Genomic DNA, 115,343 nt, shown 5'->3' with positions numbered 1-115,343 from the left:
GGCTAGCAGCACATCGTTGCGAGCGCCCAGGCTTCCGTCATCGTTGACCAGGAACTTAGGCACGATAAACAGCGAAATACCTTTCACGCCGGCAGGGGCATCGGGCAGCTTGGCCAGCACCATATGCACGATGTTTTCGGACAGCGAGTGGTCGCCGCCGGAGATGAAGATCTTGTTGCCCTTGAGTCGATAACTGCCGTCAGCCGCAGGTTCCGCGCGGGTACGAATATCCGACAGGGATGAACCGGCATGGGGCTCGGTCAGGGCCATGGTTCCGAAGAAACGTCCTTCGATCATCGGTTGCAGGAAGCGTTGTTTCTGCTCTTCGGTGCCGAAGCTTTCGATCAGGTTGGCGGCGCCCATGGTCAGGAACGGGTAGGAGGTCGATGCGGCGTTGGCCGATTGGAAGTGGGCGAAGCACGCCTGGGACAACAGTGTCGGCAGTTGCATGCCACCGGCTTCGAAACTGCGTGCGGCGTTGAGGAAACCGGCTTCCAGGAAGGCATCTACGGCGGGTTTGACCTCCGGAATCAGGATGGCCTGGCCGTCTTCATAGCGCGGTTCGTTTTCATCGTTCTTGCGGTTGTGGGGGGCGAAGTACTTTTCGGCGATGTTGCGCGCGGTGCTAATGGCTGCATCGAAGGTTTCGCGATTGTGTTCGGCAAACCGCTCGCGCTGTGTCAGGCCCTCGGCATCGAGGACTTCATACAGCTCGAAAGCCAGATTGCGGGAACTGAGCAGCGACTCGGACATGGCGGCTTACCTTTGGAGGACTTGGCCTGAGTCTAAGCGCGTGAATATAGGCTGGATAGCAAGATTGATCTGGGTGATGGAAGGGCAAAACGCAGGCAGGTAATTGAAGTGCAGTCAATGTGGGAGGGGGCTTGCTCCCGATAGCAGTGTGTCAGTGTCCAATGTGCTGACTGACACTCCGCTATCGGGAGCAAGCCCCCTCCCACAGGTTTTAACCGATAGTCATCAGGCTGGCATTACCGCCTGCCGCAGCAGTGTTGACGCTCAATGCCCGCTCGATCACCAAACGCTCCAGGGCAATGGCCGTCTCACCCTGAGACATACCGTGCACCCCAACAATCGCCCCACCACGCTGCGCCACTTGCTGGCACACCGCGCGCAATTGGTCGGAATCACCGTGGTGCAGTACGGCATCGAATACCACGTCGTCCTTGGTCCAGTCGGCCACACGCTTGATCTTCGCCTGAATATCCTTCGGCAGGCGTGGGAACAACGCCTTGGTCAGCTCGGTTTCCGGCCATACCGCCGAACCGCCTACCGCCAGTACCGCCGCCAGTTGGGTCAGCAGATCACCTTCCACCTCAGCCAGGCACAGCACGTGCTCGCGAGGCAGGATGGCATAGCTGTTGCGCTCGCCGGTCGGGCCGGCCAGTTGGCGGGTGATACCGCTCTGGGACTGCGCGGCGAACTGGGTGCACAGCACGCTCAGTTCACTGAACTTGTGGCTGTCGGCCCAGGACTTCAGAGAGCTCAGCGCTTGGCTCATGGCATCACGCAGGCGCACATCGGGTGCAGCCAACTTGTCGCCGCGTACGAAGGACTGCTCGATCGCATCGGTAGGACGAGTCGACAGCAGTCGGTACAGGTACAGCGGGCCACCGGCTTTCGGGCCAGTGCCCGACAGGCCTTCGCCACCGAACGGTTGCACGCCGACCACGGCACCCACAATGTTGCGGTTGACGTAGACGTTGCCGGCATTGACGTTGTCGATCACCTTGGCGATGGTCTCGTCGATGCGGGTATGCACGCCCAGGGTCAGGCCGTAGCCCGACGCGTTGATCTGGCCGATCAGTTGGTCGATCTCTTTGCGCTTGTAGCGCACCACGTGCAGCACCGGGCCGAAGATTTCCCGTTGCAGCTCGTCGAAGCTTTCCAATTCGATCAGGGTCGGCGTCACGAAGGTGCCGCGCTTGATCTCTTCGCCGTCGGCAATCGCCACCTGGTACACGGTGCGGCCTTTGTCGCGCATGGCCTGGATGTGTTTCTCGATGCCAGCCTTGGCTTCGGCGTCGATCACCGGGCCGATATCCACCGACAGACGCTCAGGGTTGCCCAGTCGGCATTCAGCCATGGCGCCCTTGAGCATTTCGATCACGCGGTCTGCCGAATCTTCCTGCAGGCACAGCACGCGCAGGGCCGAGCAGCGTTGGCCGGCGCTGTCGAAGGCCGAGGACACCACGTCGATCACCACCTGTTCAGTGAGTGCCGACGAGTCAACGATCATTGCGTTCTGGCCACCGGTTTCGGCGATCAGTGGGATCGGGCGACCCTGGGCGTCCAGGCGCCCGGCGACATTGCGTTGCAGAAGGCGCGCCACCTCGGTGGAACCGGTGAACATCACGCCTTTGACGCGATCATCACCCACCAGGCGGGCACCGACGCTTTCGCCCTGGCCCGGCAGCAGTTGCAGCACGCCTTCCGGAATACCGGCTTCGAGCAGGATGCGCACGGCTTGGGCGGCGACCAGCGGGGTTTGTTCGGCAGGCTTTGCCAAGACCGGGTTACCGGCAGCCAATGCCGCAGCAACCTGGCCGCTGAAGATCGCGAGCGGGAAGTTCCACGGGCTGATGCATACCACCGGGCCCAGTGGGCGATGGGCATCATTGGTGAAATCGTTGCGGGCCTGCACCGCGTAGTAACGCAGGAAGTCCACAGCTTCACGCACTTCGGCGATGGCGTTGGCGAAGGTCTTGCCGGCTTCGCGGGCCAGCAGGCCCATCAGCGGCTGGATCTCGCCTTCCATCAGGTCGGCGGCACGCTCCAGGATCGCGGCGCGTTCGGTGGGCGGGGTGGCCTGCCAGATCGGCGCGGCGCTGATCGCGCACTGGATCGCGTTGTCGACGTCTTCGACGGTGGCTTCCTGGACGTGGCCGACTACATCACGCAGGTCGGAGGGGTTCAGCACTGGCTGTGCCGCTTCCTGGCTGGAAGCGCAACCGAGCATCGGCGCGGCTTTCCAGCTGTTGTGCGCGGTAGCCAGCAGGGCGCAGGACAGCGACGCCAGGCGGTGTTCGTTGGCCAGGTCGATACCGGCCGAGTTGGCGCGGTCGCTGCCATACAGGTCACGCGGCAGCGGGATACGCGGGTGCGGCAAGCCGAAGCCGCCTTCCAGCGTGGCCATCTGCTCGATGCTGGCCACTGGATCGGCCACCAGCTCCTGAATCGAGATGGATTGGTCGGCGATACGGTTGACGAACGAGGTGTTGGCGCCGTTTTCCAGCAGGCGGCGTACCAGGTAGGCCAGCAGCGTTTCGTGGGTGCCGACTGGCGCGTATACGCGGCACGGACGGTTCAGCTTGCCTTCGGAGACCTTGCCTACCACCTGCTCGTACAACGGTTCACCCATGCCGTGCAGGCATTGGAACTCGTACTGGCCGGGGTAATAGTTCTGGCCGGCGATATGGTAGATAGCCGACAGGGTGTGGGCGTTGTGCGTGGCGAACTGCGGGTAGATGGCTTCCGGCACCGACAGCAGTTTGCGTGCACAGGCAATGTAGGAAACATCGGTGTACACCTTGCGGGTGTACACCGGGTAGCCTTCCAGGCCCTCGACCTGGGCACGCTTGATTTCGCTATCCCAGTACGCGCCTTTTACCAGGCGGATCATCAGGCGGTGGCGGCTGCGGCGGGCCAGGTCGATGACGTAGTCGATCACATACGGGCAACGCTTCTGGTAAGCCTGGATCACAAAGCCGATGCCGTTCCAGCCGGTCAGTTGCGGCTCGAAGCACAGGCGCTCGAGCAGGTCGAGGGACAGCTCCAGGCGGTCGGCTTCTTCGGCGTCGATGTTCAGGCCGATGTCGTATTGCTTGGCCAGCAGGGTCAGCGACAGCAGGCGCGGGTACAGCTCGTCCATCACACGCTCGTACTGTGCGCGGCTGTAGCGCGGGTGCAGGGCGGAAAGCTTGATGGAGATGCCCGGGCCTTCATAGATCCCGCGGCCATGGGAGGCTTTGCCGATGGAGTGAATGGCTTGTTCGTACGAGGCCAGGTACTTCTGGGCATCGTGTTCGGTGAGTGCGGCTTCACCAAGCATGTCGTAGGAATAACGGAAGCCTTTGGCTTCGAACTTGCTCGCATTGGCCAGGGCTTCGGCGATGGTTTCGCCGGTGACGAACTGCTCGCCCATCAGGCGCATGGCCATGTCGACGCCCTTGCGGATCATCGGCTCGCCGCTCTTGCCGATGATGCGGCTCAGGGACGAGGTCAAGCCCGCCTCATTATGGGTAGCGACCAGTTTGCCGGTCAGCAGCAGGCCCCAGGTGGCGGCGTTGACGAACAGCGACGGGCTGTTACCCAGGTGCGGCTGCCAGTTACCGGTGCTGATCTTGTCGCGGATCAGCGCGTCACGGGTGCCTTTGTCCGGGATGCGCAGCAACGCTTCGGCCAGGCACATCAGTGCCACGCCTTCCTGGGACGATAGGGAGAATTCTTGCAGCAGGCCTTGGACGATACCGGCACGGCCACCGGCGCTCTTCTGATTGCGCAGTTTTTCGGCAATCGAGGCGGCCAGTTTGTTGGTGGCTTCGGCCATTTCGACCGGCAGGCGCGCCTGCTCGATCAGCATCGGTACCACTTCCGGCTCTGGGCGGCGGTAAGCGGCGGTGATCGAGGCGCGCAGGACCGATTGCGGCAGGATGCTTTCGGCGAACTCCAGGAAGCATTGATGGGCGTGGTCGGCCTGGATTTCGCCAGCGTCTTCGGCGTCTTTGCTACCCGAGCCATTGAGCTCGGACAGGGTTGCACCACCCTCGAGTTTCTCCAGGTAATTGAAAATCGCCTGCTTGATCAGCCAGTGAGGCGTGCGATCAATGGAGGTCGCGGCCGCCTTGAGGCGTTCGCGGGTCGGGTCGTCGAGTTTGACCCCAAGGGTGGTCGTTGCCATCTTTTTATCCTCATGGGTGCCACTACCGAGTGGCATCTGCTGGCCGCAAGATTAGCTTTGCCCATGCGCAGGTGCAACCGGGTGCAACCTTTTTGTTCAGGAAATTTTCGACGGTTGATCGGAAAAAATATGGCCCACGGCCGAATCCGCTTTGCATTGGTGCATTTGCTTCTGAGATCCGCTGTTTTTGCTCCGAAAAGGAGCAAAAACAAGGCGTTTATCCAGAAACACACTTGGGTGCAACTTATTCGAAAGAAACTGGTTGCACCTTATTTGCTTTGTTGAATAGCATTCGCGCACCAAGGTGCAACCATCTTTAGGGTATGGTTCATCGGCTGGCGGCTTTCCTGGGGAAACGCCAGTCATAAATGCGCGGCACGCAGGCTCGTCTATCCGGTAATCCACGGGTGGTCGTCCGAATGACCGTCGCTACATAAAAACAAAGCCAGGGCGTCACTCCTATGAGCGTTAGTAATCCAACCCTGATCACGTTCGTGATCTACATCGCAGCAATGGTGCTGATCGGCCTGATGGCCTATCGCTCCACCAACAACCTTTCCGATTACATCCTCGGCGGTCGCAGCCTCGGTAGCGTGGTGACAGCCTTGTCAGCCGGTGCTTCCGACATGAGCGGCTGGTTGTTGATGGGGTTGCCGGGCGCGATCTACATGTCTGGCCTGTCGGAAAGCTGGATTGCCATCGGCCTGATCGCCGGTGCCTACCTCAACTGGTTGTTCGTGGCCGGCCGCCTGCGGGTGCAGACCGAACACAACGGCGACGCCCTGACCCTGCCGGATTACTTCTCAAGCCGCTTCGAAGATAAAAGCGGCCTGCTGCGGATCATCTCCGCCGTGGTCATCCTGGTGTTCTTCACCATCTACTGCGCTTCCGGAATCGTCGCCGGTGCCCGCCTATTCGAAAGCACCTTCGGCATGTCCTATGAGACTGCGCTGTGGGCCGGTGCAGCGGCGACCATCGCCTACACCTTTATCGGTGGTTTCCTGGCGGTCAGCTGGACCGACACCGTACAAGCCACGCTGATGATCTTCGCGTTGATCCTGACGCCGATCATCGTGCTGCTGGCGACCGGCGGTGTAGACACTACCTTCCTGGCCATCGAAGCCAAGGACCCGACCAACTTCGACATGCTGAAGAACACCACCTTCATCGGCATCATCTCGCTGATGGGCTGGGGCCTGGGTTACTTCGGGCAGCCGCACATCCTTGCGCGTTTCATGGCGGCGGATTCGGTGAAGTCGATCGCCAAGGCACGTCGCATTTCCATGACCTGGATGATCCTGTGCCTGGGCGGCACCGTGGCAGTGGGTTTCTTCGGTATCGCCTACTTCTCGGCGCATCCGGAAGTGGCAGGCCCGGTGACGGAAAACCCTGAGCGTGTGTTTATCGAACTGGCCAAGATCCTGTTCAACCCATGGGTTGCCGGTGTCCTGCTGTCGGCCATCCTCGCGGCTGTCATGAGTACCCTGAGCTGCCAGTTGCTGGTGTGTTCCAGCGCCCTGACCGAAGACTTCTACAAGGCGTTCCTGCGTAAAGGCGCTTCCCAGCTCGAGCTGGTATGGGTCGGTCGCATCATGGTGCTGGTGGTGGCCTTGATCGCCATCGCCATGGCCGCCAACCCGGAAAACCGCGTACTGGGCCTGGTCAGCTACGCCTGGGCCGGCTTCGGCGCGGCGTTCGGCCCGGTGGTGCTGATCTCGGTGATCTGGAAACACATGACTCGTAACGGCGCATTGGCCGGCATCCTGGTCGGCGCGATTACCGTGATCGTGTGGAAGCATTTCGAGCTGCTGGGCCTGTACGAAATCATCCCTGGCTTCATCTTCGCCAGCCTGGCGATCTACTTCGTGAGCAAGATGGGCGCACCGACTGCGGGTATGGTCGAGCGCTTTGATGCGGCGGAAAAAGACTACAACCTCAACAAGTAAATCCTTGGGCGTTTAACGCCTGTTGAACGAGTGAAAAAGGCCCGCGTCCTGAGGATGCCGGGCCTTTTTTTGTGCGAGCCTTCGGCTGCTGACGAATGAAGCCAAGGGTAGGACCTTACTGATTTGCCTGCGAGGAGTCCTGGCCGGCAACAAGCTGGTGCAGAATCGGCCGCCCACCCTTCGCAGAGAAACACCGGATGTTCGCTCCTGCCAATCAAAGTGCATTTACCCTGGCCCTTGATGGGGTGCCCAGCGACTTAAAGGTGTTCAAGTTCAGCGGCACCGAGGCCATCAGCCAGCCTTACCGTTTTGAACTTGAGCTGGTCAGCGAGCAACCGGATCTTGATTTGGAGGGCTTGCTGCATCGCCAGGCGTACTTGAGTTTCAATGAGCAGGGCCATGGTGTTCACGGCTTGGTTTATCGGGTCGCCCAGGGCGATTCCGGACGACGCCTGACGCGTTACCAGCTCAGCCTGGTGCCCCACTTGGCGTATCTGGTGCACAGCAGTCAGCAACGTATTTTCCAACATAAGACGGTGCCGCAGATTGTTGCCCAGGTGTTGGTGGGGCATGGGATTCAAAGCGATCGCTTCGAGTTCCGGCTCAGCGGCAATTATCCTGAGCGCGAGTACTGCGTGCAGTTCGGTGAGACTGACCTGGCGTTCATCCAGCGCCTGTGTGCCGAACTGGGCATTCACTATCACTTCCAGCATGCTCCCGAAGGACACTTGCTGGTGTTTGGCGATGACCAGACCGTGTTTGCCCAGGCGGATCAGCCCACGCCTTACCGACCCGGTTCGGGAATGGTTGCCGATACCCCCGCGATCAAGCGTTTTACGCTGCAGCTGGCAACCCGTACCACGGCGGTCAATCTGCGCGATTATGATTTTCGCAAACCGCGCTTCGAGCTGGAAAACACGGCCGGCGAAGAACGGCCTCCAGCGCTTGAAATGCAACAATTCCCCGGCCATTTTTCCGATCGGACCCATGGCAAGTATCTCGCCCAGCGTGGCTTGGAGCGGCACCGTAGTGACTATCGGGTTGCCTATGGCCAAGGTGACGAGCCGGCCTTGGCCAGCGGTCGGTTTTTGCAACTGCGGGACCACCCGTGCGAGGGCTGGAACGACTTGTGGCTGGTGACGCAAGTGACCCACGAAGGCAAGCAGCCCCAGGTACTGGAGGAAGTGGTCACCGAGGTGACTGGGGGAGAATTTCGCCAGGGGTATCACAATACATTTACCGCCGCACCCTGGGATGCAGTCTTTCGCCCGCCCTTGCCTGAGCAGCCGCGCCCGAGCGTATCGGGTTATCAAAGCGCCTTGGTCACTGGCCCGGTGGGCAGTGAAATCCATTGCGACGAATACGGTCGGGTCAAGGTGCAACTGGCCTGGGACCGCGTAGGTGAGCACGACGAGCATTCCAGTTGCTGGTTGCGGGTCGCCAGCGGCTGGGCCCATGAACGCTATGGTGCGGTGCTTATCCCCAGGGTCGGCATGGAAGTGCTGGTGGGCTTCGTCAATGGCGACTTGGATATGCCGCTGGTGGTGGGCTGCCTGCCAAATGCCGCCACGCCGATGCCTCTCGATTTGCCGGCGGACAAGACCCGCAGCATCTGGCGTAGCCAGAGCAGTCCGGGGGGTGGAGGCTACAACGAGTTGCGTATCGAAGACCGCAAGGGCGCCGAGGAGATCTACCTGCGCGCCCAGCGCGACTGGACCCAGCATGTGCTGAATGACCAGCAGGTGCGGGTCGGTAACCGGCGTTGTGTGCGGGTGGAGGGTGAGTCTCACCATGAGTTGCAGGGCGAAGAACAGCGCATCACCCATGGCAATCGCCTGACTGAACTCAAGCAGGATGATCATCTGGTGGTCGGCGGTTCGCAGCATATGCGTGCCGGGCAGACCATTCAGGTGGGGGCTGGGCAAAGCATCGTTATTGATGCGGGTGCCAGCGTGACGATTCAGGCGGGCGGACAGTCGATTACGCTGTCGGCGGGCGGGATTTTCAGCAGTGTGCCGATCCAGCTCGGAGGCGGGCCTGTTTCGGCGGCTGCGCCATTGATACCAGGGTTCAATGAGCAATTACTGGCGGTTATTCCGGCTCCGCTGAGCCTCGTACAGGTGGCCAGCCTGAAACGCAGTGCTCCATTCTGCGAGGAGTGCGAGCGCTGCCAAAGCGGGCAGTGCGATCTTGCTCAGCATGACCGTGTTGCAGACCTCTAAAACTAAACAGTGTGTAGGCGTTGGCTGATAGTGGCTTTGCTCCTCGGATCAAGGCGGTAGGCAATGTAGGGTCAAGTGCGTCTTATTTTTTACCAGCCTGAGCCGATGAGCACTTAGGTGAGTTGTTTTATGGCGTTGTTGTCTGTGATGAGTAACTATTTATCGATCAGGTGGGAATTTTTTATAAGATTTTATGTGCTTTCTGAAAAGGTGGCGGAAACATATTTCAACTTTAAGGTTGTGGTCGCGCTTGAGAGCGTGAGGTAAATATATAGCACGCCTGCTGACATGTTCGAGACCTCGAAAGTTGTTGCTATCCGGGTTGGCAGTTGTCTATTTGAACCTTAAAGTTGAGGTGTTATGTATGATGCTGTCTTTTAGTTCCGGTCGTGCAGCACTTGAGGCGGTTAAGCGCCCTTCGGTTGAGGCCGTGCATAGTTTTGAGCCTTCGTCCGAGATAAGCACGTCGGCCGGAGTGTATGATTCTAACGCATCGCTAAAAAAATGGTTACAACAACAGGTGTTGGCGGCCACAGGTAGACTCGTTGATCCTGATAAGGTTTATTTACATCGCTTTTCCAAAAGTCAAGGTGTTCATTCCGCAGATACCAGTACCGGTTGGAAGTATTCAGGTAAACCTGAACAGTCGATGACATTGACCGAAGCTGTGACCAGCAATTTCTTTTCCGCCGAGCGCTACCGTTGGGTTGGAAGAGTTGAGAGTACAGCGCATTTTGCAAGTTCTAATGTTAGTCCGTTTTCGCTGCTGGATAGTAGTAGTGTTTCAGATTTTTTCGGGCGCCTGGGGAAGTTGATTGCTGATAGAACCCTGCCGGGTTATATCTATTCGAAAATAAAAGATGATGTGCCGAGTGCAATAGAGAGTTGGCGTGACTTGGATGCGGTCTACGGTATTTATACGGATGGTCCCGATAAGGATAGTTATGACGCCCGTAATGAACTGCCGCTAAAACCTTCGCAGTTCTTAGATATCGTACGCACAGGGGATGTGCAGAACATGCTGACGGGAAACGTCAAAAAGTTCTGGACTGATCATCGTGCACAATGGCGCTCCGCGGCCAAAGGCCATTTTGTTGATGAAGCGCGCAAGGCGCTGAACGCCAACACGCTAAATCCCGCAGAGTATGCCTTGGTGATGGGGGGCGGGGCACCAGACCTTCCATTGGATGCACCAACGACGCCGGAGCAACTACAAACAACGGCAGCGCCTGGCGCCAGCAGCCAGGTCATGCGTTTTGATATCAACGGCTACTATGCCACCGATATCCTTCGTTTCGTTGGCGAGCGGGGCAAACAAATTCTCTACATCCCCGGTGCGTGCCCGGTCTTTGAGGTATTCCAGAACACGACAGAACTGCAAAGGTGGGTGGTAGAGCAGGGGAAGGACCCTGGCAAATCTGCCGCTCTTGCTCATCACTTCTCCCTGAGCGACCGCCAGCAAGGGATATATGGTTCGCTGAGTGTCAATGGTGTTGACAGCGCATTAAGCAAACTCGGTAGCGGTGAGATGAAGGCTGATAGCAATCATATCAACGTCAACGACTCGCGGGTTGGAGAAGATGTTTTCACCATGATGGCCCGGGAGACGCAGGCGCGCATCGAATCCGATGTGGATACCCAGATCAAGTCAAATTCGGAAGTGTACAGGGACGACGCTTTGGGAGTCGTTCAGTCTGCCAACGCGGTGTTCTCAATTCCCTTGGCGCTCTTGGGACCCATTGGCATGGGCGTCAATGCGTTGGCCTTCACGACACAAGTAGGACTGGAAACGGATCAAGCCATCGAAGGTGATACCTATTCTGAGCGTAAGAACGGTTTCAAGGCAGCCGTGACAGATATGGCGATGATGGCTATGAGCCATGCCGTTGGTAAGTATACGAACTCGCGGTCAGGTGCAAGAACGGTACAAACGCAATCGAGTAGCGGCGGCCTGCCGGTGAGCGTATCCCAAGAGCGGTTTCCGTATGCCTTTGAACGGCCTGCGGCGTTCAATCCATTTAGCCTGAAGCTTTCAGAGGCCAGGGAAATTACGTTCAAGGGGCAACAATATTTTGTTGGCGCTGCTCCGGATGCTATGGATGGTCAGCACTACCTCTTATGGCAGCGGGATCCTGAAAACCCTTCTCTATTGGTCAGCACTGCGAGAGTCGCCAAGCCGGATGCAAGCGGAATTTGGCACTCCATGCGCACTGCGGGGGGAGCATGGCAGCCTCCTACCCAGCCTGAGACTTGGCAAGGCACTATCACGCTTGACCCCTATGAAGTCCGGACGGTTGGCCAAACGCCTATCGATGTGCCTCCTGGCTATGAATTGATATCCATAGGTAAGGAATCAATATTTGCTCCGGAAGGCTATCGAAGGGTTAGAAACTTTAATCAGGAAGGGGAACTGACAAATTATCCTCTTTGGAAGATAAAGGATGGGGTCGCTACAGAGTGCGGGCACTATACGCAGGAAGGCATTATTAGTCTGGTCGGTTCGGATCTTAAAGTCAGCAATTATGTTCAGATTGAGGGGAAAATATTTAAAGTAGACTATGACGCTGATAAAGCCTCCTGGAAGATAATCGGCAACGACGATGTGTCGGCCCCTGATATATTTATACAGCCAGGTCTCGAAATAGGTTCTTGGATACCCGAGCCGGATATGGCGGGGCGGGAAGTCCTGAGCAGTATGGTAAGACGTCTTCTCGGTATTTCGGAGAGCGCCAACAAGGAACCCGGAGTGCGTACTGCAAACGATGTTGCGGTACAAGAATATATAAAACAATACGGTCGACAAATAATTCGCACTACTGAACCTACCATTCTGATGGCCGAGGCTTCTCGGCAAGACGCACTTATCGATCAGTATGTGCTTAAGCATGGACTTCCCTACGCTCAAGTTCAAAGTTTGGTGGAGGTAAGTCTCAAAGGCTTGCCGCTACCGTTGTGGGCTCCGAGGTTCGACGCTTTCGAGGGGCTTGGATCCATCGCTGCTGCGGGGGGGCGCGGAGGCTTGAATGTTAACCAGGCCTCAAGGAATGCGGCAGTTCGTTATCCCGTTCGCTCTTACAGTCAAGAGCAAATTGAAAGTATTCAAGCGCTGAATGCGCTTAACCAAGTGCATGAAAATTCTCCAATAAAGATAGCGGAAAACAATTATAAAAAGGGTGCTCTTAACGAGAAAGTGCTGAAGCTTACTCTTGAGCGTGATGGATACAAGGTGCTCCCAGGAGGGCAGTACAAGAATGGAAAAAGTGGATTTGATCTGGTGTTAGAGGGGCCGAATGGAAATATATACGTACTGGAGGCAAAGCAGATTAAAAGCGTTGGCAATGGCAATACGTTAGGCTCTGTATCGATGTCTGATGCGGGGGCGGGAGGGAATGTGCAGTTGAGCGATGCGTGGGTCAGTTCGGTGTTGGATAACTGTCTTGCTGAGGCGAACTCTTCGGCGGCGCGTGCCGAAGTAGTCAATACGCCGGCCTATCAGGCTGTCTCGCATGCGCTGCAAAATGGCACACTGAGAAAGCTGTTAGGTGGTGTAACGCCTGACGGCTCAGTGCTTATATTCAAGGTTGATTTTTCTGCATACGATTCAGCTCATCCGCGGTAAATGCCAGGGCGGGGAAATCAAGCCTGACACTTTTGTCACGATGTACTTGGTGTAGGGATTATCTGATTTAGTCGCTGCTTGACCAACAGGATAAATGGCCGGTGCAGAATCGGTTGCCCACTCGTTTGCAGATGAAGAGTGTTTCAGTTCAGCTTTAAAAAGGAACATGTCCGAATGCATCCATCTTTGGCTCCCAGTGCCTGGCTTGCGCAAGACGTGCTGCGCCCCAATGAACAGCTCTATGCCGTGCTGAGCAATGCCAGTGATGCCAGACCGTTGGCCGCCTGGCAAGCCACAGCTGCGGGGATGCGCCCTCAATCGCTATGGGCAGGTACGCCATATGCCGAATGGGATGAGGTAATGCCTTACGTGGGTATCGTCGAGCCAGGAAGCGCCTTTCTCGACTGGATCGCCGCCAGCGAGGCCACTGATTGGGGATGGCTGGCGGTATCGTCCAGCCCTTTGGAAGTGGTGGTCGCACATCTGCAAAGTTTGACCAAGGTATACCTGGCCGATGACCACGCAGTATTTTTACGCTTTTGGGATGGCCTGCAGTTTCTGCCGATTATGCAAAAACTGGGAGAGGAAGCGGGCAGGGTATTGCCGGTGTTTCGCTGTTATTGGATCAATGGCGAATCGTTGACGGTGACGACCGGGCCGGTGACCGCAGTCAAGCCGAGCCCATGGTGGCGAGTACCTGCATCATTACTTAAACAGTTGGCCGAGCAATCACCTCAAACGCTGATTGAAAATCTGCTGCAGTGGCTCGAAGAGCAACGTCCCGATTTATACGCGGCCTTCTCGTTGTCGATTTTGAGGCACAAGGTTGCCTACTTCGTGCGCGAACCGTTGGTGGATTACCAGGCGCTGGTTAACCACCTCGAATCGGAGTCGTGCAGCACGCCATGGTTGGTGGCATAAACGCCTCTCGGCGCACGACTCTGCACCTTTGCCCGCACAGAAGGTAAACTTCGCCCCCTGCGCAGGAGCAACCATGAATTATCGTCACGCCTTTCACGCCGGCAACCACGCCGATGTCTTCAAACACCTGACCTTGACCCGCCTCATCGCCCTGATGTCGCGCAAGGAGCAGCCGTTCGCCTACCTCGACACCCACGCAGGTATCGGCCTGTACGACCTGCAGGGCGACCAGGCCAACCGAACAGGTGAATACTTGGAAGGCATCGCCCGCCTGTGGGGAGCAAGCGACCTGCCGCCGCTCACCGCTGACTACATGCGCGTGCTGCACGAGATGAACCCGGATGGCCAGTTGCGCTATTACCCGGGCTCGCCGGAGCTGGCCCGACGCCTCACGCGGCCACAGGACCGCGTGCTGCTCAACGAAAAGCACCCGGAAGACGGCGTGCTGCTCAAGGACAATATGAAGGGTGATCGCCGCGTCAAAGTGCATCTGGGCGAAGGCTGGCACGTGCCACGGGCCTTGCTGCCGGTGCCGGAAAAACGCGCGCTGATGCTGATCGACCCGCCGTTTGAACAGCTCGATGAAATGCAGCGTTGCGCGGCGTCCCTCAAGGAAGCGGTTGGCCGTATGCGCCAGACGGTCGCGGCGATCTGGTACCCGGTGAAGGACCAGCGCATGTTACGCCGCTTCTACCAGGACCTGGCCGGCACCGGTGCGCCGAAGTTGCTGCGTGTGGAGTTGCTGGTGCATCCCCTGGATACCCCCAACACCCTGACCGGCTCGGGCCTGGCGATTGCCAACCCGCCGTGGGGCCTGGAAGAGGAATTGCGCGAGTTGCTGCCGTGGCTGTCCAAGAAGCTTGGCCAGACCCAGGGTGGGTGGCAGATGGATTGGCTCATTGCTGAATAAGCGCCTTTGCAGCCAAACACAAACCAATGTGGGAGGGGGCAAGCCCCCTCCCCACATTTGGTTTTATGTTGACCTTAGATCGGGCAGGTCACGCCAGTGCCACCGATGCCGCAGTAGCCCTGCGGATTCTTCGCCAGGTACTGCTGGTGGTACGCTTCGGCGAAGTACACCGTCGGTGCTTCGTCGATTTCAGTGGTAATAGTACCCACGCCGGCTTTGGTCAATTCAGCTTGATAAGCCTCGGCACTGGCTTTGGCTGCCGCCAGCTGTTCGGGCGTAGTGGCATAAATAACCGAACGGTACTGGCTGCCGATGTCATTGCCCTGGCGCATGCCCTGGGTCGGGTTATGCAGTTCCCAGAACATCTTCAACAGGTCTTCATACTTGACCTTGGCCTGGTCATACACCACCAGCACCACTTCGCTGTGGCCGGTCAGGCCCGAGCAGACTTCTTCGTAGGTCGGGTTCGGCGTGAAACCGCCGGCATAGCCGACCACCGTGCTGACCACGCCGTCGCGTTCCCAGAATTTACGTTCCGCACCCCAGAAACACCCCAGGCCGAAGATCGCAAAGCCAACGTCGTCGATAAAAGGACCCAGCAGCGGGTTGCCGTTGACGTAATGAGTTTCCGGCAAGGCCATCGGGGTTTCACGGCCAGGCAGAGCTTGTTCTTGAGTAGGCAGCACGTTTTTGTTCACCAGAATTTCCGAGCGCAAGACCATGATCAGTCCTCTCGTCAGGTTGAGTAGCAGTAAATTATCAGACAGTCAGTGTGCCCGAGTGTTACAGCGCTGTCAGGCGATTGGCCCACGTGGATAGCGTTTGAGCTTTTCCAGCAGTTCTGCACCGGGGATCGGCCGGTCGAACAGGTAGCCCTGGCCCACATCGCAGCGATGCCGGCGCAGGAACGCCAATTGCTCGGCAGTCTCGATGCCTTCGGCCACCACCTTGAGCTTGAGGTTGTGGGCCATGGCGATCACCGCCGAGGTAATTTCCATGTCGTCCTGGTTATCCGGGATTTCGTGGATAAAGCTGCGATCAATCTTAATGATGTCGATGGGGAATTTTTTCAAGTAGCTCAGCGACGAGTATCCGGTGCCGAAGTCATCCATGGCCAGGGTCAGGCCGAAGCTCTTGAGCTGGTCCAGTTGCAGGCGCGTGTCTTCGGTGGCCTCCAGCAGTAAGCCTTCGGTCAGCTCCAGCTCCAGCAGGTTGGCCGGCAGTTGTTCTTCCTTGAGGATCGTGGCGATCGAGGCCACCAGGTCCGGGTCGGAAAACTGCTTGGGCGACAGATTGATCGCCACCTGCAGATTGCCCATGCCTGCGGCGCTCAACTGTCGGCTCATGCGACAGGCCTGGCGGGCGATCCATTTGCCGATGGGAATGATCAACCCGGTCTCTTCGGCCACGCTGATGAACTGGTCGGGGCGGATCATGCCCTTTTCCGGGTGGTTCCAGCGCAGCAGCGCCTCCATGCCCAGCAGGCGACCGCTGCGCAGGCATAGCTTGGGCTGGTAGAACACGTCCAGCTCGTTCTGGGTCAGGGCGCGGCGCAGGTTGTTTTCTACGAACAGCTTGTAGCTGGCCTCGGCGTTCAAGGCTTCGGTAAATACCTGCACCTGGTGCTTGCCGTTGGCCTTGGCCTTGTGCAGGGCCAGTCCGGCGTTACGCATCAGGGTCTGTGGGTCACGGCCATGCAGAGGCGCGCAGGCCAGTCCTACGGAGCCGGTGACGCTGATGAGCTGGTTGTCGACGAACATCGGCTTGTCGAGGGTGGCCAACAGTTGGCACGCGACCTGCTGGCCAGTCTCCAGGTCGGCATCGTCCAACAGTACCGCAAACTCGTTACTGGCAAAGCGCGCCAGGCTGCCGCCGCTGCTCAAGCTGTTGCGCAGGCGGCGGGCCAGGCTGATCAGCAACTTGTCGCCGGTCTGGTGGCCGAGGCTGTCGTTGATGCGCTTGAAGTTGTCGATGTCCACCAGCAGCAGGCTGATCGGGCTGTCGCTGTCGCGGGCAAAGCGTTCGTCGAGGTTGCGGATAAACGCCGGGCGGTTGCCCAGGTTGGTCAGGTTATCGGTGTAGGCCAGGCGTTCGATGCGCTGTTGCGCCAGCTTGGTCTGGGTGATGTCTTCGTAGATGCCGATGTAGTGGGTCAGCTCGCGGTTGTCGCCGTACACCTTGGAAATCGACAGCTGGCCCCAGTAGGGTTCCAGGTTCTTGCGCCGGCTTTTGAACTCACCCTGCCAGCTGTTGCTTTTGGCCAGGGCCGAGGGTGCGTCGAACAGCAATTCGCTGAGATTTTCCAGGGCCGGCAGTTGGGCCAGGCGATGGCCGTGGACTTCTTCGGCGCTGTACTGGGTGATCGCGGTGAAGCTGGGGTTGACATACTCCACCACGCCGTCGCAGTTAACCAGCAGAAAGGCGTTGGCGCTTTGTTCCACTGCACGCTGGAACAGGTGCAGGGCACTGGTGGCGGTGCGGCGGTTGTGGTTGTTGATGACCTGGGCGAACTGGTCCGCCAACTCGCCGGCAAACGCGATCTCATCGGACTGCCACGCCCGCGAGCTGCCGCTTTGTTCCAGGCACAGCACGCCGACCACCTGGCCGTCGACCCGAATGCTGGCGTCGAGCATCGCGTGAATATCCTTGGCACGCAGGCTTTCGGCCATTTCCCGGGTGCGTGGGTCGCGCAGGGCATGAGTGGCGTCGATGGCGCGGCTGGAGTGCAGGGCTTCCAGGTAATCCGGGAAACCACTGGCATCGATGGCGTCGGGCAGGCGGTGCTGTTGGTCGGCGCGGTGGTACGCCGAGATCGGCACCAGGCGCTGACCCTCCAGGTTCCAGATGCTGGCGCAATCGATCTGGTAGATGTCGCAGGCGCTTCGTGTAATCAGCTCTGCGGCTTCGCGCAGCGAATTGGACGTGGTGTAGCGCTGGCGCGCCAGCAGCAGGATCAATTCCTGCTGGGCGCGCACTCGCTCCAAGTGTTGCAGCTGTTCTTGCTGGGCACGCTGGTTGAGTTCCAGGGCGATCTGCAGGCGGCTGTTCTGGTTTTCCAGGTCAGCGGTCGGGGCGGGCGCGGTCGTATCGCTGAATAGCCCGTCGACCACCATCAGGTAGCCGCGCAGCAGATGGCGGTTGTGTTGTTTGTAGGCCTCGCCCATTTCCAGCAGGCTCATCGGGCCGTCATGGGTGTGCAGGGTATAGCGCACCAGGTAATGGGGGCTGTGGGTCAGTTGCTGCTGGATTGCGTCGTGCAGTTGATAGCGGGCCTGGGGCTCCATCAGGCTGGCGTAGGGCGTGCCGATCAGGGCACAGAGTTCCACCGCTGGCAGGCCGAACTGGCGCTCGCAATTGGGATCGAGGTACAGCAGGGCCCAGCTTGCCTCATTAAGCCGCTCGAAACGCAGCATACCGAGGCGCGAAGGCACCGGTAATTGCGTCACTACCTCGGCCGCCATACGGGCGACATCGGGATGGCTTTTCATGGGGAAACTCGCTTGGGAAAATGCGCGTGGCGCCCGGCTCACGCCCTCTTTACTGTCGCCTGCGGCAAGGTTGCATCATGCGGCACGCACTGACAAGAGAGGATGAAGGCTAAGTGCTATAAGGCAGTTATCGGCCGTGCGGGGGATTTCTGCAATCGAAGTGACAGAAGGTGTACAAACCTGTTCTGTGTGTACACCGAGCGCACAAAAAAGCCCCGCCAAGCGGCGGGGTTGAGGTACGAGCGTGGCGCTCGGAAATCGGTGCGGCAGGGGCCTTCCCGGTGAAAGGAAGGCCCTGCGGCTTACAGCAGGATGGTGCGGATGTCGTTCAGCAACTGGCTCAGGCGCTGGGTGAAGCGTGCCGCCGCGGCGCCGTTGATCACACGGTGATCGTAGGACAGCGACAGTGGCAGCATCAGCTTCGGCTGGAACGCTTTGCCGTCCCACACAGGCTGGATGGTGGCCTTGGAAACGCCCAGGATCGCCACTTCCGGTGCGTTGACGATTGGCGTAAAGCCAGTGCCGCCAATGTGACCGAGGCTGGAGATGGTGAAGCAGGCGCCCTGCATGTCGTCCGGGGTGAGCTTCTTGTCGCGGGCCTTGGCAGCCAGTGCAGCGGCTTCGGCAGCGAGTTGCAGCAGGCTCTTCTGGTCAACGTTCTTGATGACCGGCACCAGCAGGCCATCCGGGGTGTCGACCGCGAAACCGATGTGCACGTACTTCTTGCGGATGATCGCCTTGCCACTTGGCGCCAGCGAGGCGTTGAAGTCCGGCAGTTCCTTGAGCAGGTGCGCGCACGCCTTGAGCAGCAGTGGCAGCACAGTCAGTTTCACGCCGGCCTTTTCGGCCACGGCTTTCTGCGCAACGCGGAAAGCTTCCAGGTCGGTGATGTCGGCCTGGTCGAACTGGGTCACATGCGGGATGTTCAGCCAGCTCGCGTGCAGGCCGGCCGCGCCGATTTGCATCAGGCGGGTCATCGGCACTTCTTCGATTTCGCCGAAGCGGCTGAAGTCTACGGTACGGATCGGCGGAATGCCCGAACCACCGGTAGCGCCACCGGCAGCCGGCGCTTCCTTCGCTTTCTGCATCATGGCCTTGACGTAGACCTGCACGTCTTCCTTCAGCACGCGACCGTGAGGGCCAGTGGCTGACACAGCATTGAGCTCAACGCCGAACTCACGGGCCAGTTGACGCACGGCAGGGCCGGCATGAACCTTGGCACCGCTTGGCGCAGGTGCGGCAGCAGCAGGGGCTGGTGCGGCCTCGGCTTTTGCAGCGGGCGCAGGGGCAGCAGCAGCCGGAGCCGGAGCCGCTTCAGCCTTGGCGGCGGGAGCAGCGGCCGGTGCAGACGCGGCGGCAGGCGCAGCGCCTTGTACTTTCAGCTTGAGAATGAAGTCACCGGTGCCGACTTCGTCTTCCAACTTGACCGCGATGCTTTCCACCACGCCGGCAGCCGGCGAAGGGATCTCCATGGAGGCCTTGTCGGACTCCAGGGTGATCAGCGACTGGTCGGCTTCGACGGTATCGCCGACCTTGACCAGCAACTCGATGATCTTGGCCTTGCCCGACGAACCGATGTCCGGGACGTGGATGTCTTGAACGGTGGCGGCGGCAGGTTCAGCAGCCGCAGCGGCAGGCGCTTCGGCTGGCTTTTCAGCGGGTGCTGGGGCAGCAGCGGCAGCAGGAGCCGCCGCCGCAGGGGCTGCATCAGCAGCGCCTTCGATTTCCAGCTCCAGCAGTTCGTCGCCTTCTTTCAGGCGGTCGCCCAGCTTCACTTTCAGGCTCTTGACCACGCCGGCCTTGGGAGCAGGGATTTCCATGCTCGCCTTGTCCGATTCCAGGGTCAGGATGCTCTGGTCGGCTTCGACGGTGTCGCCGACCTTCACAAACAGCTCGATTACTTCACCTTCACCGCTGCCGATGTCAGGTACGCGAATGAGTTCGCTCACAAAAAATCTCCTCAGCAGTCCAGTGGGTTGCGTTTTTCCGGGTTGATCCCGAACTTGACGATGGCGTCAGCCACCACCTTGGGTTCGATCTCACCACGGTCAGCCAAGGCTTCCAGGGCTGCCAACACCACAAAGTGACGGTCGACTTCGAAGAAGTGACGCAGCTTCTTGCGGCTGTCACTGCGGCCGAAACCATCGGTGCCCAGGACTTTGAATTCCTTGGACGGGACCCACTGGCGAATTTGTTCAGCAAACAGTTTCATGTAGTCGGTGGAGGCGATAACCGGACCCTTACGGCCGGCCAGGCACTCTTCGACGTAGCTCAGCGCAGGCTTCTGGCCAGGGTGCAGGCGGTTGCTGCGCTCTACGGCTAGGCCGTCGCGACGCAGTTCGTTGAAGCTGGTCACGCTCCACACGTCGGCGCCGACGTTGAACTCGTCACGCAGGATCTTGGCCGCTTCACGCACTTCGCGCAGGATGGTGCCGGAGCCCATCAGTTGCACGTGGTGCGCCGCTTCCTTGGTGTCTTCTTCGAGCAGGTACATGCCCTTGATGATGCCTTCTTCCACGCCGGCCGGCATGGCAGGCTGCTGGTAGGACTCGTTCATCACGGTGATGTAGTAGAAAACGTCCTGCTGCTCTTCGGTCATCTTCTTCATGCCGTCCTGGATGATCACCGCCAGCTCGTAGCCGTAGGTTGGATCAAAGGTGCGGCAGTTCGGGATGGTGGCAGCCAGGATGTGGCTGTGACCGTCTTCGTGTTGCAGGCCTTCGCCGTTCAGCGTGGTGCGGCCGGCGGTGCCGCCGATCAGGAAACCACGGGTACGGCTGTCGCCTGCTGCCCAAGCCAGGTCGCCGATACGCTGGAAGCCGAACATCGAGTAGAAGATGTAGAACGGCAGCATCGGCTGGTTGTGGCTGGAGTACGAAGTACCGGCAGCGATGAAGGAGCTCATGGCGCCCGCTTCGTTGATGCCTTCTTCGAGGATCTGGCCCTTCTTGTCTTCCTTGTAGAACATCACCTGGTCTTTATCGACTGGCTCGTAGAGCTGGCCGACGGAAGAGTAGATGCCCAACTGGCGGAACATGCCTTCCATACCGAAGGTACGGGCTTCGTCCGGGATGATCGGCACGATGCGCGGGCCGATTTCCTTGTCCTTGACCAGTTGCGCAAGGATGCGCACGAAGGCCATGGTGGTGGAGATCTCACGATCGCCCGAGCCGTCAAGGATAGCCTTGAGGGTGCTCAGGTCCGGGGTCGGTACGCTGAAGCTGTTGGCGCGGCGCTGTGGCACGAAACCGCCCAGTGCGCTGCGGCGCTCGCTCAGGTAGCGGGCTTCGGCGCTGTTTGGCTCTGGCTTGAAGAACGGCAGGTTCTCCAGCTCTTCGTCCTTGACCGGGATGTCGAAGCGGTCGCGGAACAACTTCAAGCTGTCGACATCGACTTTCTTGGTGTTGTGCGCGGTGTTCTTCGCCTCGCCGGCACCGGTGCCATAACCCTTGATGGTCTTGGCCAGGATGACGGTGGGTTGTTCCTTGTGGTTGACCGCCTGGTGATACGCCGCATAGACCTTGTACGGGTCGTGGCCGCCACGGTTGAGCTTCCAGATCTCGTCGTCGGACAGGTCGGCAACCATCGCCTTGAGTTCAGGCGTGTTGAAGAAGTGCTCGCGAACGAACGCGCCGTCTTTAGCCTTGTAGTTCTGGTACTCGCCGTCGATGACTTCGTCCATGCGACGTTGCAGGATACCGTCGACGTCCTTGGCCAGCAGTGGGTCCCAGAAACGGCCCCAGATGACTTTGGTCACGTTCCAGTGGGCGCCACGGAACACGCCTTCGAGTTCCTGGATGATCTTGCCGTTGCCGCGAACCGGGCCGTCGAGGCGCTGCAGGTTGCAGTTGATGACGAAGATCAGGTTGTCCAGCTTCTCGCGGCCGGCCAGGGAGATGGCCCCCAGGGATTCCGGCTCGTCGCACTCGCCGTCGCCCAGGAAGCACCAGACTTTCTGCTTGCCTTCCGGGATGAACCCACGGGCTTCCAGGTACTTCATGAAGCGTGCCTGGTAGATTGCCTGGATCGGGCCCAGGCCCATGGAAACGGTTGGGAACTGCCAGAAATCAGGCATCAGCCAAGGGTGCGGGTAGGACGACAGGCCCTGACCGTCGACTTCCTGGCGGAAGTTGTTCATTTGTTCTTCGCTGATGCGACCTTCCATGAACGCACGGGCGTAGACGCCTGGCGAGGTGTGGCCCTGGAAGTAGATCAGGTCGCCGCCGTGTTCGTCGGTCGGGGCCTGGAAGAAGTAGTTGAAGCCGATGTCATACAGGGTTGCGCTGGAAGCGAAGCTGGAGATGTGACCGCCCAGGTCAGAATCTTTCAAGTTCGTGCGCATTACCATCGCCATGGCGTTCCAACGTACCAGCGAGCGAATGCGGCGTTCCATGAACAGGTCGCCAGGCATGCGTGCTTCGTGGGTAACGGGGATGGTGTTGCGGTATGGCGTAGTGATGGCGTAAGGCAGTTGCGAGCCGCTGCGGGTCGCGAGTTCGCCCATACGGGTCATCAGGTAGTGAGCACGGTCTTCGCCTTCTTTGTCGAGAACCGATTCCAGGGCGTCCAGCCATTCCTGGGTTTCGACGGGATCGAGGTCTTGCATGGCTTGCTCCAGGGCGGAAAGGCTACCAGAATCGGTTGCCTGAAGTTTGCGACTGGCCTTGTGGGCAGACGACATAAATTCTTGGATGGCCGAAGGTTGCTTCGGCGTCCTGTAGTTTTACTACAAATCGTCGGCCATTTCAGCCTTTCGAATGTATATACGAGTAGTAAAACTACACAAGACTGAGCGTATGGCTCGGTCTGGCTGGTGAGCATAATCGTTATTGTTGATCTTTTGCGAACAAGAAAAGGTGAAAGTTTAATGCTGTCTGCCAAGATTGATTTAATTTCAGCTATTTATAACCTTTGTTCGACAGTCCATCACCGAGGGTGGTTCTTGCGTTCACAGCCACAGGCCATTTACGCGCCGATCAAGGATAGACCATGAGCCTTCCCACGCTGGCCGAACTGCCGGCCATTCTCCTGCCTTACGCCAGCCGGGCCGAGCAGTCATTTCGTGACGCAGTGGCCGCGCTGGATGACGATCATGGCCTTTCTGCGTGGACGCCGCAACGCTGGGCCGACTTCGCCCGCGTGTGCGCAGCCAGTGATTTTGTCATTGAACAAAGTGTTCGTGACCCTTTGATGTTGCTCGAACTGGTGGCCTGGGGCGAGCTGGACCGCGGCTTTGCGCCCGGTGAGCTGTGCAGCCAGATTGCTGGCGCAGTGCAACAAGCCGAAACAGAAGATGAACTGGGCCGTGTGCTGCGCCGCCAGCGCACGCGCCAGCAAGTACGCATCATCTGGCGCGACCTGACTCGCCAGGCTGACCTGGTGCAAACCTGTCGCGATCTCTCTGACATGGCCGATGCCAGCATCGACCAGGCCTACCAATGGTTGTACCAGCGCCACTGTGCCCAGTTCGGCACGCCCACCGGGCGACGCAGCGGTGAAGCCCAGCACATGGTTATCCTCGGCATGGGCAAGCTCGGTGCGGTGGAATTGAACCTGTCGTCGGATATCGACCTGATCTTTGCCTACCCTGAAGGTGGCGAAACGGTGGGTGTGAAACGCTCCTTGGATAATCAGGAGTTTTTCATCCGCCTTGGTCAGAAATTGATCAAGGCCCTCGACCCGATGACCGTCGACGGCTTTGTCTTTCGCGTGGACATGCGCCTGCGTCCCTACGGCTCGTCCGGCGCCTTGGTGCTCAGCTTCAACGCGCTGGAGCAGTATTATCAGGATCAGGGCCGGGACTGGGAACGCTATGCGATGATCAAGGCGCGGGTGGTGGCCGGCGATCAGATGGCGGGCGCGCAGTTGCTGGATATGCTGCGGCCGTTCGTCTACCGCCGCTACCTGGACTTCTCCGCCATCGAAGCGCTGCGCACCATGAAGCAGTTGATTCAGCAGGAAGTGCGGCGCAAGGGCATGGCCGACAATATCAAGCTGGGTGCAGGCGGCATCCGCGAGGTGGAATTTATCGCCCAGGCGTTCCAGTTGATCCACGGTGGTCGCGACCTCAGCCTGCAACAGCGTCCGTTGCTGAACGTGCTGGGCACCCTGGAAGGCCAGGGTTACCTGCCGCCGGCGGTGGTCACCGAGTTGCGCAATGGCTACGAATTCCTGCGCTACACCGAACACGCGATCCAGGCGATCGCCGATCGCCAGACGCAAATGCTCCCCGATAGCCCCGAAGACCAGGCGCGTATCGCCTTTATGCTGGGTTTCAGCGATTGGGCCGCGTTCCACGAGCGCCTGATGTACTGGCGTGGTCGTGTGGACTGGCACTTCCGCCAAGTGATTGCCGACCCGGATGAAGAGGAAGGCGAAGAAAGCGAGCTGGTCGTCGGTGGCGAGTGGTTGCCGCTGTGGGAGGAGTCCCAGGATGAAGACGCCGCGTGTCGCCAACTGGCAGAGGGCGGTTTCACCGACGCCCCTAAGGCACTCAAGGCCTTGGCTGGCCTGCGCGGTAGCCCGCAATTGCGTGCCATGCAGCGCTTGGGGCGTGAACGCTTGGACGCGTTTATCCCGCGCCTGCTGGCCCAGGCCGTCGAGCACGCCAACCCGGACCTGGTGCTTGAGCGTGTATTGCCGCTGGTGGAAGCGGTCGCCCGGCGTTCGGCTTATCTGGTGCTGCTCACGGAAAACCCCGACGCCCTGCGTCGCCTGCTGACCCTGTGCGCCGCCAGCCCGTGGATCGCCGAGCAGATCACCCGTTTCCCGTTGTTGCTGGATGAGTTGCTCAACGAAGGTCGCCTGTTCAAGCCGCCGCTGGCGCCGGAACTGGCCGCCGAGTTGCGCGAACGTCTTACGCGCATTCCCGAAGATGACCTTGAGCAGCAGATGGAAGCCCTGCGGCATTTCAAGTTGGCGCACCGCTTGCGGGTGGCCGCCTCGGAAATCGCCGGCAGCCTGCCGTTGATGAAAGTCAGCGACTACCTTACCTGGCTGGCCGAGGCGATTCTTGAACAAGTGCTGGCCCTGGCCTGGCGCCAGACTGTCGCCCGCCACGGCGCGCCGCAGCGCCTGGACGGTACCCTGTGCGATCCTGGGTTCATCATTGTCGGGTATGGGAAAGTCGGCGGCATCGAACTGGGGCACGGTTCGGACCTGGACCTGGTGTTTATCCACGATGGTGACCCCCAGGCCGAGACCGATGGCGCCAAGCCGATTGACGGCGCGCAGTTCTTTACGCGCCTGGGCCAGCGGATCATTCACCTGCTGACCACCCAGACCAACTCGGGCCAGCTCTATGAAGTCGACATGCGCCTGCGGCCTTCCGGCGCATCCGGCCTGCTGGTGAGTTCCCTGGGCGCATTCGACCGCTATCAGCAAAATGAAGCCTGGACCTGGGAACATCAGGCGCTGATACGCGCGCGGGTGCTGGTCGGCAGCCAGGATGTGGGCCAGGCATTCGAGCAGGTACGCGCTAAAGTGTTGGGACGTGAACGGGACTTGGCCAAGCTGCGCCAGGAGGTCAGTGAGATGCGTGCCAAGATGCGCGATAACCTCGGCACCCGGGCCACGGCGGCCGGCAGGGGCGCCAATGCCTTCGAGGCTACGGCTGTGTTCGATCTCAAGCAGGACGCCGGAGGTATCGTCGATATTGAATTTATGGTGCAATACGCGGCTTTGGCGTGGTCTGCGCACCATCCATCGTTGCTGCGCTACACCGATAATATTCGCATTCTGGAGGGCCTGGAGCAGGTTGGGCTGATGCCCGCCGCCGATGCCCATTTGTTGCGCGAGGTGTATAAGGCCTACCGGTCCGCCGCGCACCGCCAGGCCTTGCAGAATGAGGCCGGCACGGTCGCCGGGGATCAATTTGCAGACGAGCGGCGCCAGGTGATGCGAATCTGGCAGGCGTTGGGCTTGAGCTGAAACACTATTAGGGCGGGGAGGCATAAGCCTCCCCGCATCGTTTGTGGAAACTACATGAATATTTTGATCGTTGGGCCCAGTTGGGTCGGTGACATGGTGATGGCACAGACACTGTTCCAGTGCCTGCGGCAGCGCTATCCAGACTGCCAGATCGACGTGCTCGCCCCTGAGTGGAGCCGGCCGCTCCTGGAGCGCATGCCCGAGGTGCGCAAGGCCTTGAGCTTTCCGCTCGGCCACGGCGCCCTGGAACTGGCGACCCGTCGGCGCATCGGCAAGTCCATGGCCGGCCAGTACGACCAGGCGATCCTGTTGCCCAACTCGCTCAAGTCGGCGCTGGTGCCGTATTTCGCCGGCATCCCCAAGCGCACCGGCTGGCGCGGCGAGTTTCGTTATGTGCTGCTCAATGACGTGCGCACCCTGGATAAAGCCCGCTACCCGCTGATGATTGAGCGTTTCATGGCCCTGGCGTATGAGCCGGGCGCCGAGTTGCCCAAGCCGTATCCGCGCCCCAGCCTGCAGATCGACCCCGTCACCCGCGATGCGGCGCTGGCCAAGTTCGGCCTGGCTCTGGATCGGCCGGTGTTGGCCTTGTGCCCAGGCGCCGAGTTTGGCGAGTCCAAGCGCTGGCCGTCGGAACATTACGCCAAGGTTGCCGAGACCAAGATCCGCGAAGGCTGGCAGGTGTGGCTGTTTGGTTCGAAGAACGATCATTCGGTCGGTGAAGATATTCGCCAGCGCCTGATTCCGGGCCTGCGAGAGGAAGCGACGAATCTCAGTGGCGACACGTCCCTGGCCGAGGCCATCGACCTGCTATCCTGCGCCGACTCGGTGGTGTCCAACGACTCCGGCCTGATGCATGTGGCGGCAGCGCTGAACCGCCCGCTGGTGGCGGTGTACGGCTCCACCTCCCCAGGGTTTACCCCACCCCTGGCCGATAAGGTCGAAGTGGTGCGCCTGGGCCTGGATTGCAGCCCGTGCTTTGACCGTACCTGCCGTTTCGGCCACTACAATTGCCTGCGCCAATTATTGCCGCAGCCGGTAACCGATGCCTTGCAACGGTTGCAGGGCGACGTGGTCGAGGTTCGCTGAGTTGCGGGTACTGGTAGTCAAGACCTCATCCCTGGGCGATGTGATCCACGCCTTGCCAGCATTGACCGATGCAGCGCGGGCGATCCCCGGCATTCGCTTTGATTGGGTGGTGGAAGAAGGCTTTGCCGAAATCCCTGCCTGGCACCCGGCGGTGGACCAGGTGATTCCGGTAGCGATCCGCCGCTGGCGCAAGAATCTCTGGCAAACCTTCAAGAGCGGCGAGTGGCGACGCTTCAAGCAGCGTGTGCAGTCGACCAAATATGACTTGGTGATCGACGCCCAGGGTCTGCTGAAAAGCGCCTGGCTGACCCGTTATGTGCGGGCACCCGTGGCCGGGTTTGACAAGCACTCGGCCCGCGAACCGATCGCGGCACACTTCTACTCGCGGCGCCTGGCCGTGGCCCGTGGGCAACACGCGGTAGAGCGCCTGCGCCAGTTGTTCGCGGTGGCCTTGGGCTACGATCTGCCCAAAGGCCTGGGCGACTATGGCCTGAGCACCGAGAAGCTGCTTGGGCTGCCGCCAAAGAAACCTTTTGTATTGCTGTTGCACGGCACCACCTGGGACACCAAGCACTGGCCCGAAGCCTACTGGCGCGAGCTGGCCGAACGCATGGGCCGCCTGGGCGTGGACGTGAAGCTGCCCTGGGGAAACGCCGCCGAAAAGGCCCGGGCCGAACGCCTGGCCCAGGGCCTGCCCAACGCTGAAGTGTTGCCCAAGCTCAACCTGGCGGGGGTGGCCGGCGTATTGGCCAGCGCCCGGGCCTGTGTGGCCGTGGACACCGGGCTCGGCCACCTGGCCGCTGCATTGGATGTGCCGACCATTTCCCTGTTCGGTCCCACCAACCCCGGCCTGACCGGTGCCTATGGCAAGGGCCAGGTTCATCTGGCCAGCGATTGGCCGTGTGCGCCGTGCCTGCAAAAAAACTGCACCTATCAACCAACGGCCGACGACCTGCGTCGGTTCGACATCCAGCGTGAGTCGCCCCTGTGTTTCACACGCTTGAATCCTGAGCGTGTAGCAAGCCGGCTGAGCACGTTGTTACTGGCTGAGGAGCAGCACTGATGCAACTGGCTTTTGTTTTGTACAAGTACTTCCCCTTCGGTGGCTTGCAGCGCGACTTCATGCGCATCGCCCTGGAGTGCCAGCAGCGCGGCCACCAGATTCGTGTGTACACCTTGATCTGGGAGGGTGATATCCCGCCAGGCTTTGAGGTGCTGGTGGCACCGGTCAAGGCCCTGGTCAATCACCGTCGCAACGAAAAGCTGTATGCCTGGATCCAGGCTGACCTGGCCAAGCGCCCGGTGGACCGCGTGGTGGGATTCAACAAAATGCCCGGGCTGGATGTGTACTTCGCCGCCGACGGGGTGTTCGAGGACAAGGCGCAAAACCTGCGCAACCCCATGTACCGCTGGTTCGGGCGCTACAGGCACTTCGCCGAATACGAGCGTGCGGTATTCGACAAAAACGCCAAGACCCAGATCATGGTGTTGTCCGAGCATCAGCAGCAGCTCTTCACCCAGTATTACGGGACCCAGGCTGAGCGTTTCCACCTGCTGCCGCCCGGTATCGCCCGCGACCGGCGCGCCCCGCCGAACGCCGCCGAAATCCGCGCCGAGTTTCGCGGTGAATTTGGCCTGGCCGAGGATGACCTGTTGCTGGTGCAGATCGGCTCGGGCTTCAAGACCAAGGGCGTCGACCGCAGCCTTAAGGCCTTGGCCGCATTGCCTTCGAAGCTGAAGAAACGCACCCGGCTGTTTGTAATCGGCCAGGACGACCCCAAGGTATTCCAATTGCAGAGTGCTGCATTGGGACTTGGCGAGCAGGTGCAGTTCTTCAAGGGCCGCAGTGATATTCCGCGCTTCCTGCTGGGTGCCGACTTGCTGATCCACCCTGCTTATAACGAGGCGGCCGGCATGGTGCTGGTCGAAGCGGTGGTCGCCGGCCTCCCGGTACTGGTGAGCCGGGTGTGTGGCTACGCGTTCTACATCGACAAGGCCCAGAGCGGTCGGGTGTTGGACGAGCCGTTCGAGCAAGCCCAGCTCAACCAGTACCTGGTGGATATGCTCGACGATCCACACGCACGCGCGACCTGGAGTCGCAATGGTCTGGCCTTCGCCGAGACGGCCGACCTCTATAGCATGCCGCAGTACGCTGCGGACCTGATTCTGGCGGAGCCAAACCGATGAAGTTGATTCTTGCCGAACCCTTCAAGACCCTCTGGGCCGGGCGCGATGCGTTCGCCGAGGTCGAGAAGCTGGACGGCCAGGTGTTCCGCGAGCTGGCCGCTCGCCGTACGTTGCGTACGATGGTCGAAGGCCAGCCTTATTTTGTGAAGATCCACCGTGGCATCGGCTGGGGCGAAATCCTCAAGAACCTGGTTACGGCCAAGTTGCCGGTATTGGGCGCGGGCCAGGAGTGGCTGGCGATCCAGCGCTTGCAGGAACTCGGCGTGCCGACCATGACCGCCGTGGCGTTTGGCGAAAAAGGCAGCAACCCGGCCGACCAGCATTCGTTTATCGTCACCCGGGAACTGACCCCGATTATCAGCCTGGAAGACTTGACCCTCGACTGGGCCAAGCAACCGCCCGTGCCAGCCATCAAGCATGCCTTGACCCTTGAGCTGGCGCGTACCGTCGGCGCGATGCACCGCGGCGGGGTCAATCATCGCGATTGCTACCTCTGCCATTTCCTGTTGCACACCGACCAGCCCATCAGCGTCGACAACCTCAAACTGTCGGTGATCGACCTGCACCGCGCTCAGGTGCGAGCGACGATTCCTACGCGCTGGCGCAACAAAGACCTGGCCGGCCTGTATTATTCCGCCCTGGAAATCGGCTTGACCCAGCGCGATAAACTGCGCTTCCTGAAGGCTTACTTCCAGCAGCCACTGCGCCAGATCCTGGCCGAGCAAACCGCGCTGTTGGCCGAATTGGAGCGCATGGCCGCAAAGCTCTCTGCGCGCAAGCAGCGATACGGGGATGCGCTCTGATGGCGGGTTGGAACCTGGAACCTGCCTACGCCGCCCTGGCGGATGACTTCGGGAGCCTGGAAGCGGTCTTCGCTCTGCAAGGCGAGCGGCTGACCCGCGACCCGCTGTCGGAAGTGATCCGGGTGGAGCGGGGTGGGGTCAATTATTACGTCAAGCGCTATGTGGGCGCCGGCAAAGGCTTACGTCGCTATTTGGGCCGGCCGCGGGTCAAATCCGAATGGCAGAACCTCAAGCGCTTCGCCAAATGGGGCATCCCTACGGCCGACGTAGTTGCCTGGGGCCTGGATCGCAAGGGCCTGGCCTACAACCGCGGCGCCATGATCACCCGTGAATTGCCCAGGACCGAAGACCTGTCGGTGTTGGCCGAGCGTAATGACGAACGCCTGAAGGACCCCCGTTGGGTAGATGGCATCAGCCGTCAGCTCGCCGAATACACGCGGACCATGCACGACCATCGCTTCACCCACAACGACTTGAAGTGGCGCAACCTGTTGGTGGACGACCAGCGCACCCTGTACCTGATCGACTGCCCCAACGGCGATTTCTGGCGCGGTTTCTGGCTCAAGTATCGCATCACCAAGGACCTGGCCTGCCTGGACAAAGTCGCCAAGTATCACTTGTCGGCCACCCAGCGCCTGCGCTTCTACCTGCAATATCGCCAACGTGCGCACCTGACGGCGTCGGACAAACAACGGATTCGCCACGTGGTGAAGTTTTTCGAGGGACGCGAATGAGTGACTTCCTGGCGGCCGAAGACCGCGCTTTGCTTGAGCGCAACGGCCTCGCGACATTCGACGCCCTGTGGGCCAAGCAACTGGACGCGGTGGACGAGCCCAATACCAGCCAAGGCGGCTGGAGCAGCGTGTATCGCCTGGAGCTTGAAGGCGAGGGTTACTACCTCAAGCGCCAGAGCAACTACCTGACCCGCACCTTGCACCGGCCGTTGGGCGAACCCAGTTTTGCCCGCGAGTTTCGTAACATCAGCCTGTATCAAAAGCTGGGAATCCCGGCGTTGCAGGCGGCTTTCTTCGGCGAGCGCAAGGTCGCAGGCGAACGCCGGGCGATGTTGCTTACCCGCGCCCTGGATGGTTGGAACGACCTGGATTCGTTGCTGGAACAATGGCCGCAATTGAGCGATACCCAGCAGCGCGCAATCCTGCTGGCGTGCGGCAAGCTGGCGCGGCACCTGCACGGCGTGGGTCAGGTGCACGGCTGTTTTTACCCCAAGCATATTTTCCTGCAGGCCACCGCGCAGGGTTACGCCGCGCAGTTGATCGACCTGGAGAAAACCCGCCCGCTGTTGTTCGGCTGGCGTGACCGGGTCAAGGACCTGGAACCGCTGCTGCGCCGCGCACCGCAATGGTCCGATGCGCAAGTGCGCCAACTGCTGGCGGCATACCTTGAACAGCCCGAGGACAGTGCCTTGGTATCCACTTGGCTCCAACGCTTGACCGCACGCCGCAGCCACAAGGAGAACCGCTGATGCGTCTATCCGAGCTGAAAAATGTTGGCCGTTCCCCCAGCCTGCCGTTGACTATCGACTTGGCAGATGCCGCAGGCCCGGGGCAGTTGCAGTTGCTGAGCCTATTGCGGGTGTTGCCGGGGCAGCGCTACGTGGGCGCGGCGGTTTGGCGCGGTCGCCCGGTGTTGGCCAAGCTGCTGGTAGGCAGCAAGGCGGCGCGGCATTTTCAGCGCGAGCTCAAGGGCGTGCGTTTGTTGGCCGGGCAGGGCCTGACCACGCCGTTGTTGCTGGCCGATGGCTTGCAGGAAGGCGAGGGCGGCTGGTTGCTGTTTGAGTTTATCGAGGGCGCCCAAAGCCTGGCCGACGCCTGGCTCGCCGTCGAGAGTCTGCCGCCGTTGGCGGACGAACAAACCGCCGTGCTCGCCGAAGCGCTGGACGCGATTGCCCAGATGCACGCCAAAGGCCTGTGGCAGGAAGACCTGCACCTGGACAATCTGCTGCGCCAGGATGGCAAGTTGTATTTGATCGATGGCGCCGGTATTCGTGTCGAGGATCCGGGCAAGCCGCTGTCGCGCAATCGAGTGCTGGAAAACCTCGGCGTGTTTTTTGCCCAATTGCCGAAAAACCTCGAACCCTTTACCGAAGAATTGCTGGTGTATTACCTGCTCGGCAATGGCGAGCATGCCTTGCCCCTGGAAGCCCTGGAAAAGCAGGTGCGCAAAGTCAGTGCCTGGCGCTTGAAAGATTTCCTCGACAAGACCGGTCGCGAGTGCACGCTGTTCAGCGTGGTACGTGGCGCCTTTGCCTTGCGTGCGATCCGACGCGAAGAAGAGGCGGCCATGCTGCCGGTGCTTGAGCAGGCGGATGCGTTGCTCGATCAGGGCCACCTGTACAAGACCGGCGGCGCGGCCAGCGTGGGCAAGGTCGAGGTGGCCGGTCGGCCGCTGGTGATCAAGCGCTACAACATCAAGGGCTTTGCCCATTGGCTCAAGCGCTTCTGGCGCCCGAGCCGCGCCTGGCATTCCTGGCGCGAGGGTAACCGCCTGGCGTTTCTCGGTTTTGCTACGCCCAAGCCGCTGGCGGTATTGGAGAAGCGCTTTTTATGGTTGCGCAGCCGTGCTTACCTGATCACGGAGTTCCTGCCTGGGCCGGACATCATCGAGCGCTTCGCGCCCTATGTCGAACGCGGGGATGCGCCTGAAAACGAGCTGCTGGCGCTGGACCATCTGTTTGCCGAGTTGATTCGCGAGCGCATCAGCCACGGCGACCTCAAGGGGCATAACCTGTTTTGGAGCGACGGCCGCTGGGCGATGATCGACCTGGACGCGATGTGTCAGCACAGCTCCATTGCCAGCTTCGCTGCGGCGTATGCCAAGGATCGTGCGCGCTTTATGCGCAATTGGCCGCAGGGCAGTGCGTTGTATCAAGTGATTGATCAGCGGCTGCCTAAAGATACGGATGTTTTGGCGGGCCTGGTTTAAGAGCACGCTTGAAGTCCAAATGTGGGAGTCCCCACCACATCTTCGATGTGAAGCTGTCGCGCAGCAAACCAGGGAGCTTGCTCCCGGGGCGGCCTGACAGCCGAGCAGGATGTTGGTTTTCGTCCTGGGTACATATCCGTTATTTGGGCAATGGCCACTTATGGTTCCGCTTTTACAGCGGCTCACTTTGGAAAGCGTGTACGGACCGGACAAAAGCGCAAAAGTAAGCAAAACGCTCTCTCCGGCTTGAAACCGTGGGCCGCCGTCATGGGCCATCCCTGGCCCAGGACGGCTAACCCGGCGTCCTGCCGGGTTACCCACGGTTTCAAGCCTGCGTTCGGCCAGCGTGGTTTAACGGGGCGCCTGAGATCAAGATCAAAAGCGACTCGCTGCGCATCGCAGATACGCTGGCGGTGTTTCTGCTTTTTATGTAGGAGCGCTCGCGAAAAACCTGAGAACGCCGCGTTCTTTCTGGTTTCCCGCGTCATCGTTAACGACCTTCGCGGGCAAGCCCGCTCCCACAGGGGCACGCGCACGCTTCAACGATCAGGTCGGCTATAAGGCCGCCTCGCTGTGTTTTTGATCTCAGGCGGCCCCCAAATCAATGTCGGATTACGGGCACACCGAGCCTGGGCGAGGTGCCGAGTGGTGGGGCCCCCGAAGCGGGGGTGTCAGTGATGTTTCTGTAGCTGATCCACCGCTATCGGGAGCAAGCCCCCTCCCACATTAGAATTGATATTCAGCCCCAGCCCCCGCATACCACGACCGCCCCGGCGCCGCTTCGTAGTAGCGACCATTGCCGTCACCGACTATCACTGACCCCACATACTGGCGATCCAACAAGTTATCCAGGCGCAAGGTCTGGTGAAAGGTCCAGTGCTCTACCTTTTGCTCCAACCGTGCGCGCCAGTTGAATACGCTGTAGCCCGGCGCGGCATGTTGGCTGTTGGTGTCTTCGACATAGACTTTGCTGCGGTACAGGCCCTCGATGGCGGTGCTGACCCAGTCTCGTGGTTTCCAGTTGAGTTCGACGAACAGGGTGGTTTGCGGTACGCCGGGAAGGTAGTTGCCTTTATCGATAGTATTGGCTGCGCTGGCGAAGTCACTGTCGTAGGTTGCTTGCAGGCGGGTGTAGGCGAGGCTGGTGCTCCAGTGTTCGCTGAGTTGGCTTTCCATGCCGAGTTCGAAGCCGCGGCGCAGGGTGCGGCCAGCGTTCTGGTAGCTGGTGCGGCCACCGATGGATTGCTGCACGACCAGTTCGTCTTCAGTGGTGATCTGAAACACCGCTGCGTTGAGCCGTGTGTCGTTTAGCTGCGCCTTCAAACCTATTTCATATTGGGTACTTTCAGACGGCTTCAGGCCGAAGTTGAAGCCCTCGACGTTGCCCGGCGCGTAGGCCAGTTCGGCCTGGGTCGGGGTTTCGAAACCTTTACCTGCACTGACGTAGCCGTGCAGCTCGGGAGTGAACGCATACATCACGCTCATTGACGGCGTATTTTTCTGGTAAGTCTTGTTGCCGCTGGCGTCGCCATTGCTCAGGAACTGATCGTCGACGTCCATTTGCATGGTGCTGTGCCGGATACCGGCTTGCAGGGTCCAGCGGTCGAGGGCCCAGTTGGCCTGGATATACGGGTCGAGGCTGCTAGCCGTGTCGATTTCATCACGACGTAGCTGGCCTTTCACGCCCAGGGTGTTACCGCTGTAATTCTGGTAACCGTGGCGGCTGTCTTCGCTTTGGTCGAAGTCCAAGCCGGTGATGATCATCAAATCGCCGGGAGCGCTTTCAACGGGTTGCATCCAGCGCACGCTGCCGCCGTAGAACTTGCGGTCAAATTGCACCACGCCGCCGCCGCGTTCGTTGGCCGGCGTGCCTTTGGGGATCGACAGGTACTGGATCACATTCCTGCGCCCGGTATAAGCATTCACCTGCAACGTTGCATTACCGATGTACCGCTCGTAATTCAATCCCAACTGCTGGTGATCGATACTTTTACGCGTGTTGTAGATCAGCGCATTGGAGCTCACCGAACGCGGATCGGCTTTGTACGCCGCCCAGGTTTGCCCCAGCGGATCTTGCGTACCGTTCTGCTCAAGGCTGCTGTAGATCAACGCCAGCTTGCTGTCGTCATCCGGCGCGAAATTGAGCTTGGCGAAGGTCTGGTCGCGGCGGGCGCTGCTGTGGTCGCGATAGCCATTGGTATCCATGCGCGAGGCATCGAGCACGAAACCGGCGCCATTGGCCGCACCCTCTGCGCTGAGGTGGTTTTTGTTCAGTCCGTCGCTGCCTACCAGGGTTTCGGCGCCGACGCGCGGCGTGCCTTCGCCGTCGCGGGAAAACATCTGGATCACGCCGCCGGCGTTGCTGCCATACAACGTCGCCGCCGGGCCGCGCAGCACTTCGATACGTTCAGCTGTGTCGAGGTTGAAGGTCGCCGCCTGGCCCTGGCCGTCGGGGGTGCTGGCGGGGATGCCATCGGCGATCAGCTTGATGCCGCGCACGCCGAATGCCGAGCGGGCGCCGAAACCACGGGATGAGATCTGCAGGTCCTGGGCATAGTTCTGGCGGTTCTGTACCACGAGGCCAGGCACACGGGACAGGGCTTCGGAGGCGTTGATGCCGAGTTGGCCGCCGCTGATCTGCTCGCGGCTGATGCCGTCCACCGAATACGGCAGGTCGAAGGTCGGGCTGGCGCTGCGTGAACCGGTGATCACGCTGGGGTCGAGGGTCAGCGCTGCATCGTCGGCCAGGGCTGTGGTGCACAAGCCCAGCGCAAGCAGGGCGGCGGGGGCAGGACGGGTCATGGGCAGGCAGTTCCGTAGCGCGACGCATTGGCTGGCGCAGACGCAAAAGAGCGTGAGTTTAACGGCTTCCTGTGTTTTTGCCGACCGTCATGGCCGTTGGGCTGAACCAGAAGGTTCCTACGCTGAGCTGCGTCCAGCAGAGCCTGTGGGTAACGAGTCAAAGTGTTAGGTTTCAGTCCCTCAACAGGAGAAACAAGCATGAAGACTGGAATCACAAGGCGGTTGGCGTTGTTAGGTAGCGTGTTGTTGCTGGCCGGCTGCGGTACCTTGACGACAGTGCTGCGTGACGATAGCGTCGCTCTGCGAGAGCTCAGGACAAAAAAAACCTATTGCCAGTCCGTTCCACGCGTCTACAGCGGCGTGGCTTATGACCTGTGCGTACTGCATGCACCGCCGAGTTCCGCAGCTGGCCTGGCGCTGGACGGTATTCCCTGGGCCTTTATCGATGTGCCGGTCTCCGCCGTGCTGGATACCCTCGCCTTGCCTTACACCCTCTACCGGCAAAACGCCGACGGTAGCCTCGAACTGTAGTAGCCCTCCCAGCCTGGCGCGTGTCGCTAACAGCTTCCCCCTGCTTTTAAGCTATAATCCCGCCCTTTAGCTGTTTCTCGCCAAGGCGAGAGGCACACTTTTTTCAGGCGCGACCCGCCTGCATGCAGACTAAAAGAGGCTAGACCCCTGTGGCATTGACGATTCTTGGCCTGTCCGGCGCCCTTAGCCATGATCCTTCCGCAGCCCTGTATATCGACGGCAAGCTGATTGCGGCCGCCGAAGAAGAGCGCTTCGTACGCGACAAACATGCAAAGAACCGCATGCCCTACGAGTCGGCGAAGTTCTGCCTGGAACAGGCCGGCATCAAGCCTTCCGACGTTGATGTGGTGGCGATCCCGTTCGCCCCGATCAGCCTGTTCGGCGAGGCGCGCTGGCACTACGCCAAGCGCTATTGGTACGCCCCGGACCGTGCCCTCGACGCGATCCTGATGGGCAACCGTCGCTACAAGCGCTATCGCAACAAGATCGTCTGGTGCCTGGAGCAATTGGGTTTTGACCCGAAGAAAATCAAGATCGAACCGGTTGAACACCACCTGGCCCACGCTTCCAGTGCCTACCACTGCTCGGGCTTCCAGGAAAAAACCGCGATCCTCGGCATCGACGGCAAGGGCGAGTACGCCACTACCTTCTTCGGCTACGGCGAAAACGGCAAGATCCACAAGATCAAGGAATTCTACGACCCGGACTCCCTCGGCGGCCTGTATGGCGCAATTACCGAGTTCCTCGGTTTCGAGATGCTCGACGGTGAGTTCAAGGTCATGGGCATGGCGCCCTATGGCGACGCCAGCAAGTACGATTTCTCGCGCCTGGCCTCGTTTGAAAACGGCGAGCTGGTGATCAACACCGACTACGCCAACGTCATCGGCCTGCGTCGTTATAAAGAGAAGGGCAAGGGTTTCTACTTCTCGCCTAAACTGATCGAGTGGCTGGGGCCCAAGCGCGAAGGCGATATCGCCGACGAGCCGTACATCCACTACGCGGCCAGCATGCAGGCGCTGTTCGAGAAGCTGGCCCTGCAGATGATCGATTACTACTTGGGCGACATCCTCAAGGACACCGGCAAGCTGGCATTCGCGGGCGGTTGTGCGCTGAACGTCAAGCTGAACCAAAAGATCATCGCCCGTGACGACGTGAAAGAGCTGTTCGTGCAGCCGGCGTCCGGCGATGCCGGCACCGCTGTGGGTGCCGCCGCGTACGTGTCCCACGCCCGTGGTGTTCCAGTTGAGAAGATGGAGCACGTCTACCTCGGCCCGTCCTATAGCAATGAAGACGTGATCGCCGCCTGTGCCAAGCACGCGAGCAAGCCGAACTGGCGCAAGATCGAAAACATGCCGCAGCGCATCGCCAGGATCATGGTCGACGGCAACCCGGTGGCCTGGTTCCAGGGGCGCATGGAGTTCGGCCCGCGTGCCCTAGGCGGCCGTTCTATCATCGGTTGCCCGAGTGCTACCGGCGTGGCTGACCGCATCAACCACCAGATCAAGTTCCGCGAGCGCTGGAGGCCTTTCTGCCCGTCGATGCTCGACACCGTGGCCCCGCAGATGATCAAGGTCGATCACCCGGCGCCGTTCATGACCTTCACCTTTGAAGTCGCCGAAGAGTGGAAGACCCGCGTGCCGGAAGTGGTGCATGAAGATGGCACGTCCCGCGCCCAGGTACTCAAGCGCGAATACAACCCGCGCTACTACGACATGATGAAAGAGCTGGAAGTGCTGACCGGTAATGGTGTGTCGCTGAACACCTCGCTCAACCGTCGTGGCGAAGCGATGATCTGCTCGCCGACCGACGCGCTGAACATGTTCTTCGGCTCCGACCTGCAGTACCTGATCATGGAAGACATCCTCGTGGTCAAGGACGGCGTGGACCCTTATGACGCCGTGGTTTAAATGCTGAACCGCTTCCAGGGCTGGCGTGAACGTGGCTGGGCGCCTGTCGAGGCCGAGGTTTACGCCCAGGCCTGGCAGCGTTATGGCGGCAGCGTGGCGACTCATCCACAGGTGATCGAACGGATGGCCGGGCTGGCGCAGATCCCGGTGCGCTACCTGGGTTGGCAGCAAGGCGGTGAACTCAAGGGGGCGATAGCCACCTGGGGGCGCGACCTGGCCCTGTCCAAGGAGGTGCTCAAGCGCAGCGGCAAGAAAGGCCTCTTTGACCTTGGCAATGCCGAGATCATCTTGCCGATTGCCGCCGACGCGCAGGTGCCGTTGCGGCATCGTGCGCGCTACCTGTCGGCGCTGAACGAGGGGCGCGTCAGCACCCTCAAGCCCCAGGCCGAGCAATTGGCCATGGCGCGCACTCCAGAAGAACTGTCGAAGAAGTTTCGCTACAACCAGCGCCGCGAATTGCGCCTGCTGGAAGAAGCGGGCGGCGTAGCGCGGGCGGTCAGTGAGTTTTCCAGCGTGGAGCTGGCGGCGATTTATTGCGACCTGTTCCAGCGCCGCTGGGGCTTTCCCGCAGCAGGCGCGGCGCGCCTGGCCGAGGTGCTGGAGCTGCTCAAGGAGTTCCTGTTCGGCTCGGTGCTGTTTCTCAATGACGCCGCGATTGCGGTGCAGTTGGTGTATCAGGTGCAGTCCAATGAGTGGTTCAGCGCCGAGTACGTCAACGGTGGTGTCGACCCGGAAACCCGCGCATTCAGCCCTGGCAGCGTGCTGAGTTTCCTCAATACCCAAAGCGCGTGGGAACAGGCGCGGGCGGCGAACAAGTCGCTGCGTTTCTCCTTCGGGCGTTCCGACCGTGAGTACAAGGAGCGCTGGTGCAACCCGGTGCCGGTGTTCAGCGTATGAGTCGCAAGCAGCAGCTGCTCAAGCGCCATCGGCGCAACAAGCGCATCGCGCTGTTGATCGGCTTGCTGGTGCTGGTGGCAGCCGGCGTCCTGGTGGCTTGGTGGATGCCGCTGCTCCTGGCGGTGCTGCTGTGGGCGGCCCATGAAGCCTGGTTTGCCGATCACCTGTTTTACTCGCCCCAAGACAGCTACGGCTATGCGTTTCCGGCCGGCAGCGAACAGCCCGGTCTGCGCCTGGAGGCGGGGCGGCTGCTGTTAGACACGCCTCTGGCGGCCGATGAAACCCTGATCGTCGGTGTCGAATTGAAAAGCGCCTGGCTTGGGCGGTTCCTCGACCCTGCAGTGGACGTCCTGGGCCTGGAGACGCCGGATAGACAAGTCTTCGAACGCGGCGTCGCCGGGCGGCGTTACCTGAACCTGAGCGGCGCCGCCGAAGCCTTGGCGGCGGGCAATGTCAGGCTGCGCGGGCGTTTCTGCCGGATCAAGGGCCAGCCGACACTCTGGCGCTTTCGCCAACCGGACTATCGCCAGCAACGGGTGATGGTGATCGCGCCCCACGCCGACGATGCCGAGCTGGCGGCGTTCAGCCTTTACAGCCAGGCGCCCGAAAGCTGGATCGTGACCCTGACCGCCGGTGAAATTGAAGCCGAACATTACCAGCACATGGGGCTGCCCAAGGCTGAAGCCGCTCGCCTCAAGGGCCGCCTGCGTGCCTGGGACAGCATCGCCGTGCCACGCTGGGCCGGTGTGCCAGAAGCGCAGTGTGTGCAACTGGGCTACTTCTGCATGCAGTTGCAGGCCATGCAGGCTGCGCCGGATCAACCTATGGCGTCCCGCGAAGCTGACTTAAGCGATACGCGGTTGTTTCGCCAGTTCAACGGCTTTGCACTGCCGGGGGATGTGGACGGCGCACCGACCTGGCATAACCTGATTGCCGACCTGCGGGCGCTTTTGCTCAAGGCGCGGCCACAGGTGATCGTATTGCCCACGCCGTTGCTGGATCCTCACGCGGACCACATCTGTGCCCATACGGCGATCCTTGAGGCCTTGCAGGGCCTGGAGTGGCAGCCCGACACATTGCTCGGCTACGCCAATCACCTGCATGATAACGACCGTTGGCCCATGGGCGACTCGGGGGCTGGCGTAGCGCTGCCGCCGCGTTTTGAGAGTGGGGTCGAGATGGAGCCTTGCAGCTTTGCGCTCAGTTTGAGCCAGCAGCAGGACAAGGCCATGGCCTTGGGCATGATGCATGACCTGCAACCGCCCGCGCCGTTCAAGCGCCGGGTGCGCAGGTGGTTGCAGCAACTGCTGGCGGGCCGCAAGCCGTCGCCCTACGGCGAGAACGAATTCTTCCGCAAGGCCGTGCGCCGTCACGAGCTGTTGTGGGTCCTGAAGAGGGACTGAGAGCCTATTGAAGGCAGGTCGGTATTCGCCTGTCGCCTTTTTTACTGGGCTGCGTGCCCGTAGCCAGATCGCTGCATGGAGAGTTATGAAGCCGCGTTTCAAGGTTTTGCAGTTACAGCCGGACTACAACGTCAAGACCAATGATTTCGCCGACCTGGGTGAGCAAATCGTCAAGTCCTTGCCGGCTGAGCGTTTCGAGGTGACATCCGGCTTTCTCAGCGGCCGCCCGCTGCCCGGCCAGCCCCTGAGCGTGGCTGAACACTCCCATTATTTCGAGCTGCCGGAGAAGTCCCTCAAGGGCATTCGCTTCGGTGCCATGTGGCAGATCTACAAGTATTGCCGCGAGCAGAAATTCGATGTGGTCATCTGTAACCGCTTCAAGTCGGTAAACATGATGCTCTCGCTCAATCGCTGGCTGAAAATCCCGCTGTGCATCGGCATCTCCCACGGTTTTGGCGAATATGCCCGTGGTTATCGTCGTCGCCAGACCCAGCGCTGGGTCAGCCCGGCATGGCGGTTTGTCGGTGTGTCGGAGGCGGTGAAGGATTACCTGGTGAACCTCAACTGCGGCTTTACCCGCGACAACACCACCTATGTCACCAACGCCATCGACATTCCCCAGGCCGAAGCCTTGCAGTTGACCCGCGAGGACGCCCGCAAGGCCCTGGGCCTGCCAATGGATGCGCGGATGATCGGCGCCCTGGGCCGCCTGGTACCGATCAAGGGCCACACCCATCTGCTGCAGGCCTTTGCCACCCTCAAGGATAAGTATCCTGAGGCGCAGGTAGGCATCATCGGCTCCGGTCGCGCCGAAGCCGACTTGCGTGCCGACATCGAGCGCCTGGGCCTGACTGGTCGCGCGCACTTGCTGGGCTTTCGCGAAGACGGCATGAAGTACGTGCGCGGCTTCGATATCTGGACCATGCCGTCGCTGTTCGAGGGCCTGGGCCTGGCCCTGCTGGAAGGCATGAGCGGCCACTTGCCGGTGATCGCTTCCAACGGCCCGGCGATGCTGCCGCTGGTGCAGGGCGCGGGCGGCCTGTCCCACGACCCTGGCAACGTCGAGCAACTGGCCGCGGCCCTGGATACCTACCTGGCGTTGAGCGATGAACAATTGCGCGCCAAGGGTGAAGAAGTGTTCCGCTACCTGCAGGCCAATCACACCCTTGACGAGTTCAAGCACAAGTACCTGACCCTGATTGAAACCGGTTTGCGTGAAGTAGGTAGAGCATGAATCAGCCACAACCCCTGGTCTCGGTAATTATCGCCTCCTATAACCACGGCCAGTACATCGAACAGAGCATCCTCAGCGTACTCGGACAGACTTACCCCAATATCGAATTGCTGGTGGTGGATGACGGTTCCAAGGACGACAGCGTCGAACGTATCCTGCGCTTGCAGGCCGAACACGGCTTTGATTTCCAGGTGCAACAGAACCAAGGCCTCAGCGCCACCCTCAATGGTGCGATCGCGCGCGCCAAGGGCAGCCTGATCGCACCGTTCGGCTCGGATGACATTATGCTGGCGGACCGTATTGCCACCCAGGTCGCGTATATGGACGGTAAGCCTAAGGTGGGCATGTGTGCCGGCAACATCGAGCTGATCGATGCTGACGGAAACCTGCATCCGGAGAAAAAGCAACGTCGCGACCTGCCGTTTCGCAGTCTCGACTTCGACGACATTTTTATGGACCGCAAGCCGTTCCCACCGGCGCCAACCATGCTGATTCGTCGGGAGGTGCTGGAGCAAGTCGGCGGTTTCGACCCGCAGATTCCCCTGGAGGACCTGCTGATCCAGTTGAAGATCACGGCGGCAGGCTACACCATCGACGCCCTTGGCGTGGTGATGGCCAAGTATCGCCAGCACGCGAGCAACACGTACAAGAACCATCGCTATATGATCCAGAACATTCTCAAGACCTATGCCAAGTTCAGCGACCACCCGGCCTATGACGCGGTGCGCTACAACTTCCTGAACTCGATGTTCCTCAAGACCGCCGACCGCGATCGCCCACTGGCGCGGGAGATTCTCAAGCAAATCCCGTTGAAGTTCTGGGGGCGCAAGACATTGCGCGGTTTGGTGCGTTTGTACCTGGCGCCGCTCAAGAGCTGAAACGGCGCCTCACCCTGCAGGAGCGAGCTTGCTCGCGAAAAAACGGAGAACACCGCGGGCAACTTGAATGCCCGCGTCATTGTTCACGATTTTCGCGAGCAAGCTCGCTCCTACAGAAGTTTAAAGGCTCTGGACCTGCTCGCGGATTTTCGCGGTAGCCGCTGGGCTTGCCACCGAGGCGTAGCCTTTGACCAGTTGCTCGAAGTGCGTTTCGAACAGCCAGTTGCGATCCTGTGGATAACGCTGCATATGGCGCAGGTTACGCTGGCGCAGCGCGTAACGCAGTGAAGACGGGTAGATGCGCAGGTCGGCCACATCGATCAGGCCGAACTCACCGTCGTCCATCAACAGCACGTTACCCAGGTGCAGCGAGCGGAAGTAAACGCCACGCTCGTGCAGTTGCGCCATGAACCGGCCAAAACGCTCCACCAGCGATTCGCGCAAGCTGCTGTCCAGGCTTTGCAAGGCCTGGCGCAGGGTCAGGCCGGGCAATGGCGTATAGGTCACGGCGCTGCTGGCATCGCTCAGGCGATAGAGTCCGAGGATTTCCGGCGTGGGGATGCCCAGGGTGCGCAACTGCTCGCTGTTGCTGGCAAAACGCTCCGAATACGGGTTGAAGCTGCCGGAGGTGTACCAGCGGCGTGGGCGGAATATCTTTAGGAAGCTGCCGTCTTCCAGGCGTAGAACTTTAGGTCCCAGGCCATCGGCTTCAATGACATGGGCATTGCTGCACATCTGCTCGAAGGCTGCGGTCTTCAGGTTTTGCACCGGCATACGCAACAGGCTGCGATGGCGCTGGGCGATGCTCAGGCCGGTGATAATCGCCAGGGGAATCCACAGCAGGAACCAGTGTTCCTTGGGGCGCGACAGAATGCCGCCGCCCTCGGTCAGGCCGGCGCCGATGCCGTAGGCCAGCAGCGAGGATGCCAGGATGAACAGCGGCTGTGCGCGTTCCTTGAGGCTCTTGTACAGGGCCCAACCCAGCATGAATATCCAGGGGATAAAACCGATGATGCCGACGTAATAGAGCACCCCGAGGGCGAAACTATGGGGTTCGCGCAGTTGGTAGCCATCTGAGACTGTCAGGTATAGCTCAGAGTCGTAGCTATGCCCGAGCCAGGGATGCTCGGCGATAAGCTGCAAGGTCATGCTCCACAGCTCGAGGCGGAACGAGCTGCCACGCCCAGTGACCAGCTCGGGGAAGAACAGCAGGAGTGCGGCAGCCCCCAGGACCATGCCAGTGATAAGCAGTGCGGCGCGGCGATTGCGGCTGACAAAACTCATCCACAGGATGGCCAGCGTCAGCGCTACCAGGGGCGTGCGTGATCCAGTCGCCAGAACGGCCGCGGTCATGATCGCCAGGGCCGGTACGCTGAACCACAACACTTTGAGGCGCTGGGTCGTCATGCAGACGTACAGCCAATACACGCTGAAAAAGCCGAAAAGATGCGAGCTCAGTAGCGGGTTGTCGAGGGCGCCAAGGCCTCCGATCATGCGCATGCCTGGTTGAAAGCCTTTGGCGAACGCCACCAGGTTGCCCAGGCTTACCACCAGCGCAATGACAGCGGCGCTGAAGAAGATCGGCTTGAACAATTCATTGCGATAATGCAGCAACAGCCCGCACCCACCAAACAGCATGAAGGTGTTCAGCGGTCGCTTGAACAGGTCGGTGTCGGTGCTGTGTTCCGGGCTCCAGAGCAGGCTGGTCAGCGCCCAGGCGGAAAATGCCAGGAAGGCGATCGCCAGCGGCTCGCGCAACAGATCCTTGAATTCCCTGGGGCGCATGCACAACAGAAACAAAGTCGGTACGCTGAACAGGATGTAGAAAATCCGGTGTAGTACATTACGATTGCCGACGAAGAACAGTGCACTCAGGAGCAGCAATAAGCCAACAGGCAAAATCCATAGGACCAGGAAGTCGAAAACGCGATTTGAGCCATAGTTAAGGCGCTTGGAGTGCATACAGTAGAGCCATTCCAGAGAGAGAAAGCCAACCATCTTAAGCTAGTGGCCATGTAATGTCGCCGGTCGGATCCAACCGGGCCGCGGGTTACACCGGGTGCAAGTACAACAGAGAAGCTGTGCTAAAGTCAGCCTCCTTTTTCAAAACGCCGCGTGATATGACCGACTCCAGTCCGAGCGCAAGCCCTTCGAGCTTGAAAATATACTTCCGTCTGCTCAGTTACGTTAAGCCCTATATGGGCTTGTTCGCATTGAGTATCCTCGGATTTCTGATTTTCGCGTCGACCCAGCCGATGCTGGGTTACATCCTCAAGTACTTTGTCGACGGCCTCTCCAACCCGGAAGCCGTGCTGTTCCCGACCGTGCCATTCCTGCGCGACCTGCAACTGCTGCAGGCCGTGCCGCTGCTGATCATCCTGATCGCGGCCTGGCAGGGCCTGGGTTCGTTCCTGGGCAACTATCTGCTGGCCAAGGTTTCCCTTGGCCTGGTCCACGACCTGCGGGTACAGCTGTTCAATAACTTGCTGACGCTGCCCAACCGTTATTTCGATAACCACAACTCCGGGCACCTGATTTCCCGCATCACCTTCAACGTGACCATGGTCACGGGGGCGGCGACCGATGCCATCAAGGTGGTGATCCGCGAAGGCATGACGGTGATCTTCCTGTTCGCCTCCCTGCTGTACATGAACTGGCGACTGACGCTGGTCATGATCGCGATCCTGCCGCTGATTGCCGTGATGGTCAGCACTGCCAGCAAGAAATTCCGCAAGCAGAGCAAAAAGATCCAGGTGGCCATGGGCGACGTCACCCATGTGGCCTCGGAGACCATCCAGGGCTACCGCGTTGTGCGCAGCTTCGGTGGCGAAGTCTATGAAGAGAAGCGCTTCCTCAAGGCCAGCCAAAGCAACACCAACAAGCAACTGCGCATGACCCGCACCGGGGCGATCTACACCCCGGCGCTGCAGTTGGTGATCTACTCCGCCATGGCTGTGCTGATGTTCCTGGTCCTGTATCTGCGGGGCGACGCCTCTGCCGGTGACATGGTGGCCTACATCACCCTGGCCGGTTTGTTGCCCAAGCCGATCCGCCAACTGTCGGAGGTCAGCTCCACCATCCAGAAAGGTGTGGCGGGCGCCGAAAGCATTTTCGAACAACTGGACGAAGACGTTGAGGTCGACCACGGCACCATCGAGCGTGACAAGGTCAGCGGTCGCCTGGAAGTGCGCAATCTGAACTTCACCTACCCTGGCACCGAACGCCATGTACTCAAGGACATCAGCTTCACCGCCGAGCCTGGGCAGATGATCGCCCTGGTGGGACGTTCGGGCAGCGGCAAGTCAACCCTGGCCAGCCTGATCCCGCGTTTCTACCACCATGAAAGCGGCGAAATCCTGCTCGACGGCGTAGAGATCGAAGACTACAAGCTGCTCAACCTGCGCAAGCACATTGCCCAGGTCACCCAGCACGTGACGCTGTTCAGCGACACCGTGACCAACAACATCGCCTACGGCGACCTGGCCGGCGCGCCTCGCGCCGACGTTGAAGCGGCGGCGGCAGATGCCAATGCCAAGGACTTCATCGACCAATTGCCCAAAGGCTTCGATACCCAGGTCGGCGAGAACGGCGTGCTGTTGTCCGGCGGCCAGCGCCAGCGCCTGGCCATTGCCCGGGCACTGCTCAAGAACGCGCCGCTGCTGATTCTCGACGAGGCCACCTCGGCCCTCGACACCGAGTCCGAGCGGCATATCCAGGCGGCACTGGACAAGGTCATGCAAGGTCGCACGACCCTGGTGATCGCACACCGCCTGTCGACCATCGAGAAGGCTGACCTGATCCTGGTGATGGACGACGGGCGGATTGTCGAGCGCGGCACCCACGGCGAGTTGCTGGCGCAGAACGGTTATTACGCTCGCCTGCATGCCATGGGGCTGGATGCACCGGTAACGGCCGACATCACCTGATCCAACAGCTACACACAGAGCTACTGTGGGAGGGGGGCTTGCCCCCGATGGCGGCCTGACAGCCGACCAGAATGTTGGATCGGACCGAGTACATATCCGTTATTTAGATTACGGCCACTATTGGTTCCGCTTTTACAGCGGGTCACTTTTGAAAAGAGCCCAAAAGTAACCAAAAGGCTCTTGCCCCCCCACTCGGCACCTCGCCCAGGCTCGGTGTGCCCGTAATCCGCCAGGGATTTGGGGGGCCGCCGCCACGCGCCATCCATGGCGCGGGGCGGCTAAACCGGCATCCCTGCCGGTTTACCCCCCAAATCCCTGTCGAATTCCGGCCAGCGTGGTTTAACGGGGCGCCTAAAATCAAAAGCAGAGCAAGAGCAAGTCAGCACGGTCAGTTGTGTAGATACCTATGCCCCGATTGCGGTGGATCAGCCGGCAGTGTGCAAGCTGATACACCGCCATCGGGGGCAGGCCCCCTCCCACATTTGGCCAGCAGTGGGCGCAAGCGACCGCAAACCCTGTGCTAATATCGCGCCCCTGTTCATTTTGTATGTGGGTTGCTCCATGAAGTTGTCCATGCCGCGATTCAATCAAGCCGCTGTCTTGGTGGTCGGCGATGTCATGCTCGACCGTTACTGGCATGGCGGTACCTCACGGATTTCCCCTGAGGCGCCGGTGCCGGTCGTCAAGGTCGAGCAAATCGAAGACCGCCCAGGTGGCGCTGCCAACGTCGCCCTCAATATTGCCGCCCTCGGCGCCCCGGCCTCCCTGGTAGGGGTGACTGGCGACGACGAAGCTGCCGACAGCCTGGCCAACAGCTTGCAGGGTGCCGGCGTGCGTGCGCTGTTCCAGCGCATCGCCCATCAGCCGACTATCGTCAAGCTGCGGGTCATGAGCCGTCACCAGCAATTGCTGCGTATCGATTTCGAAGAACCCTTCGCCACCGACGCACTGGCCCTCAGCGACCAGGTCGATGCGTGGCTTGAAGGTGTCAAGGTGCTGGTGTTGTCCGACTACGGCAAAGGCGCCTTGCAGAATCACCAGGTGTTGATCCAGGCCGCCAAGGCCCGCAACATTCCGGTGCTGGCCGACCCCAAGGGCAAGGACTTCTCGATTTATCGAGGCGCGAGCCTGCTGACGCCAAACCTCAGCGAGTTCGAGACCATCGTCGGCGGTTGCGTCGATGAACACGAGCTGGTGAGCAAGGGCGCCGCTCTGATGGCTGAACTCGACCTGGGCGCCTTGCTGGTGACCCGTGGCGAGCACGGCATGACCCTGCTGCGACCTGACCATCCGGCCATGCACCTGCCGGCGCGGGCCCGTGAAGTGTTCGACGTTACCGGTGCCGGTGACACCGTGATTTCCACCCTGGCGGCGTCTATCGCGGCCGGTGAAGAGTTGCCCCACGCCGTGGCCTTGGCCAACCTGGCGGCGGGTATTGTGGTGGGCAAGCTGGGTACCGCCGCCATCAGCGCGCCGGAATTGCGCCGTGCGATCCAACGCTCCGAAGGCTCGGAGCGCGGCGTGCTGGGCCTGGAGCAATTGCTGCTGGCGATTGACGATGCCCGCGCCCACAACGAGAGCATAGTCTTCACCAACGGCTGCTTTGACATCCTGCACGCCGGGCATGTGACTTACCTGGAGCAGGCGAGTGCCCAAGGCGATCGCCTGATCGTCGCGGTCAACGACGATGCGTCGGTCAGCCGCCTGAAAGGCCCGGGCCGTCCGATCAACAGTGTCGACCGACGCATGGCGGTGCTGGCGGGGTTGGGCGCGGTGGACTGGGTGATCAGCTTCTCCGAAGATACCCCGGAGAACCTGCTGGCCCAGGTCAAGCCCGACGTGCTGGTCAAGGGCGGTGACTATACCGTCGATAAGGTGGTCGGTGCGGATATCGTGAGTGCCTATGGCGGCACGGTCAAAGTGCTGGGGCTGGTTGAAAACAGCTCCACCACCGCAATCGTCGAAAAAATCCGCAACAACAACGAGTAACCTCTGTGACGACTGGGGCGAGCCTGCTCGCCTCTAGCTCTTCTTCGGCACGATCTTGCGCAGCATCTGCCGCGCCTTGCCGGTCAGACGCTTGAGTTTCGAGTCCTTTTCCGGTTCTGCCAGGCCCTGCTGTCTTAGCCAATCCTTCCAGCGAATCCGCTCATCGCGCACCAGCCAGCCTTCCTGCCGGGCGAAGCTTTCCGCCAGGTACAAACCGCGTGTGCTGGCCGGGTACAGCTGGTCTTTCTTTACGGTGTACAACTCGGCGAGCGGCTCGCCGTCTTTCAATGGCATCAGGTACAGGTCCGGGCGCTGGCGGTCCAGGCGCGCCACCAGTTGGTCGCCTTCGAGGCGTTCATCCACATGGAACAAGCTGAGGGACTTGGCTTCCTTCGGCACTTCCAGGCGCAGGTCATAAATCAACTGCAGTGACGCCGTCGGCAGGTGCACGTAGGCCCGCGGGCGCTCGATCAATTGAGTGGTGGCGCAGCGTACCGGGCGAGCGGCGCCGGACAAGGGACTCAGGCGAAACGGCAGGGCTTCGCGGTAATGCAGGGCGGCGGAGTAGGGCGCCGGCAGCCAGGTGTCGTTGAAACGTCCGCCGAGCCAGCCTTCCGGAGTTTCGAGCAGGCATTCCTCGGCAATTTCCTGGATGGCGGTGTGCAGCGGCAGGTTCAGTTCATGGGCCGGGACGTAGCCGGAGATCAACTTGAGCACCACATCGCCGCGGTCCTGGCGGCGTTGGCGCACCAGCACCCAGTAATCCTTGTTCTGCCAGTGCAGGGTCAGGCGTACCGAAACGCCGAGGTTCGCCAGTTCGAGGGCGAAACGCTCGGCGTCCGGAACCTCTACCGGCTTGCGCCGTTGCAGGGTCTGGGCAAAATTGAGCGGCATGCCGACGCTCTGGTAGCTCAGGCCCTCGGGGGTGGCTTCGACGTGCAGCGGCAGTGTCTTAAAGTTACTCGGGTTTTTTCGAATCAGCGTTCGCGGCATGTCGGCTCCTTCTTGCGACGGGGTCGGCCGCGTCGGCGGCATCAGAGTTGACGGATGACCCGGGCAGCGGTCGCCGCGTTATGGGCCAGGTGCAGCGGATTAATGGTCCCGACAATAGCACTGGCGACTCCCGTTTGCGCAAACAACAGCTTGAAACTGGCATCAATTGGATCCACTCCTGGCTCCAGGCACACGTGGCCGCTGGCCAGGGCCTTTTTCACCAGGATGCCTTTGCCATGGGCTGCTGCATAATCGATCACGTCTTTTTCGGCCTGCTCGTTGAGGTTGTAGGTGACCATCGCGCAATCACCCTGTTCCAACGCTTTTACGCCGCCTTCGACGGTCTTGCCGGAAAAACCGAAAGCGCGAATCTTGCCGTCTTTTTTCAGTTCTGCCAGGGTCTGGTAAACCTCGCAATCGTTGAGGATATGCAAGTCGTTGCCATCGGAATGCACCAGCACCAGGTCGATAAAATCCGTTTCAAGGCGTTTCAGGCTGCGTTCAATCGACATCCGCGTATGGTCCGCGCTGAAATCGTGCCGGGACACGCCATTGGCAAATTCTTCGCCGACCTTGCTGACGATTACCCAGTCCTTGCGTTGCCCGCGCAATAACGGGCCCAGGCGCTCTTCGCTCATGCCGTAGGCCGGTGCGGTGTCGATCAGGTTGATGCCCAGCGAGCGGGCCAGGAGCAGTAGCCTGCGTGCCGCTTCGTCGCTGGGGATTTGAAAGCCGCTGGGGTATTTCACCCCCTGGTCGCGGCCCAGCTTGACGGTACCCAGGCCCAGTGGCGACACCCGCAGGCCGGTGTTGCCCAAGGGCCGATGAAAGTCGTGCAGGGTTAGCAGGCTCATGGCAACAGTTGCTCCCAGGCAGGTTGGCCGATAGTCGGTTTTGGCAGGTCGGGCAGCGGCGCGCTGGCGCCAGGGCGGATGCCGTCGCGTTCCAGGGCGCGCAGGACCCGGTCGGCGAAGTCCGGCGCCAGGGCCAGCTTGGTCGGCCAACCGACCAACAGGCGGCCTTCTTCGGCGAGGAAGGCGTTATCGGGGCGGGTCAGCCCCGATTGCAGCGGTTCGGCGCGATCCACCCGCAGGGTTGCCCACTGGGTCTGGCTCATGTCGATCCAGGGCAGCAATTGCGCCAGCTCTTTCTGTGCGGTGGCGATCTGTTCCTCTGGTGTGCGTGCCACGCCATCAGCCTCGGCGATATCGCCGCCCATGTACCACACCCAGTTGCCGTCGGCAGCCGGGTGGGTGGTCACGGTGATGCGCGGCTTGGTGCCGCCGCCCAGGCAATGGGCATACAGGGGTTTAAGGCCCGGACCTTTGGCGATGATCATATGCAGCGGGCGTTTTTGCATGGCCGGCTGGCTCAGGCCCAGGGCCGCGAGCACATCGGCGGTTCCACCGCCGGCACTCAATACGATGCGTTGGGCACGGATCTCGCGGCCGTCGACCTTCAAGCCCACCAAGGTGCCGTCCTCGAGCAGGGGCTCGATGTGCTGGCCGGCAAGCAAGCCGTCACCCGCCAGTTGCGCCAGGCGGTCAATCAGACTCGGTACGTCCACCACCAACTCCGCCAGGCGATAGACCTTGCCCTTGAAACGGCGGTCTTGCAGGGCCGCGGGCAACTCGTCGCCCTTGACCTGATCGACGCGCCCGCGCACGGCCTTGCTGGCGAAGAAGCTGGTGAGGTTGCCAGCGAGGGTACCCGGTGACCACAGGTAATGGGCTTGGGACAGTACGCGTACGCCGGACAGGTCCAGCTCACCGTCGCCTGTCAAGGCTTCACGCCAGCGGCGCGGCATGTCGGCAATGGCTTCGGAGGCGCCGGTGAGGGCGCCGTGCAGGGCGTATTTCGCACCGCCGTGGATGATGCCCTGGGACTTCACGCTTTGCCCGCCACCCAGGGTGGCGCTTTCCACTACTACCGTGGAAAACCCCTGGCGGCGCAGGCGTGCGTTAAGCCAGAGGCCGGCAACCCCGGCGCCGACAATCAGAACGTCGGTGGAAATAACGGATGGCATCGGCAACCTCAGTGTTCAAGACAAGAGGCGCAGTATACAGGCTGTTGAGTGGTGGTCAGTGCCCCACGGTTTTCGAGAACAGCTGAATCACCACCACGCCCAGCACAATCAGGCCCATGCCCAGCATCGCCGGGACATCCAGCTTCTGCCCATAGATGAACAACGCTGCGACGCTGACCATCACAATCCCCAGCCCTGCCCAGACCGCATAGGCTATGCCCACCGGCACGGTACGCACCACCAAGGTGAGCATCCAGAACGCGACGCCATAACCCACAATCATCAACAGCAACGGGATCGGTGTGCTCAAGCCCTTGACCGCTTTCATGGAGACGGTCGCGACCACTTCCGAGCAAATGGCAATGGCCAGGTAAATATAGGCGGCATTCATGGGGAAACCCTCGGTGTGTTAGGTACTCGATAAGGTCGGCATTCTAGTCGTTTGCCAGATGCGGTAAAGTCATTACCTATCTGGATTGGAGATGGGTTGAGTCATGAGCGTGCAATGGAACCTGGAACAGATGCGCCTGTTTGTCAGCGTCGCCGAACGGCGTTCGTTTTCGGCCGTCGCCCGCGATCAGCGCAAGGCCCAGTCGGCGATCAGCAATGGTATTGCGCTGCTGGAAGCGGACTTGGGCGTGAGCCTGTTTGAGCGTAGCAGCGGCCGCCAGCCGAGTTTGACCGAGGCCGGCGCCGTATTGCTGGAGGAAGCGCGCGAAGTGCTGCGCCAGTGTGAGCGGCTCAACGGCCGGGCGCTGTCCTTGACCCGCGGCGAGGAAGCCTGCCTGCGCCTGGCCCAGGATGAGGCGATGTTGTTCCAGCCGGTGCTCGATAGCCTCGAGGCACTGGCGGTGCACTACCCGCTGCTGGAAGTGCAGCTCTCCAGCGCCGCCCAGGGCGACGTGGCGCGCAAGCTGGTGGAGCGCAAAGCGGACTTGGGGCTGTTGTTCTACCACGATCAGATCCCCGAGGCCCTGGAGCGACGGGTGGTGGGCAGTGTGGAAATGGTCACGGTATGCGGGGTCAATCATCCGCTGGCCAAGGAAAAGTACGTGACGTGCCAGCACTTGGCTCAGTTTCGGCAGTTGCTGATGTCGACCCAGACCAGCGTCTACCCCGGCAGCGAGGCGGCCAGCCCGTTGGTGTGGCGCGCCGACAGTTTCTACGTACTCGCCGAATGGCTGATGAGTGGCCTGGGCTGGGCCTGGCTGCCTCGGCATATCGTGCAGTACCCAACCTATCAACAACAGATGGTCGAGTTGGCCAGCGAATGGACGCCGCCGGCGTTGGTGGTGGAGTTGGTGTGGCGCCGCGATGAACACCTTGGACCCGCCGCTCGCTTCCTGGCCAAACGTTTTGCCGAGTGCTTGCAGGCGATCGACTGAAAAAGCCGATAAACTCCGCCGCCATGAATAGAACTCTCTACAGCTGTCTGTTTTACCTGGCGCTGCCGTTGGTGGCCTTACGTTTGTGGTTGCGTGCGCGCAAGGCGCCGGCCTATGCCAAGCGTGTGGGCGAACGGTTTTCCTATGGCTTGCCGGCGATGCGTCCCGGCGGGATCTGGGTGCATGCCGTGTCGGTGGGCGAAAGCATTGCCGCCGCGCCGATGGTCCGTGGTTTGTTGGAGCGTTATCCACAGCTGCCGATCACCGTCACCTGCATGACGCCCACCGGTTCCGAGCGGATCCAGGCACTGTTCGCCAACGAGCCGCGCATCCAGCACTGCTACTTGCCTTACGACTTGCCTTGCGCCGCCAAGCGATTTCTTGATCGCGTGCAGCCCAGGCTGGCGGTGATCATGGAAACGGAGCTCTGGCCTAACCATATCCATGCCTGCGCCCAGCGCGGTATCCCGGTGGCACTGGCCAATGCACGGTTGTCGGCGCGTTCGGCCAAGGGGTATGCGCGTTTCGCCAAGCTGACTGCGCCGATGCTCTCGGAAATGAGCTTGTTCGCCGTGCAGACTGAAACCGAGGCCGAGCGATTTCGCAGTCTCGGCGCGCGCCCTGAAACCGTGGAGGTTACCGGTTCGATCAAGTTCGACCTGAGCATCGATCCGCAATTGCCGGAACGCGCCGCCGCGTTGCGTGAACAATGGGGCGCCGGTGAACGGCCAGTGTGGATCGCAGCCAGTACCCACGAAGGCGAAGATGAAGTAGTGCTCGCGGCGCATCGCCAATTGCTTGCCAGCTACCCCAATGCATTGCTGATTCTGGTACCGCGTCATCAGGAACGCTTTGGCCCGGTGTTTGAGCGTTGCGTGCAGCAGGGCTATGCCACGGTACGTCGCTCCAGTGGCGAGCCGGTGACTGCGCAAACCTGCGTGTTGCTCGGTGACACCATGGGCGAGTTGCTGTTTCTCTACGCTCTGGCCGATAGCGCCTTTGTCGGCGGCAGCCTGGTGGCGACCGGTGGGCACAATCCGCTTGAGCCGGCGGCTTTGGGTAAGCCGGTGATCATGGGGCCACATGTATTCAACTTCCTCGACATCACCGCGATGATGCGTGACGCAGGGGCGTTGCGTGAGGTGGATGACGCAGAAGGTTTGGCCGAAGCGGTGAGGCAGCTGTTCGAGCTGCCGCAGGATGCGCGCAGGATGGCGCAGGCGGGGTTGAAAGTGATGCAGGCCAATCAGGGGGCGTTAAAACGCCTTTTGGACGGTTTGGAAAGATTAATCGCTCACTGACCCAACACCCATCAAATGTGGGAGCGAGCCCCCTCCCACATTGGTTTTGCAGTGTGATCAATAGCCCGGGCGGGCCTTGAGCTGCTCTGCGGCGGCCTTGGCCAGGTCCGGCGGCAGGAAGTCTTTGTCCGGGTTGTAGTCGGCCTTGAGGTAGCGCGCCAGGTCTTGCAGGTCCCCTGGATTCAGGGTGCCCGCCGCTTGCTTCAAGCGCAGGTTGTCGAGGATGTAATCGTAGCGGCTGTTGTTGTAGTTGCGCACCGAGGAGTACAGCTGGCGCTGTGCATCCAGCACGTCAACGATATTGCGCGTGCCCACCTGATAGCCGATTTCCGTGGCTTCCACCGCGCTCTGGTTGGAGATGATCGACTGGCGGCGTGCTTGCACCTGTTCCACATCGGTGTTCACAGCACGGTGCAGGTTACGGGTGTTTTCCACCACCTGGCGGCGCAGGCCCTCGCGTTGTTGCTCGGTCTGGTCCAGGCGTGAATAGGATTCGCGCACTTGCGAGCTGGTAAGCCCGCCGCTGTAGATCGGGATGTTCAAACGCAGCCCAATTGTGCGTTGGGAGACATCACCGCCGTACGGGATGGGCAACTGATTCGGGTTGCTGAAACCCAGGGCGTCGTTGTCACCTTTTTCGTATTGCGCGACGGCGTCGAGGGTCGGCAAGTGCCCGGCCTTGCGCTGGCGCAGGGTTTCTTCGGCGGCGGTCACCGCGTAGTTGCTGGCCAGCAGGTTGAGGTTCTGGCGACCGGCCGTTTCGACCCAGGCTTTGGCGTCGTTCGGTGCCGGCGGCAGCACGGGCAGGGTGTGGACGATGCCCTGGATAGAATTGTATTGGCGATTGGTCAGGGTGATCAGCGCTTGGAAGGCGTCATCTACCTGGCGCTGGGCAACGATGCGGTTGGCCCGGGCCGTGTCATAGCTGGCCTGGGATTGCAGTACATCGGTCTTGTCCGACAGGCCCACGTCAAAACGTTCGTTGGACTGGTCGAGCTGGCGCTTGAAGGCATTTTCTTCGGCCTTGGTCGAGGCCAGGTTGTCCTGGGCGCGCAGCACGGCGAAGTAGCTCTCGGCGCTTTGCAGGATCAGGTTCTGCTCGGTGGCCGACAGTTGCAGCGAGGCTTGTTCGTTGACGGCTTCGGCGGCTTGCAGTTGGAACCAGCGATCGGCGCGGAACAGCGGCTGGCTCAGTGTGGCGCGCCAGGAGTGGGCGTCGCGGTTGGCCGTGGCGGCCGGCTGGTCGATCTGGGTGCGCACATTATTGCTGTCGGCACCGGCCGACAGGTTTGGCAGCAAGCCGGCACGAGCCTGGGGCACTACTTCTTTTTGCGCGCCATATTGGGCGCGGGCAGCGGCCAGGTCGGCGTTGTTGTGCGCCGCTTCCTGATAGACGCTGACCAGGTCGGTATTGGTGGACAAGGGCGCTTCAGCTGCCCAGACCATTCCATTGGTCGCACAAGACACGGCAAGAGCCAGTGAGAGTTTGCGCAGCATGAGGCGATCCCTAGTTTAAATATTACGGCGATAATTTAGCGCTCAAGGCTAAGGCTGGCCATTCCTGGCGTCAAGCCTTGAGGCAGTGCCCGAGTGTAGTGGCCGGATCACGGCACAACAATCCCACGATCACGCCATTCATCACGCTGAATGCACCGCTATTGGCAATTTGCCCGCGCCATGGTCTAGACTGGCCGAGTTCTTGTCGGGGTGCCTTGTTGGAAGGCTGAGATCGGTAAATACCGGATCCCGTTGAACCTGATCAGGTTAACGCCTGCGTAGGGAACAAGATTTCTCGTCACCCGGCGAGTCCTCTTGTGCTTCGTCCGGGATGTTGTTCGACCATCGAACGGCCTCGAGTACCGAGCACAGCACTGGTTTCAGTGCGTCCATCCGTCACAGGTTCGCTCCGACAAAAATCCACCGCCTGGATAAGTTGGAGAGCCCGTGATGACGACAAAACTAAAAAATACCGTGCACCTGAGTGAATCGGCCAAGGTCGACTCCGGCTCCGTGCAGCCGTTTACCCGTTCGCAAAAAATCTACGTACAGGGCTCGCGCCCCGATATCCGCGTGCCCATGCGGGAAGTCAGCCTGGATGTGACCCCCACTGAGTTTGGTGGCGAAATCAACGCCCCCGTGGTGGTCTACGACACCTCCGGCCCCTACACAGACCCCAATGTTGTCATCGACGTGCGCAAGGGCCTGGCTGATGTGCGCTCGCCCTGGATCGAGTCCAGAGGCGATACAGAGCGCCTGACGGGCCTGAGCTCGCACTTTGGCCAGCAGCGCCTGAGCGATGCCGAATTGACCGCCCTGCGTTTTGCCCACGTGAAGAACCCGCGCCGCGCCAAGGCCGGCGCCAACGTTACGCAGATGCACTACGCGCGCAAAGGCATCATCACTGCCGAGATGGAATACGTCGCCATCCGCGAAAATATGAAGTTGGAAGAAGCCCGCGCCAGCGGCCTGTTGGACCAGCAGCACGCCGGTCACAGCTTCGGCGCCAGCGTGCCGAAAATCATCACCCCGGAATTTGTGCGCGAGGAGATCGCCCGTGGCCGAGCGATCATTCCGGCCAACATCAACCACACCGAACTGGAACCCATGATCATCGGGCGTAACTTCCTGGTGAAGATCAACGGTAACATCGGCAACAGCGCACTGGGTTCGTCCATTGAAGAAGAAGTGGCGAAACTGACCTGGGGCATTCGCTGGGGGTCGGACACCGTGATGGATTTGTCCACGGGCAAGCACATTCATGAGACCCGCGAGTGGATTATCCGCAACTCGCCGGTGCCGATCGGCACCGTGCCGATCTACCAGGCCCTGGAGAAAGTCGGCGGCGCCGCCGAAGACCTGACCTGGGAGCTGTTCCGCGATACCCTGATCGAGCAGGCGGAGCAAGGCGTCGACTATTTCACCATCCACGCTGGTGTGTTGCTGCGCTACGTACCGCTGACCGCCAAACGCGTCACCGGTATCGTCTCGCGCGGCGGCTCAATCATGGCCAAGTGGTGCCTGGCGCACCACAAAGAGAACTTCACCTACACGCATTTCGACGAGATCTGCGAAATCATGAAGGCCTATGACGTCAGCTTCTCCCTGGGTGACGGCCTGCGCCCGGGCTCGGTCGCCGATGCCAACGACGCCGCACAGTTCGGCGAGCTGGAGACCCTGGGCGAGCTGACCAAGATCGCCTGGAAGCACGACGTACAAACCATGATCGAAGGCCCTGGCCACGTGCCGATGCAACTGATCAAGGAGAACATGGACAAGCAACTGGAGTGCTGCGACGAGGCGCCGTTCTACACCCTCGGCCCGCTGACCACCGACATCGCACCGGGCTATGACCACATCACTTCGGGTATCGGTGCGGCGATGATCGGCTGGTTCGGTTGCGCGATGCTTTGCTACGTCACGCCCAAGGAACACCTGGGTTTGCCGAACAAGGATGACGTGAAAACCGGGATCATCACCTACAAGATCGCCGCGCACGCCGCCGATCTCGCCAAAGGCCATCCGGGTGCGCAGATTCGCGATAACGCCTTGAGCAAGGCGCGCTTCGAGTTCCGCTGGGAAGACCAGTTCAACCTCGGCCTGGACCCGGACACTGCACGTTCCTACCACGATGAAACCCTGCCGAAGGATTCGGCCAAGGTCGCGCACTTTTGCTCCATGTGCGGGCCGAAGTTCTGCTCGATGAAAATTACCCAGGAAGTACGCGAATACGCCGCCAACCAGCGTATTGAGGCGGTGGAAGTGGACGTGGCCAAGGGCTTGGCTGAGCAGGCGGAGCGGTTCAAGCGCGAAGGTAGCCAGCTGTACCAGAAGGTCTGATCCGCAAGCGCAGTTGCTTGTACCGGCTTCATCGGGGGCAAGTCGAATTGTCGCACCGCCCCTCTCACATTTGACTGTGTTCACAATTGAAGTGTGGGAGGGGCTTTGCCCCGATAGCCATCTCCCAAATAACAAACCCCCTCAGAGATAGCCCCCTTGGGCCTTCACCCCCTTCAGTGGCGAGCCGGCACCAGTTCAGGCTTGATCACACCGCTGAGGCGCGCATAGGGGATAGTCATTTCGATCAGCCCCATGGCGTATGGGGCGATGGTGGCGACGTTGTACTTGAGTACCACGCCGCTGCTGGTCAGGGCCACGTTCGGGGTTTTCTGAAACGGCCAGTTCTTTACGAACTCTGGGTCGCGGTCCATCTGCGAGTTGATCAACCAGGTGTTGTGGGCGACCTTCGCGGTGTTCCAGAACGCCTGTTCCTGGCCGGGCAGCAGCATGTCGGCCAGGTTCAGTTCCTTATGCAGCAGGCGTGAATAATTAATGAAGCCGCGCCCCGGCTCGCCGTGGGCGACGCCGGTGTCCAGGTAGCTGGACACTTCAATGATCACCAGTCCGTCATGCTGCTCGCGTACCTTGGCCTGCAAGTACATGCTGTGGCGGTTCGGCGATTCACGCAGGAACTTGTCACGATAGGCATTCAAGGTGGCCGGCACGGCAGCACCCGGGGTGGTGCGGGTCATTTGCAGCAGGCGTTGCTCTACCAGGGTGTCGAGCTGCGGCTCGGCCGGGAAGTGCAGGGTATCGATGTTCACCAGCGGGCAGTCAGGGCTGTCGCAGCCGGGCTTGATCTGCTCCGTTTTATCGGGTGTGGTGTCCAGCGGCTTGAGATGGCCGGGTTGGAACAGGCTTTGGCAGGCACCCAGGGTCAAGGCAATACAGGCCACGGAGGCGATTCTTAAAAGCGACATGTGTGTCCTTCGTAAATCGGTGGAAAGCGAAAAAGAGTAGCGCTTGGACTGCCGACGAGGCCGTCAGTTCGCCACTAGACTGATAAGGGTGAGTTTGACGTCCGCCGCCTGTCCCGGCAACCGGAAAGGGGCTGCATCAACGGGCATTGGCGCGTTAGGATGGCGCGAATTGCACGCAGACATTGAGGAAAAATATGACGGACATTGCCAAGTCCACGCCGAACAGAATCGAGATCGTTCAGCGCGACAATGCCTACCAGGGCTTCTACAAGCTCGATCGCGTGCAATTGCGCCACGAGAAGTTCGATGGCGGCATGAGCCGGGTGATCAACCGCGAAGTCTTCGTGCGTCATGATGCTGTGTGCGTGCTGCCCTACGATCCACAACGTGATGAGGTGGTGTTGATCGAACAGTTCCGCGTCGGCGCCATGGGGCGCGCCGGTAATCCGTGGCTGGTGGAGATGGTCGCCGGCCTGATTGACAAGGACGAACAACCGGAGGAAGTTGCACACCGCGAGGCCGAGGAGGAAGCTGGGTTGACATTCTCCGCGCTGTGGCCGATCACCAAGTATTTTCCTTCGCCCGGCGGCAGTACCGAATTTGTCCACCTGTACCTGGGCCGCTGCGACAGCTCGGGCGCTGGCGGCGTCCATGGATTGGAAGAAGAAGCAGAAGATATCCGCGTTACCGCCTGGGCGTTCGAAGATGCCTTGCAAGCGGTGCGCGACGGCAAGATTTCCAATGCAGCCAGCATCATCGCCCTGCAGTGGCTTGCGCTTAATCGCGCGGAAGTGAGGGGGTTATGGCAGTAAAGGCACGGGAACGTTACCGAGTTGACCTGATCGGGCTGCAAGCCGCCTGCGAGGCCAACTACGCGCGGCTGATGCGCCTGCTCCCCGACATGCGCCACACCCCCGAGGCGCGGCGCATAGCGGTGACCCAGGGTGACCAGATGCTTGGCGTGCTAGCCCTGGAGGTCATCCTCACCTGCCCCTACACCACTACGCTGCGCGTGCGCCAGGAGCACAGTCTGCCTTGGCTGCCGGTGCCGCAATTGGAGGTGCAGGTGTACCACGATGCGCGTATGGCCGAAGTGATCAGCGCCGAGCATGCGCGACGCTTTCGCAGCATCTATCCTTACCCGAATGTGTTCATGCACCAACCCGACGAGAAAGCACAGCTCAATGTGTTCCTCGGGGAATGGCTGAGCCACTGCCTGGCCTTGGGTCATGAGTTTGAAGTCGTGCGGTAGATGTGAACTGCGTCTGCTTGCCCAGCTTTCCTCTTTGTGTCCTGCCCTAGCATAATCGCGCCACCTATCCATTCCAGTGATTGCCTTGGGAGAGCGCCTTGCCGAGCGTATCCAACGTGAACCCCGACGCCAGCGCGTTGTTGGTGCAGCTGTCCGACAGCCATTTGTTCGCCGAGGCGGACACCACCCTATTGGGCATGAATACCCGTGCCAGCTTGCAGCGGGTGATCGAACTGGTGCGCGAGCAACAGCCGCGGATCGATCTGGTGCTGGCCACCGGTGACCTGTCCCAGGACGGCACGCTCAAGTCCTACCAGCAATTTCGTGACATGACCCGGCCGATCGACGCCCCGGCGCGCTGGATCCCGGGCAATCACGACGAGCCGCAGGTCATGGCCCAGGCGGCCGTGCACAGTGATTTGCTCGAGCCGGTGGTGGATATCGGTAACTGGCGCATTACCCTGTTGGACTCGGCCGTACCCGGCTCGGTGCCGGGCTACTTGCAGGACCAGCAACTGCAGCTGCTCGCCCAGGCACTGAGCGAAGCGCCGAACCGTCATCATCTGGTGTGCCTGCACCATCATCCAGTGTCCATCGGTTGTGCGTGGATGGAGCCTATCGGCCTGCGTAATCCCGAGGCGCTGTTTGCCGTGCTTGACCGCTTCCCGCAAGCGCGGGCGCTGCTCTGGGGGCACGTGCACCAGGAGATCGACCGCGAGCGCAACGGGCTGCGGTTACTGGCGTCGCCGTCCACCTGTATCCAGTTCGCGCCGGGCAGCGAGGACTTCCAGGTCAGCGAGCAAGCGCCGGGGTATCGCTGGCTTCGCTTGCATGCCGACGGACGGTTGGAGACTGGGGTGGAACGGCTTCGGGACTTCGCGTTTACCGTCGACTACGGCAGCAACGGCTATTAAGACCTGCAAACACTGATCAAATGTGGGAGGGGGCTTGCTCCCGATGGCGGTGGGTCAGTCACAGCTATTGGGGCTGACACACCGCCATCGGGAGCAAGCCCCCTCCCACATGGGTTCTGCGGTGTCTGGAAGATCGGGTGCTCACACCTCACTCCGATCCCTGTAAACTGCGCCTCTTTGGCCCACGCACGGAGAGCCCGGCATGTCCGCTTCGATCCTGTATATCCACGGTTTCAACAGTGCTCCGGCGTCCAACAAGGCCAGTCAGTTGATCACCGTGATGGGTGCCCTCGGCCTGGCCGACCAACTGCGTGTGCCGGCCCTGCATCACCACCCGCGTCAGGCTATTCCGCAATTGGAGCAGGCCATTGACCAACTGGGGCGGCCGCTGCTGGTCGGCAGCTCACTCGGCGGCTACTATGCAACCCATCTTGCCGAACGCCATGGTCTAAAGGCGCTGCTGGTCAACCCGGCGGTCAGCCCCCATCGGATGTTCGACGGTTACCTGGGCACCCAGAAGAACCTCTACACCGATGAGACCTGGGAATTGACCCACGATCACGTCGCGGCGCTGGCCGAACTTGAAGTACCGGCACCCCAGGATGCCGCGCGTTATCAGGTGTGGTTGCAGACCGGGGATGAAACCCTGGACTATCGCCTCGCCCAGCAGTATTACCGGGCCTGTGCATTGCGCATCCAGGCCGGTGGCGACCATGGTTACCAGGGGTTCGCCGAGCAATTGCCGGCACTGTTGAGCTTTGCCGGCATTGGCGCAGATCAGTATCAATCCTTCGATTTTTCGTCACTGTAGAAAATCGCAGGTCACTTTTTAATCGAACGACTCACGACGAGACCCCATGGCCACTCCCAGCGCTAGCTCTTATAACGCCGACGCCATCGAAGTCCTCTCGGGCCTCGACCCGGTGCGCAAACGTCCCGGTATGTACACCGACACCAGTCGGCCGAACCACCTTGCCCAGGAAGTCATCGACAACAGCGTCGACGAAGCCTTGGCCGGGCACGCGAAGTCGGTGCAAGTCATCCTTCATGCCGACCACTCCCTTGAAGTGTCCGACGATGGTCGCGGCATGCCGGTGGACATTCACCCGGAAGAGGGCGTGTCGGGCGTCGAGCTGATCCTCACCAAGCTGCACGCCGGCGGCAAGTTCTCCAACAAGAACTACCAGTTCTCCGGTGGTTTGCACGGTGTGGGTATTTCCGTGGTCAACGCGCTGTCGACTCAGGTGCGGGTCAAGGTCAAGCGCGACGGCAACGAGTACCAGATGACCTTCGCCGATGGCTATAAAGCCACCGAGCTGGAAGTGGTTGGCACCGTTGGCAAGCGCAACACCGGCACCAGCGTGTACTTCGCCCCGGACCCGAAATACTTCGATTCGCCGAAATTCTCCATCAGCCGCCTCAAGCATGTGCTCAAGGCCAAGGCTGTGTTGTGCCCGGGTCTATTGGTCAGCTTTGAAGACAAGGGCACCGGCGAGAAGGTCGAGTGGCACTACGAAGACGGCCTGCGCTCGTATCTCGAAGACTCTGTCAGCGACTTCGAACGCCTGCCCAACGAGCCGTTCTGCGGCAGCCTGGCGGGTAATAAGGAAGCCGTCGACTGGGCGCTGCTGTGGTTGCCCGAAGGTGGCGACAGCGTACAGGAAAGCTACGTCAACCTGATCCCCACCGCCCAGGGCGGCACCCATGTCAACGGTTTGCGCCAGGGCTTGCTGGACGCCATGCGCGAATTCTGCGAATACCGCAGCCTGTTGCCGCGTGGTGTGAAGCTGGCGCCGGAAGACGTATGGGAGCGCATCGCGTTCGTGCTGTCGATGAAGATGCAAGAGCCGCAATTTTCCGGCCAGACCAAGGAGCGGCTGTCGTCCCGTGAAGCGGCAGCGTTTGTCTCCGGTGTGGTCAAGGACGCTTTCAGCCTGTGGCTCAACGAGCACCCGGAACTGGGCCTGGCCCTGGCCGAATTGGCGATCAACAACGCCGGCCGGCGCTTGAAGGCCAGCAAAAAGGTCGAGCGCAAGCGCATCACCCAGGGCCCGGCATTGCCGGGCAAGCTGGCCGATTGCGCCGGGCAGGACCCGATGCGCTCCGAGCTGTTCCTGGTCGAAGGTGACTCCGCCGGCGGTTCCGCCAAGCAAGCGCGGGACAAGGAGTTCCAGGCGATCCTGCCGCTGCGCGGCAAGATCCTCAACACCTGGGAAGTCGACGGCAGCGAAGTGCTGGCCAGTCAGGAAGTGCATAACATCGCCGTGGCTATCGGGGTCGACCCGGGTGCGGCGGACATGAGCCAACTGCGCTACGGCAAGATCTGTATCCTCGCCGACGCCGACTCCGACGGCCTGCACATCGCCACCTTGCTGTGCGCGTTGTTCGTGCAGCATTTCCGCCCGTTGGTGGATGCCGGTCACGTCTACGTCGCCATGCCGCCGCTGTATCGCATCGACCTAGGCAAGGAGATTTTCTACGCTCTGGACGAAGCCGAGCGCGATGGCATCCTCGATCGCCTGGTGGCCGAGAAGAAACGCGGTAAGCCTCAGGTCACGCGATTCAAGGGCCTAGGTGAGATGAACCCGCCCCAACTGCGCGAAACCACCATGGACCCGAACACCCGGCGCCTGGTGCAGTTGACCCTGGAAGACTTCGCCGGCACGTCGGAAATGATGGACATGCTGCTGGCGAAGAAGCGTGCGCCGGATCGCAAGGCCTGGCTGGAATCCAAAGGCAACCTGGCCGAGGTTCTGGGCTGATGCGCACAGGCTTCGCCCTGGCAATCCTGATGTTGAGCGGGCTGGCGGCCACCCAGGTGGTTGCCGCGCCCGTGGCGGAGCTCAAGTTGGTGTCCGAGCACCCGGTGGACGGCATGCGCGGCGGTAACCTTTCGGGCCTGGCGTTGTGTGGCAAGGAACTGTGGACGGTTTCTGATCGGGATGACGATCAGATCTACCGGCTGGATACCGGCGCGCCGACCTGGAACGCCGAAGCGGTGCAGATCGATGTGCCACCCGTGCCCGAGTCCGGTCTGCCTTGGGGGTTGCGTTCGCGCACCAAGGCCGCTTCGTTCATTCGCGGCGGTGACCTGGATTTTGAAGGCATCAGCTGTGATGCCGTGGGTAATCGCTACATTGTCAGCGAAGCCCATGCGGCGGTGTTGCAGGTCCCGGCGACTGGCGCGCCCGAATGGTTGAAAATTGCCCCTGGCATGGTGCGCGAAGCACGGGCCAGTGGCATGTTGCTGCACTTCAATGCCTTGTTCGAAGGCCTGGCGGTGAACCCCGAAGGCAATCAGATCTGGCTGGCCGCCGAGCGTGAACGCCGCGGCTTGATCTCGATCAAGCGTGGCCAGAGCGTATGGGATTGCGACGGCGCCTGTGTGTTGTTGAGTGAGGCCGGCCAGGAAGTGCAGCCGGCGCAGTTCACCAACGCCAAGGCGGTATCCAAGGACTTTGCCGACCTGGCGCTGTTCAACGGCAAGCTGTTTACCCTGGAGCGCAATGCGTTCCAGATTTGCCGGCGCGATACGCTCACGGCCAAGGTCGAGCTGTGCTGGTCGTTTGCCGACCAGATGCTCACGCCGCCGCGACGTTATGCACAGGCTTATGGACTGGCCGAAGCCCTGGTGGTGGATGCCGACGGCGCGTGGATCGGTATCGACAATAATTTTGGCCCCCGCGCCGATGGTGAAAAACGCCCCATGGTCTATCGTTTCGCCGCCCCCGACGGTGGCTGGAGCGCCCAGCCATGAGCCCGCAGTTTTTTCAAATGACCCGGCGCAGCGGCAGTTCCGCTGCGCGTTACCCAACAATGATGAGGCCCGCATGAGTGACATCCTCGCAGACAGCTTAGATGGCGTAGAACGCCGGTCGCTGGCTGACTTCACCGAAAATGCCTACCTCAACTACTCCATGTACGTGATCATGGACCGTGCCTTGCCGCATATCGGCGACGGCCTGAAACCCGTGCAACGGCGCATCATCTATGCCATGAGTGAGTTGGGCCTGGACGCCGATTCCAAGCACAAGAAGTCGGCGCGTACCGTCGGTGACGTGCTCGGTAAGTTCCACCCCCACGGCGATTCGGCGTGCTATGAGGCCATGGTGCTGATGGCCCAGCCGTTCAGCTACCGCTACACCCTGGTGGACGGCCAGGGCAACTGGGGGGCGCCGGATGATCCCAAGTCCTTCGCTGCCATGCGTTATACCGAGGCGCGGTTGTCGCGTTACTCCGAAGTACTGCTCAGCGAATTGGGCCAGGGCACTGCGAACTGGGGTCCGAACTTTGACGGAACCCTCGACGAACCTTTGGTATTGCCGGCACGTTTGCCGAATATCCTGCTCAATGGCACCACGGGTATCGCGGTCGGCATGGCCACCGACGTACCGCCGCACAACCTGCGCGAAGTCGCCACTGCCTGCGTGCGCTTGCTGGATGAGCCCAAGGCTACGGTCGAGCAGCTTTGCGAGCATATCCAGGGCCCGGATTACCCGACCGAAGCGGAAATCATCACGCCCCGTGCCGACCTGTTGAAGATGTACGAAACCGGCAAGGGCTCGGTGCGCATGCGCGCCGTGTACCACATCGAAGACGGCGACATCATCGTCACCGCGCTGCCGCACCAGGTGTCCGGTGCCAAGGTGCTGGAGCAGATCGCCGCATTGATGCAGGCCAAGCCATCGAAACTGCCCCAAGTGACCGACCTGCGTGACGAGTCCGACCATGAGAACCCGTGCCGCATCGTGATCATCCCGACCAATAGCCGGGTGGATCATGAAGTGTTGATGCAGCATTTGTTTGCCAGCACCGACCTGGAGTCCAGCTATCGGGTCAACGTCAATATCATCGGCCTGGACGGCAAGCCGCAGTTGAAGAACCTGCGCAATCTGCTGGTGGAATGGCTGGAGTTCCGCGTACAAACCGTGCGCCGCCGCCTGCAATTCCGCCTCGACAAGGTTGAGCGCCGCTTGCACCTGTTGGACGGTTTGCTGATTGCCTACCTGAACCTGGATGAAGTGATCCATATCATCCGTACCGCCGAGCACCCGAAGGCCGAGCTGATCGCGCGTTTCGAGCTGAGTGAAATCCAGGCTGACTATATTCTCGACACCCGCTTGCGCCAGTTGGCGCGCCTGGAAGAAATGAAGCTGCGCGACGAGCAAGACGCGCTGCTCAAGGAGCAAGCCAAGCTGCAGGCGCTGTTGGGCAGCGAAGCCAAGCTCAAGAAGCTGGTGCGCAGTGAGTTGATCAAAGACGCCGAAACCTACGGCGATGACCGCCGTTCGCCTATCGTCGAGCGTGCTGAAGCGAAGGCGCTGACAGAAACCGAGCTGTTGCCTAACGAGAAAATTACCGTCGTTCTGTCGGAAAAGGGTTGGGTTCGTTCCGCCAAAGGGCATGATATTGACGCCACCGGCCTTTCGTACAAAGCTGGTGATGGCTTCAAGACCGCTGCGGCCGGGCGTTCCAACCAGTTCGCGGTGTTTATCGACTCGACCGGGCGCAGTTATTCGGTGCCGGCCCACACCCTGCCATCTGCACGAGGGCAGGGCGAGCCGTTGACCGGGCGCCTAACGCCACCACCGGGGGCGAATTTCGAGTGCGTGTTGCTGCCGGACGATGATTCACTGTACGTCATCGCCTCCGACGCCGGTTACGGTTTCGTGGTCAAGGGGGAAGACCTGCAGGCCAAGAACAAGGCGGGCAAGGCTTTGTTGAGCCTGCCGAACAACGCCAAGGTGATTCTGCCGAGGCCGGTGGATGATCGTGAGAGCAACTGGCTGGCTTCGGTGACCACCGAAGGGCGTTTGCTGGTGTTCAAGATCAGCGATTTGCCGCAGCTGGGCAAAGGCAAGGGCAACAAGATTATCGGCATTCCCGGCGACCGGGTGGCCAGTCGCGAAGAGTACGTGACCGACATCGCGGTGGTCCCGGAAGGCTCTACCCTGGTGCTCCAGGCCGGCAAGCGCACGTTGTCATTGCGCCCTGACGACCTGGAACACTACAAGGGCGAACGCGGTCGGCGTGGTAATAAACTGCCTCGCGGCTTCCAGCGAGTGGACGCCTTGCTGGTGGAAACGCCGGTTTAAGCTGTACTAGAGGCCTCGATCTACGATTTAACGCGTAGATCGACGCTTTCGCGCTGGAGTCATGGCGCATATTCACGGATGATATGGCCTTTCCAGCGCCGGCGTGGCCGAGCGTGTCAGGTTATTTTTAGTATTACATTGTGGTTCGCCTTGTGGCAGCCACCTGGATGGGATGATGACTGCTCCACGCCTTCCTCTATTTTTGATGCTCGCTGGCCTTTTGGGGCTGGCGGGTTGCAGCACGCACCAGCCAGTGTCGCTGTACCAGCTGGACAGCGGAAGTCCGGCTCAGCCAGCCCAGACAGCGGGCATGGCGGTATTGCTTGGCCCGGTAGTCGTTGCCGATTACCTGCAACGTGAAACCCTGCTACAACGTCAGAACGACGGCAGCCTGCAAGGTTCCACCGATGGTCGTTGGGCGGGCAGCCTGTCGTCCGATATCAATCAACTGATGTTGCGCCAGGTGGCCGGCCAACTGGACAGCCAGCGCGTAGTGCTGGCACCGGGGCCATCCGGGTTTACTCCGGATGTGCAGGTGCTGTTGACGATCACGCGGCTTGACTCCGGCAAGTCGCAACCCGCGATCCTGGATGCACAGTGGCGCCTGATCGACCGTCGCGGGCAAGTGCGGGATAACCGCATCGTGCACCTGCAGGAAGAGCATGCCGGCACCACCGCCTCCCAGGTCCAGGCCCAGGGTGTGTTGTTGCAGCACTTGGCGCAGCAGTTGTCGGTGGCGCTCAAGCCACTGGCCAACCAACCGCCGGTCGCTGCCGAGACACCCCGCAAACAGGCTTCCCAGCCCAAGCCTGCTGCCCCGGAAAAGCCGAAGATGCCGATGGCTACCCCGATTCGCACGGATCTGGAAGTGTTCAGGTTCTGATCTGGATCCCGCACCCAGCAAAAAGGCCCGCATACTCTGCGGGCCTTTTTGCTGGGTGGAGAAGATCCAAATGTGGGAGGGGGCTTGCCCCCGATGGCGGCAGTTCAGTTAATGATGTGCCAACTGATACTCCGCTATCGGGGGCAAGCCCCCTCCCACAAGGTACCTGCGGTGTTCGTCAGGGTTTGCGGGTCTCATGCATGCGCGCCAACTGACGTTCCAGCATCGACGGATATGGCTCCATCAACCGCTCTACACAGCTGGCCCCTTCAGGGCTGGCAATCGGGCGGATGCGGGCGCGTTGGCGGATCAGCGCGTCCTCACTGATCTTGCGTTCCACCAACAGCAGGTTGCGGCTGTGTTGGGACAAGGCCAGGGCATCCTGGGCGATTTCGGTCAGCAGCAGGTCGATCTGGCTCATGCCAAACAGGTCATCGCCCACCGTCAAGCCCAGCTGCAGTTGCAGGGTGATGCCGCTATCGGCCACTTCAATCTGCAAGGCATGGCCCAGGGCGCGCAACAGCTCGCCGCAGCAGATTGCATTGGTCAGGTAATCTTCGCCGCTGTCTTCGCTGTGGAACAGCATCAGCGTGCTGCCATCGTTAAGGGTATGTAATTCGCTCTGGTACAGCGAGGCGGCCTGGTCGAGGCAGTCGCGGTAGCGTTCGAGCAGCTCGGTCAGGCGCGCACGCGGCAGGCGGCGCAGTTGCTCCTGGGCTCCCAGTTGCACGGCGAGTACGGCGCTGTGCTGTGGCTCGGTGTTCCTTTCCACCGCTACCGGCTTTGGCGCAGCAGCTGGGGCCACGGCCGAGGTATCGCGCAGGTCGGCGAACGGGTCTTCGTCGTCCAGCTCGTCTTCTTCGGCCTTGATCACATGGCGCGGCCCTGGCTTCAGGCCGGCTACCGGCGCGCTTTCGTCGAAGCCTGGGTCGCGCAGGTCGCGTACTTCAAACTCAGGCTCGTCGTTGTAGTCGTCGCTGTCGTCGTACTCTGGCTCTGGTTCGACTTCCGGCTCTTTAGGTTCCGGTGCAAAGCTGGTGTGAAGCTGGCGTGCGAGGTCGCCGATTTCGTCCTGGCGATCAGTGGCCGGGGTGTGTTCGTCGATATCCCGCAGCCAGATACGCAGTTGCATCAGCGGCGTGGAGATATGCCGCCCCAGGCGCAAGCTCAAGGCCAGGGCCAGGGCCAGCAGGATTGCGCTCAGGATGCCCATGCTCTGCAGGCTGATGGTCATCGGCTGCTGGAATTGCTGCATATCAAGGCTGATACGCAGTTGGCCGGCCTTCACATCCTGAAAGGTGATATTGCTCTGGTACAGGCCCTCGGCTTCACCCAACAGGCCGTTCTTCGGGCGTTGCCCGGCCTCGGCCATGATCCGGTTGTCCACGCTATAGATAGCGGCATGGGCCACCAGCGGGTTCTTGGTCAGGTTGTTGAGCAGTACGTTGAGGCTGAGGATGTCGTTGGACACCAGCAACTCAGTGGCCGACGTGGCGGTCTGGGTCGTCAGGCTCTCGCCCAGGGCATCGGCTTGCTCATGCATGGCCTGCTTGAACTGCAAACCCATCACGCAGGCGTAGATCACCAGGGCCAAAGCGACCAGGATCACGTTATGGCTGGCGATGCGTAATGCGATCGGTACACGGCGGTGGCGCAGTGCCCGGAAGATCAGCAGGAAGAAGTTATCGGTTTTTACTGGCGTGGGCCGGTTCACTTGCGCTCGGCTCTTGGTCCGTGAAGTTGACGCGCAGTATAGCGACAGGCCCTTGGCCGGCAAAGCGCTGGCTGTGCCCGATGGTCACTGAAAGTGGGTAGAATGCGGTTTTTTTCCAGCCTGGGGGTGCGCTTTGCGCGAAATTGTCCTGATCAACATCACAGGTCTTGACCGACCGGGTCTCACCGCGGCCATTACCGGCGTCCTGGCCCAGGGTGGTGTGAACATTCTCGACATCGGCCAGGCGGTGATCCATGACACTCTGTCGTTCGGCATCCTGGTGGAAATCCCCAGCACCGAGCAGGCCTCGTCGGTACTCAAGGACATCCTGTTTACGGCCTATAAGCTGGATCAACAGGTGCGTTTCACTCCGGTGTCCGAAGAGGACTACCAGCACTGGGTACAAGGCCAGGGCAAAAAGCGCCATATCGTCACCCTGTTGACCCGCAAGGTCACTGCCGAGCAGTTGCAACGTGTCAGCTCCATTACCGCGCAGTACGGTTTGAATATCGACCATATCGACCGTCTGTCGGGTCGCATGCCATTGGATACCCCCGCTGATAAGGGCAAGGGCTGCATCGAGTTCTCCGTGCGCGGCGAACCGGCCGATGCGCAAGCGCTACGTGCCGAATTCCTCAGCGTGGCCCAGGAGCTGAATGTCGATATCGCCTTCCAGGAAGATTCGCTGTTCCGTCGCAACCGTCGCCTGGCGGTTTTCGACATGGACTCCACCCTGATCGAAGCCGAAGTCATTGACGAGTTGGCCAAGGCGGCCGGTGTGGGCGAGCAAGTGTCCGCGATTACCGAGCGGGCGATGGCCGGTGAGCTGGATTTTCGGGCCAGCTTCAAGGAGCGTCTGGCGTTGCTCAAGGGCCTGGACGTGAGTGTGCTGGATTCCATCGGCGCGTCACTGCGCCTGACCGAGGGCGCTGAAACCCTGTTTGCCGAACTCAAGCGCCTGGGCTACAAGACCGCCATCCTGTCGGGCGGCTTCACCTACTTCGCCAAGCAGTTGCAGGCGAAGTTGGGCATTGACTATGTATTTGCCAACGAGCTGGAAGTGGTGGATGGCAAGGTGACCGGATTGGCCGTCGAGCCGATTGTCGATGCGCAGCGCAAGGCGGATCTGCTCAAGGAACTGGCCCACAAGGAAGGCTTGCGCCTGGAGCAGACCATTGCGGTCGGCGATGGCGCCAATGACCTGCCGATGCTGGCGATTGCCGGGCTGGGTGTGGCGTTTCGCGCCAAGCCGTTGGTCAAGCAATCTGCCAAGCAAGCGATCTCGACCTTGGGTCTGGATGGCGTGCTGTATCTGCTGGGCTTGCGCGACCGCGACGGTCAGCTCTGAAACATGTGGGAGGGGGCTTGCCCCCGATGGCAGGGTATCAGTCAATACATGAGTAACTGAACCACCGCTATCGGGGGCAAGCCCCTTCCAACATTTTGTTCCTCACATGGTTCGAATCAGGCTTTAGGTGTGGCGATAGCCTGGCCCATCTGCACCGGCGAGCCCGCCAACAGTGCTTCGGTCCATTTCACCTGCTCCGGTCCGAACAGCACGATGGCGGTCGAGCCCAGCTTGAAGCGACCCATCTCTGCACCTTTTTCCAGGTGAATCGGTGCGCGGGCAGCTTCGTCGTAGCGGAAGGTTTTCAGCTCACGCTTGGGCGGCGTCACCAGGCCGGCCCACACAGTTTCAATCGACGCCACAATCATCGCGCCCACCAGCACCAAGGCCATCGGGCCGCGCTCGGTGTCGAACAGGCAAACAACCCGCTCGTTACGCGCAAACAGCTCCGGCACGTTTTCGGCGGTGGTCTGGTTGACCGAGAAAATCCGCCCTGGCACGTACACCATCTCGCGCAAGGTACCGGCCAGTGGCATGTGCACGCGGTGGTAGTCCTTCGGCGACAGATAAATAGTGGCGAAGTCGCCACCCATGAATGGTGCAGCCAGTGCCGCGTCGCCGCCGAGCAGTTCCAGCACGCTGAAGCTGTGGCCCTTGGCCTGGAAGATGCGGCCATGCTCGATCGGTCCTACCTGGCTGACGGCGCCGTCGGCCGGGCTGAGTACCGCGCCTGGGGTCGAGTCCAGCGGGCGGGCGTCGTCTTTCAAGGCGCGGGTGAAGAAGGCGTTGAAGTGCTCGTAGGCGGTCAGGTCTTCAACCAGGGCCTGGGACATGTCCACTTGGTAGCGCTTGGCGAACCAGGCGGTGAAGGCGTTCTTGAACCAGCGCACGCGGCATTCGGCAATGCAGCCGGCCAAGCGTGAGAGCAAGTGGTGCGGGAGCAAATACTGGCTGAGGATAAACAACTGCTTTTTCATAACTGTCCTTAAACCTTAAATCTCAACGGGGGTGTCGGGGTGGTTGCCCCATTCGCCCCAGGAACCGGCATAACCTTTGACTCGCGGATAACCGAGCGCCTTGGCCACCAGGTAGGTGAAGCCAGAGCGGTGGTGAGTCTGGCAATGGGTGATGATTTCTTTGTCGCGGGTCAGCCCGAGGTCTTCGAGGACCTGCGGCATGTCACGGCGGATACGGAGGTTGCGCGCCTTGTCCATGCCGGCGGTCCATTCGAAATTTACCGCGCCGGGGATGTGACCGCCTTTGGCCGCAAGCATTTTCTCGCCGGAATACTCCAGCGGGCCGCGGGCGTCCCAGATACCCAGGTCGGCGGCGCCGAGACGGCTTTGCAGGTATTCGCGGGTGGCGGTGGGGCCATCGTGCAGCGTTAGGCTGACCGGGCCGCCGACGGGGGCGGGGGCTTCGGTGGAGAGGGGGAGCCCTTCCTCGAGCCACGCCAGCAGGCCGCCGTCGAGGTAGTGATATTTCGGGTGGCCGATCACGTCGAGCATCCAGATAAAGCGCCCGGCCCAGCCGCCGCCTTCGTCGTCATAGACCACGTAGGTCGCGTCCGGGGTGTGGCCCAGTTCGCCGAACAGTTTTTCCAGGTCGGCTTGGCTGGGCAATAGGCCGGGTGCCGGGGGCTGGCCCAGTTGGGTGCGTTTGGGGTCAACGAAATGCGCGCCGGGGATATGCCCTGCGGCGTAGCGGGCGGCACTGGTGAGGTCCACGACAATCAGGTGTTCGGCATCAAGGCGGCCAAGCAGATCGCTGGATTCGATCACCAGCGGCAAGCCAGAGAAGTCAGGCATGTGAGGTCTCCTGGGCACAAATGTTGGCGATTAAAGACGGCGATTGTAGCGCAAGCATCAGGTGCTGCGGTTGGTAAAGCTGTGCAAGGCCTTTTCGATGCATTGAGCGGTTTTGCCGAACGCCTGCACGGTGGTTTCCGAGAACGGGCCGCCGCCCTGGTCCGCGACGATCAGCATCACCACGCGGCCGTTGCAACTCAAAGAGCGCAACAGCAAGTGCTCGCCGGTGAACAAGCGACGCAGGACCGGCGGTAGCAAGGCCGAGAACTGCGCATGGTTGTCGGGGCTGAGCCGCACCTGTGCGGATTTTTCCAGCAGGCGTTGCAGCAATGTGCTGTTGATTACATCCAGGCTCAGGTGCGCGGCGTCCTTAGGCAACCCGTCGGCCTGATGCACGCGCAAGGTACTCAAGGCGCGATCGGCCATGAACAGCAAAACCCGCTGCATACCGCTGGCTACCAAGGCGTTCTTGGCGCAGGTGGTCAAGTGCATGGCATTGGCGAAGCGATTTGGCTCGACCAGCAGCTCGGTGCAGTGCTTGCGCCATACAGCCAGGGACTCGGCGGTGGGCGGCGGCGCCGGCAGCAGTCCGCGATGGACCTTCTGCACATGCCACGGCCAGATCAGCGACAGCGCCGGGTGCCAGAGATCAGGCATCAAGGTGGTGCGGGCGCTGGTCACAGCTTGCTGGTGCACCTGCTGTTGCACGTCACTCAATGGCACCTGCAGGTAGAGGGCGGTCAGGTATTGCCAACGCTCGGTGTGCGGGCAGGTCCAGGATTCCTGGGCCGACATCGCCAGGCCGTTAGCCAGCAGCACGGTGTTGGCCGGCTGGTTCAGCCAGCGGCGCAGGTTGGGCTCGGCATCGAGCAGTTGCTGGTGGCGCAGGGCATCGTCTTCGCGGGCAATGTGCAGCGCCTTGACCAGCAAACGCTGCTCCGCCAGCAGCAGCTTGTAGCCCTGTGACACCCAGATCGGCAGGTGCCAGGCGTGGGTCAACTCCAGGCAAAGGTCGAGCAAGCGCACGCCGAACAATTCTTGCTCGACCTGGCGCGCCGACTGGCCTTTATGGATCACCCGCAGCTCCCATTCCTCCAGGAGCTTGGGGAAGGCGACGGCCATCGGCCACAGCGGTGACAGAAACAGCAGGCTGCCCCAGTGGATGTCCTGCCACAACCGCGCCAAGCGGCTGCCGAACAAACCGTTGGCTTGCTGGGACGCGTGCTGGCTCACCAGTAGCAATTGGCGCAACGCAACGGGGATTTCCTGGGCTGGCACCGAGGGCAGGCGCGCCAGCAGTTCCTCGGCACGCTCGAGGCCGAGGCGGTTAAGCGCCACTTCGAGGTTTTCCGCGGGTTCGGCCAGGCTGCCATGGGTTTGACTGTTGGCTTCGCGCATGACGCTGAGCACCAAGGCCGGACTGTCTTGCATCAGCTCGGCAATATCTCGCAATGAACTGCGACTATCGCGAATGGCCTTGCACACGCGTTCATGGCTGGCCTGGGGCACGGGCAGCAACACATCGTCCAGGCACTTGATCCAAGCGGCGAGGGTGGTGGGTTTTGCATTGGATACGGTCGTTTCGTTTGCCATGATTGGGGCGCGATCATCACTTGCGTTTAACACGCCCGGAACGGGCCGAATTGGCTTTTCGCCTTAACGGGCTATAGTCTGGCGCAGTTTTGCCGATAAGTAGAACAAGAGTTTTCCGCAACACCCAATATGTCCATGAACCCGACGGCGCAAGTACCCATCTCCTATGGCTAAAATTATCGGCATCATTGTCGTCATCGCAAGTGTGCTCGGAGGGTACGTCCTCTCCCACGGTAAAATCGCCGCGTTGATTCAACCTTTCGAAGTGCTGATTATCGGCGGCGCGGCGTTTGGCGCATTCTTGCAGGCCAACCCCGGCTACATGACCATGCATGTGATCAAGAAGTCGCTGGGCATGTTCAGTTCGCGCTTCTCACACACCTTCTATCTGGAAGTGCTGGGGCTGGTCTACGAGATCCTCAACAAGAGCCGCCGTGAAGGCATGATGGCGATCGAAGGCGATATCGAAGACGCCGCCGCCAGCCCGATTTTCGCCAAGTACCCGGCGGTGCTCAAAGACGAGCGCATGACCGCCTATATCTGTGATTACCTGCGCATCATGTCCTCCGGCAATATGGCGCCCCACGAGCTGGAAGGCCTGTTCGACATGGAGTTGTTCAGCCTCAAGGAAGAGCTGGAGCATCCGTCCCACGCCGTGACCGGCATCGCCGACGGCATGCCTGGCTTTGGTATTGTCGCGGCCGTACTGGGTATCGTGGTGACCATGGCCTCCCTTGGCGAGGGCGACCAGGCAGCCATCGGCATGCACGTCGGCGCGGCGCTGGTGGGGACCTTCTTCGGTATTCTTGCGGCCTATGGTTTCTTTGGGCCGCTTGCCACATCCCTGGCCCACGATGCCAAGGAAGAGGTCAACCTCTATGAAGCGATCAAGGCATGCCTGGTAGCGTCCGCGTCGGGCATGCCGCCGTCGCTGGCCGTGGAGTTCGGGCGCAAGGTGCTCTACCCGAAGCATCGCCCAAGTTTCTCCGAGCTGGAACAAGCGGTTCGCGGTCGCTAAGCCATGGAAAACAACCAGCCAATCATCATCAAGCGCGTCAAGCGCTTCGCTGCGGGGCACCATGGTGGTGCCTGGAAAATCGCCTTCGCAGACTTCGCCACGGCAATGATGGCGTTCTTTCTGGTGCTGTGGCTGATGTCTACCGCCACGCCGGAGCAGAAAATCGCCATCGCCGGTTACTTCAAAGACCCGATTGGCTTTTCCGAAAGCGGCACGCCCTTCGTGATCGACTTGGGCGGCTCTCCGCAGTTGGCGCCTGAACGCACCATCAACCCGGAAGTGCAGACCGAATCGCCGCAGGAAAAAATCCCGATCGAGCGCGATACGGTTGAAACCATGGCCGAGCAGGTCGAGCAGGAGCGCCTGGAGCTGTTGCTGCAGGAATTGCAGAATAAGGTTCAGGAAAATCCGCAGCTGCTGAAGTTCAAGGACCAGATTTCCTTCGAGATCACGCCCGAGGGGCTGCGCATCCAGATTACCGACGCCGCCAACCGGCCGATGTTCGACTCCGGCAGCGCGCGCTTGAAACCGTACTTTGAAGACATCCTGCTGGCCATGGCCGACACCATCAAGGCGGTGCCGAACAAGATCAGCATCAGCGGCCATACCGATGCCAAGCCTTACGCGGGCCAGGGCGACTTCGGCAACTGGGAACTCTCGGCCAACCGCGCCAACGCCGCCCGCCGTGCGCTGGTGGCCGGCAGCTATCCAGACCCGCAAGTGGCACGGGTGGTGGGCTTTGCCTCATCGCAGTTATTTGATCCCAAAGACCCGTTCAACCCGGTCAACCGCCGTATCGATATCGTGGTGCTGACCAAAAAAGCCCAGCGTGCGATTGAAGGCGATCAACCACCGCCACCGGTACCGACTCAGGGCGATGGTGCCCCTGGCGAAGTGCCGGCCGACCCCAACGCACTGCCGCCTGAGCAGGAACCACTGCCGGCTCATGAGTTGCGGCAGAAGCTGAACCTGTTTGATGATGGCGGGATGAAGGATCCTACGGTGCCTGCGCCGGCCTCCTAAGCTCCAGATACAACAAGGCCGCGATGATCGCGGCCTTGTTGTATCTACCGTTTCACTGTAGGAGCGAGCTTGCTCGCGAAAAACGTCAACGATAACGTGTGTATTCAGGATGCCCGTGTTGCTCTTGGGGTCTTCGCGAGCAAGCTCGCTCCTACAGAGGCTGGCGGTTTAGTAGCTGCTCTCAGGCAAGCTCGCAATAATCGACCGATAGCTGTTCATCCGCTGCTGTTGCACGCGGCCATCTTCCAGGGCCTTGAGCAATGCACAGCCCGGTTCGCGGTCGTGTTTGCAGTCGCGGAAGCGGCAGGTGCCGATCAGGTCGTTGAACTCGATAAAGCCCGCTTCCACATCGCTGCGGCTGACGTGGCCGAGGCCGAATTCACGGATGCCCGGGGAGTCGATCAATTCGCCGCCGCCGGGAAAGTGGAACAACCGCGCGGTAGTGGTGGTGTGAGTGCCCTGGCCGGACAGTTCCGACAGTGGGCCGACGCGGGTGTCGACTTCCGGCAACAGGCTGTTGACCAGCGATGACTTGCCCACGCCAGACTGGCCGACAAACACGCTGATGCGCCCGTCCAACTGCTGTTGCAGTTGTTCCATGCCGTTGCCGTGATGGGCCGACACTTCCAGCACCGGGTAGCCCAGGGTGCGATAGACCGCCAGCAACGCATTGAGCGCCGGGGCGTTCTGCTCGTCGATCAGGTCGAATTTGTTCAACAGCAACAGCGGGCGGATGCCGGCGTGTTCGGCCGCGACCAGATAGCGGTCGATCAGGTTGGCATGGGGCTCGGGCAGCGGCGCGAACACGATCACGATCATGTCGACGTTGGCGGCTACCGGCTTGAGCTGGCCACGGCTGTCGGGGCGGCGCAGTTCGGTGCTGCGTGGCAATTGGGCGACGATCACGCCGATGCCCTGGTTGCCGGCACGCCACACGACTTTGTCGCCGGTGACCAGCGCAGGCAGGTTGGCGCGCAGGTGGCAACGGGATACTGAGCCTGCGAGCTCGCCTTCCAGCGCCTCGACCTCGACCTGCACACCGAAGTGCGCGATCACCAGGCCGGTTTGTTCTGGGCCTAGGTCGCCGCCCTCGAGTGCTTCCACGGCGGAGGATTCACGTTTGGCGGCGCGTGCGGCGCGTTCACCTTGAATCTTTTCGATGCGCCAGTTTTGGCGACGATTGAGCTGGCGTTTGGCCATTGGTGTTCCGTGTCGATAATGCAAAGGTTAGGTAAAACGGTCGCGAGTCTAGCACGCCCCCGCCTGCTAAACTGCCTGGCTACGCCAAGGTGCCAAGAGAATCAAGCCATGCAAAACCCACAGAACCTGATTTGGATCGATCTGGAAATGACCGGTCTGAACCCTGACACCGACGTCATTATCGAGATGGCGACCATTGTCACCGACAGCAACCTCAACACCTTGGCCGAAGGTCCGGTGATCGCTATCCACCATAGCGACGCCGTGCTCGCCACCATGGACGAGTGGAACACCCGCACCCACGGTAACTCCGGCCTGACCCAACGCGTGCGCGACAGCCGCATCAGCATGGCCGAAGCCGAAGCTGAAACCATCGCCTTCCTGGAAAAGTGGGTACCCAAGGGCAAGTCGCCGATCTGCGGCAACAGCATCTGCCAGGACAGACGCTTCCTTTATACGCATATGAAGGCACTGGAGAGCTACTTCCACTATCGCAACCTCGACGTGTCGACGTTGAAAGAGCTGGCTGCGCGTTGGGCGCCGGAGGTCAAGGACAGCTTCCATAAAGGCAGCACGCACCTGGCGCTGGATGATATTCGCGAGTCGATTGCCGAGTTGCAGCATTACCGCAAGCATTTCATCAAGGCTTGAAAACTGGGCGACTGCTGAACATGTGGGAGGGGGCTTGCTCCCGATGGCGGTGTGCCAGCCCCAGATGCATTGACTGACACTCCCTCATCGGGGCATGGGTATCTACACAACTTCTGGTGCGCCGCCGGCCCATGTGGGAGGGGGCTTGCCCCCGATGGCGGCCTCACAGCCGACCAGGATGTTCGGTTGGATCGAGTACATATCCATTGTTTAGTTGACGGCCGCTATTGGTTCCGCCCTTACGGAGGGTCACTTTCGAAAAGCGCGAAAGTAACCAAGATCAAGAGCGGCTCGCTTCGCATCGTGGTTACTGACGGTCGCATGTCAGAGTTGTGTAGATACCCATGCTCATCGGGGGCAAGCCCCTTCCCACACTTGAATGGGTTTGCAAATCCAAGTGTTGGAGAGCGTTTGCCCCCTTTTGGTGCCATCAGCAAATGATTAGACTGCCGGCCTCTCTGCAAGGATCGCCATCATGTTGCTGATGCTCTACCTCATCGCCATCACGGCCGAAGCCATGACTGGCGCGTTGTCTGCCGGTCGGCGTGGCATGGACTGGTTTGGCGTGGTGCTGATCGCCTGTGTGACGGCCTTGGGCGGTGGTTCGGTGCGCGATGTATTACTTGGTCACTACCCGCTGACGTGGGTAAAACACCCGGAATATCTGGTGCTCACCTCCGTCGCGGCGCTGGTGACGATTTTTATCGCACCGCTGATGCGCCGCCTGCGCTCGCTGTTTTTGGCGTTGGACGCCTTGGGCTTGGTGGCATTTACCCTGATTGGCTGCATGACCGCCCTGGAAATGGGCCACGGCATGTTGGTGGCGTCGGTCAGTGGGGTGATCACCGGTGTCTTCGGCGGTATTCTGCGGGATATCTTCTGCAACGACATCCCGCTGATCTTCCGCCGCGAGCTGTACGCCAGCGTGTCATTCCTGGCCGCGTGGTTCTATCTGCTGTGTCTTTATCTGGAACTGCCGAGTGAGCAGGCAATTCTGCTGACGTTGTTCAGCGGCTTTCTATTGCGCCTGCTGGCGATCCGTTTTCACTGGGAAATGCCCAAGTTCGTCTACAACGATGACGTTCACTGACGACCAGCGTGTTGCTTGAGCGCCCATTCCACATGCTCGCGCACCAACTCCGACGGGTAATCCCGCCGCGCCTTCAAGGCTTCCAGCACCGGTATGCTCGACGGCGCATTACCCAGGCCTACCGCCAGGTTGCGCAACCAGCGCTCGTACCCGGCACGGCGCAAGGGTGAACCTTCGGTACTGCTGAGAAATTTATCCTCGTCCCACATGAACAGTTCGGCAAGTTCCGCGTTATCCAGATTGTGCCGTGGCTTGAAATCGCTTTCGGCGGTAGGTCGGGCGAAACGATTCCACGGGCAAACGATCTGACAGTCATCGCAGCCAAATACGCGGTTACCGATCAGTGGGCGCAGGTCCTCGGGGATGGCGCTCTTGAGTTCGATGGTCAGGTAGGAAATGCAGCGCCGGGCGTCCAGCACGTAAGGGCCGACGAAGGCATTGGTGGGGCAGATGTCCAGGCAGGCGGTGCAGCGGCCACAGTGTTCGGTGACATGGGGCGGGTCCAGCGGCAGCGGCAGATCCACAAACAGTTCGCTCAAGAAGAAATAACTGCCGGCCTTGCGGTTGAGTACCAAGGTGTTTTTACCGATCCAACCCAGTCCGGCTTGTTCGGCGATAGCTTTTTCCAATACGGGGGCGCTGTCGACAAAGGCGCGAAAACCGAAGGGGCCGATCTGTGCCTGGATGCGATCGGCCAATTGCTGCACGCGCTTGCGGATCAGCTTGTGGTAGTCGCGGCCCAGGGCGTAGCGCGAGATGTAGGCTTTTTCCGGCTTGGCCAGCAGTTGTGCCATCTGGGTATCGCCGGGCAGGTAGTCCATGCGCAGCGACACCACGCGCAAGGTGCCGGGCACCAGCTCGTCGGGGTGTGAACGTTTGCTGCCGTGGGCGCCCATGTAGTCCATCTCGCCGTGGTAGCCCGCGTCGAGCCAGCGTTGCAGGTGCTGTTCATGCTCAGCCAGGTCGAGGCCGCTGATGCCGACTTGTTGGAAGCCCAGCTCGCGGCCCCAGTCTTTGATCGATTGGGCGAGGGCGGGCAGATCGGAGGTAATAGCAGGCATGAGACACAGGAAACCACGGGTTAGATGCGTATAATTCTGCCAGACATCGGAGCTTGAAGACGCATGCCTCAGACAAAACACCAAATAACCGACGTTCAGCCCCTGTTGCCCGGCCATTTGCCGCAACTGGCTGCGCGTTCCCCGGATGCCCATAAAGGCCAGTTCGGCCATGTATTAGTCATCGGTGGCGACCGCGGCTTTGGTGGCGCGGCGTTACTGAGTACCGAAAGTGCCCTGCGCGGCGGTGCCGGCATGGTGTCCCTGGCGACCCGCCCTGAGCATGTGCCGGCGGCGCTGGCACGGCTGCCGGAAGTGATGACGGTGGGCGTCAGCTCTGCGAACCAGTTGATGAGCCTGCTGGAAAAAATCTCGGTCATCGTGATTGGCCCTGGCTTGGGCGCTGCCGCGTGGGGCAAAAGCCTGCTGTCCGTGGCGGCCAATGCCCAGCAGCCGCAGGTCTGGGATGCTGACGCCTTGAATCAGCTGGCCACAGGCAGCGTCAGCCTTCCTGCCAATAGCGTGATCACCCCGCATCCAGGTGAAGCAGCGCGGTTGTTGGGCATCTCGACAGCCGAGGTTCAGGCAGACCGCCTTAAGGTGGCGCGCGCGTTGAGCGAGAAATTCAATGCGGTGGCTATCCTCAAGGGTGCCGGCAGTTTGATTGCTAGCCCGGACGGACGTGTTTCCCGCTGTGATCAAGGCCATCCGGCCATGGCGACGGCTGGGCTTGGTGATGTCTTGGCCGGCCTGGTCGGCGCGTTATTGGCCCAGGGCATGCCCGCCTATGAGGCAAGTTGCCTGGCGGTATGGTTGCACGCCACGGCGGGAGATCGCCAAGGCAGTTTTGGTCGCGGCCTGGCTGCCAGCGACCTGATACCTGCCATTCGTCAATTGCTGGAGGAGCAGTCACCGTGCCTGAATTAGTGCTTTCCTTGGCGAATGAAGACGCCATGGTTGCGTTCGGTCAACGCATCTCGCAGGTCACCGCCGGGGCAGGATTGATTTTTCTCGAGGGTGACCTTGGGGCCGGCAAGACCACACTGTCGCGAGGAATTATTCGCGGTCTGGGCCATACGGGCGCGGTGAAAAGCCCGACGTTCACTTTGGTAGAGCCTTACGAGATCGGTGACGTGCGTGCCTTCCACTTCGACCTCTATCGCCTGGTAGACCCCGAAGAGCTCGAATTCATGGGTATCCGTGATTATTTCGACGAAGATGCGCTATGCCTGATCGAATGGCCAGATAAAGGCACAGGCTTTTTGCCAAAGCCAGACATGACCATTACCATTACGCCGCATGAGCACGGACGTCAGCTGAAGTTGTTGCCCCAGAGCGAGCGCGCTAAAGCGTGGTGCGCCACTCTGGCATTGGAATTCAAATAAAATTGGTGGGGTTAGGTATGCGCTTTCGCGCGTTGGTTGCTGTCGTGGGGGTGTTGCTTGCGGCAATGACTGTCAATGCTCTGGCTGCTTCACAGGTAAAGAGTGTTCGCCTGTGGCGAGCGCCGGATAACACGCGACTGGTGTTCGACCTGTCTGGCCCGGTCCAGCACAGTGTCTTTACCCTGACGGCACCTGATCGCCTGGTGATAGACATCAATGGTGCCAGTCTGGCCGCGCCGCTGAAGGTTTCTACCGCCAACACGCCAATTACCGCCATGCGCTCGGCCCAGCGTACGCCGACCGACCTGCGCGTGGTCATCGACCTGAAAAAGGCCGTGACCCCCAAAAGTTTTTCGCTGGCACCCAACGCCCAATACGGCAACCGCCTGGTGGTCGACCTGTTCGACAACCCTGCCGACGCCGCACCGCCGCCTGCGCCGACGCCAAGCGTGGCGACGGTACCGGCGGTGCCGGTCAACCCCTCGCAACCCCAGGTCAAGCTGCCACCTCCGCCGCCCGCACCGGCTGGCAAGCGCGACATCATCGTGGTGATCGACGCCGGCCACGGTGGCGAAGACCCGGGTGCCTCCGGCTCCCGTGGCCAGCATGAGAAGGACGTGGTACTGGCGATCGCCCGCGAGCTGCAGCGCCAGATCAACGGCATGAAGGGCTACCGTGCCGAGCTGACGCGCACCGGTGACTACTTCATTCCTTTGCGTGGCCGTACCGAAATCGCCCGTAAGAAGGGTGCTGACCTGTTCGTGTCGATCCATGCCGACGCCGCCCCGTCCACTGCCGCCTTTGGTGCTTCGGTGTTTGCCCTGTCGGATCGCGGCGCCACCTCCGAGACCGCCCGCTGGCTGGCCGACAGTGAAAACCGTTCCGACTTGATCGGCGGGGCCGGCAACGTGTCCCTCGACGATAAGGACAAGATGCTCGCCGGCGTGCTGCTCGACCTGTCGATGACCGCCTCGCTGACCTCCAGCCTGAACGTCGGCCAGAAAGTCCTGAGCAACATCGGTCGCGTGACCTCGCTGCACAAACAGCGCGTGGAGCAGGCCGGGTTCATGGTGTTGAAGTCGCCGGATATCCCGTCGATCCTGGTGGAAACCGGGTTTATCTCCAACGCCAACGAGGCGTCGAAGCTGGCCAGCGCCAGCCATCAGCAGGCGTTGGCACGCTCGATCAGCGCCGGCGTGCGCCAGTTCTTCCAGCAGAACCCGCCGCCGGGCACCTATATCGCCTGGCTGCGCGACTCCGGCAAGATCGCCCAGGGCCCGCGGGACCATCGCGTGCAGCCCGGTGACACCGTTGCCATGCTGGCAGTACGTTTCCAGGTCACGCCTGCGGCCTTGCGCAGCGCCAATAACCTGAAAACCGATGAGTTGAAGATCGGCCAGGTGTTGACCATTCCCGGCACTGAATTGGCGGCACAGTAATGAGCGAGTCCATTTTGAATAGCGGCTCGCGCATCGAATTACTCAGCCCGCGCCTGGCGAACCAGATTGCCGCAGGTGAGGTGGTTGAACGCCCGGCTTCGGTGATCAAGGAGTTGCTGGAAAACAGCATCGACTCCGGCGCCAAGCGCATCGATGTCGACGTGGAGCAGGGCGGGGTCAAGCTGCTGCGGGTGCGTGATGACGGCAGCGGCATCTCCGCCGACGACCTGCCGCTGGCCCTGGCCCGTCACGCCACCAGCAAGATCCGCGACCTGGAAGACCTGGAGCGCGTCATGAGCCTGGGCTTTCGTGGTGAGGCCCTGGCCTCTATCAGCTCCGTGGCCCGCCTGACCTTGACCTCACGCACCCGCAGTGCCGAGCAAGCCTGGCAAGTGGAAACCGAAGGCCGCGACATGGCGCCTCGGGTTCAGCCGGCTGCGCACCCGGTGGGCACGTCGGTAGAAGTACGCGACCTATTTTTCAATACCCCGGCACGGCGCAAATTCCTCAAGGCCGAGAAAACCGAATTCGACCACCTGCAGGAAGTCATCAAGCGCCTGGCCCTGGCCCGCTTCGATGTGGCGTTTCATCTGCGCCACAACGGCAAGACCATCCTCAGCCTGCACGAAGCCCACGACGACGCCGCCCGCGCTCGCCGGGTGGCGGCAGTGTGCGGTAGCGGGTTCCTGGAGCAGGCACTGCCGATTGAGATCGAACGCAATGGCCTGAGGCTGTGGGGCTGGGTCGGTTTGCCGACGTTTTCTCGTAGCCAGGCCGACTTGCAGTATTTCTTTGTGAACGGCCGTGCGGTACGCGACAAGCTGGTGGCCCACGCGGTACGCCAGGCTTACCGCGACGTGCTGTTCAACGGGCGGCACCCGACGTTTGTGCTGTTCTTTGAGGTCGACCCGTCGGTGGTCGACGTCAACGTGCACCCGACCAAGCACGAAGTGCGCTTCCGTGACGGGCGCATGGTGCATGACTTCCTGTATGGCACGCTGCACCGCGCCTTGGGCGATGTGCGTCCGGATGACCAACTGTCAGCGCCGATTGTCACTGCCGTGGTACGGCCAACTGGCCCGGAAGCCGGTGAGTTTGGCCCCCAGGGGGAAATGAGCCTGGCGGCCAACCTGCTGCAATCGCCGCAGTCGCAACCGACCTACACGGCGCCGAACTCGGGTGCCGGTGCGGGCTATCAGTATCAATATACGCCGCGTCCGCAATCGACTGTGCCGGTGGCCGAGGCCCAGGCCGCTTACCGTGAGTTTTTCGCGCCGCTGCCGGGTGCCGAGCCGGGTGCGGCTACGTCGCTGCCCGAAGGCGGCGGTGATATTCCGCCACTGGGCTATGCCCTGGCGCAGCTCAAGGGCATCTACATTCTTGCGGAAAATGCCCATGGCCTGGTGCTGGTGGACATGCACGCCGCCCACGAACGAATCATGTACGAGCGCCTGAAGATTGCCATGGCCAGCGAAGGCCTCAGCGGCCAGCCGCTGCTGGTGCCGGAGTCCCTGGCGGTGAGCCAGCGCGAGGCCGATTGCGCCGAAGAGCATCACAGTGTGTTCCAGAAACTTGGCTTCGAATTGCAGCGCCTGGGCCCGGAAACCCTGGCGATCCGTCAGATTCCCGCATTGCTCAAGCAGGCCGAGGCCAACCGCCTGGTGGCCGACGTGCTGGCAGACCTGATGGAATACGGCACCAGTGACCGTATCCAGGCGCATATCAATGAGCTGCTTGGCACCATGGCCTGCCACGGTGCCATACGCGCCAATCGCCGCCTGGCCCTGCCGGAAATGAACGGCCTGCTGCGTGACATGGAAAACACCGAGCGCAGCGGCCAATGCAACCATGGCCGACCGACCTGGACCCAGATGGGCCTGGACGATCTGGACAAACTCTTCCTGCGCGGCCGTTGATGAGTGCCTTGCCCCCCGCAATCTTCCTGATGGGCCCCACGGCCGCCGGCAAGACCGACCTGGCCATCGAGCTGACCAAGGTGTTGCCCTGCGAGCTGATCAGCGTTGACTCTGCCCTGGTTTACCGGGACATGGACATTGGTACCGCTAAGCCGTCGAAAGCGTTGTTGGCCCAGTATCCGCACCGTTTGATCGACATCATCGACCCGGCCGAGAGCTATTCGGCCGCGGATTTTCGTACCGACGCCCTGGCGGCCATGGCTGAGATCACCGCGCGGGGCAATATTCCGCTGCTGGTGGGCGGTACGATGCTCTACTACAAGGCTTTGCAGGAAGGCCTGGCCGATATGCCACCCGCTGACGCCCAAGTGCGCGCCGAACTCGAAGAAGAGGCTGCACGCCTCGGCTGGCAAGCCTTGCACGATCAATTGGCGGCGGTGGATCCGGTGTCGGCGGCGCGCATTCACCCCAATGACCCCCAGCGTCTCACCCGTGCCTTGGAAGTCTGGCGCGTGAGTGGCCGGACCATGACTGAACACCGGCTGAAACAAAGTGCGCAAAGTGCTGATGCAGGCGCATCTGGACAGTCACAATTGCCCTATACTGTGGCGAACCTGGCCATCGCTCCGGCAAATCGCCAGGTGCTGCATGAACGAATTGCACAAAGATTCACAATTATGTTGGAACAGGGGTTTGTGGAGGAGGTCGTAGCACTGCGTTCAAGAGGTGACTTGCATCCCGGGTTGCCTTCGATACGCGCTGTAGGCTACCGCCAAGTCTGGGATCATCTGGATGGCAAGCTGACGTCAGCCGAAATGCAGGAGCGCGGCATCATTGCCACGCGCCAATTGGCGAAGCGCCAGTTCACCTGGCTGCGCAGCTGGAGCGAATTGCACTGGTTGGACAGCCTGGACAGCGACAATCTGTCACGCGCCTTGAAATACTTGGGAACGGTCTCCATATTGAGCTGAGTCCTTGCAATTGCCGTCTATCCTTGGGGGTGTGGCGGCCATAAGCTATCTATTTTCCGATTTTTTATTATTGATCCTTAAAGGAGTGCGGCACATGTCAAAAGGGCATTCGCTACAAGACCCTTACTTGAATACTTTACGTAAAGAGAAAGTGGGGGTTTCCATCTATCTGGTCAACGGTATCAAGCTGCAAGGTACGATCGAGTCGTTCGACCAGTTCGTGATCCTGCTGAAAAACACCGTCAGCCAGATGGTCTACAAGCACGCTATCTCGACAGTCGTTCCAGTTCGTCCAATCCGTCTGCCTAGCGCAGCAGGTGACGAACAGGGTGACGCTGAGCCAGGTAACGCCTGATAGGAGTCTCCTTTGTTCTTTGAGCGCCACGGTGGTGGTGAGCGAGTAATCCTCGTTCACTTGGATGGACAGGACCCTGAGGCGCGCGAAGATCCGCAGGAGTTTCAGGAGTTGGCAAATTCGGCCGGCGCCGAGACCGTTGCGTTTTTTAACGTGCCGCGTCATCGGCCAACCGCCAAATACCTGATTGGCAGCGGCAAGGTCGAGGAATTGCGCGACCTGGTTCATGCCGAAGAAGCCGATCTGGTGATCTTCAATCACATTCTCACGCCCAGTCAGGAGCGTAACCTCGAACGTGTTTTCGAGTGTCGCGTGATTGACCGTACCGGCCTGATTCTCGATATTTTTGCCCAGCGCGCCCGTACCCATGAAGGCAAGCTCCAGGTCGAACTGGCCCAGCTTGACCACATGAGCACCCGCCTGGTTCGCGGCTGGACTCACCTTGAGCGCCAGGGTGGCGGTATCGGTATGCGTGGCCCGGGTGAAACCCAGCTGGAAACCGACCGACGTTTGCTGCGGGTTCGCCTGCGCCAGATCAAGGGCCGCCTGGAGAAAGTGCGCAGCCAGCGCGAGCAATCGCGACGTGGCCGTACCCGCGCGGATATCCCGACCGTTTCCCTGGTGGGCTATACCAATGCCGGTAAATCCACGCTGTTCAACAACGTGACGAAATCGGACGTGTATGCGGCCGACCAACTGTTCGCAACCCTCGACCCGACCCTGCGCCGCCTGGATATCGACGACCTGGGGCCGATTGTCCTGGCCGATACAGTGGGCTTCATCCGTCACTTGCCCCACAAGCTGGTCGAGGCCTTTCGGTCTACGCTTGAAGAGTCGAGCAATTCCGACCTGCTCTTGCACGTGATCGATGCGGCCGAACCGGATCGCATGCTGCAAATTGAGCAGGTCATGGTGGTGCTGGGCGAGATTGGTGCCCAGGACTTGCCGATCCTCGAGGTCTATAACAAACTCGATTTGCTTGAAGGCGTTGAGCCACAGATCCAGCGCGACGAAAACGGCAAGCCCCAACGGGTTTGGTTGTCGGCGCGTGATGGCAGTGGCCTGGAGCTGCTTGAACAAGCCATTGCCGAATTGCTCGGCAGCGATTTGTTCGTCGGTACCTTGCGCTTGCCTCAGCGTTTTGCTCGACTGCGTGCACAGTTTTTCGAGTTGGGCGCGGTACAGAAAGAAGAACACGACGAAGAAGGTGTCAGCTTGCTGGCCGTTCGATTGCCGCGCTCGGAACTCAATCGGCTGGTCAGTCGCGAGGGTGTTGTACCGGCAGAGTTCATCGAACAACACACTTTGCAATAAAAGCCTCCTAAAGCGGTTGTGCCGCGGTAGCAGGCATTCTGTAGCATTGGTCGGCGCGCCGTGGGTGCGTCTTTGCTTTATCAGATGGAGAGCGCTATGGCTTGGAATGAGCCGGGTGGCAACTCGAATAATCAGGATCCTTGGGGTGGTAAGCGCCGCAATAATGGCGACCGCAAGGGGCCACCGGATCTCGACGAGGCCTTCCGAAAGCTGCAGGAAAGCCTGAATGGGTTGTTCGGTGGTGGAAAAAAACGTGGTGGTGACGACGGCGGTCGCACAAGCAAGGGCGGTGGCTATGGCCTGTTGGGCCTGGGTCTTGTCGTGCTGGCGGCCGTGTGGCTCTACAGTGCGGTATACGTCGTGGACGAGCAGGAGCAGGCCGTGGTGCTGCGCTTCGGCAAGTACTACGAGACCGTCGGCCCGGGCCTGAATATCTATTTCCCGCCGATCGACAAGAAGTACATGGAGAACGTCACGCGTGAGCGGGCGTACACCAAGCAGGGCCAGATGCTGACGGAAGACGAGAACATCGTCGAAGTGCCGCTGACCGTGCAGTACAAGATCAGCAACCTGCAGGACTTCGTGCTGAATGTCGACCAGCCCGAAATCAGCCTGCAACACGCAACCGAAAGTGCCCTGCGCCACGTGGTGGGTTCCACCGCCATGGACCAGGTGCTCACCGAAGGTCGTGAATTGATGGCCAGTGAAATCAAGGAGCGGCTGCAACGCTTCCTCGATACCTATCGCACCGGTATCACCGTCACCCAGGTAAACGTACAGAGCGCAGCGGCACCGCGTGAAGTGCAGGAAGCCTTTGATGATGTGATCCGCGCCCGTGAAGACGAGCAGCGTTCGCGCAACCAGGCTGAAACCTACGCCAACGGCGTCGTGCCGGAAGCCCGCGGCCAGGCCCAGCGCATCATCGAGGATGCCAACGGCTACCGCGATGAGGTGGTCTCCCGTGCCAAGGGTGAGGCAGATCGCTTTACCAAGCTGGTGGCCGAGTACCGCAAGGCGCCGGAAGTTACCCGCGAGCGTCTGTACCTGGACACCATGCAGGAAGTCTTCAGCAACACCAGCAAGGTTCTCGTGACTGGCAGCAAGGGTGGGCAGAACAATCTGCTGTACCTGCCGCTGGACAAGATGATCGAAGGTGGTCGTAGTGGCACCAGCGCACCGTCTACCGGTTCCAATGCCGCTGCCAACGAAGCGAGCGCCCGTGCGGCCGCTGACTTGCTGCAACAGCAAACACGTACCAGGGAGAGTCGTTGATGAGCAATAAATCGCTGACCGCCCTGATTGTGGGTGTCGTCGTGGTCATCGCTGCCTGGAACTGCTTCTACATCGTGGCTCAGACCGAGCGTGCGGTGCTGCTGCAATTCGGTCGTGTGGTCCAGGCGGATGTCCAGCCGGGCCTGCATGTGAAAGTCCCCTACGTCAACCAGGTGCGTAAGTTCGATGCCCGCCTGATGACCCTGGATGCACCGACACAGCGCTTCCTGACCCTGGAAAAGAAAGCCGTAATGGTTGACGCCTACGCCAAGTGGCGCGTCAAGGATGCCGAGCGCTTCTACACCGCGACCTCCGGCCTCAAGCAGATTGCTGACGAGCGTCTTTCGCGTCGTCTGGAGTCGGGCCTGCGTGACCAGTTTGGTAAGCGCACCCTGCACGAGGTGGTATCCGGTGAGCGGGATGCGCTGATGGCTGACATCACACGTTCGCTGAACACCATGGCGGAAAAAGAGCTGGGTATCGAAGTGGTCGATGTCCGGGTCAAGGCCATTGACCTGCCCAAGGAAGTCAACCGCAGCGTGTTCGAGCGCATGAGCACCGAGCGTGAGCGCGAGGCCCGTGAGCACCGTGCCAAGGGTAACGAGCTGGCAGAGGGGATCCGTGCGGATGCCGACCGTCAGCGCCGTGTCCTGCTGGCAGAAGCCTATCGCGAGTCTGAAGAGGCACGTGGTGATGGTGATGCCCAAGCCGCGGCGATCTACGCCAAGGCCTACGGCCAGGACCAGGAGTTCTACGCGTTCTACCGTAGCCTGCGCGCCTACCGTGAAAGCTTCGCGAACAAAACCGACGTCATGGTGCTGGACCCAAGCAGCGACTTTTTCCGCTACCTGGAAAAGTCCAAGTAACCAGCCTGTAATTCTGTAGGACGCACTCCGTCGGGCGGCTAAAATGCCTGGCGGGGTGCTCCTTTCAGAAAACGGGTGTATGATGCGGCAGCCGGGAAATTCCCGGCTTTTTTGCGTCTGCATGTTTGATTCGGCAGGCGTGACAGGTTTTTCGAGGAAAGTGCCCGACGAGGCCGGTTACAGGCCATTCGTCACGTCGCTCTTGCGCGTGGTTTATGCAGGGGGCGGGTATTTTCTGCTTCACTCAAGGTTCGGCCGAGGGCTGGCCGCCCGGATCAAAGGGGAATGGCGTAATGGCAACGGTAGACCGCTGGCTGCTGCCAGATGGCATCGAAGAAGTACTGCCACCAGAAGCTGCGCGCATTGAAATAGCGCGTCGCCAGGTGTTGGATCTGTTCCAGAGCTGGGGTTACGAGTTTGTCGTGACTCCCCATATCGAGTACCTGGAATCCCTGCTGACCGGCGCGGGCCAGGACCTGGATCTGCGCACCTTCAAGGTCATCGATCCGCAATCGGGCCGGCAGATGGGGTTTCGTGCCGACATCACGCCGCAAGTGGCGCGCATCGATGCGCACACGCTGCGCCGCGAAGGTCCAAGCCGCCTGTGCTACGCCGGCAGCGTGCTACATGCCCAGCCGCGTGCCTTGTCGTCTTCCCGTAGCCCGATCCAGTTGGGCGCCGAGTTGTACGGCGATGCCAGCCCGAGCAGCGATGTTGAAGTGATCAGCCTGATGCTGGCCATGCTGCAACTGGCGGATGTGCCGGATGTCCACATGGACCTGGGGCACGTCGGTATCTACCGCGGCCTGGCCCGTGCGGCCGGGTTGTCCGGCGAAGTAGAGCAGCAACTGTTCGATGCCCTGCAACGCAAGGCCATCGATGAAGTGATTGCGCTGACCGAGGGTGTGCCGGCTGAATTGGCCGACATGCTGCGGGCGCTGGTGGACCTGTGCGGCGGCCGTGAAGTGCTGGTGGCTGCGCGTGAGCGCCTGGCCAAGGCGCCGGCGCCAGTATTGGCGGCGCTGGATGACGTGCTGGCAATCGCCGAGCGCCTGTCGGCGCGGTTCCCGCAGCTGCCGCTGTATTTTGATCTTGGCGAATTGCGTGGCTATCACTACCACACCGGCGTGGTGTTCGCGGTATTTGTCCCGGGTGTTGGCCAAGCCATCGCCCAGGGTGGTCGTTATGACGATATCGGCGCTGACTTCGGTCGTGCGCGTCCGGCCACTGGTTTCTCCACCGATTTGAAAACCCTGGTGACCCTGGGGCGTGCTGAGGTCGAGCTGCCGTCTGGTGGCATCTGGATGCCCGACAGTACGGACGCGGCACTCTGGCAGCAGGTTTGCCAGTTGCGCAGTGAGGGTCAGCGTGTCGTCCAGGCCTTGCCTGGGCAGCCATTGGCCGCCGCCCGTGAAGCGGACTGCGACCGGCAATTGATTCAGCAGAACGGGCTTTGGCAAGTATCGCCACTGGCTTCTTGAGTTTTCCTGCCGGCCATCGCCGGCACCAAGTTTGCGCGAATGAGGACAAGTGTTATGGGTAAGAATGTCGTAGTCCTGGGCACCCAATGGGGTGATGAGGGCAAAGGCAAGATCGTTGATCTGCTGACCGAACATGCTGCCGCCGTAGTGCGCTACCAAGGTGGCCACAACGCTGGCCACACCCTGGTCATCGATGGCGAAAAAACCGTCTTGCACCTGATCCCGTCGGGCGTACTGCGCGAAGGTGTGCAGTGCCTGATCGGCAACGGCGTGGTGGTCGCACCTGATGCCCTGCTACGCGAGATCATCAAGTTGGAAGAGAAAGGCGTGCCGGTGCGTGAGCGTCTACGTATCAGCCCGTCCTGCCCGCTGATCCTGTCCTTCCACGTTGCGCTGGACCAGGCCCGTGAAAAGGCCCGTGGCGAGCTGAAGATCGGTACTACCGGTCGCGGTATCGGCCCGGCCTACGAAGACAAGGTTGCCCGTCGTGGCCTGCGTGTAGGCGACCTGCTCAACATGCCGCGCTTTGAAGACAAGCTGCGTGAACTGGTGGATTACCACAACTTCATGCTGGTGGGTTACTACAAAGAGCCGGCCATCGAGTTCGAAAAGACTCTGGCCGAGTGCAAGGAATACGCTGAACTGCTCAAGCCGCTGATGCTGGACGTGACCGCCGAGCTGCATGACCTGCGTCGCGCCGGCAAAGACATCATGTTCGAAGGCGCCCAGGGTTCGCTGCTGGACATCGACCACGGTACCTACCCGTACGTCACCAGCTCCAACACCACCGCTGGCGGCGTCGCCACAGGTTCAGGCGTTGGCCCGATGTTCCTGGACTACATCCTGGGCATCACCAAGGCCTACACCACCCGTGTCGGTTCGGGTCCATTCCCGACTGAGCTGTTCGACGACGTCGGTGCACACCTGGCCAAGCAAGGTCACGAGTTCGGCGCAACCACCGGCCGTGCTCGCCGTTGTGGCTGGTTCGACGCCGTTATCCTGCGTCGCGCTATCGATGTGAACAGCATCTCGGGCATCTGCCTGACCAAGCTGGACGTCCTCGACGGTCTGGAAACCATCAACATCTGCATCGGCTACAAAGATGCACAAGGCAACGATGTCGCTCCGACCGACGCCGACAGCTACATAGGCCTGCAGCCTGTGTACGAAGAAGTGCCGGGCTGGAGCGAATCGACCGTGGGTGCCAAGACCCTGGAAGAACTGCCAGCCAACGCTCGGGCCTACATCAAGCGTGTTGAAGCGTTGATCGGCGCACCGATCGACATTATTTCGACGGGCCCGGACCGCAACGAGACCATCGTGCTGCGTCACCCGTTCGCTTAATAAGCTGTTGATGTAAAAAGCAAAGGGCTCCTTCGGGAGCCCTTTGTCGTATCTGCAGGCCAGGCGGCACGACCCTTGCTATGTTTCTCTCTTTCGCGGTGCTATCAATTTAATGGCACCCGTGGTGGAGGGATTCCCGATGTCTGCCGTTCTCTCATTGTTACAAAGCCGGCTGTTGCGGCCGGTCTTCGTTACCCTTGGTATCGCTCTTTTGGTGCAAGTGCTGGTCGCCGTCGCTCTGACCCGGAGCACGGTCACTGCACTGGAGGCCGATTTGGGCAATCGCCTGGGTATCGACAGCCAGAAGCTGTCTGGCGAATTGGCCCAGGCGGGCAAGGAAGTCACCTCCAGCCTGGACAGCCTGTCTACCAGCACCCGCCAGCGTCTGACGGCCGGGCTATCTACGCGTTTGCAGGAAGAACAGAAGCAGCTGCGTGCGACCCTGGAAAAAGACCTGCAGGACTCCGCCAATGATATGGCGCAGTTGTTGGCTTCCGTGGCCCCTCGCGCCATGTGGGACAGTGATGTGCCGACGCTGTCGGAGTTCGCCCGGCGTGCCCAGCGCAATCCCAACGTATTGTTTGTGGTTTACGACGATGCGGCGGGGGAGCACCTGACCCGTTATTTGAATCGTGAAAACCCAATCAACCAGGCCCTGCTGGCAAAGGGCGCAGGTGAACGTGCCCTGGATAAGGTTTTGGACGCGGCGAAGACAGATCCTTCTGTGTATTACGTCGAAGCGTCCATCAGCCCCAACGGCGTGGAAATCGGCAAGGTGCGCATGGGGGTGTCGACCGCTGCGGTCGAGGCTGATCTACAGGCATTGGATAAGCGCTTTGCCGCGCTGATCGCCAGTGGCGATCAATTGGTAGGCGACAGCCTCAAGGGCGCTGCGGCTGATAGTGCCGCCGCCATGGGCGCAAGGTTGCAATCGGCACAAGCCACTGCCACCCAGATGACCGCCAACACCGCCAGTGCCGTGCAGGAAGCTGCGGGCACCCTGCGCTGGCGTATCGGCATGGGCCTGGCCTTGGTGGGGCTTGGCGTATTGCTGCTGATCGCCATCGTACTCGGTCGGCGCGTGGTCAACCGCTTGAAGCTGCTGATCGCGGCCATGGATGACTTGGCGGCAGGCGAGGGCGATCTCACCAAGCGCGTGCAGATCAACAGCAAGGACGAAATCGGTGACATGGCCTCGGCGGTCAATCGCTTTGTGGATAAGTTGCAACCCATCGTGCGCGAAGCAGGCGATGTGGCCCAGCGCACCGGCGTTGAAATCGGTGCAATGACGTTGCGCAATGCTGGCGCGGATGCTGCCGCTGGCTTGCAGCGTGACGAAGTGGCGGAGAGTTTGCGCGCACTCTCGCAAATGGCCGACGAGGCCCAGGCCGAAAGCCATGCGATGCAGGCGGCGTTGCAACAGGTGGTGGATATTCGCCAGGCCACGGATGAAAACTCGCGCACTTCCGCCGAAGTCGGCAACTTGATCGAAGCGTTGGCAGGACAGGTCCAGGCCGGTTCCCAGGTCATCGAGCGTCTGGCCCAGCAAAGCGAGCAGATCGAAGTCGTGCTGACTGTGATCCACGGCATCGCCGAGCAAACCAACCTGCTGGCCCTTAACGCGGCCATCGAAGCGGCACGGGCCGGCGAGACCGGTCGCGGCTTTGCCGTGGTGGCGGACGAAGTGCGGGCGCTGGCCAGCAAGACCCAAAGCTCCACCGGTGATATCCAGGCGCATATCGTGGCGTTGCAACAGGGCGCGCGTGAGGCGGTGGAAACCATCGGCAAGGCTGGGCGCCAGGCCAATGAAGGCTTGCTGGTGCTGCGTGACAGCGTGCGCTTGCAGCAGACGGTACAGGCGTCAGTGGAACAGGTGCACGCGGCCATTGGCCTGGCGACGCGTGCAGCCGAGCATCAGGCCCAGGGCGCCCATGCGGTGCGTGGGCGGGTCGAGGTGATCCATGCCCAGGCCGAACGTGCGGCACAGGCGGTGGTGGAGACGACGGCAAGTGGCAAGGTGCTGGATGGGTTGGCGGCGCAGTTGAAGGCGAGCCTGGGGCAATTCAGGGCTTAGCGTCGCCTGTGCCGGCCTCATCGGGGGCAAGCCCCCTCCCACATTGGAACGCATTCCAAATGTGGGAGGGGGCTTGCCCCCGATTAGCGGTTTCAGCGACTCAGATACATCCGAGTCGTGAGCAAATACACCGGCAACCCCGACACCAGAATCAACAGTGCTGCATAAGGTGCCGCCGCCGCAAACTCCACATTCGAGGTATGCGCCCACACAGCCGTCGCCAAGGTATTCAGCCCGGTCGGACTGAGCAGCAACGTCGCGGTCAACTCCTTCATCGCATCCAGGAATACCAGTGCAAATGCCGCCCCCAGCGCCGGGAAGATAATCGGCAGCGTCACCCGACAAAACGCACTGAACGACGAAGCGCCCAACGTGCGTGCAGCCTCTTCCAATTGCGGTGCGGCCTTGTTCAGCGCCGTGCGAATCGGTGCCTGGGCCAAGGGCAAGAACAGCAGCGCATAAGCGATCAACAGCAACGCCGAGGTCTGATACAGCACCGGCACATAATGCAGGGCGAAATACACCAGCGTCAGCGCAATCACCAAGCCGGGCAGAGCATGCAATAGATAGGGCAGGCGTTCGGCCCAGGTCGCCAGTTGACCTTTGTAGCGCACCACCAGCAGTCCCACCGGCACCGCCAGCACCAGGCACAGAGCTGCGCCGCCCAGTGACAGTGCCAGGGAGGACAGCAGCGCCTCACCTATCTCTGCCATCGGAAACGCTGCAGATGAGCCTACGGCCAGCCAGTAACCGAGCATCCCCAGGGGAATACCGCTGCCAATGATCGCCAGCCCAAGGCAATACACCTGGCCCAAAGGCGTCCATTTGCCCAGCGGGACCTGTCCGGCATGTCGCGCCGCACCTTGGCCTATGCGCACGTGCCGGCCTTTGCCGCGCACGCGCAACTCCAGCCACAGCAAGGTCAGGCACATTACCAGCAGTACCGCCGAGAGCATCGCGGCATTGGCATTGCTGAATTCCAGTTCGAATTGCTGGTAGATCGCCGTGGTAAAAGTCTGCAGGCCAATGATCGACAACGCGCCGAACTCTACCAGCATGTGCAGGGCGATCAGCAGTGCCCCGGCCAGCAACGACGGCCACAGCAGCGGCAAGGTAATGCGCAGGAACACGCCCCAGCGGTTCAGCCCCAGGGTGCGGGCGGATTCTTCCAGGGACGGGTCAAGGTTGCGCAACGTCGCCGCCACTGGCAGGAATACCAGCGGATACTTGGAGAGGCTCATCACCAGGATCGCGCCGCCGAGTCCTTCGAAGTCGGCGCTCAGCGACACCCAGGTAAAGCTGCTGACAAACGCCGGCACGGCAAATGGCAGGCACAGGATCACGCCCCAGATGCGCCGTCCTGGCAGGTTGCTGCGTTCCAGCAGCCAGGCCAGGGACAGGCCGATCACGCCACAGGTCACGGTCACGCCGACCATCAGTGCAAGAGTGTTGCGCAGCAGGCCAAAGACATACGGCCGCCATAACAGATGCACCGCCTCTGCCCAGCCCGCCTGCCAGGCCTTGAGCCCGACATATGCCAGTGGCAGCAGGCTCAAGCCGACCAGCAACAGCACCGGCAGCAACAGCCAGATCGAGGGGCGTTTGCGCCGGGGGCTGAATGCGCCGGCCGTTAGCGACGGGTTCATCAGTTCAAGCCAACATCACGTTCCAGCTCCAGCGCTTCTTCGGCGTTGCCAAGGTCGGCTGGGGTGACTTTCGGCGGTTGCAGCTCGCTGAAGGGCTTGAGGCCACGATTGGATTCCATACCCTTGCGCAGCGGGTATTCGGCCGAGGTGTTGGTGATCACGCGCTGGCCTTCTTCGCTGGCCATAAAGGCGAGTAACTGCTGGGCTTGCTTGGGATGCTTGCTGGATTTCAGCGCCGCGGCGGAGGACACGGTGATCAGGCCGCCGGCATCGCCATCAGTGAAATAGTGCAGTTGGGAGTCCAGGTTGGTTTTTTCCTTCTTCAGGGCAAACCAGTAGTAGTTGTTCACCAGCACGGTGGCTACCTCGCCGTTTTCCACAGCCTTGAGGGCGACCATATTGTTGCTGTACACCTTGCCGAAGGCGCGCAGGCCGGTCAGCCATTCTTCCGCGGCTTCACGGCCGTGCAGCTTGATGATCGCCACCGCTTGTTCCTGGAACGCGCCGCTGGTGGGTACGAAGCCGACCTTGCCCTGCCACTCGGGGCCGGCGAAGTCCAATACGGACTTGGGCAGGTCTTTTTCAGCAATCAGTTTTGGGTTGAAGGCCACGACGCGGGTGCGGGCGGTCACGCCCATCCAATCGCCGTTACGGCCGACGTAATCCTTGGGTAGTACATCGAGGGTGCTGGCATCGATCTTCGCCAGCAAGCCTTGCTCGCCGAGTTTGTTCAACGGCGGCGATTCTTCGGTATAGATCACGTCGGCAGGGGAGCGGTCACCTTCTTCGACGACTTGGCTGGCCAGCTGATTGCTGCTGCCTTTACGCACGTTAACGTGAATGCCTGTCTTGGCTTCAAAGGCTTTGGCGAGCTCGTCGCCGACTTCCTTGTGTTGGCCGTTGTACAGGGTCAGAGCGATCTTGTCGGCGGAATAGGCGGCGGGCGAGAGCAGGGTCAGGCCGAGCAGGGTGAGGCCCAGGCCGCGCAGAAGGGATGTCTTGAGTCGGTTATCGCGGATCATCATCCGAAGTGTTCCTCGCTATATGCAACAAATCATTGCAAGGATAAACGATAAAACTTCTCAAGTGCGGATGAGGGGGGAAATCACTGGGGAGTTTTTATGGCATCAGAAACGAAAAAACCCGCTTTCGCGGGTTTGATCTGAATTTGGTGCCCAGGAGAAGACTCGAACTTCCACGACCTTGCGATCACCAGCACCTGAAGCTGGCGTGTCTACCAATTTCACCACCTGGGCATTTATCTAACAACGTTGCCGCTGTCGATGGGGCGAACTATACGGCGGGCTTTTTGATCTGTAAACCCCTGATTTGAAAAATATAAATCATTTTTTCCGTTAAAAATCAAAGGCCTGAAACGAAAAAACCCGCTTTCGCGGGTTTGATCTGAATTTGGTGCCCAGGAGAAGACTCGAACTTCCACGACCTTGCGATCACCAGCACCTGAAGCTGGCGTGTCTACCAATTTCACCACCTGGGCATTATCTAACAACGTTGCCGTCGTCGATGGCGCGCACTATACGGAGCGATATTTGCGCTGTAAACCCCTGCCATGAAAAAAGCCTGGAAAATTTCGCCAGTGGTCGTGCAAGGTGCGCGCCGGGGGTCGCAAAAGGCTTTTAAACGCTTGTTGATACCTGAAATTTCCCGTTTCAATACGCGTATGCCAAACTAACCCACATATAGACAAGGTGAAAACTCTCTAATGGCCGATTGGCAGTCCCTCGATCCCGAGGCCGCTCGTGAAGCGGAAAAATATGAAAACCCTATTCCTAGCCGCGAACTGATCCTGGCGCACCTCGCCGATCGTGGTTCGCCTGCTAGCCGCGAGCAGTTGGTCGAAGAATTCGGTCTGACCACCGAAGACCAGCTCGAAGCCCTGCGCCGCCGCCTGCGCGCCATGGAGCGCGACGCGCAACTGATCTACACCCGCCGCGGCACCTACGCACCGGTAGACAAGCTCGACCTGATCCTGGGCCGCATCGCCGGCCACCGTGACGGCTTTGGCTTCCTGATCCCGGACGACGGCAGCGATGACCTGTTCATGAGCCCCGCGCAAATGCGCCTGGTGTTCGACGGCGACCGTGCCCTGGCGCGCGTTTCCGGCCTCGACCGTCGCGGTCGCCGTGAAGGCGTGATCGTCGAAGTGGTGTCTCGTGCCCACGAGTCCATCGTCGGCCGTTACTTCGAAGAAGGCGGCATCGGCTTTGTAGTACCGGATAACCCGAAGGTCCAGCAGGAAGTGCTGATCACGCCAGGCCGCAATGGCGCGGCCAAGGTCGGCCAGTTCGTCGAGGTGAAGATCACCCATTGGCCGACTGCGCGCTTCCAGCCCCAGGGCGATATCGTTGAAGTGGTCGGCAACTACATGGCGCCGGGCATGGAAATCGACGTCGCGCTGCGCACCTACGATATTCCTCACGTCTGGCCTGATGCGGTGCTCAAGGAAGCCGCCAAGCTCAAGCCGGAAGTCGAAGAGAAAGACAAAGAAAAACGCATCGACCTGCGTCATCTGCCGTTCGTCACCATTGACGGCGAAGATGCCCGCGACTTCGACGATGCGGTCTACTGCGAAGCCAAGCCCGGCAAGCTGCGCCTGTTCTCCGGCGGCTGGAAGTTGTTCGTCGCGATTGCCGACGTCTCCAGCTACGTGAAGCTCGGCTCGGCCCTGGATAATGAAGCCCAGGTGCGCGGCAACTCCGTGTACTTCCCTGAGCGCGTGATCCCGATGCTGCCCGAGCAGCTGTCCAACGGCCTGTGCTCCCTGAACCCCAAAGTCGACCGCTTGGCCATGGTGTGCGAGATGACCATCTCGAAAACCGGCGAGATGACCGACTATCAGTTCTACGAAGCGGTGATCCACTCCCAGGCACGCCTGACCTACAACAAGGTCAGCACCATCCTGGAAACACCGAAGACCAGCGAAGCCAAGGCCCTGCGCAGCGAATACGCCGACGTGGTGCCGCACCTCAAGCAGTTGTACGCGCTGTACAAGGTCTTGCTGGGTGCCCGTCATACCCGTGGCGCGATCGATTTTGAAACCCAGGAAACCCGGATTGTCTTCGGTTCCGAGCGCAAGATCGCGGCCATTACCCCGACCACCCGTAACGACGCGCACAAGCTGATCGAGGAATGCATGCTGGCGGCCAACGTGGCCACCGCCGAGTTCCTGAAAAAGCACGAAATTCCAGCGTTGTACCGGGTGCATGACGGCCCGCCACCGGAGCGCCTGGAAAAGCTGCGCGCGTTCCTCGGTGAGCTTGGCCTGTCCCTGCACAAAGGCAAGGACGGCCCGACGCCGAAGGATTACCAGGCTCTGCTGGCGAGCATCAAGGACCGTCCGGATTACCACGTGATCCAGACCGTGATGCTGCGTTCCCTGAGTCAGGCGGTATACAGCGCCGACAACCAGGGCCACTTCGGCTTGAATTACGAGGCGTATACCCACTTCACCTCGCCGATTCGTCGCTACCCTGATTTGCTCACGCACCGGGCTATCCGCAGCGTGATCCACTCCAAGCAGAACACCCCGCACGTCAAGCGCGCCGGTGCCATGACCATTCCGAAGGCACGGATCTATCCGTACGACGAGGCGGCCCTGGAACAGCTGGGCGAGCAGTGCTCCATGAGTGAGCGCCGCGCCGACGAAGCCACCCGCGACGTAGTGAACTGGCTCAAGTGCGAGTTCATGAAGGATCGCGTTGGCGAGACATTCCCGGGTGTGATCACCGCCGTGACCGGTTTTGGCCTGTTCGTCGAGCTGACCGACATCTACGTCGAGGGCCTGGTGCACGTCACCGCCTTGCCGGGTGATTACTACCACTTCGATCCTGTGCATCACCGCCTGGCGGGCGAGCGCACCGGTCGCAGCTTCCGCCTGGGCGATACCGTGGAAGTGCAGGTCATGCGCGTCGACCTCGACGAACGCAAGATCGACTTCGGCATGCCTGACAAGCCCGCAGAGCCGACTGGCCGTAAAAAACGTGGCAACGAAACCGCGGCCCCGGCGGCCAAGGGCAAAGGGGCTCCTGCGAAAACGGCAGTCGCCGAGCCTGCACCGGCCAAGGCCGGCCGTCGCTCTTCTGCCAAGGACAAGGCCCCTGAAGCCTACCGCCCAAGCGATGCCGCGGCGAAAAACGCCGAGCTGCGCAAAAGCCGCGAGTTGAAGCAGCAGTTGCTCAACGAAGCCAAAAGCGGTGGTAAAGCGGCGTCTGGGGGAAAGTCCCAAGGGGCGGAAAAGCCGTCGAGCAAGCCGAGTAAACACCGTAAAGGCCCGCCTAAAGCGGGTTCGGCCCCCGCAAAGAGCGGCGGGTCGCGCAAACCTAAGGCCAAGTCATGAGTCTGGAAAAAATCTACGGCGTGCACGCCGTAGAAGCACTGCTGCGTCATCACCCCAAGCGCGTCAAGCAGGTGTGGTTGGCCGAAGGCCGCAGCGAGCCGCGTGTACAGGCGCTGGTCGAACTGGCTACGCAAAACAAGGTGGCCATCGGCCAGGCCGAGCGTCGTGAAATGGACGTCTGGGTCGAAGGCGTGCACCAGGGCGTGGTGGCGGACGTCAGCCCAAGCCAGGTCTGGGGCGAAGCGATGCTCGACGAGCTGCTCGACCGTACCGAAGGCGCGCCACTGCTGCTGGTGCTGGACGGCGTGACCGACCCGCACAACCTCGGCGCCTGCCTGCGTTCTGCGGACGCCGCCGGTGCGCTGGCGGTGATCGTGCCCAAGGACAAGTCAGCGACCCTGACGCCGGTAGTGCGTAAAGTCGCCTGCGGCGCGGCCGAAGTGATTCCACTGGTGGCTGTGACCAACCTGGCGCGCACCCTGGAGAAACTCCAGCAGCGTGGCTTGTGGGTCGTGGGTACGGCAGGCGAGGCCGAGGTCAGCATCTATGACCAGGACCTTACCGGCCCGACCATCCTGATCATGGGCGCCGAAGGCAAAGGCATGCGTCGCCTGACCCGTGAGCATTGCGATTACCTGGTGCATTTGCCGATGGCCGGTAGCGTCAGCAGCCTGAACGTGTCGGTTGCAACGGGTGTATGCCTGTTTGAAGCCCAGCGCCAGCGCGGCGCCAAGGCTAAGACCAAGAAGTAATCAGGTTTGATGCAGTTCAAAATGTGGGAAGGGGCTTGCCCCCGATAGCGGTAGATCAGTTACAGATGATGTGACTGGCCCATCGCAATCGGGAGCAAGCCCCCTCCCACATTTAATTTTGTGGTGTTTGGGAGATTGTTCAAATAATCACCAATCACCTTGCGCCGCTTCTCCCCCTTCTCTACAATTGCGCCCCTTGCCTTCCTGGCAGGCACGCATGTGCCTCCCCTGCGGCAAGATCCATAAGTGTCATTCACTCCTTGTCTGACCGTTTTTGAGCGGCAGGCTACAACCCGTAAGGAGCATTCATGCGTCATTACGAAATCATCTTTTTGGTCCACCCGGATCAAAGCGAGCAAGTCGGCGGCATGGTTGAGCGTTACACCAAGCTGATCGAAGAAGACGGCGGCAAAATCCACCGTCTGGAAGATTGGGGCCGTCGTCAACTGGCTTACGCAATCAACAATGTTCACAAGGCTCACTACGTGATGCTGAACGTTGAGTGCACTGGCAAGGCCCTGGCCGAGCTGGAAGACAACTTCCGCTACAACGATGCAGTGATCCGTAACCTGGTCATCCGTCGCGAAGAAGCCGTTACCGGCCAATCCGAGATGCTCAAGGCTGAAGAAAACCGCAGTGAGCGCCGTGAGCGTCGCGACCGTCCTGAGCACGAAGGCGCTGATAGCGCTGATAGTGATGACAGCGACAACAGCGATAACGCTGACGAGTAATCCACGGACCTTTTAAGGAGCCTATCAAATGGCACGTTTCTTCCGTCGTCGTAAATTCTGCCGCTTCACCGCTGAAGACGTGAAAGAGATCGATTACAAAGATCTCAACACTCTGAAAGCCTACGTATCCGAGACCGGCAAAATCGTTCCAAGCCGTATCACCGGTACCAAAGCACGTTATCAGCGTCAGCTGGCCACCGCTATCAAGCGCGCCCGCTTCCTGGCCCTGCTGGCCTACACCGACAGCCACGGCCGCTGAGACCGGGCAGTCGACAAGTAGTAAGGGATTGAATGCATGCGCGCCTTAGCTGAGTTCATCATGCGCGGTCGTATGCAGGCCACTCTGGTAGTGGCTGGCTGTGCGGCATTGCCGTTGCTTTATTGGTTGGGTGCTGCCGCGGGTTGCCTTGTGCTGCTGCGGCGCGGTTTGAAGGACGCCCTTGGCGTTCTTGCCCTGGGTTTGTTGCCGGCCATGATCTGGTGGCTGCAAATGGGTGATCCACGGGTACTTCTGGTACTGCTGGGGTCATCGAGCCTTGCGTTGGTTCTGCGCGCAAGTGAGTCCTGGGTCCGCACGCTGCTGGTCAGCGTGGCATTGGGGTTGGTGTACTCAGTGATGCTTGGCGCGGCTTTCCGCCCGCAAATCGAGGCGCTGTCGCAGGAAATCGTCAAGATCCTGCCGCTGGCCCTCGGGGATCTCTACCAGCAGTTGTCGGTAGATGAGCGAGCGCGGTTTGCGTCACTGATTGCCCCGGTCCTGACCGGCCTGATTGCGGCATTGTTGCAGGTCGTCAGCGTGCTGAGCCTGATTCTTGGGCGTTATTGGCAGGCGTTGTTGTACAACCCGGGTGGTTTTGGTCGCGAGTTTCGCAGTATCAGAATCCCAGCGGGGCCGGCGATGTTGCTGCTGGCGTGCATGGTTGTCGGGCCGAACTTCGGCCCACAGATGGCCTTGCTGGCGCCGATTTGCAGCGTACCGCTGGTGTTTGCCGGGCTGGCTCTGATCCATGGGCTGGTTGCGCGCAAGCGCCTGGCCAGGTTTTGGCTGGTGGGGTTGTACGTCACGCTGTTGCTGTTCATGCAGCTGATCTATCCGTTACTCGTGGTCTTGGCCATTGTCGACGGCCTGATTGATTTTCGCGGTCGTCTGGCGTCGAAAGACGCCGATAACGCGAACGGTGAAGGTTAAAAGTTAGAGGATTTTCACATGCAACTGATCCTTCTGGAAAAAGTCGCCAACCTGGGCAACCTGGGCGACAAAGTGAACGTTAAGGCCGGCTACGGTCGTAACTACCTGCTGCCATACGGCAAAGCAACCGCTGCAACCGCTGCCAACCTGGCTGCGTTTGAAGAGCGTCGCGCTGAGCTGGAAAAAGCCGCAGCAGACAAAAAAGCTTCGGCCGAAACTCGCGCTGCCCAACTGGCTGAGCTGGAAGTGACTATCACTGCCACCGCCGGTGACGAAGGCAAGCTGTTCGGTTCGATCGGCACCCACGACATCGCTGATGCACTGACCGCCTCCGGCGTTGAAGTGCAGAAGAGCGAAGTTCGTCTGCCGAACGGCACCATCCGCAACGTAGGCGAATTCGACGTAGCCGTGCACCTGCACGCCGAAGTTGAAGCCACCGTACGCGTTGTCGTGGTAGCAGCTTAAGCCGCACCTAACTGACTGGCACCTCGCGTGTCAGCCGGTTAACATCGGGCACGATCCTGTTTACAGGTCGTGCCTTTTGTTTTTCTACATACCCCCAAATTCCAAGTGGCCATGAACGAAATCTCCGCTCCTGAGCAATACGATCTGCAAACCGCTGTCCTGAAGGTGCCGCCGCATTCCATCGAGGCCGAACAGGCCGTGCTCGGTGGCTTGATGCTGGACAACAACGCCTGGGAACGCGTGCTGGATCAAGTCTCGGACGGCGACTTCTATCGTCATGACCACCGCCTGATCTTCCGCGCCATCGCCAAGCTGGCCGACCAGAACTCACCGATCGACGTGGTGACCCTGGCCGAGCAGTTGGACAAGGAAGGCCAGACCTCCCAGGTTGGCGGCCTGGGCTACCTCGGTGAACTGGCGAAAAACACCCCGTCCGTCGCCAACATCAAGGCCTATGCGCAGATCGTCCGCGAGCGCGCCACCCTGCGCCAGTTGATCGGCATCAGTACTGAAATCGCCGACAGCGCCTTCAACCCCGAAGGCCGTACCGCCGCCGAGATCCTTGACGAAGCCGAGCGCCAGATCTTCCAGATCGCCGAAGCGCGGCCCAAGACCGGTGGCCCGGTCAGTGTCAACGACCTGCTGACCAAGGCCATCGATCGCATCGACACCTTGTTCAACACCGATGCCGCCATTACCGGTATTTCCACCGGCTACACCGACCTCGACGAAAAGACCAGCGGCCTGCAGCCGTCCGACTTGATCATCGTCGCCGGTCGTCCGTCCATGGGTAAGACCACCTTTGCCATGAACCTGGTGGAAAACGCCGTACTGCGCAGCGACAAGGCGGTGCTGGTGTACTCCCTCGAGATGCCAGGCGAATCGCTGATCATGCGTATGCTCTCGTCCCTGGGGCGTATCGACCAGACCAAAGTGCGTTCCGGCCAATTGGAGGACGACGACTGGCCGCGCCTGACCTCGGCGGTCAACCTGCTCAACGACCGCAAGCTGTTCATCGACGACACCGCAGGTATCAGCCCTTCCGAAATGCGTGCGCGTACCCGCCGCCTGGTGCGCGAGCACGGCGACATCGCGCTGATCATGATCGACTACTTGCAGCTGATGCAGATCCCGGGTTCCAGTGGTGACAACCGCACCAACGAGATTTCCGAAATCTCCCGGTCGCTGAAAGCCCTGGCCAAGGAATTCAACTGCCCGGTCGTGGCCCTGTCCCAGCTCAACCGTTCCCTGGAACAACGGCCCAACAAGCGCCCGGTGAACTCCGACTTGCGTGAATCCGGAGCGATCGAGCAGGATGCCGACGTCATCATGTTTGTGTACCGCGACGAGGTGTACCACCCCGAGACCGAGCACAAAGGCATCGCCGAGATCATCATCGGCAAGCAGCGAAACGGCCCCATCGGCTTTATCCGCCTGGCGTTCATCGGTAAGTACACGCGCTTCGAGAACCTGGCGCCGGGCAGCTATAACTTCGACGACGACGAATAACCCGTCTGCTCAATTCCGACCATTACCGTCGGAATTGGTCAAAATTTGTGCTATATTCCGCGCCCGCGATTTTTCATCTCAACACCGGTCACCGTCATGCAAACAGCCAAGCCGTTATTTGACTATCCCAAGTACTGGGCCGAATGTTTCGGTCCTGCGCCATTCCTGCCGATGAGCAGGGAGGAGATGGATCAGCTTGGCTGGGATTCGTGCGACATCATCATCGTCACCGGTGATGCCTACGTTGACCATCCGTCGTTCGGCATGGCAATCATCGGCCGGCTGCTGGAGGCCCAGGGCTTCCGCGTCGGGATCATTGCCCAGCCGAACTGGCAGTCCAAAGACGATTTCATGAAGCTCGGCGAGCCGAACCTGTTCTTCGGTGTCGCGGCCGGCAACATGGACTCGATGATCAACCGCTACACCGCCGACAAGAAAATTCGCTCCGACGACGCCTACACCCCCGGTGGCATGGCCGGCAAACGCCCGGACCGCGCCAGTCTGGTGTACAGCCAGCGTTGCAAGGAAGCCTACAAGAACGTTCCGATCGTACTGGGCGGCATCGAAGCCTCCCTGCGCCGCATCGCCCACTATGACTACTGGCAGGACCGTGTGCGCAACTCGATCCTGATCGACGCCGCCGCCGATATCCTGCTGTACGGCAACGCCGAGCGCGCGATCGTCGAGGTGGCCCAGCGCCTGTCGTGGGGCCACAAGATCGAAGACATCACCGATGTGCGCGGCACCGCGTTCATTCGCCGCGACACGCCGGCGGGCTGGTACGAAGTGGACTCCACGCGCATCGATCGCCCGGGCAAGGTCGACAAGATCATCAACCCGTACGTCAACACCCAGGACACCCAGGCCTGCGCCATCGAGCAGGAAAAGGGGCCGGTGGACGATCCGGAAGAAGCCAAGGTCGTGCAGATCCTGGCCAGCCCGCGCATGACCCGCGACAAGACCGTGATCCGCCTGCCGTCGGTGGAAAAAGTCCGTGGTGACGCGGTGCTCTACGCCCACGCCAATCGCGTGCTGCACCTGGAAACCAACCCAGGCAACGCCCGCGCCTTGGTGCAGAAGCATGGGGAAGTGGACGTGTGGTTCAACCCGCCGCCCATCCCGATGACCACCGAAGAAATGGACTACGTGTTCGGCATGCCTTACGCCCGCGTACCGCACCCGGCGTACGGCAAGGAGAAAATCCCGGCCTACGACATGATCCGCTTCTCGGTGAACATCATGCGTGGCTGCTTCGGCGGCTGCACCTTCTGCTCGATCACCGAGCACGAAGGCCGCATTATCCAGAACCGTTCCGAAGAGTCGATCATCCGCGAGATCGAAGAGATCCGCGACAAGGTCCCAGGTTTCACCGGTGTGATTTCCGACCTCGGCGGCCCGACCGCGAACATGTACCGCATCGCCTGCAAGAGCCCGGAAATCGAATCCGCGTGCCGCAAGCCATCCTGCGTGTTCCCTGGCATCTGCCCGAACCTGAACACCGACCACTCTTCGTTGATCCAGCTGTATCGCAGCGCCCGTGCGTTGCCGGGTGTGAAGAAGATCCTGATCGCTTCCGGCCTGCGCTACGACCTGGCCGTCGAGTCGCCTGAGTATGTGAAAGAGCTGGTGACCCACCACGTGGGTGGCTACTTGAAGATCGCCCCGGAACACACCGAGGAAGGTCCGCTCAACCAGATGATGAAGCCGGGCATTGGCAGCTATGACAAGTTCAAGCGCATGTTCGAGAAGTACACCAAGGAAGCGGGCAAGGAGCAGTACCTGATCCCGTACTTCATCGCCGCCCACCCAGGCACCACCGATGAAGACATGATGAACCTGGCCCTGTGGCTCAAGGGCAACGGCTTCCGTGCCGACCAGGTGCAGGCGTTCTACCCCTCGCCAATGGCCACAGCCACGGCGATGTACCACTCGGGCAAGAACCCGCTGCGCAAGGTCACCTACAAGAGCGACGCGGTGACCATCGTCAAGAGCGAAGAACAGCGCCGTCTGCACAAGGCGTTCCTGCGCTACCACGACCCGAAGGGCTGGCCGATGCTGCGTGAAGCGCTGACCCGCATGGGCCGTGCCGACCTGATCGGGCCGGGCAAGGACCAGTTGATCCCGCTGCACCAGCCAGCTACCGACAGCTACCAGAGCGCCCGTCGCAAGAACTCGACGCCGGCCGGCAGCCACAAGGTCGCCAAGGAAACCACGACCAGAATACTCACCCAGCACACCGGCCTGCCACCCCGTGGCAGCGACGGCAGCAACCCGTGGGACAAACGTGAGCAAGCCAAGGCAGCGGCCCAGGCGCGTAACAAGCAAGCGGCGAAGGAGCGCACCGATGCGGCCAAGGGCAAAGGCGGCAAGCCTGCGCGCAAACCGGTGGTGCCGCGTTGATCGCTGCCTGAACCTACAAAACGCCAGCCTCGTGCTGGCGTTTTGCTTTCTGGTCGGTGGTGAGTCTGTTTGGTAAGGTGGCGCCCATTAGATCGCTATCGGGGGCAAGCCCCCTCCCACACTGACTGTGTTCACAGGTCCAAATGTGGGAGGGGGCTTGCCCCCGATGAGGCCCGATCGGCCACCCTCACTTTCAAGGACGAACAACCATGGGCAACCCCCTGGCCGGCATCGGCATGGACTCCAACCGCTCCCAGTTCATGGCGCGCCAGCGCATCGAAAGCCAGATCAACCTGCCGCGGCTGTTTGCAGCCATTGATGCCGATCCAGGTATCGTTGGCGCAGGCGTCGTATACATCGACGCCGACTTCAACGTCATTACCCTGCGCGAATTCAAGCCCATCTGCAGCATCAAGCCCAAGCGCGTCATTTTGCGCGAGGCGCAGAAGTACATCTCGCCGGCGCAGTTTGTTGAGCAGGTGAAGACCGACCCCCGTGAAGGGCGCCTCCAGAAGGAGGCCTTTGATATGGGGCTTTCCTGTGGGGCGGCGGTGATCGGCTGGATCGTGGTGTTCAGTGGCAGCGTCGCCGTACCCTTCACCGCCGGTGCCAGTGCTTTTGTGGTGGGTATTGGTGTCACGGCGGCGCTGGCCAGCAGTGCTCAGTGCGGGTTTGGCGTGGCCCGTACCTATAACGAAATCCTTGACCCGGATGCCAACGACCGCATGGACGACGCCCAGTGGTATGGCGCGGTGTCACCGATTCTCGATGCCGCATCGTTGGTCGGGATCGGAACGGGAGCCTTCACCACCTTAAGGCTGCTCAAAGCCAGAAAGGCCGCTGCCTTGGGCAAGAGTTGGTATGAGCTGCTCAAGGGCTTGAATCGCCAGGAGCGCAAGAAGTTGACCCAGGAATTGCTCAGCCTCAAAGACCCGAGCCTGACCCCCAAATTGCTCAAGTTGCAGCAGCGCGCCGGCACGTTGCCCAAGCGCTACAGCTCCACGGAAATTCGTCATGCCACGCTCACCCAGCTCAAGGACGCCTTGGGCGGCATGTTGGGTATCTGGGGCAGCTATCGAACCGGTCACGTCGGCTCGGCATCGACGCTTGCCATTGGCCTGTATGAGGAACTGACGGAATGAAGGGGTTTCCCGATAGGCGCAGTTTCCTTGCGCGTTATTTTCCGGTGTTCATGGGCACCATCTTCATGGCGATTTTCTCTGGTTCGGTGGCTGTCTCCACGGCGGGCGTGACCTATTTGCGCGGTGTTGAGCCGGCGCTCAAGGCCAACTACTCCGCAGCTGCAATTCTGGTGCTGGTAGCGGTGCTGGTGTTTGGCAATGTGATGATTGCACGCGGGTTCCCCTGGGCGACTCGGCTGGTGGCGGGCTACCTGGTGTGCTGCCTGCTGTTCGTGTTGCCGATGATTCAATACGGCCTCAATACCCTGGTGTACGGCTCGGCGGTGCTGTTTCCGCTGCTGGGTTTGTTGTTGCTCAACAGCAAGCGCCATCGTGAAATGCGCCAGCGGCTGCTCGAAATCCGCCATTTGCGCCAAGCGGCCATTGCGCAACGCAAAGCCCGTTGATTGGGTAGACTCACCAGCTGTCGCTGCGCCTTCGCCAGAAAATCAGTCCAGTCTCCACCGCTTCAAGGAAGAACACCCTATGAGCAACCCCCTGGCCGGCATCGGTATGGACTCCAACCGCTCCCAGTTCATGGCGCGCCAGCGCATCGAAAGCCAGATCAACCTGCCGCGGCTGTTTGCAGCCATTGATGCCGACCCCGCCATTGTCGGTGCAGGTGTGGTGTATATCGATGCCGATTTCAACGTTGTCACTCTGCGCGAATTTCAGCCTATCTGCAGCATCGCACCCAAGCGTGTGATCCTGCGTGAGGCGCAGAAGTACATCGCACCAACGCAATTCGCCCAGCAGGTGCAAGACAATCCGCGTGAGTCCCGGTTGGTGGGTGAAGCGGTCAATACCACGCTATCGTGTGCCGGCGCGGTCATCGGTTGGATTGTGGTGCTCAGTGGTTCCGTCGCGGTCCCGTTTTCGGCGGGGGCCAGTTCGGTGGTCGTGGCGCTCGGCTACACGGCTGCGGCAGCCAGTTCTGTGCAGTGTTTTGCCAGCGGCTATCGCACGGTCAATGAGATCCGCAATCCTGCGCGCAATGATCAGCTCGACAGTGAGGAATGGTACCAATACACCATGATTGCCCTGGATGCGGCGTCGTTGATTGGGGTGGGTTCATCGGCATTGGCAACGGTCAAGCTGGTGCGGCTGAATAGGGCCTCTACCGGGAAAAGTGTGAGAGAGGTGCTCAGGGGCCTGAATCGACAGGAGCGCGCCAAGTTGACCAAAGAGCTGCTGAGCATCAACGACCCACGCTTGACGTCCAAGATGATCAAGTTGAAGCAGTTGTCGGGCGAATTGCCTAAGCGGTTCACGCCCACCGAGGTCAAGCATGCAACGGTCACGCAGATCAAGGACGCGTTGGGCGCGGCCATCGGTTTTACCGGCAGTGCGGTGTCAGGGAACGCGCGCACAATTGCCATAGGGCTGTATGAGGAGGCCGAGCAATGAACGAGCTGCCTAGCATTCGCAGTTTTCTGTCGACGTATTTCCCAGTCTTTATGGGGGCGATATTTGCCTGCATTTTCACCCTCGTGTTTGCGGTTCCGGTGTTCTTCGACAGCTATATGCCAAGCCTGTCCATGGCAGATAACGCCAAGTACTCCTTCCTGGTGGGTATCGCACTCACGCTAGTCATTGTGCACTGCAATTTCATGATTGCACGCGGGCGTCCCCAATGGATGTGGCCGTTAGTGATGCTGCTGGGGGTATGCTTTCTGGGTGTATTGCCAACGCTCAATGATCAACCGAATGGGGTGGTATATGCCTTGAGCCTGTTGTTTCCATTGCTTGGGTTATTGCTGTTCAACAGCAAACGCCACCGTGAAATGCGCCAGAAACTGGTCGAAGTCCGCTGCCTGCGCCAAGTCATGATTGCCCGACACAGACACCGTTGACCGGGTGGGTTCACCGCTCACTCTCATGCCCGCGCCACAAATATGTGCGTCACTTGCACCACGGCACCCACGTTGGCGCTGTTTTGGTGCTGTACTGCACCGGGCCCCGCGATGAAGTGCAATGACCGCGGCCCTGGCATAAGTCTTGCGCACATTGTGTCTATGCCCTGGCTCGCAGGAGGCCGCCGTGTCGATTCATGTCGCGTTGCACCACGTTACGCACTACCGCTATGACCGCGCTGTCGAACTCGGCCCACAGATTGTGCGTTTGCGCCCGGCAGCTCATAGCCGCACGCGAATTTTGTCTTATGCACTCAAAGTCCTGCCCGAGCAGCATTTTATTAATTGGCAGCAAGACCCACAGGGCAATTACCTGGCGCGTCTGGTCTTCCCGGAAAAGACGGACGAACTGCGCATCGAAGTCGACCTGGTTGCCGAGATGGCGGTGTTTAACCCATTCGATTTTTTCCTTGAGCCGTATGCCGAAAAAATCCCGTTCAGCTATGCCGCCGATGAGCAACGCGAACTGGCGCCGTACCTGGAAACTTTGCCGCTGACGCCAAGATTCGCCGCGTACCTGGCCGGTATCGACCGTACGCCATTACCTGCGGTGGATTTCCTGGTTGGGCTGAACCAGCGCCTGGCCGCCGATATCGGCTACCTGATCCGCATGGAACCAGGCGTGCAAACCCCGGAATTCACCCTGGAAAATACCTCCGGTTCTTGCCGCGACTCGGCCTGGCTGCTGGTGCAATTGCTGCGCAACCTGGGGCTGGCGGCGCGGTTTGTCTCGGGTTACCTGATCCAGCTCACTGCCGATGTCAAAGCCCTCGATGGTCCGTCCGGCACCGAGGTGGACTTCACCGACCTGCATGCCTGGTGCGAAGTGTATTTGCCCGGCGCTGGCTGGATCGGCCTTGACGCGACTTCCGGACTGTTCGCCGGTGAAGGGCATATCCCGTTGGCCTGTAGCCCCGATCCATCATCTGCCGCGCCGATCAGCGGGTTGGTGGAGCCATGCGAGTGCGAATTTGCCCACGAGATGTCGGTGGAGCGCATCTGGGAAGCACCACGGGTGACCCAGCCCTACACCGAAGAGCAATGGCTGGCGATCCACGCCCTGGGCCGACAGATCGACGCTGACCTGCTCAAGCACGACGTGCGCCTGACTATGGGCGGCGAGCCGACCTTCGTCTCTATCGACGACCCTGACGGCGCCGAATGGAACACCGCCGCCCTGGGGCCAGACAAGCGTCGCCTGTCCGCCGAGCTGTTCCAACGCCTGCGCCGGCACTATGCGCCCAAGGGCCTGGTGCATTTCGGCCAGGGCAAGTGGTACCCCGGCGAGCAACTGCCGCGTTGGTCGCTTAACTGTTACTGGCGCCGAGATGGAGTGCCGATCTGGCACAACAGTGCGTTGATCGCCGATGAACAAGAGGATTATGGTGCTGACGGCGCGATGGCCGGGCACTTCCTGGCCAGCATCGCCGAGCGCTTGAAACTGCCGGCGCGCTTTGTGTTCCCGGCCTTTGAAGACAACGTCTACTACCTGTGGCGCGAGGGCGCGTTGCCGCATAACGTCAGTGCCCAGGACCCGCGCTTGAGCGACGAACTGGAGCGCGAACGCCTGCGCAAAGTCTTCGCTCAGGGCCTGGGTAACGTCATCGGCCACGTGCTTCCCCTGACGCGCACCGCGGCCAATGACCGCTGGCAGAGTGGTCGCTGGTACCTGCGCGATAATCACTGCCGCCTGGTGCCGGGCGATTCGCCGCTGGGCTATCGCCTGCCTTTGGCGTCCCAACCGTGGGTGACGGCGGCGGAGTATCCGTTCGTGCACCCGACCGACCCGAATCAGGATCAACCTGACCTGCCGACCACCGAACAACTGCATAGCCACGGCGAGCCGGCCCCGAGCGATGAGCGTGTGCCGAAGGTCGATGAGTCCGCTGACTGGCTGACCCGCACCGCGCTGTGCGCCGAGGCGCGGGAAGGGCGCCTGTACCTGTTTATGCCGCCGCTGGAACGCGTCGAGGATTACCTGGAACTGGTGGCCGCCATCGAGGCCACCGCCGAAGAGTTGCATTGCCCGGTGCTGCTGGAAGGTTACGAGCCGCCCGCGGATACGCGCCTGAGCAACTTCCGGGTCACGCCGGACCCTGGTGTGATCGAGGTTAACGTACAGCCGTCCGCCACCTGGGACGAGTTGGTGGAGCGCACCGAATTCCTCTATGAAGAGGCCCGGCAAACCCGGCTGACCACCGAGAAATTCATGATCGACGGGCGCCACACCGGTACCGGTGGCGGCAACCATTTTGTGCTGGGCGGCGCGACGCCCAAGGACTCACCCTTCCTGCGGCGCCCTGACCTGCTGCGCAGCCTGATCAGCTACTGGCATAACCACCCGTCGCTATCCTACTTGTTCTCCGGTCTGTTTATCGGCCCGACCTCCCAGGCACCAAGGGTGGACGAGGCACGCAACGATGCGCTGTATGAACTGGAAATCGCCTTCGCGCAGATGCCAGCGCCGGGCGAGGACTGTCCGCCATGGCTGGTGGATCGCCTGTTGCGCAACCTGCTGATCGACGTGACGGGTAACACCCATCGCGCCGAATTCTGTATCGACAAACTCTACTCCCCCGACGGCGCCACCGGCCGCCTGGGCTTGCTCGAATTACGCGCCTTTGAAATGCCGCCCCATGCACGCATGAGCCTGACCCAGCAGTTGCTATTGCGCGCGCTGGTCGCACGGTTCTGGCGCGAGCCTTACGCGCCGCCGAAACTGGCGCGCTGGGGCACCGAGTTGCATGACCGTTTCCTGTTGCCGCACTTTATCGAGCAGGACTTTGCCGACGTGATCGTCGAACTGAATGCGGCCGGCTACCCGCTGCGTGCCGAATGGTTCGCGGCGCACCTGGAGTTCCGCTTCCCCAAGGTGGGCGACTACGCCGTCAGCGGTATCGAACTGGAACTGCGCCAGGCCTTGGAGCCTTGGCATGTGCTGGGCGAAGAGGGCGCGGTGGGCGGTACGGTACGCTACGTGGATTCGTCCCTGGAGCGCCTGCAAGTGAAGTTGACTGGCCTGCCAGCGCAACGCTACCTGCTGACCTGCAATGGCATCCCGGTGCCGCTGCAACCGACCGGCCGCGTCGGCGAGTTTGTCGCCGGCGTGCGCTACCGCGCCTGGCAACCGGCCAACTGCCTGCAACCGACCATTGCGGTGCATGCGCCCTTGGTATTCGACCTGCTCGACACCTGGATGCAGCGCTCGCTGGGCGGCTGCCAATACCACGTGGCGCATCCGGGTGGACGCAATTACGACAGTTTGCCGGTGAATGCCAACGAGGCAGAGAGCCGGCGGATGGCGCGGTTTTTCCGCTTGGGGCATAGCCCGGGCAAGCGACCGGTGCCGGTTGTAGAGGTGAACGATGAAATGCCAATGACCCTGGATTTACGCCGTTTTCCAACAAATAAGGAATGAATGCGAGCCAACTGTGGAAGGGGGCTTGCTCCCGATAGCAGAGTGTCAGTCAGCACATTTGTCACTGATGCACCGCCATCGGGAGCAAGCCCCCTCCCACATTGGATCGTAGTGAATTTGAGTTAACCTGACTTCCCTTGCCCCTGCCGAGCGTTCCATGTCCGATTTGCTCGACCGTTACCCGCTCACCGCGGGCACCTACCACGAACTGCTGGACGAGAGCGGCGCGGTGCGTGCCCATTGGCAGCGCTTGCTCGATCACCTGCAACGCAGCACGCCCGCGCAACTGGCCCAGCGCCAGGCGCTGCTGACCCGGCAAATCCAGGAAAACGGTGTGACTTACAACGTCTACGCCGACCCCAAGGGCGCTGATCGCCCCTGGGAGCTGGATCTGCTGCCCCATGTGCTGGCCGCCGATGAGTGGCGGCAGCTGTCGGCCGGCATCGTCCAGCGTGCGCGCTTGCTCAATGCAGTGCTGGCCGACCTGTATGGCCCGCAGCTCCTGATCAAGGAAGGCTTGCTGCCCGCCGAACTGGTGTTCGGGCATAACAACTTCCTGTGGCCATGCCAGGGCATTCAGCCGCCCGACGGTGCTTTCCTGCACTTGTACGCCGTGGACCTGGCGCGCACTCCGGATGGCCGCTGGTGGGTCACCGCCGACCGTACCCAAGCACCGTCGGGCGCCGGCTACGCCCTGGAAAACCGCACCATCGT

General features: G+C 60.8%; 84 protein-coding genes, 2 tRNA genes, 2 pseudogenes and 1 riboswitch (2 of these 89 only partly in view). Of the genes and pseudogenes, 64 read left to right on the top strand and 24 right to left on the bottom strand.

Annotation, left to right across the window (positions count from 1 at the left end):
* Both NMB39_RS26480 and putA read right to left on the bottom strand, forming a co-directional pair.
* Positions 1 to 753, bottom strand: the 5' end (the start) of a protein-coding gene (locus NMB39_RS26480) for an acyl-CoA dehydrogenase (RefSeq protein WP_306956903.1). The gene continues 1,050 nt to the left of window position 1, outside the view; only the first 753 of its 1,803 coding nucleotides appear in the window; the start codon lies at positions 751 to 753; its stop codon lies off the left edge, out of view.
* A gap of 211 nt (positions 754 to 964) precedes the next feature.
* Positions 965 to 4,918, bottom strand: a complete 3,954-nt coding sequence (putA, locus tag NMB39_RS26475; RefSeq protein ID WP_124355990.1) for a trifunctional transcriptional regulator/proline dehydrogenase/L-glutamate gamma-semialdehyde dehydrogenase — start codon at positions 4,916 to 4,918, stop codon at positions 965 to 967.
* Between the two features lie 461 nt (positions 4,919 to 5,379).
* On the opposite strand from putA, the gene putP reads away from it, so the two are divergent.
* From putP to NMB39_RS26450, 5 genes are all read left to right on the top strand, one after another.
* The gene (gene putP, locus NMB39_RS26470; protein WP_057023472.1) at positions 5,380 to 6,864 is read left to right on the top strand and encodes a sodium/proline symporter PutP; all 1,485 of its coding nucleotides are present in this window, start codon (positions 5,380 to 5,382) and stop codon (positions 6,862 to 6,864) included.
* Between the two features lie 197 nt (positions 6,865 to 7,061).
* The gene (locus NMB39_RS26465) at positions 7,062 to 9,086 is read left to right on the top strand and encodes a type VI secretion system Vgr family protein (RefSeq protein ID WP_494339864.1); all 2,025 of its coding nucleotides are present in this window, start codon (positions 7,062 to 7,064) and stop codon (positions 9,084 to 9,086) included.
* A 364-nt stretch (positions 9,087 to 9,450) separates the two neighbouring features.
* Positions 9,451 to 12,705: a dermonecrotic toxin domain-containing protein gene (locus NMB39_RS26460; RefSeq protein WP_494339865.1), complete on the top strand. Its 3,255-nt coding sequence runs from the start codon at positions 9,451 to 9,453 to the stop codon at positions 12,703 to 12,705.
* Positions 12,706 to 12,879: 174 nt separating this feature from the next.
* Positions 12,880 to 13,626, top strand: coding sequence for a DUF4123 domain-containing protein (locus NMB39_RS26455; protein WP_057023469.1), 747 nt, complete (start codon positions 12,880 to 12,882; stop codon positions 13,624 to 13,626).
* A gap of 73 nt (positions 13,627 to 13,699) precedes the next feature.
* Entirely contained in the window at positions 13,700 to 14,536 is an 837-nt protein-coding gene (locus NMB39_RS26450; RefSeq protein WP_198719567.1) for a 23S rRNA (adenine(2030)-N(6))-methyltransferase RlmJ, read from the top strand.
* Positions 14,537 to 14,610: 74 nt separating this feature from the next.
* Here the strand turns inward: NMB39_RS26450 and msrA are convergent, their stop codons facing one another.
* From msrA to aceE, 4 genes are all read right to left on the bottom strand, one after another.
* Positions 14,611 to 15,258: a peptide-methionine (S)-S-oxide reductase MsrA gene (gene msrA, locus NMB39_RS26445; RefSeq protein WP_057023467.1), complete on the bottom strand. Its 648-nt coding sequence runs from the start codon at positions 15,256 to 15,258 to the stop codon at positions 14,611 to 14,613.
* A 72-nt stretch (positions 15,259 to 15,330) separates the two neighbouring features.
* On the bottom strand, positions 15,331 to 18,024 hold the full coding sequence (locus NMB39_RS26440) for a putative bifunctional diguanylate cyclase/phosphodiesterase (protein ID WP_057023466.1): 2,694 nt from the start codon (positions 18,022 to 18,024) through the stop codon (positions 15,331 to 15,333).
* Between the two features lie 302 nt (positions 18,025 to 18,326).
* Positions 18,327 to 19,973, bottom strand: coding sequence for a dihydrolipoyllysine-residue acetyltransferase (gene aceF / locus NMB39_RS26435; protein WP_306956906.1), 1,647 nt, complete (start codon positions 19,971 to 19,973; stop codon positions 18,327 to 18,329).
* Positions 19,974 to 19,984: 11 nt separating this feature from the next.
* Complete coding sequence (aceE, locus tag NMB39_RS26430; RefSeq protein WP_046070602.1) at positions 19,985 to 22,630, bottom strand: pyruvate dehydrogenase (acetyl-transferring), homodimeric type; 2,646 nt, start codon at positions 22,628 to 22,630, stop codon at positions 19,985 to 19,987.
* Positions 22,631 to 23,013: 383 nt separating this feature from the next.
* Between aceE and glnE the strand changes: the two genes are divergently transcribed.
* From glnE to NMB39_RS26390, 8 genes are read left to right on the top strand one after another with little or no spacing between them, the layout of a single operon-like run.
* Positions 23,014 to 25,953, top strand: a complete 2,940-nt coding sequence (gene glnE / locus NMB39_RS26425) for a bifunctional [glutamate--ammonia ligase]-adenylyl-L-tyrosine phosphorylase/[glutamate--ammonia-ligase] adenylyltransferase (RefSeq protein ID WP_198719571.1) — start codon at positions 23,014 to 23,016, stop codon at positions 25,951 to 25,953.
* A 54-nt stretch (positions 25,954 to 26,007) separates the two neighbouring features.
* Positions 26,008 to 27,042 carry a lipopolysaccharide heptosyltransferase II gene (gene waaF / locus NMB39_RS26420; RefSeq protein WP_464005924.1) on the top strand — a complete coding sequence of 345 codons (1,035 nt, stop codon included), beginning with the start codon at positions 26,008 to 26,010 and terminating at the stop codon, positions 27,040 to 27,042.
* A 1-nt stretch (position 27,043) separates the two neighbouring features.
* A complete protein-coding gene (gene waaC, locus NMB39_RS26415) occupies positions 27,044 to 28,105 on the top strand; it encodes a lipopolysaccharide heptosyltransferase I (protein WP_043050738.1) in 1,062 nt (353 codons plus the stop codon).
* On the top strand, positions 28,105 to 29,229 hold the full coding sequence (locus NMB39_RS26410) for a glycosyltransferase family 4 protein (protein ID WP_057023462.1): 1,125 nt from the start codon (positions 28,105 to 28,107) through the stop codon (positions 29,227 to 29,229). The genes waaC and NMB39_RS26410 overlap by 1 nt, the downstream gene beginning before the upstream one ends.
* A complete protein-coding gene (gene rfaP, locus NMB39_RS26405) occupies positions 29,226 to 30,032 on the top strand; it encodes a lipopolysaccharide core heptose(I) kinase RfaP (protein WP_494339866.1) in 807 nt (268 codons plus the stop codon). The genes NMB39_RS26410 and rfaP overlap by 4 nt, the downstream gene beginning before the upstream one ends.
* Positions 30,032 to 30,766 carry a lipopolysaccharide kinase InaA family protein gene (locus NMB39_RS26400; protein ID WP_057023460.1) on the top strand — a complete coding sequence of 245 codons (735 nt, stop codon included), beginning with the start codon at positions 30,032 to 30,034 and terminating at the stop codon, positions 30,764 to 30,766. The genes rfaP and NMB39_RS26400 overlap by 1 nt, the downstream gene beginning before the upstream one ends.
* Positions 30,763 to 31,515: a lipopolysaccharide kinase InaA family protein gene (locus NMB39_RS26395; RefSeq protein WP_306956908.1), complete on the top strand. Its 753-nt coding sequence runs from the start codon at positions 30,763 to 30,765 to the stop codon at positions 31,513 to 31,515. The genes NMB39_RS26400 and NMB39_RS26395 overlap by 4 nt, the downstream gene beginning before the upstream one ends.
* Positions 31,515 to 32,975 (top strand): lipopolysaccharide kinase InaA family protein, encoded by a 1,461-nt coding sequence (locus NMB39_RS26390; RefSeq protein ID WP_494339867.1) that lies wholly within the window; start codon positions 31,515 to 31,517, stop codon positions 32,973 to 32,975. The genes NMB39_RS26395 and NMB39_RS26390 overlap by 1 nt, the downstream gene beginning before the upstream one ends.
* Positions 32,976 to 33,701: 726 nt before the next feature.
* Here the strand turns inward: NMB39_RS26390 and NMB39_RS26385 are convergent.
* Positions 33,702 to 35,777 (bottom strand): TonB-dependent receptor family protein, encoded by a 2,076-nt coding sequence (locus NMB39_RS26385; RefSeq protein ID WP_494339868.1) that lies wholly within the window; start codon positions 35,775 to 35,777, stop codon positions 33,702 to 33,704.
* A gap of 198 nt (positions 35,778 to 35,975) precedes the next feature.
* On the opposite strand from NMB39_RS26385, the gene NMB39_RS26380 reads away from it, so the two are divergent.
* The 6 genes from NMB39_RS26380 (at position 35,976) to NMB39_RS26355 (ending at position 42,627) form a co-directional block, all read left to right on the top strand.
* Positions 35,976 to 36,308 (top strand): YceK/YidQ family lipoprotein, encoded by a 333-nt coding sequence (locus NMB39_RS26380; protein ID WP_494339869.1) that lies wholly within the window; start codon positions 35,976 to 35,978, stop codon positions 36,306 to 36,308.
* 149 nt (positions 36,309 to 36,457) lie between these two features.
* Complete coding sequence (locus tag NMB39_RS26375) at positions 36,458 to 38,215, top strand: carbamoyltransferase family protein (RefSeq protein ID WP_056847122.1); 1,758 nt, start codon at positions 36,458 to 36,460, stop codon at positions 38,213 to 38,215.
* Positions 38,216 to 39,112: a GNAT family N-acetyltransferase gene (locus NMB39_RS26370; protein WP_057023455.1), complete on the top strand. Its 897-nt coding sequence runs from the start codon at positions 38,216 to 38,218 to the stop codon at positions 39,110 to 39,112.
* Positions 39,109 to 40,515 carry a PIG-L deacetylase family protein gene (locus NMB39_RS26365; RefSeq protein WP_494339870.1) on the top strand — a complete coding sequence of 469 codons (1,407 nt, stop codon included), beginning with the start codon at positions 39,109 to 39,111 and terminating at the stop codon, positions 40,513 to 40,515. The genes NMB39_RS26370 and NMB39_RS26365 overlap by 4 nt, the downstream gene beginning before the upstream one ends.
* An 85-nt stretch (positions 40,516 to 40,600) precedes the next feature.
* A complete protein-coding gene (locus NMB39_RS26360; protein ID WP_046070614.1) occupies positions 40,601 to 41,749 on the top strand; it encodes a glycosyltransferase family 4 protein in 1,149 nt (382 codons plus the stop codon).
* Positions 41,746 to 42,627, top strand: a complete 882-nt coding sequence (locus tag NMB39_RS26355; protein WP_464005921.1) for a glycosyltransferase — start codon at positions 41,746 to 41,748, stop codon at positions 42,625 to 42,627. Before NMB39_RS26360 ends, NMB39_RS26355 begins: the two co-directional genes overlap by 4 nt.
* Positions 42,628 to 42,747: 120 nt before the next feature.
* Here the strand turns inward: NMB39_RS26355 and NMB39_RS26350 are convergent, their stop codons facing one another.
* Positions 42,748 to 44,589, bottom strand: coding sequence for an O-antigen ligase family protein (locus NMB39_RS26350; protein WP_494339871.1), 1,842 nt, complete (start codon positions 44,587 to 44,589; stop codon positions 42,748 to 42,750).
* A 158-nt stretch (positions 44,590 to 44,747) separates the two neighbouring features.
* On the opposite strand from NMB39_RS26350, the gene msbA reads away from it, so the two are divergent.
* Positions 44,748 to 46,553 (top strand): lipid A export permease/ATP-binding protein MsbA, encoded by a 1,806-nt coding sequence (gene msbA, locus NMB39_RS26345; RefSeq protein ID WP_494339872.1) that lies wholly within the window; start codon positions 44,748 to 44,750, stop codon positions 46,551 to 46,553.
* Positions 46,554 to 47,114: 561 nt separating this feature from the next.
* Complete coding sequence (gene hldE / locus NMB39_RS26340; RefSeq protein ID WP_057023450.1) at positions 47,115 to 48,542, top strand: bifunctional D-glycero-beta-D-manno-heptose-7-phosphate kinase/D-glycero-beta-D-manno-heptose 1-phosphate adenylyltransferase HldE; 1,428 nt, start codon at positions 47,115 to 47,117, stop codon at positions 48,540 to 48,542.
* Positions 48,543 to 48,575: 33 nt separating this feature from the next.
* On the opposite strand, the gene NMB39_RS26335 is transcribed toward hldE, so the two are convergent.
* From NMB39_RS26335 to NMB39_RS26320, 4 genes are read right to left on the bottom strand one after another with little or no spacing between them, the layout of a single operon-like run.
* Positions 48,576 to 49,535, bottom strand: coding sequence for a hypothetical protein (locus tag NMB39_RS26335; RefSeq protein WP_043047922.1), 960 nt, complete (start codon positions 49,533 to 49,535; stop codon positions 48,576 to 48,578).
* A 41-nt stretch (positions 49,536 to 49,576) separates the two neighbouring features.
* A complete protein-coding gene (locus tag NMB39_RS26330; RefSeq protein ID WP_306956917.1) occupies positions 49,577 to 50,389 on the bottom strand; it encodes an aldo/keto reductase in 813 nt (270 codons plus the stop codon).
* On the bottom strand, positions 50,386 to 51,561 hold the full coding sequence (locus NMB39_RS26325; protein ID WP_494339873.1) for an NAD(P)/FAD-dependent oxidoreductase: 1,176 nt from the start codon (positions 51,559 to 51,561) through the stop codon (positions 50,386 to 50,388). Before NMB39_RS26325 ends, NMB39_RS26330 begins: the two co-directional genes overlap by 4 nt.
* A gap of 55 nt (positions 51,562 to 51,616) precedes the next feature.
* Positions 51,617 to 51,952: a DMT family transporter gene (locus tag NMB39_RS26320; RefSeq protein WP_198719920.1), complete on the bottom strand. Its 336-nt coding sequence runs from the start codon at positions 51,950 to 51,952 to the stop codon at positions 51,617 to 51,619.
* A 103-nt stretch (positions 51,953 to 52,055) separates the two neighbouring features.
* Here NMB39_RS26320 and NMB39_RS26315 point away from each other — a divergent pair, with 103 nt between their 5' ends.
* Both NMB39_RS26315 and waaA read left to right on the top strand, forming a co-directional pair.
* Positions 52,056 to 52,946, top strand: coding sequence for a LysR family transcriptional regulator (locus NMB39_RS26315; protein ID WP_057023447.1), 891 nt, complete (start codon positions 52,056 to 52,058; stop codon positions 52,944 to 52,946).
* A 23-nt stretch (positions 52,947 to 52,969) separates the two neighbouring features.
* Positions 52,970 to 54,247, top strand: a complete 1,278-nt coding sequence (gene waaA / locus NMB39_RS26310) for a lipid IV(A) 3-deoxy-D-manno-octulosonic acid transferase (RefSeq protein ID WP_057023446.1) — start codon at positions 52,970 to 52,972, stop codon at positions 54,245 to 54,247.
* A 57-nt stretch (positions 54,248 to 54,304) separates the two neighbouring features.
* Here the strand turns inward: waaA and NMB39_RS26305 are convergent, their stop codons facing one another.
* Positions 54,305 to 55,744: a TolC family outer membrane protein gene (locus tag NMB39_RS26305; protein WP_057023445.1), complete on the bottom strand. Its 1,440-nt coding sequence runs from the start codon at positions 55,742 to 55,744 to the stop codon at positions 54,305 to 54,307.
* Between the two features lie 196 nt (positions 55,745 to 55,940).
* Positions 55,941 to 56,046: riboswitch (TPP riboswitch) on the top strand.
* Positions 56,047 to 56,194: 148 nt separating this feature from the next.
* On the opposite strand from NMB39_RS26305, the gene thiC reads away from it, so the two are divergent.
* Positions 56,195 to 58,084, top strand: coding sequence for a phosphomethylpyrimidine synthase ThiC (gene thiC, locus NMB39_RS26300; protein ID WP_057023444.1), 1,890 nt, complete (start codon positions 56,195 to 56,197; stop codon positions 58,082 to 58,084).
* 173 nt (positions 58,085 to 58,257) lie between these two features.
* Here thiC and NMB39_RS26295 read toward each other — a convergent pair whose 3' ends face one another.
* Positions 58,258 to 59,004 carry an RsiV family protein gene (locus NMB39_RS26295; RefSeq protein ID WP_057023443.1) on the bottom strand — a complete coding sequence of 249 codons (747 nt, stop codon included), beginning with the start codon at positions 59,002 to 59,004 and terminating at the stop codon, positions 58,258 to 58,260.
* Between the two features lie 194 nt (positions 59,005 to 59,198).
* On the opposite strand from NMB39_RS26295, the gene NMB39_RS26290 reads away from it, so the two are divergent.
* The 8 genes from NMB39_RS26290 to NMB39_RS26255 all read left to right on the top strand — a co-directional run bounded on the left by NMB39_RS26290 (position 59,199) and on the right by NMB39_RS26255 (position 68,148).
* A complete protein-coding gene (locus tag NMB39_RS26290) occupies positions 59,199 to 59,816 on the top strand; it encodes an NUDIX domain-containing protein (RefSeq protein ID WP_057010717.1) in 618 nt (205 codons plus the stop codon).
* On the top strand, positions 59,807 to 60,256 hold the full coding sequence (locus NMB39_RS26285) for a DUF1249 domain-containing protein (protein ID WP_057010718.1): 450 nt from the start codon (positions 59,807 to 59,809) through the stop codon (positions 60,254 to 60,256). The genes NMB39_RS26290 and NMB39_RS26285 overlap by 10 nt, the downstream gene beginning before the upstream one ends.
* Before the next feature lie 98 nt (positions 60,257 to 60,354).
* A complete protein-coding gene (gene cpdA, locus NMB39_RS26280) occupies positions 60,355 to 61,170 on the top strand; it encodes a 3',5'-cyclic-AMP phosphodiesterase (protein WP_057023442.1) in 816 nt (271 codons plus the stop codon).
* 202 nt (positions 61,171 to 61,372) lie between these two features.
* The gene (locus tag NMB39_RS26275; RefSeq protein WP_057023441.1) at positions 61,373 to 61,981 is read left to right on the top strand and encodes a YqiA/YcfP family alpha/beta fold hydrolase; all 609 of its coding nucleotides are present in this window, start codon (positions 61,373 to 61,375) and stop codon (positions 61,979 to 61,981) included.
* Between the two features lie 46 nt (positions 61,982 to 62,027).
* Entirely contained in the window at positions 62,028 to 63,932 is a 1,905-nt protein-coding gene (gene parE, locus NMB39_RS26270) for a DNA topoisomerase IV subunit B (RefSeq protein WP_046070629.1), read from the top strand.
* Positions 63,932 to 64,927 carry an esterase-like activity of phytase family protein gene (locus NMB39_RS26265; protein ID WP_046070630.1) on the top strand — a complete coding sequence of 332 codons (996 nt, stop codon included), beginning with the start codon at positions 63,932 to 63,934 and terminating at the stop codon, positions 64,925 to 64,927. Before parE ends, NMB39_RS26265 begins: the two co-directional genes overlap by 1 nt.
* A 73-nt stretch (positions 64,928 to 65,000) precedes the next feature.
* Entirely contained in the window at positions 65,001 to 67,265 is a 2,265-nt protein-coding gene (gene parC / locus NMB39_RS26260) for a DNA topoisomerase IV subunit A (protein WP_057023439.1), read from the top strand.
* Positions 67,266 to 67,437: 172 nt separating this feature from the next.
* Positions 67,438 to 68,148: a PqiC family protein gene (locus NMB39_RS26255; RefSeq protein ID WP_043047900.1), complete on the top strand. Its 711-nt coding sequence runs from the start codon at positions 67,438 to 67,440 to the stop codon at positions 68,146 to 68,148.
* A gap of 178 nt (positions 68,149 to 68,326) precedes the next feature.
* Here the strand turns inward: NMB39_RS26255 and NMB39_RS26250 are convergent, their stop codons facing one another.
* A complete protein-coding gene (locus tag NMB39_RS26250; RefSeq protein ID WP_057023438.1) occupies positions 68,327 to 69,862 on the bottom strand; it encodes an AhpA/YtjB family protein in 1,536 nt (511 codons plus the stop codon).
* A gap of 133 nt (positions 69,863 to 69,995) precedes the next feature.
* On the opposite strand from NMB39_RS26250, the gene serB reads away from it, so the two are divergent.
* On the top strand, positions 69,996 to 71,210 hold the full coding sequence (gene serB / locus NMB39_RS26245) for a phosphoserine phosphatase SerB (RefSeq protein ID WP_057023437.1): 1,215 nt from the start codon (positions 69,996 to 69,998) through the stop codon (positions 71,208 to 71,210).
* 116 nt (positions 71,211 to 71,326) lie between these two features.
* Here the strand turns inward: serB and asd are convergent, their stop codons facing one another.
* From asd to NMB39_RS26230, 3 genes are read right to left on the bottom strand one after another with little or no spacing between them, the layout of a single operon-like run.
* The gene (gene asd / locus NMB39_RS26240; RefSeq protein WP_306956922.1) at positions 71,327 to 72,187 is read right to left on the bottom strand and encodes an archaetidylserine decarboxylase; all 861 of its coding nucleotides are present in this window, start codon (positions 72,185 to 72,187) and stop codon (positions 71,327 to 71,329) included.
* A gap of 15 nt (positions 72,188 to 72,202) precedes the next feature.
* The gene (locus tag NMB39_RS26235) at positions 72,203 to 73,018 is read right to left on the bottom strand and encodes a rhodanese-like domain-containing protein (RefSeq protein WP_057023435.1); all 816 of its coding nucleotides are present in this window, start codon (positions 73,016 to 73,018) and stop codon (positions 72,203 to 72,205) included.
* A gap of 57 nt (positions 73,019 to 73,075) precedes the next feature.
* Positions 73,076 to 74,611, bottom strand: a complete 1,536-nt coding sequence (locus tag NMB39_RS26230) for an HDOD domain-containing protein (RefSeq protein WP_057023434.1) — start codon at positions 74,609 to 74,611, stop codon at positions 73,076 to 73,078.
* A gap of 166 nt (positions 74,612 to 74,777) precedes the next feature.
* Here NMB39_RS26230 and motA point away from each other — a divergent pair, with 166 nt between their 5' ends.
* Positions 74,778 to 75,629 (top strand): flagellar motor stator protein MotA, encoded by an 852-nt coding sequence (gene motA, locus NMB39_RS26225; protein ID WP_043047893.1) that lies wholly within the window; start codon positions 74,778 to 74,780, stop codon positions 75,627 to 75,629.
* Positions 75,630 to 75,632: 3 nt separating this feature from the next.
* A complete protein-coding gene (gene motB, locus NMB39_RS26220; protein WP_494339874.1) occupies positions 75,633 to 76,652 on the top strand; it encodes a flagellar motor protein MotB in 1,020 nt (339 codons plus the stop codon).
* A gap of 168 nt (positions 76,653 to 76,820) precedes the next feature.
* On the opposite strand, the gene rsgA is transcribed toward motB, so the two are convergent.
* A complete protein-coding gene (rsgA, locus tag NMB39_RS26215) occupies positions 76,821 to 77,852 on the bottom strand; it encodes a small ribosomal subunit biogenesis GTPase RsgA (RefSeq protein ID WP_005784215.1) in 1,032 nt (343 codons plus the stop codon).
* Positions 77,853 to 77,960: 108 nt separating this feature from the next.
* Here rsgA and orn point away from each other — a divergent pair, with 108 nt between their 5' ends.
* Both orn and NMB39_RS26205 read left to right on the top strand, forming a co-directional pair.
* Positions 77,961 to 78,503: an oligoribonuclease gene (gene orn / locus NMB39_RS26210; protein ID WP_010213620.1), complete on the top strand. Its 543-nt coding sequence runs from the start codon at positions 77,961 to 77,963 to the stop codon at positions 78,501 to 78,503.
* Positions 78,504 to 78,975: 472 nt separating this feature from the next.
* A complete protein-coding gene (locus NMB39_RS26205; RefSeq protein ID WP_172833454.1) occupies positions 78,976 to 79,593 on the top strand; it encodes a trimeric intracellular cation channel family protein in 618 nt (205 codons plus the stop codon).
* Here NMB39_RS26205 and queG read toward each other — a convergent pair.
* Entirely contained in the window at positions 79,587 to 80,654 is a 1,068-nt protein-coding gene (queG, locus tag NMB39_RS26200) for a tRNA epoxyqueuosine(34) reductase QueG (protein ID WP_057023432.1), read from the bottom strand. The two genes, NMB39_RS26205 and queG, sit on opposite strands and share 7 nt — an antisense overlap.
* Before the next feature lie 63 nt (positions 80,655 to 80,717).
* Here queG and NMB39_RS26195 point away from each other — a divergent pair, with 63 nt between their 5' ends.
* The 13 genes and pseudogenes from NMB39_RS26195 to NMB39_RS26135 form a co-directional block, all read left to right on the top strand.
* A complete protein-coding gene (locus tag NMB39_RS26195; protein WP_306956924.1) occupies positions 80,718 to 81,578 on the top strand; it encodes an NAD(P)H-hydrate dehydratase in 861 nt (286 codons plus the stop codon).
* A gap of 26 nt (positions 81,579 to 81,604) precedes the next feature.
* On the top strand, positions 81,605 to 82,036 hold the full coding sequence (gene tsaE / locus NMB39_RS26190; protein ID WP_225924143.1) for a tRNA (adenosine(37)-N6)-threonylcarbamoyltransferase complex ATPase subunit type 1 TsaE: 432 nt from the start codon (positions 81,605 to 81,607) through the stop codon (positions 82,034 to 82,036).
* Positions 82,037 to 82,053: 17 nt separating this feature from the next.
* Complete coding sequence (locus NMB39_RS26185; RefSeq protein ID WP_057010734.1) at positions 82,054 to 83,475, top strand: N-acetylmuramoyl-L-alanine amidase; 1,422 nt, start codon at positions 82,054 to 82,056, stop codon at positions 83,473 to 83,475.
* Positions 83,475 to 85,391, top strand: a complete 1,917-nt coding sequence (mutL, locus tag NMB39_RS26180; protein ID WP_370881227.1) for a DNA mismatch repair endonuclease MutL — start codon at positions 83,475 to 83,477, stop codon at positions 85,389 to 85,391. Before NMB39_RS26185 ends, mutL begins: the two co-directional genes overlap by 1 nt.
* A complete protein-coding gene (gene miaA / locus NMB39_RS26175) occupies positions 85,391 to 86,362 on the top strand; it encodes a tRNA (adenosine(37)-N6)-dimethylallyltransferase MiaA (RefSeq protein WP_198719908.1) in 972 nt (323 codons plus the stop codon). Before mutL ends, miaA begins: the two co-directional genes overlap by 1 nt.
* A 94-nt stretch (positions 86,363 to 86,456) precedes the next feature.
* Entirely contained in the window at positions 86,457 to 86,717 is a 261-nt protein-coding gene (gene hfq, locus NMB39_RS26170) for an RNA chaperone Hfq (protein WP_003188059.1), read from the top strand.
* Between the two features lie 12 nt (positions 86,718 to 86,729).
* Complete coding sequence (gene hflX, locus NMB39_RS26165) at positions 86,730 to 88,031, top strand: ribosome rescue GTPase HflX (RefSeq protein ID WP_043047876.1); 1,302 nt, start codon at positions 86,730 to 86,732, stop codon at positions 88,029 to 88,031.
* A 96-nt stretch (positions 88,032 to 88,127) separates the two neighbouring features.
* Entirely contained in the window at positions 88,128 to 89,303 is a 1,176-nt protein-coding gene (hflK, locus tag NMB39_RS26160) for an FtsH protease activity modulator HflK (protein WP_043047874.1), read from the top strand.
* Positions 89,303 to 90,169, top strand: coding sequence for a protease modulator HflC (gene hflC / locus NMB39_RS26155; protein ID WP_010213607.1), 867 nt, complete (start codon positions 89,303 to 89,305; stop codon positions 90,167 to 90,169). Before hflK ends, hflC begins: the two co-directional genes overlap by 1 nt.
* Before the next feature lie 293 nt (positions 90,170 to 90,462).
* Complete coding sequence (locus tag NMB39_RS26150; protein WP_198719907.1) at positions 90,463 to 91,650, top strand: ATP phosphoribosyltransferase regulatory subunit; 1,188 nt, start codon at positions 90,463 to 90,465, stop codon at positions 91,648 to 91,650.
* A 54-nt stretch (positions 91,651 to 91,704) separates the two neighbouring features.
* A complete protein-coding gene (locus NMB39_RS26145) occupies positions 91,705 to 92,994 on the top strand; it encodes an adenylosuccinate synthase (RefSeq protein ID WP_198719906.1) in 1,290 nt (429 codons plus the stop codon).
* Between the two features lie 112 nt (positions 92,995 to 93,106).
* A pseudogene (locus NMB39_RS26140) lies at positions 93,107 to 94,162 on the top strand (methyl-accepting chemotaxis protein); the annotation flags it as partial.
* 390 nt (positions 94,163 to 94,552) lie between these two features.
* Positions 94,553 to 95,068, top strand: a pseudogene (locus NMB39_RS26135) (methyl-accepting chemotaxis protein); the annotation flags it as partial.
* A 92-nt stretch (positions 95,069 to 95,160) separates the two neighbouring features.
* On the opposite strand, the gene NMB39_RS26130 reads toward NMB39_RS26135, so the two are convergent.
* From NMB39_RS26130 to NMB39_RS26115, 4 genes are all read right to left on the bottom strand, one after another.
* Complete coding sequence (locus tag NMB39_RS26130; RefSeq protein ID WP_057023426.1) at positions 95,161 to 96,714, bottom strand: ABC transporter permease; 1,554 nt, start codon at positions 96,712 to 96,714, stop codon at positions 95,161 to 95,163.
* A complete protein-coding gene (locus NMB39_RS26125; RefSeq protein WP_198719904.1) occupies positions 96,714 to 97,739 on the bottom strand; it encodes an extracellular solute-binding protein in 1,026 nt (341 codons plus the stop codon). The genes NMB39_RS26130 and NMB39_RS26125 overlap by 1 nt, the downstream gene beginning before the upstream one ends.
* Positions 97,740 to 97,883: 144 nt before the next feature.
* A tRNA-Leu gene (locus NMB39_RS26120) sits at positions 97,884 to 97,970 on the bottom strand.
* A gap of 155 nt (positions 97,971 to 98,125) precedes the next feature.
* A tRNA-Leu gene (locus NMB39_RS26115) sits at positions 98,126 to 98,212 on the bottom strand.
* A gap of 225 nt (positions 98,213 to 98,437) precedes the next feature.
* Here NMB39_RS26115 and rnr point away from each other — a divergent pair.
* The 14 genes from rnr to NMB39_RS26045 form a co-directional block, all read left to right on the top strand.
* Positions 98,438 to 101,071, top strand: coding sequence for a ribonuclease R (gene rnr / locus NMB39_RS26110; protein WP_306956927.1), 2,634 nt, complete (start codon positions 98,438 to 98,440; stop codon positions 101,069 to 101,071).
* Positions 101,068 to 101,823: a 23S rRNA (guanosine(2251)-2'-O)-methyltransferase RlmB gene (gene rlmB, locus NMB39_RS26105; RefSeq protein WP_005784248.1), complete on the top strand. Its 756-nt coding sequence runs from the start codon at positions 101,068 to 101,070 to the stop codon at positions 101,821 to 101,823. Before rnr ends, rlmB begins: the two co-directional genes overlap by 4 nt.
* Before the next feature lie 308 nt (positions 101,824 to 102,131).
* Positions 102,132 to 102,554 (top strand): 30S ribosomal protein S6, encoded by a 423-nt coding sequence (gene rpsF / locus NMB39_RS26100; RefSeq protein ID WP_003236224.1) that lies wholly within the window; start codon positions 102,132 to 102,134, stop codon positions 102,552 to 102,554.
* Positions 102,555 to 102,582: 28 nt separating this feature from the next.
* Entirely contained in the window at positions 102,583 to 102,813 is a 231-nt protein-coding gene (gene rpsR / locus NMB39_RS26095; protein ID WP_002551829.1) for a 30S ribosomal protein S18, read from the top strand.
* A gap of 36 nt (positions 102,814 to 102,849) precedes the next feature.
* Positions 102,850 to 103,743, top strand: a complete 894-nt coding sequence (locus tag NMB39_RS26090) for a hypothetical protein (RefSeq protein ID WP_494339875.1) — start codon at positions 102,850 to 102,852, stop codon at positions 103,741 to 103,743.
* 18 nt (positions 103,744 to 103,761) lie between these two features.
* The gene (gene rplI, locus NMB39_RS26085) at positions 103,762 to 104,208 is read left to right on the top strand and encodes a 50S ribosomal protein L9 (RefSeq protein ID WP_003171376.1); all 447 of its coding nucleotides are present in this window, start codon (positions 103,762 to 103,764) and stop codon (positions 104,206 to 104,208) included.
* Positions 104,209 to 104,319: 111 nt separating this feature from the next.
* Positions 104,320 to 105,717, top strand: coding sequence for a replicative DNA helicase (dnaB, locus tag NMB39_RS26080; RefSeq protein ID WP_494339876.1), 1,398 nt, complete (start codon positions 104,320 to 104,322; stop codon positions 105,715 to 105,717).
* Positions 105,718 to 105,813: 96 nt separating this feature from the next.
* Positions 105,814 to 108,117, top strand: a complete 2,304-nt coding sequence (locus tag NMB39_RS26075) for a YgiQ family radical SAM protein (RefSeq protein ID WP_057023422.1) — start codon at positions 105,814 to 105,816, stop codon at positions 108,115 to 108,117.
* A gap of 209 nt (positions 108,118 to 108,326) precedes the next feature.
* Entirely contained in the window at positions 108,327 to 109,259 is a 933-nt protein-coding gene (gene ssp4, locus NMB39_RS26070; protein WP_057023421.1) for an Ssp4 family T6SS effector, read from the top strand.
* Positions 109,256 to 109,705, top strand: coding sequence for a hypothetical protein (locus NMB39_RS26065; protein WP_057023420.1), 450 nt, complete (start codon positions 109,256 to 109,258; stop codon positions 109,703 to 109,705). Before ssp4 (NMB39_RS26070) ends, NMB39_RS26065 begins: the two co-directional genes overlap by 4 nt.
* A gap of 79 nt (positions 109,706 to 109,784) precedes the next feature.
* Entirely contained in the window at positions 109,785 to 110,705 is a 921-nt protein-coding gene (gene ssp4 / locus NMB39_RS26060) for an Ssp4 family T6SS effector (protein ID WP_057023419.1), read from the top strand.
* A complete protein-coding gene (locus NMB39_RS26055; protein WP_057023418.1) occupies positions 110,702 to 111,151 on the top strand; it encodes a hypothetical protein in 450 nt (149 codons plus the stop codon). The genes ssp4 (NMB39_RS26060) and NMB39_RS26055 overlap by 4 nt, the downstream gene beginning before the upstream one ends.
* Before the next feature lie 187 nt (positions 111,152 to 111,338).
* Complete coding sequence (locus tag NMB39_RS26050; protein ID WP_057023417.1) at positions 111,339 to 114,629, top strand: transglutaminase family protein; 3,291 nt, start codon at positions 111,339 to 111,341, stop codon at positions 114,627 to 114,629.
* 157 nt (positions 114,630 to 114,786) lie between these two features.
* Positions 114,787 to 115,343, top strand: partial view of a circularly permuted type 2 ATP-grasp protein gene (locus NMB39_RS26045; RefSeq protein ID WP_494339877.1) — the beginning only. Its footprint extends 1,930 nt past the window's final position; the window shows 557 of its 2,487 coding nt (coding positions 1-557); its start codon is at positions 114,787 to 114,789; its stop codon lies beyond the right edge, outside the window.

Source organism: Pseudomonas sp. FBCC-B545 (assembly GCF_059134095.1).
This window is presented reverse-complemented; position numbering and strand designations above follow the sequence as displayed.

What these genes read in the sequence shown, in the direction of transcription:
- rfaP (WP_494339866.1), top strand. Translation starts at nt 29,226, where the DNA reads ATGAAGTTGATTCTTGCCGAACCCTTCAAGACCCTCTGGGCCGGGCGC.
- motA (WP_043047893.1), top strand. Translation starts at nt 74,778, where the DNA reads ATGGCTAAAATTATCGGCATCATTGTCGTCATCGCAAGTGTGCTCGGA.
- NMB39_RS26460 (WP_494339865.1), top strand. Translation starts at nt 9,451, where the DNA reads ATGATGCTGTCTTTTAGTTCCGGTCGTGCAGCACTTGAGGCGGTTAAG.
- thiC (WP_057023444.1), top strand. Translation starts at nt 56,195, where the DNA reads ATGACGACAAAACTAAAAAATACCGTGCACCTGAGTGAATCGGCCAAG.
- mutL (WP_370881227.1), top strand. Translation starts at nt 83,475, where the DNA reads ATGAGCGAGTCCATTTTGAATAGCGGCTCGCGCATCGAATTACTCAGC.
- NMB39_RS26400 (WP_057023460.1), top strand. Translation starts at nt 30,032, where the DNA reads ATGGCGGGTTGGAACCTGGAACCTGCCTACGCCGCCCTGGCGGATGAC.
- NMB39_RS26065 (WP_057023420.1), top strand. Translation starts at nt 109,256, where the DNA reads ATGAAGGGGTTTCCCGATAGGCGCAGTTTCCTTGCGCGTTATTTTCCG.
- hfq (WP_003188059.1), top strand. Translation starts at nt 86,457, where the DNA reads ATGTCAAAAGGGCATTCGCTACAAGACCCTTACTTGAATACTTTACGT.
- hldE (WP_057023450.1), top strand. Translation starts at nt 47,115, where the DNA reads ATGAAGTTGTCCATGCCGCGATTCAATCAAGCCGCTGTCTTGGTGGTC.
- NMB39_RS26305 (WP_057023445.1), bottom strand. Translation starts at nt 55,744, where the DNA reads ATGCTGCGCAAACTCTCACTGGCTCTTGCCGTGTCTTGTGCGACCAAT.
- NMB39_RS26185 (WP_057010734.1), top strand. Translation starts at nt 82,054, where the DNA reads ATGCGCTTTCGCGCGTTGGTTGCTGTCGTGGGGGTGTTGCTTGCGGCA.
- NMB39_RS26235 (WP_057023435.1), bottom strand. Translation starts at nt 73,018, where the DNA reads ATGCCTGACTTCTCTGGCTTGCCGCTGGTGATCGAATCCAGCGATCTG.
- NMB39_RS26355 (WP_464005921.1), top strand. Translation starts at nt 41,746, where the DNA reads ATGAATCAGCCACAACCCCTGGTCTCGGTAATTATCGCCTCCTATAAC.
- glnE (WP_198719571.1), top strand. Translation starts at nt 23,014, where the DNA reads ATGAGCCTTCCCACGCTGGCCGAACTGCCGGCCATTCTCCTGCCTTAC.
- NMB39_RS26295 (WP_057023443.1), bottom strand. Translation starts at nt 59,004, where the DNA reads ATGTCGCTTTTAAGAATCGCCTCCGTGGCCTGTATTGCCTTGACCCTG.
- NMB39_RS26265 (WP_046070630.1), top strand. Translation starts at nt 63,932, where the DNA reads ATGCGCACAGGCTTCGCCCTGGCAATCCTGATGTTGAGCGGGCTGGCG.
- rlmB (WP_005784248.1), top strand. Translation starts at nt 101,068, where the DNA reads ATGAGTCTGGAAAAAATCTACGGCGTGCACGCCGTAGAAGCACTGCTG.
- NMB39_RS26370 (WP_057023455.1), top strand. Translation starts at nt 38,216, where the DNA reads ATGCTGAACCGCTTCCAGGGCTGGCGTGAACGTGGCTGGGCGCCTGTC.
- ssp4 (WP_057023421.1), top strand. Translation starts at nt 108,327, where the DNA reads ATGGGCAACCCCCTGGCCGGCATCGGCATGGACTCCAACCGCTCCCAG.
- miaA (WP_198719908.1), top strand. Translation starts at nt 85,391, where the DNA reads ATGAGTGCCTTGCCCCCCGCAATCTTCCTGATGGGCCCCACGGCCGCC.
- dnaB (WP_494339876.1), top strand. Translation starts at nt 104,320, where the DNA reads ATGAACGAAATCTCCGCTCCTGAGCAATACGATCTGCAAACCGCTGTC.
- NMB39_RS26275 (WP_057023441.1), top strand. Translation starts at nt 61,373, where the DNA reads ATGTCCGCTTCGATCCTGTATATCCACGGTTTCAACAGTGCTCCGGCG.
- rpsR (WP_002551829.1), top strand. Translation starts at nt 102,583, where the DNA reads ATGGCACGTTTCTTCCGTCGTCGTAAATTCTGCCGCTTCACCGCTGAA.
- NMB39_RS26440 (WP_057023466.1), bottom strand. Translation starts at nt 18,024, where the DNA reads ATGAAAAGCCATCCCGATGTCGCCCGTATGGCGGCCGAGGTAGTGACG.
- NMB39_RS26335 (WP_043047922.1), bottom strand. Translation starts at nt 49,535, where the DNA reads ATGCCGCGAACGCTGATTCGAAAAAACCCGAGTAACTTTAAGACACTG.
- putP (WP_057023472.1), top strand. Translation starts at nt 5,380, where the DNA reads ATGAGCGTTAGTAATCCAACCCTGATCACGTTCGTGATCTACATCGCA.
- orn (WP_010213620.1), top strand. Translation starts at nt 77,961, where the DNA reads ATGCAAAACCCACAGAACCTGATTTGGATCGATCTGGAAATGACCGGT.
- NMB39_RS26230 (WP_057023434.1), bottom strand. Translation starts at nt 74,611, where the DNA reads ATGGCAAACGAAACGACCGTATCCAATGCAAAACCCACCACCCTCGCC.
- putA (WP_124355990.1), bottom strand. Translation starts at nt 4,918, where the DNA reads ATGGCAACGACCACCCTTGGGGTCAAACTCGACGACCCGACCCGCGAA.
- NMB39_RS26455 (WP_057023469.1), top strand. Translation starts at nt 12,880, where the DNA reads ATGCATCCATCTTTGGCTCCCAGTGCCTGGCTTGCGCAAGACGTGCTG.
- NMB39_RS26450 (WP_198719567.1), top strand. Translation starts at nt 13,700, where the DNA reads ATGAATTATCGTCACGCCTTTCACGCCGGCAACCACGCCGATGTCTTC.
- aceE (WP_046070602.1), bottom strand. Translation starts at nt 22,630, where the DNA reads ATGCAAGACCTCGATCCCGTCGAAACCCAGGAATGGCTGGACGCCCTG.
- queG (WP_057023432.1), bottom strand. Translation starts at nt 80,654, where the DNA reads ATGCCTGCTATTACCTCCGATCTGCCCGCCCTCGCCCAATCGATCAAA.
- rnr (WP_306956927.1), top strand. Translation starts at nt 98,438, where the DNA reads ATGGCCGATTGGCAGTCCCTCGATCCCGAGGCCGCTCGTGAAGCGGAA.
- NMB39_RS26395 (WP_306956908.1), top strand. Translation starts at nt 30,763, where the DNA reads ATGAGTGACTTCCTGGCGGCCGAAGACCGCGCTTTGCTTGAGCGCAAC.
- parC (WP_057023439.1), top strand. Translation starts at nt 65,001, where the DNA reads ATGAGTGACATCCTCGCAGACAGCTTAGATGGCGTAGAACGCCGGTCG.
- msbA (WP_494339872.1), top strand. Translation starts at nt 44,748, where the DNA reads ATGACCGACTCCAGTCCGAGCGCAAGCCCTTCGAGCTTGAAAATATAC.
- waaA (WP_057023446.1), top strand. Translation starts at nt 52,970, where the DNA reads ATGAATAGAACTCTCTACAGCTGTCTGTTTTACCTGGCGCTGCCGTTG.
- NMB39_RS26410 (WP_057023462.1), top strand. Translation starts at nt 28,105, where the DNA reads ATGCAACTGGCTTTTGTTTTGTACAAGTACTTCCCCTTCGGTGGCTTG.
- NMB39_RS26090 (WP_494339875.1), top strand. Translation starts at nt 102,850, where the DNA reads ATGCGCGCCTTAGCTGAGTTCATCATGCGCGGTCGTATGCAGGCCACT.
- NMB39_RS26150 (WP_198719907.1), top strand. Translation starts at nt 90,463, where the DNA reads ATGGCAACGGTAGACCGCTGGCTGCTGCCAGATGGCATCGAAGAAGTA.
- NMB39_RS26390 (WP_494339867.1), top strand. Translation starts at nt 31,515, where the DNA reads ATGCGTCTATCCGAGCTGAAAAATGTTGGCCGTTCCCCCAGCCTGCCG.
- hflC (WP_010213607.1), top strand. Translation starts at nt 89,303, where the DNA reads ATGAGCAATAAATCGCTGACCGCCCTGATTGTGGGTGTCGTCGTGGTC.
- msrA (WP_057023467.1), bottom strand. Translation starts at nt 15,258, where the DNA reads ATGGTCTTGCGCTCGGAAATTCTGGTGAACAAAAACGTGCTGCCTACT.
- waaF (WP_464005924.1), top strand. Translation starts at nt 26,008, where the DNA reads ATGAATATTTTGATCGTTGGGCCCAGTTGGGTCGGTGACATGGTGATG.
- NMB39_RS26360 (WP_046070614.1), top strand. Translation starts at nt 40,601, where the DNA reads ATGAAGCCGCGTTTCAAGGTTTTGCAGTTACAGCCGGACTACAACGTC.
- NMB39_RS26330 (WP_306956917.1), bottom strand. Translation starts at nt 50,389, where the DNA reads ATGAGCCTGCTAACCCTGCACGACTTTCATCGGCCCTTGGGCAACACC.
- NMB39_RS26320 (WP_198719920.1), bottom strand. Translation starts at nt 51,952, where the DNA reads ATGAATGCCGCCTATATTTACCTGGCCATTGCCATTTGCTCGGAAGTG.
- NMB39_RS26380 (WP_494339869.1), top strand. Translation starts at nt 35,976, where the DNA reads ATGAAGACTGGAATCACAAGGCGGTTGGCGTTGTTAGGTAGCGTGTTG.
- NMB39_RS26465 (WP_494339864.1), top strand. Translation starts at nt 7,062, where the DNA reads ATGTTCGCTCCTGCCAATCAAAGTGCATTTACCCTGGCCCTTGATGGG.
- NMB39_RS26125 (WP_198719904.1), bottom strand. Translation starts at nt 97,739, where the DNA reads ATGATGATCCGCGATAACCGACTCAAGACATCCCTTCTGCGCGGCCTG.
- NMB39_RS26385 (WP_494339868.1), bottom strand. Translation starts at nt 35,777, where the DNA reads ATGACCCGTCCTGCCCCCGCCGCCCTGCTTGCGCTGGGCTTGTGCACC.
- NMB39_RS26285 (WP_057010718.1), top strand. Translation starts at nt 59,807, where the DNA reads ATGGCAGTAAAGGCACGGGAACGTTACCGAGTTGACCTGATCGGGCTG.
- rsgA (WP_005784215.1), bottom strand. Translation starts at nt 77,852, where the DNA reads ATGGCCAAACGCCAGCTCAATCGTCGCCAAAACTGGCGCATCGAAAAG.
- hflK (WP_043047874.1), top strand. Translation starts at nt 88,128, where the DNA reads ATGGCTTGGAATGAGCCGGGTGGCAACTCGAATAATCAGGATCCTTGG.
- NMB39_RS26325 (WP_494339873.1), bottom strand. Translation starts at nt 51,561, where the DNA reads ATGCCATCCGTTATTTCCACCGACGTTCTGATTGTCGGCGCCGGGGTT.
- parE (WP_046070629.1), top strand. Translation starts at nt 62,028, where the DNA reads ATGGCCACTCCCAGCGCTAGCTCTTATAACGCCGACGCCATCGAAGTC.
- NMB39_RS26145 (WP_198719906.1), top strand. Translation starts at nt 91,705, where the DNA reads ATGGGTAAGAATGTCGTAGTCCTGGGCACCCAATGGGGTGATGAGGGC.
- NMB39_RS26365 (WP_494339870.1), top strand. Translation starts at nt 39,109, where the DNA reads ATGAGTCGCAAGCAGCAGCTGCTCAAGCGCCATCGGCGCAACAAGCGC.
- NMB39_RS26350 (WP_494339871.1), bottom strand. Translation starts at nt 44,589, where the DNA reads ATGCACTCCAAGCGCCTTAACTATGGCTCAAATCGCGTTTTCGACTTC.
- NMB39_RS26255 (WP_043047900.1), top strand. Translation starts at nt 67,438, where the DNA reads ATGATGACTGCTCCACGCCTTCCTCTATTTTTGATGCTCGCTGGCCTT.
- rpsF (WP_003236224.1), top strand. Translation starts at nt 102,132, where the DNA reads ATGCGTCATTACGAAATCATCTTTTTGGTCCACCCGGATCAAAGCGAG.
- NMB39_RS26055 (WP_057023418.1), top strand. Translation starts at nt 110,702, where the DNA reads ATGAACGAGCTGCCTAGCATTCGCAGTTTTCTGTCGACGTATTTCCCA.
- NMB39_RS26075 (WP_057023422.1), top strand. Translation starts at nt 105,814, where the DNA reads ATGCAAACAGCCAAGCCGTTATTTGACTATCCCAAGTACTGGGCCGAA.
- NMB39_RS26290 (WP_057010717.1), top strand. Translation starts at nt 59,199, where the DNA reads ATGACGGACATTGCCAAGTCCACGCCGAACAGAATCGAGATCGTTCAG.
- motB (WP_494339874.1), top strand. Translation starts at nt 75,633, where the DNA reads ATGGAAAACAACCAGCCAATCATCATCAAGCGCGTCAAGCGCTTCGCT.
- NMB39_RS26315 (WP_057023447.1), top strand. Translation starts at nt 52,056, where the DNA reads ATGAGCGTGCAATGGAACCTGGAACAGATGCGCCTGTTTGTCAGCGTC.
- NMB39_RS26195 (WP_306956924.1), top strand. Translation starts at nt 80,718, where the DNA reads ATGCCTCAGACAAAACACCAAATAACCGACGTTCAGCCCCTGTTGCCC.
- rplI (WP_003171376.1), top strand. Translation starts at nt 103,762, where the DNA reads ATGCAACTGATCCTTCTGGAAAAAGTCGCCAACCTGGGCAACCTGGGC.
- asd (WP_306956922.1), bottom strand. Translation starts at nt 72,187, where the DNA reads ATGAAAAAGCAGTTGTTTATCCTCAGCCAGTATTTGCTCCCGCACCAC.
- tsaE (WP_225924143.1), top strand. Translation starts at nt 81,605, where the DNA reads ATGGTTGCGTTCGGTCAACGCATCTCGCAGGTCACCGCCGGGGCAGGA.
- NMB39_RS26130 (WP_057023426.1), bottom strand. Translation starts at nt 96,714, where the DNA reads ATGAACCCGTCGCTAACGGCCGGCGCATTCAGCCCCCGGCGCAAACGC.
- ssp4 (WP_057023419.1), top strand. Translation starts at nt 109,785, where the DNA reads ATGAGCAACCCCCTGGCCGGCATCGGTATGGACTCCAACCGCTCCCAG.